Origin of the sequence: Streptomyces flavofungini, from assembly GCF_014650815.1 — a bacterium.
Taxonomy (GTDB): Bacteria; Actinomycetota; Actinomycetes; order Streptomycetales; family Streptomycetaceae; genus Streptomyces; species Streptomyces flavofungini.
Window position 1 is genome coordinate 57,179 of sequence record NZ_BMVR01000013.1, and the last position, 113,865, is coordinate 171,043.

The 113,865-nt window shown below is 72.8% G+C and carries 94 protein-coding genes, 1 tRNA gene and 3 pseudogenes (1 of these 98 running past the window's edge); 52 read left to right on the forward strand and 46 right to left on the reverse strand.

The features are described 5' to 3' along the window. Positions 1 to 31: 31 nt before the first annotated feature. From IE274_RS29490 to metH, 3 genes are all read right to left on the reverse strand, one after another. Positions 32 to 1,639, reverse strand: coding sequence for an ABC transporter substrate-binding protein (locus IE274_RS29490; protein WP_190118971.1), 1,608 nt, complete (start codon positions 1,637 to 1,639; stop codon positions 32 to 34). Between the two features lie 419 nt (positions 1,640 to 2,058). Then, the gene (locus tag IE274_RS29495) at positions 2,059 to 2,754 is read right to left on the reverse strand and encodes an HAD family hydrolase (protein WP_190118972.1); all 696 of its coding nucleotides are present in this window, start codon (positions 2,752 to 2,754) and stop codon (positions 2,059 to 2,061) included. 199 nt (positions 2,755 to 2,953) lie between these two features. Continuing rightward, on the reverse strand, positions 2,954 to 6,502 hold the full coding sequence (gene metH, locus IE274_RS29500; RefSeq protein ID WP_190118973.1) for a methionine synthase: 3,549 nt from the start codon (positions 6,500 to 6,502) through the stop codon (positions 2,954 to 2,956). 295 nt (positions 6,503 to 6,797) lie between these two features. Here metH and IE274_RS29505 point away from each other — a divergent pair, with 295 nt between their 5' ends. From IE274_RS29505 to IE274_RS29570, 14 genes and pseudogenes are all read left to right on the forward strand, one after another. Further along, positions 6,798 to 7,562 (forward strand): IclR family transcriptional regulator, encoded by a 765-nt coding sequence (locus tag IE274_RS29505; RefSeq protein WP_190118974.1) that lies wholly within the window; start codon positions 6,798 to 6,800, stop codon positions 7,560 to 7,562. A 275-nt stretch (positions 7,563 to 7,837) separates the two neighbouring features. Beyond that, on the forward strand, positions 7,838 to 8,623 hold the full coding sequence (locus IE274_RS29510) for an MIP/aquaporin family protein (protein ID WP_190118975.1): 786 nt from the start codon (positions 7,838 to 7,840) through the stop codon (positions 8,621 to 8,623). 40 nt (positions 8,624 to 8,663) lie between these two features. After that, positions 8,664 to 10,205, forward strand: a complete 1,542-nt coding sequence (glpK, locus tag IE274_RS29515) for a glycerol kinase GlpK (RefSeq protein WP_190118976.1) — start codon at positions 8,664 to 8,666, stop codon at positions 10,203 to 10,205. A gap of 37 nt (positions 10,206 to 10,242) precedes the next feature. Beyond that, positions 10,243 to 11,862, forward strand: a complete 1,620-nt coding sequence (locus IE274_RS29520) for a glycerol-3-phosphate dehydrogenase/oxidase (RefSeq protein ID WP_190118977.1) — start codon at positions 10,243 to 10,245, stop codon at positions 11,860 to 11,862. 114 nt (positions 11,863 to 11,976) lie between these two features. Beyond that, positions 11,977 to 12,324 (forward strand): annotated as a pseudogene (locus IE274_RS29525) (LLM class flavin-dependent oxidoreductase); the annotation flags it as partial. Beyond that, positions 12,315 to 12,998, forward strand: a pseudogene (locus IE274_RS29530) (ABC transporter permease); the annotation flags it as partial. The pseudogenes IE274_RS29525 and IE274_RS29530, both read left to right, overlap by 10 nt. Beyond that, the gene (locus tag IE274_RS29535; protein WP_190118978.1) at positions 12,998 to 13,807 is read left to right on the forward strand and encodes a phosphorylase family protein; all 810 of its coding nucleotides are present in this window, start codon (positions 12,998 to 13,000) and stop codon (positions 13,805 to 13,807) included. The pseudogene IE274_RS29530 and the gene IE274_RS29535, both read left to right, overlap by 1 nt. A gap of 172 nt (positions 13,808 to 13,979) precedes the next feature. Next, a complete protein-coding gene (locus IE274_RS29540) occupies positions 13,980 to 15,338 on the forward strand; it encodes an amidohydrolase (RefSeq protein ID WP_190118979.1) in 1,359 nt (452 codons plus the stop codon). 68 nt (positions 15,339 to 15,406) lie between these two features. Then, on the forward strand, positions 15,407 to 16,054 hold the full coding sequence (locus IE274_RS29545) for a sulfite oxidase-like oxidoreductase (protein ID WP_190119123.1): 648 nt from the start codon (positions 15,407 to 15,409) through the stop codon (positions 16,052 to 16,054). Continuing rightward, the gene (locus tag IE274_RS29550) at positions 16,047 to 16,808 is read left to right on the forward strand and encodes a ferredoxin reductase (protein WP_190118980.1); all 762 of its coding nucleotides are present in this window, start codon (positions 16,047 to 16,049) and stop codon (positions 16,806 to 16,808) included. Before IE274_RS29545 ends, IE274_RS29550 begins: the two co-directional genes overlap by 8 nt. A gap of 192 nt (positions 16,809 to 17,000) precedes the next feature. After that, positions 17,001 to 17,672: a FadR/GntR family transcriptional regulator gene (locus IE274_RS29555; protein ID WP_190118981.1), complete on the forward strand. Its 672-nt coding sequence runs from the start codon at positions 17,001 to 17,003 to the stop codon at positions 17,670 to 17,672. 151 nt (positions 17,673 to 17,823) lie between these two features. Further along, a complete protein-coding gene (locus IE274_RS29560) occupies positions 17,824 to 19,125 on the forward strand; it encodes a PAC2 family protein (protein ID WP_190118982.1) in 1,302 nt (433 codons plus the stop codon). Positions 19,126 to 19,395: 270 nt separating this feature from the next. Further along, a complete protein-coding gene (locus IE274_RS29565) occupies positions 19,396 to 21,150 on the forward strand; it encodes a S8 family peptidase (protein WP_190118983.1) in 1,755 nt (584 codons plus the stop codon). Positions 21,151 to 21,234: 84 nt separating this feature from the next. Further along, positions 21,235 to 21,927, forward strand: coding sequence for a hypothetical protein (locus IE274_RS29570; protein ID WP_190118984.1), 693 nt, complete (start codon positions 21,235 to 21,237; stop codon positions 21,925 to 21,927). A gap of 115 nt (positions 21,928 to 22,042) precedes the next feature. Here IE274_RS29570 and mshC read toward each other — a convergent pair whose 3' ends face one another. The 4 genes from mshC to IE274_RS29590 form a co-directional block, all read right to left on the reverse strand. After that, complete coding sequence (gene mshC / locus IE274_RS29575) at positions 22,043 to 23,272, reverse strand: cysteine--1-D-myo-inosityl 2-amino-2-deoxy-alpha-D-glucopyranoside ligase (protein ID WP_190118985.1); 1,230 nt, start codon at positions 23,270 to 23,272, stop codon at positions 22,043 to 22,045. Between the two features lie 200 nt (positions 23,273 to 23,472). Next, the gene (locus IE274_RS29580; RefSeq protein WP_190118986.1) at positions 23,473 to 24,324 is read right to left on the reverse strand and encodes an SCO1664 family protein; all 852 of its coding nucleotides are present in this window, start codon (positions 24,322 to 24,324) and stop codon (positions 23,473 to 23,475) included. Further along, complete coding sequence (locus tag IE274_RS29585; protein ID WP_164326260.1) at positions 24,288 to 24,878, reverse strand: DUF3090 domain-containing protein; 591 nt, start codon at positions 24,876 to 24,878, stop codon at positions 24,288 to 24,290. The genes IE274_RS29580 and IE274_RS29585 overlap by 37 nt, the downstream gene beginning before the upstream one ends. Positions 24,879 to 24,945: 67 nt before the next feature. Beyond that, positions 24,946 to 25,632 (reverse strand): histidine phosphatase family protein, encoded by a 687-nt coding sequence (locus IE274_RS29590; RefSeq protein ID WP_190118987.1) that lies wholly within the window; start codon positions 25,630 to 25,632, stop codon positions 24,946 to 24,948. Between the two features lie 62 nt (positions 25,633 to 25,694). Between IE274_RS29590 and corA the strand changes: the two genes are divergently transcribed. Continuing rightward, positions 25,695 to 26,693 (forward strand): magnesium/cobalt transporter CorA, encoded by a 999-nt coding sequence (gene corA, locus IE274_RS29595; protein WP_307822116.1) that lies wholly within the window; start codon positions 25,695 to 25,697, stop codon positions 26,691 to 26,693. A gap of 27 nt (positions 26,694 to 26,720) precedes the next feature. On the opposite strand, the gene IE274_RS29600 is transcribed toward corA, so the two are convergent. Further along, positions 26,721 to 27,509: a ferritin-like domain-containing protein gene (locus IE274_RS29600; protein ID WP_190118989.1), complete on the reverse strand. Its 789-nt coding sequence runs from the start codon at positions 27,507 to 27,509 to the stop codon at positions 26,721 to 26,723. Between the two features lie 340 nt (positions 27,510 to 27,849). Next, the gene (locus IE274_RS29605; protein ID WP_190118990.1) at positions 27,850 to 28,905 is read right to left on the reverse strand and encodes an LLM class F420-dependent oxidoreductase; all 1,056 of its coding nucleotides are present in this window, start codon (positions 28,903 to 28,905) and stop codon (positions 27,850 to 27,852) included. 220 nt (positions 28,906 to 29,125) lie between these two features. Between IE274_RS29605 and IE274_RS29610 the strand changes: the two genes are divergently transcribed. Beyond that, a complete protein-coding gene (locus IE274_RS29610) occupies positions 29,126 to 30,115 on the forward strand; it encodes an aldo/keto reductase (RefSeq protein WP_190118991.1) in 990 nt (329 codons plus the stop codon). Beyond that, entirely contained in the window at positions 30,112 to 33,090 is a 2,979-nt protein-coding gene (locus IE274_RS39695) for a helix-hairpin-helix domain-containing protein (RefSeq protein WP_229909895.1), read from the forward strand. Before IE274_RS29610 ends, IE274_RS39695 begins: the two co-directional genes overlap by 4 nt. A 435-nt stretch (positions 33,091 to 33,525) precedes the next feature. Here the strand turns inward: IE274_RS39695 and IE274_RS29625 are convergent. Further along, positions 33,526 to 34,159, reverse strand: a pseudogene (locus IE274_RS29625) (hypothetical protein); the annotation flags it as partial. Between the two features lie 47 nt (positions 34,160 to 34,206). On the opposite strand from IE274_RS29625, the gene IE274_RS29630 reads away from it, so the two are divergent. Continuing rightward, positions 34,207 to 34,395: a DUF5703 family protein gene (locus IE274_RS29630; protein ID WP_016641768.1), complete on the forward strand. Its 189-nt coding sequence runs from the start codon at positions 34,207 to 34,209 to the stop codon at positions 34,393 to 34,395. 193 nt (positions 34,396 to 34,588) lie between these two features. Here IE274_RS29630 and IE274_RS29635 read toward each other — a convergent pair whose 3' ends face one another. From IE274_RS29635 to IE274_RS29645, 3 genes are all read right to left on the reverse strand, one after another. After that, positions 34,589 to 35,410: a chaplin gene (locus IE274_RS29635; protein ID WP_190118992.1), complete on the reverse strand. Its 822-nt coding sequence runs from the start codon at positions 35,408 to 35,410 to the stop codon at positions 34,589 to 34,591. Between the two features lie 155 nt (positions 35,411 to 35,565). Beyond that, positions 35,566 to 35,799: a chaplin gene (locus IE274_RS29640; RefSeq protein ID WP_190118993.1), complete on the reverse strand. Its 234-nt coding sequence runs from the start codon at positions 35,797 to 35,799 to the stop codon at positions 35,566 to 35,568. Positions 35,800 to 36,032: 233 nt separating this feature from the next. Next, entirely contained in the window at positions 36,033 to 37,376 is a 1,344-nt protein-coding gene (locus IE274_RS29645; protein WP_190118994.1) for a M20/M25/M40 family metallo-hydrolase, read from the reverse strand. A 179-nt stretch (positions 37,377 to 37,555) separates the two neighbouring features. On the opposite strand from IE274_RS29645, the gene IE274_RS29650 reads away from it, so the two are divergent. After that, positions 37,556 to 37,643 (forward strand) — tRNA-Leu (locus tag IE274_RS29650). Between the two features lie 107 nt (positions 37,644 to 37,750). Here the strand turns inward: IE274_RS29650 and IE274_RS29655 are convergent. After that, complete coding sequence (locus tag IE274_RS29655) at positions 37,751 to 40,627, reverse strand: peroxidase family protein (protein ID WP_190118995.1); 2,877 nt, start codon at positions 40,625 to 40,627, stop codon at positions 37,751 to 37,753. 440 nt (positions 40,628 to 41,067) lie between these two features. Here IE274_RS29655 and IE274_RS29660 point away from each other — a divergent pair, with 440 nt between their 5' ends. Continuing rightward, entirely contained in the window at positions 41,068 to 42,342 is a 1,275-nt protein-coding gene (locus IE274_RS29660; RefSeq protein ID WP_190118996.1) for a lipase family protein, read from the forward strand. 19 nt (positions 42,343 to 42,361) lie between these two features. On the opposite strand, the gene IE274_RS29665 is transcribed toward IE274_RS29660, so the two are convergent. From IE274_RS29665 to IE274_RS29675, 3 genes are all read right to left on the reverse strand, one after another. Next, positions 42,362 to 42,766 carry a YchJ family protein gene (locus tag IE274_RS29665; RefSeq protein WP_190118997.1) on the reverse strand — a complete coding sequence of 135 codons (405 nt, stop codon included), beginning with the start codon at positions 42,764 to 42,766 and terminating at the stop codon, positions 42,362 to 42,364. 35 nt (positions 42,767 to 42,801) lie between these two features. After that, positions 42,802 to 44,016, reverse strand: a complete 1,215-nt coding sequence (locus IE274_RS29670) for a low temperature requirement protein A (protein WP_190118998.1) — start codon at positions 44,014 to 44,016, stop codon at positions 42,802 to 42,804. Between the two features lie 130 nt (positions 44,017 to 44,146). Continuing rightward, positions 44,147 to 44,863: a FadR/GntR family transcriptional regulator gene (locus IE274_RS29675; RefSeq protein WP_190118999.1), complete on the reverse strand. Its 717-nt coding sequence runs from the start codon at positions 44,861 to 44,863 to the stop codon at positions 44,147 to 44,149. Between the two features lie 137 nt (positions 44,864 to 45,000). On the opposite strand from IE274_RS29675, the gene IE274_RS29680 reads away from it, so the two are divergent. Together IE274_RS29680 and IE274_RS29685 are read left to right on the forward strand one after the other, a co-directional pair. After that, positions 45,001 to 45,510, forward strand: coding sequence for a gluconokinase (locus tag IE274_RS29680; RefSeq protein ID WP_190119000.1), 510 nt, complete (start codon positions 45,001 to 45,003; stop codon positions 45,508 to 45,510). Positions 45,511 to 45,591: 81 nt separating this feature from the next. Beyond that, entirely contained in the window at positions 45,592 to 46,998 is a 1,407-nt protein-coding gene (locus IE274_RS29685; RefSeq protein WP_190119001.1) for a GntT/GntP/DsdX family permease, read from the forward strand. Between the two features lie 219 nt (positions 46,999 to 47,217). Here IE274_RS29685 and IE274_RS29690 read toward each other — a convergent pair whose 3' ends face one another. The 5 genes from IE274_RS29690 to IE274_RS29710 all read right to left on the reverse strand — a co-directional run bounded on the left by IE274_RS29690 (position 47,218) and on the right by IE274_RS29710 (position 53,270). Next, on the reverse strand, positions 47,218 to 47,829 hold the full coding sequence (locus tag IE274_RS29690) for a cytochrome b/b6 domain-containing protein (protein WP_190119002.1): 612 nt from the start codon (positions 47,827 to 47,829) through the stop codon (positions 47,218 to 47,220). Beyond that, positions 47,813 to 48,502, reverse strand: coding sequence for a molybdopterin-dependent oxidoreductase (locus IE274_RS29695; RefSeq protein WP_229909903.1), 690 nt, complete (start codon positions 48,500 to 48,502; stop codon positions 47,813 to 47,815). Before IE274_RS29695 ends, IE274_RS29690 begins: the two co-directional genes overlap by 17 nt. Before the next feature lie 201 nt (positions 48,503 to 48,703). Then, a complete protein-coding gene (locus IE274_RS29700; protein ID WP_190119124.1) occupies positions 48,704 to 50,308 on the reverse strand; it encodes an APC family permease in 1,605 nt (534 codons plus the stop codon). Between the two features lie 111 nt (positions 50,309 to 50,419). Then, positions 50,420 to 51,415: a hypothetical protein gene (locus tag IE274_RS29705; RefSeq protein ID WP_190119004.1), complete on the reverse strand. Its 996-nt coding sequence runs from the start codon at positions 51,413 to 51,415 to the stop codon at positions 50,420 to 50,422. A 199-nt stretch (positions 51,416 to 51,614) separates the two neighbouring features. Then, a complete protein-coding gene (locus tag IE274_RS29710; RefSeq protein WP_190119005.1) occupies positions 51,615 to 53,270 on the reverse strand; it encodes an FAD-binding dehydrogenase in 1,656 nt (551 codons plus the stop codon). 195 nt (positions 53,271 to 53,465) lie between these two features. Here IE274_RS29710 and IE274_RS29715 point away from each other — a divergent pair, with 195 nt between their 5' ends. From IE274_RS29715 to IE274_RS29725, 3 genes are all read left to right on the forward strand, one after another. Further along, positions 53,466 to 53,999: an NUDIX hydrolase gene (locus IE274_RS29715; protein WP_190119006.1), complete on the forward strand. Its 534-nt coding sequence runs from the start codon at positions 53,466 to 53,468 to the stop codon at positions 53,997 to 53,999. 60 nt (positions 54,000 to 54,059) lie between these two features. After that, positions 54,060 to 54,452: a YidH family protein gene (locus IE274_RS29720; RefSeq protein ID WP_190119007.1), complete on the forward strand. Its 393-nt coding sequence runs from the start codon at positions 54,060 to 54,062 to the stop codon at positions 54,450 to 54,452. Between the two features lie 152 nt (positions 54,453 to 54,604). Then, on the forward strand, positions 54,605 to 54,919 hold the full coding sequence (locus tag IE274_RS29725) for a DUF202 domain-containing protein (protein WP_190119125.1): 315 nt from the start codon (positions 54,605 to 54,607) through the stop codon (positions 54,917 to 54,919). 114 nt (positions 54,920 to 55,033) lie between these two features. Here the strand turns inward: IE274_RS29725 and IE274_RS29730 are convergent, their stop codons facing one another. Continuing rightward, a complete protein-coding gene (locus IE274_RS29730; protein WP_190119008.1) occupies positions 55,034 to 55,975 on the reverse strand; it encodes an NADP-dependent oxidoreductase in 942 nt (313 codons plus the stop codon). Between the two features lie 130 nt (positions 55,976 to 56,105). On the opposite strand from IE274_RS29730, the gene IE274_RS29735 reads away from it, so the two are divergent. From IE274_RS29735 to IE274_RS29745, 3 genes are all read left to right on the forward strand, one after another. After that, a complete protein-coding gene (locus IE274_RS29735) occupies positions 56,106 to 56,402 on the forward strand; it encodes a hypothetical protein (protein WP_190119009.1) in 297 nt (98 codons plus the stop codon). 200 nt (positions 56,403 to 56,602) lie between these two features. After that, entirely contained in the window at positions 56,603 to 57,646 is a 1,044-nt protein-coding gene (locus tag IE274_RS29740) for a phosphotransferase family protein (RefSeq protein ID WP_190119010.1), read from the forward strand. Positions 57,647 to 57,664: 18 nt separating this feature from the next. Further along, positions 57,665 to 58,888 carry an acyl-CoA dehydrogenase family protein gene (locus IE274_RS29745; RefSeq protein WP_190119011.1) on the forward strand — a complete coding sequence of 408 codons (1,224 nt, stop codon included), beginning with the start codon at positions 57,665 to 57,667 and terminating at the stop codon, positions 58,886 to 58,888. A 108-nt stretch (positions 58,889 to 58,996) separates the two neighbouring features. On the opposite strand, the gene IE274_RS29750 is transcribed toward IE274_RS29745, so the two are convergent. From IE274_RS29750 to IE274_RS29760, 3 genes are all read right to left on the reverse strand, one after another. Continuing rightward, positions 58,997 to 59,590, reverse strand: coding sequence for a TetR/AcrR family transcriptional regulator (locus IE274_RS29750; RefSeq protein WP_030356177.1), 594 nt, complete (start codon positions 59,588 to 59,590; stop codon positions 58,997 to 58,999). Between the two features lie 71 nt (positions 59,591 to 59,661). Continuing rightward, a complete protein-coding gene (locus IE274_RS29755; RefSeq protein WP_229909896.1) occupies positions 59,662 to 61,377 on the reverse strand; it encodes a class I adenylate-forming enzyme family protein in 1,716 nt (571 codons plus the stop codon). After that, entirely contained in the window at positions 61,374 to 62,138 is a 765-nt protein-coding gene (locus tag IE274_RS29760) for an SDR family oxidoreductase (protein ID WP_190119013.1), read from the reverse strand. Before IE274_RS29760 ends, IE274_RS29755 begins: the two co-directional genes overlap by 4 nt. Positions 62,139 to 62,374: 236 nt before the next feature. Here IE274_RS29760 and IE274_RS29765 point away from each other — a divergent pair, with 236 nt between their 5' ends. After that, on the forward strand, positions 62,375 to 63,700 hold the full coding sequence (locus tag IE274_RS29765) for an erythromycin esterase family protein (protein ID WP_190119014.1): 1,326 nt from the start codon (positions 62,375 to 62,377) through the stop codon (positions 63,698 to 63,700). Positions 63,701 to 63,722: 22 nt separating this feature from the next. On the opposite strand, the gene IE274_RS29770 is transcribed toward IE274_RS29765, so the two are convergent. After that, positions 63,723 to 64,742: a LysR family transcriptional regulator gene (locus IE274_RS29770; protein WP_190119015.1), complete on the reverse strand. Its 1,020-nt coding sequence runs from the start codon at positions 64,740 to 64,742 to the stop codon at positions 63,723 to 63,725. Between the two features lie 191 nt (positions 64,743 to 64,933). Here IE274_RS29770 and IE274_RS29775 point away from each other — a divergent pair, with 191 nt between their 5' ends. Continuing rightward, positions 64,934 to 65,569 (forward strand): hypothetical protein, encoded by a 636-nt coding sequence (locus tag IE274_RS29775; protein ID WP_229909897.1) that lies wholly within the window; start codon positions 64,934 to 64,936, stop codon positions 65,567 to 65,569. Positions 65,570 to 65,702: 133 nt separating this feature from the next. Further along, positions 65,703 to 67,007 (forward strand): serine-threonine protein kinase, encoded by a 1,305-nt coding sequence (locus tag IE274_RS29780; RefSeq protein WP_190119016.1) that lies wholly within the window; start codon positions 65,703 to 65,705, stop codon positions 67,005 to 67,007. Between the two features lie 53 nt (positions 67,008 to 67,060). Here IE274_RS29780 and IE274_RS29785 read toward each other — a convergent pair whose 3' ends face one another. Continuing rightward, a complete protein-coding gene (locus IE274_RS29785; RefSeq protein ID WP_190119017.1) occupies positions 67,061 to 69,907 on the reverse strand; it encodes a penicillin acylase family protein in 2,847 nt (948 codons plus the stop codon). 341 nt (positions 69,908 to 70,248) lie between these two features. Here IE274_RS29785 and IE274_RS29790 point away from each other — a divergent pair, with 341 nt between their 5' ends. Then, on the forward strand, positions 70,249 to 70,857 hold the full coding sequence (locus IE274_RS29790; RefSeq protein WP_190119018.1) for a hypothetical protein: 609 nt from the start codon (positions 70,249 to 70,251) through the stop codon (positions 70,855 to 70,857). Between the two features lie 9 nt (positions 70,858 to 70,866). On the opposite strand, the gene IE274_RS29795 is transcribed toward IE274_RS29790, so the two are convergent. Further along, complete coding sequence (locus tag IE274_RS29795) at positions 70,867 to 71,385, reverse strand: hypothetical protein (protein ID WP_190119127.1); 519 nt, start codon at positions 71,383 to 71,385, stop codon at positions 70,867 to 70,869. Between the two features lie 70 nt (positions 71,386 to 71,455). Between IE274_RS29795 and IE274_RS29800 the strand changes: the two genes are divergently transcribed. Next, entirely contained in the window at positions 71,456 to 72,157 is a 702-nt protein-coding gene (locus IE274_RS29800; protein ID WP_190119019.1) for a 3-keto-5-aminohexanoate cleavage protein, read from the forward strand. Between the two features lie 75 nt (positions 72,158 to 72,232). On the opposite strand, the gene soxR is transcribed toward IE274_RS29800, so the two are convergent. Continuing rightward, positions 72,233 to 72,694: a redox-sensitive transcriptional activator SoxR gene (gene soxR / locus IE274_RS29805; RefSeq protein WP_190119020.1), complete on the reverse strand. Its 462-nt coding sequence runs from the start codon at positions 72,692 to 72,694 to the stop codon at positions 72,233 to 72,235. Positions 72,695 to 72,790: 96 nt separating this feature from the next. Between soxR and IE274_RS29810 the strand changes: the two genes are divergently transcribed. After that, complete coding sequence (locus IE274_RS29810; protein WP_190119021.1) at positions 72,791 to 73,255, forward strand: MaoC family dehydratase; 465 nt, start codon at positions 72,791 to 72,793, stop codon at positions 73,253 to 73,255. Between the two features lie 5 nt (positions 73,256 to 73,260). Here IE274_RS29810 and IE274_RS29815 read toward each other — a convergent pair whose 3' ends face one another. Continuing rightward, positions 73,261 to 73,899 (reverse strand): TetR/AcrR family transcriptional regulator, encoded by a 639-nt coding sequence (locus tag IE274_RS29815; protein ID WP_190119022.1) that lies wholly within the window; start codon positions 73,897 to 73,899, stop codon positions 73,261 to 73,263. Between the two features lie 91 nt (positions 73,900 to 73,990). Then, positions 73,991 to 75,142, reverse strand: a complete 1,152-nt coding sequence (locus IE274_RS29820) for an acyl-CoA dehydrogenase family protein (protein WP_190119023.1) — start codon at positions 75,140 to 75,142, stop codon at positions 73,991 to 73,993. 96 nt (positions 75,143 to 75,238) lie between these two features. On the opposite strand from IE274_RS29820, the gene IE274_RS29825 reads away from it, so the two are divergent. Continuing rightward, the gene (locus tag IE274_RS29825; RefSeq protein WP_190119024.1) at positions 75,239 to 75,886 is read left to right on the forward strand and encodes a TetR family transcriptional regulator; all 648 of its coding nucleotides are present in this window, start codon (positions 75,239 to 75,241) and stop codon (positions 75,884 to 75,886) included. Positions 75,887 to 75,920: 34 nt separating this feature from the next. Here IE274_RS29825 and IE274_RS29830 read toward each other — a convergent pair whose 3' ends face one another. The 6 genes from IE274_RS29830 to IE274_RS29855 all read right to left on the reverse strand — a co-directional run bounded on the left by IE274_RS29830 (position 75,921) and on the right by IE274_RS29855 (position 84,696). Then, positions 75,921 to 77,006, reverse strand: a complete 1,086-nt coding sequence (locus tag IE274_RS29830; RefSeq protein ID WP_190119025.1) for a Zn-dependent alcohol dehydrogenase — start codon at positions 77,004 to 77,006, stop codon at positions 75,921 to 75,923. 96 nt (positions 77,007 to 77,102) lie between these two features. Continuing rightward, positions 77,103 to 78,491 carry an aldehyde dehydrogenase family protein gene (locus IE274_RS29835; RefSeq protein ID WP_190119026.1) on the reverse strand — a complete coding sequence of 463 codons (1,389 nt, stop codon included), beginning with the start codon at positions 78,489 to 78,491 and terminating at the stop codon, positions 77,103 to 77,105. Between the two features lie 62 nt (positions 78,492 to 78,553). Next, complete coding sequence (locus IE274_RS29840) at positions 78,554 to 79,906, reverse strand: MFS transporter (protein ID WP_190119027.1); 1,353 nt, start codon at positions 79,904 to 79,906, stop codon at positions 78,554 to 78,556. 22 nt (positions 79,907 to 79,928) lie between these two features. Next, positions 79,929 to 81,428, reverse strand: a complete 1,500-nt coding sequence (locus IE274_RS29845) for a CitMHS family transporter (protein ID WP_190119028.1) — start codon at positions 81,426 to 81,428, stop codon at positions 79,929 to 79,931. Between the two features lie 121 nt (positions 81,429 to 81,549). After that, positions 81,550 to 83,892 carry a molybdopterin oxidoreductase family protein gene (locus IE274_RS29850; protein ID WP_190119029.1) on the reverse strand — a complete coding sequence of 781 codons (2,343 nt, stop codon included), beginning with the start codon at positions 83,890 to 83,892 and terminating at the stop codon, positions 81,550 to 81,552. A 168-nt stretch (positions 83,893 to 84,060) separates the two neighbouring features. After that, complete coding sequence (locus IE274_RS29855; protein WP_190119030.1) at positions 84,061 to 84,696, reverse strand: TetR/AcrR family transcriptional regulator; 636 nt, start codon at positions 84,694 to 84,696, stop codon at positions 84,061 to 84,063. A gap of 121 nt (positions 84,697 to 84,817) precedes the next feature. On the opposite strand from IE274_RS29855, the gene hmgA reads away from it, so the two are divergent. The 3 genes from hmgA to IE274_RS29870 all read left to right on the forward strand — a co-directional run bounded on the left by hmgA (position 84,818) and on the right by IE274_RS29870 (position 88,239). Beyond that, positions 84,818 to 86,167, forward strand: a complete 1,350-nt coding sequence (gene hmgA / locus IE274_RS29860) for a homogentisate 1,2-dioxygenase (RefSeq protein WP_190119031.1) — start codon at positions 84,818 to 84,820, stop codon at positions 86,165 to 86,167. Positions 86,168 to 86,219: 52 nt separating this feature from the next. Then, positions 86,220 to 86,969 (forward strand): GntR family transcriptional regulator, encoded by a 750-nt coding sequence (locus IE274_RS29865; protein ID WP_030356155.1) that lies wholly within the window; start codon positions 86,220 to 86,222, stop codon positions 86,967 to 86,969. A gap of 76 nt (positions 86,970 to 87,045) precedes the next feature. Next, positions 87,046 to 88,239 carry a type ISP restriction/modification enzyme gene (locus tag IE274_RS29870; protein WP_190119032.1) on the forward strand — a complete coding sequence of 398 codons (1,194 nt, stop codon included), beginning with the start codon at positions 87,046 to 87,048 and terminating at the stop codon, positions 88,237 to 88,239. A 105-nt stretch (positions 88,240 to 88,344) separates the two neighbouring features. On the opposite strand, the gene IE274_RS29875 is transcribed toward IE274_RS29870, so the two are convergent. Next, positions 88,345 to 89,085, reverse strand: a complete 741-nt coding sequence (locus IE274_RS29875; RefSeq protein WP_190119033.1) for an MFS transporter — start codon at positions 89,083 to 89,085, stop codon at positions 88,345 to 88,347. A 163-nt stretch (positions 89,086 to 89,248) separates the two neighbouring features. Next, positions 89,249 to 89,875 (reverse strand): MFS transporter, encoded by a 627-nt coding sequence (locus tag IE274_RS29880; RefSeq protein ID WP_190119034.1) that lies wholly within the window; start codon positions 89,873 to 89,875, stop codon positions 89,249 to 89,251. 279 nt (positions 89,876 to 90,154) lie between these two features. Here IE274_RS29880 and IE274_RS40445 point away from each other — a divergent pair, with 279 nt between their 5' ends. Together IE274_RS40445 and IE274_RS40450 are read left to right on the forward strand one after the other, a co-directional pair. Further along, on the forward strand, positions 90,155 to 91,507 hold the full coding sequence (locus IE274_RS40445; protein WP_190119035.1) for a zinc-binding dehydrogenase: 1,353 nt from the start codon (positions 90,155 to 90,157) through the stop codon (positions 91,505 to 91,507). Continuing rightward, a complete protein-coding gene (locus IE274_RS40450; protein ID WP_373305781.1) occupies positions 91,420 to 91,698 on the forward strand; it encodes a helix-turn-helix domain-containing protein in 279 nt (92 codons plus the stop codon). Before IE274_RS40445 ends, IE274_RS40450 begins: the two co-directional genes overlap by 88 nt. A 399-nt stretch (positions 91,699 to 92,097) precedes the next feature. On the opposite strand, the gene IE274_RS29895 is transcribed toward IE274_RS40450, so the two are convergent. The 3 genes from IE274_RS29895 to IE274_RS29905 all read right to left on the reverse strand — a co-directional run bounded on the left by IE274_RS29895 (position 92,098) and on the right by IE274_RS29905 (position 93,841). After that, complete coding sequence (locus tag IE274_RS29895; RefSeq protein WP_190119037.1) at positions 92,098 to 92,370, reverse strand: hypothetical protein; 273 nt, start codon at positions 92,368 to 92,370, stop codon at positions 92,098 to 92,100. A gap of 116 nt (positions 92,371 to 92,486) precedes the next feature. Next, complete coding sequence (locus IE274_RS29900) at positions 92,487 to 93,302, reverse strand: anti-sigma factor (RefSeq protein WP_190119038.1); 816 nt, start codon at positions 93,300 to 93,302, stop codon at positions 92,487 to 92,489. After that, a complete protein-coding gene (locus IE274_RS29905) occupies positions 93,299 to 93,841 on the reverse strand; it encodes a sigma-70 family RNA polymerase sigma factor (RefSeq protein ID WP_190119039.1) in 543 nt (180 codons plus the stop codon). The genes IE274_RS29900 and IE274_RS29905 overlap by 4 nt, the downstream gene beginning before the upstream one ends. Before the next feature lie 259 nt (positions 93,842 to 94,100). On the opposite strand from IE274_RS29905, the gene IE274_RS29910 reads away from it, so the two are divergent. The 4 genes from IE274_RS29910 to IE274_RS29925 all read left to right on the forward strand — a co-directional run bounded on the left by IE274_RS29910 (position 94,101) and on the right by IE274_RS29925 (position 100,659). Continuing rightward, complete coding sequence (locus IE274_RS29910) at positions 94,101 to 95,708, forward strand: DUF4331 domain-containing protein (protein ID WP_190119040.1); 1,608 nt, start codon at positions 94,101 to 94,103, stop codon at positions 95,706 to 95,708. 1 nt (position 95,709) lies between these two features. After that, the gene (locus IE274_RS29915) at positions 95,710 to 97,125 is read left to right on the forward strand and encodes a tetratricopeptide repeat protein (RefSeq protein WP_190119041.1); all 1,416 of its coding nucleotides are present in this window, start codon (positions 95,710 to 95,712) and stop codon (positions 97,123 to 97,125) included. Between the two features lie 62 nt (positions 97,126 to 97,187). Next, positions 97,188 to 98,900 (forward strand): sulfite exporter TauE/SafE family protein, encoded by a 1,713-nt coding sequence (locus tag IE274_RS29920; RefSeq protein WP_229909898.1) that lies wholly within the window; start codon positions 97,188 to 97,190, stop codon positions 98,898 to 98,900. Positions 98,901 to 99,009: 109 nt separating this feature from the next. Further along, the gene (locus tag IE274_RS29925; RefSeq protein ID WP_229909904.1) at positions 99,010 to 100,659 is read left to right on the forward strand and encodes a serine/threonine-protein kinase; all 1,650 of its coding nucleotides are present in this window, start codon (positions 99,010 to 99,012) and stop codon (positions 100,657 to 100,659) included. A 22-nt stretch (positions 100,660 to 100,681) separates the two neighbouring features. On the opposite strand, the gene IE274_RS29930 is transcribed toward IE274_RS29925, so the two are convergent. Continuing rightward, positions 100,682 to 101,503, reverse strand: a complete 822-nt coding sequence (locus IE274_RS29930; RefSeq protein ID WP_190119044.1) for an SGNH/GDSL hydrolase family protein — start codon at positions 101,501 to 101,503, stop codon at positions 100,682 to 100,684. A gap of 233 nt (positions 101,504 to 101,736) precedes the next feature. On the opposite strand from IE274_RS29930, the gene IE274_RS29935 reads away from it, so the two are divergent. The 6 genes from IE274_RS29935 to IE274_RS29960 all read left to right on the forward strand — a co-directional run bounded on the left by IE274_RS29935 (position 101,737) and on the right by IE274_RS29960 (position 110,496). After that, the gene (locus IE274_RS29935) at positions 101,737 to 102,177 is read left to right on the forward strand and encodes a hypothetical protein (RefSeq protein WP_190119045.1); all 441 of its coding nucleotides are present in this window, start codon (positions 101,737 to 101,739) and stop codon (positions 102,175 to 102,177) included. Positions 102,178 to 102,244: 67 nt separating this feature from the next. Continuing rightward, positions 102,245 to 103,285 carry a GNAT family N-acetyltransferase gene (locus tag IE274_RS29940; protein ID WP_373305782.1) on the forward strand — a complete coding sequence of 347 codons (1,041 nt, stop codon included), beginning with the start codon at positions 102,245 to 102,247 and terminating at the stop codon, positions 103,283 to 103,285. A 411-nt stretch (positions 103,286 to 103,696) separates the two neighbouring features. Further along, entirely contained in the window at positions 103,697 to 104,605 is a 909-nt protein-coding gene (locus IE274_RS29945) for a glycosyltransferase family 2 protein (RefSeq protein WP_233102971.1), read from the forward strand. Next, on the forward strand, positions 104,602 to 105,642 hold the full coding sequence (locus IE274_RS29950) for a glycosyltransferase family 2 protein (RefSeq protein ID WP_190119047.1): 1,041 nt from the start codon (positions 104,602 to 104,604) through the stop codon (positions 105,640 to 105,642). The genes IE274_RS29945 and IE274_RS29950 overlap by 4 nt, the downstream gene beginning before the upstream one ends. Beyond that, entirely contained in the window at positions 105,639 to 106,442 is an 804-nt protein-coding gene (locus IE274_RS29955; protein ID WP_190119048.1) for a polysaccharide deacetylase family protein, read from the forward strand. Before IE274_RS29950 ends, IE274_RS29955 begins: the two co-directional genes overlap by 4 nt. Further along, positions 106,435 to 110,496, forward strand: a complete 4,062-nt coding sequence (locus IE274_RS29960) for a lipopolysaccharide biosynthesis protein (RefSeq protein ID WP_372447030.1) — start codon at positions 106,435 to 106,437, stop codon at positions 110,494 to 110,496. Before IE274_RS29955 ends, IE274_RS29960 begins: the two co-directional genes overlap by 8 nt. 109 nt (positions 110,497 to 110,605) lie before the next feature. On the opposite strand, the gene IE274_RS29965 is transcribed toward IE274_RS29960, so the two are convergent. Continuing rightward, positions 110,606 to 112,030: a GH39 family glycosyl hydrolase gene (locus tag IE274_RS29965; RefSeq protein ID WP_190119049.1), complete on the reverse strand. Its 1,425-nt coding sequence runs from the start codon at positions 112,028 to 112,030 to the stop codon at positions 110,606 to 110,608. Positions 112,031 to 112,160: 130 nt separating this feature from the next. Between IE274_RS29965 and IE274_RS29970 the strand changes: the two genes are divergently transcribed. Continuing rightward, positions 112,161 to 113,255 (forward strand): DUF5925 domain-containing protein, encoded by a 1,095-nt coding sequence (locus tag IE274_RS29970; RefSeq protein ID WP_190119050.1) that lies wholly within the window; start codon positions 112,161 to 112,163, stop codon positions 113,253 to 113,255. Positions 113,256 to 113,291: 36 nt separating this feature from the next. On the opposite strand, the gene IE274_RS29975 is transcribed toward IE274_RS29970, so the two are convergent. Further along, positions 113,292 to 113,684 carry a GntR family transcriptional regulator gene (locus tag IE274_RS29975; protein WP_190119051.1) on the reverse strand — a complete coding sequence of 131 codons (393 nt, stop codon included), beginning with the start codon at positions 113,682 to 113,684 and terminating at the stop codon, positions 113,292 to 113,294. A gap of 73 nt (positions 113,685 to 113,757) precedes the next feature. Here IE274_RS29975 and IE274_RS29980 point away from each other — a divergent pair, with 73 nt between their 5' ends. Beyond that, positions 113,758 to 113,865: the 5' portion of a GNAT family N-acetyltransferase gene (locus IE274_RS29980; RefSeq protein ID WP_190119052.1), read on the forward strand. Its footprint extends 825 nt past the window's final position; 108 of the gene's 933 nt are visible here — the first part of the coding sequence; the start codon lies at positions 113,758 to 113,760; the stop codon falls past the right edge of the window.

Sequence of the window (113,865 nt, forward strand, 5' to 3'; positions counted from 1 at the left end):
CGTTGTTTCCGTACTCGGTGGGGGGCGCCGGTCAGTCGCTCACACCGCGGGCGAGCTCCCACAGCTGCAGGTTCGAGGAGGAGTTGAGAGCCCATTCGACCCCCGTGATGTCGTCACGGGCGGCGATGTACTGCTTGCCCTGCCACAGCGGGAGCACCGGGACGTCCTCGGCCACGATGTCCTGGATCTGCTCGATGCTCTTGCTCGCGCTGAGGCGGTCGGCCTCGCGGCGGGAGGTGGGGATGAGTTCGTCGTTGATCTTGGCGTTGCGGTACGGCAGGCCGAGGAAGTTGTCCTTGTCGAGGAAGGGCGCGAGGAAGTTCTCGGGGTCCGGGAAGTCCGGGAACCAACCCATGCCGAAGACGTCGTACTTGCCCTCGCGCTCCGCCGGGCGGAAGGTGTTCCAGATCTCGCCCTTGATCTTCACGTCGAAGAGGCCGGTGGAGTTGAGCTGCTGCTGCAGCGTCTCGAACTCCTTCTTCGTGGCCGGGCCGTAGTGGTCCGTGGTGTAGTGCATGGTCAGCTTGACGGGCGTGTCGATGCCCGCGTCGGCCAGCAGCGCCTTGGCCTTCTTCGGGTCCGGCTGCTCGTACTTGTTGAAGAACGAGTTGGAGTGGCCGGTGATCGTGGTCGGCACCAGCGAGTACAGCGGGTCGGCCATGGAGCCGTACACACCGCTCGTGAGCGCGCCGCGGTCGACGATCTGGGCCATGGCCTGGCGGACGGCCTTGCTCTTGACGGTCGACGCGTTGGTGTTGAAGGCGAGGTAGCGGATCTCCAGGCCGGGCATCTCGACGAGGTCGATGTCCTTGCCGGGGCTCTCGTCGAGCTTCTTCACCTGCTGCGGCGACATGGTGCGGGTCATCAGGTCGATGTCGCCGCTGTCGAGGGCCTTGCCCATCCCGGCCGTGTTCACGAAGGTGCGCAGTTCGACCTTGTCGTTCTGCTGGCCGTAGGAACCCTTGTAGTGCGGGTTCTTGCTGAAGACGGCCTTGACGAGCTGGTCGCCCTTCACTTCCTGCTTCACGGTGTACGGCCCGGAGCCGTCCACCTCGAAGCCGTCGCGCAGCTTCTTCTTGTCGTAGTGATCGGGGCTGACGATGCCCGCGATCGGCGTGGCGAGCTTGTACGGGAACGTCGCGTCCGGGCTCTTGAGGTGGAAGACGACACCTCGGTCGCCCTGGACCTCGATGGTCCCCACGTTCGACACGAGGGCGTCCACACCGCTGGAGTTGGCGACCTTCATGTCCCGCACCCGCTCGATGGAGAACTTCACATCGGACGCGGTCAGCGGCTTGCCGTCGGCGAACTTGAGGTCCTTGCGCAGGGTGCACGCGTAGCGCTCGTTGCCGGTGTCGGTGAAGCCGCACTTCTGGGCGGCCTCGGGCTCCGGCTCGCCGCCCCCGCGCGGCATGGCCATGAGCGTCTGCAGGGTCTGCCGCAGGATGTTCCAGGTGCCGGCGTCGTAGGAGTACGCAGGGTCGAAGGGAGCCGGGACTTCCTTCGAGACGGCGAACCGGTCCGTGGTGCCCACCGCGATGGGGTCGTCGCTGTCCCCGCTGCCCGAACCGCCACACGCGGCGAGCGTGGGGGCGAGCAGACCTATCAGGGCCGGCAGCACCAAAGTCTTGCGGTTCATGCTGGACGTTCTCCAGAACTCTTGAATACCCGTGTTTTCCGGCAACGGCGGGGTGGGGTTGATGGGTCACGGGGGGGTGGGGCGATGTTCTCGCGACGAGATTAGTCCGCACCACCAGGGACGCTGGCGGGGACCGGAGTTGGGGTTCCATCACGCAGTGATACGGGGCGTGGACGCACCGATAACCCGACACCGGAAGGTTTCGTGCACGGGTGGGCCAATCAGGACACAAGGTCACGCCCCACCCGGGGGGTAAGGGCTCTCCCGCACAGGACCGAAGGCCTGTCGACCCTCTTAGGAGTGGGAAACGTCACACTTTCAACAGGCCATGCGCCCTGGGTGTTTCAGCCATCCGAGGCCGGTTCTGGAGCCGTCCCCGCCCGTTCGGGCACTCTTCGCCCCGCCCGTTCGGGCACGCGTCAGAGGGTCATCAGGCCGTGCAGGAACCGCACGTCGACCTGTTCGAGCGAGGGCACGACGGTGCGGCCCGCGGCCGGCGCGATCGGCGCGACGGACGGCACGGCGACCACGCGGCAGCCCGCGGCCTCGGCTGCGGCCACCCCGGTCGCGGTGTCCTCGATGACGGCGCAGCGGCCCGGCTCGGCGCCGAGTCCCGCGGCGGCGATCAGGTACGGGTCGGGGTGCGGCTTGGTGCGCTCCACCTCGTCGCCCGCCACCGTCAGGCGGAAGTGGTGGGTGCCGATCGAGCCGAGGATCCGGTCGATGATGCGCCGGTGCGAGGCCGACACGAGCGCCGTCGGCACGTCGTGCGCGGCGAGTTCGGCGAGGAGCCGGGCGGCGCCCGGCATCAGCGGCAGGGTGCGGCTGATGCGGCCCTCGAAGCCGTCGTTGAGCAGCACGGTCAGCTCGGGGACGGTGATGTCGGCGCCGGTCGCCTCGATGAGGAAGCCCGCGCTGCGGGTCATCGGGCCGCCCACGACGACGTCGCGCCAGGCCTCGTCGAGGGTGTGCCCGAGCCCCGCGAAGACCTCCACCTCGGCGTCCCACCAGAAGCCCTCGGTGTCGACGAGGGTGCCGTCCATGTCGAGGAGCACGGCCTGCAGGGCGGACCCTTCGGCCGTTCGGGTACCGAGCGCCGGAACCGTACTGGTCATGTGGCACACCTCCATGAGGGACGAGAAGGCCGGCCCCCCAAGGGGGACCGGCCTGAGCTGGACCGACCAGTGTACGTTCCTGGCGCGGCACGTGCGCTGCGATATTCGCCCGGGGTCGGGCGCCGTTGCCGGGGCTCCGCCCCCGGGCCCCGGATCGGCTTTCGGCCTCGTCCGCAATCGCCGGACGGGCTTTTCGCCACTACCTCGCGTTGAAGTACTTGGCTTCCGGGTGGTGAATCACGATCGCGTCCGTCGACTGTTCGGGGTGGAGTTGGAACTCCTCCGACAGCTGTACGCCGATCCGCTCCGGCTGCAGGAGTTCGGCGATCTTGGCTCGGTCCTCAAGGTCGGGGCAGGCGCCGTAGCCGAGGGAGAAGCGGGCGCCGCGGTACTTGAGGGCGAACATGTCCTCCACGTCGGCGGGGTCCTCGCCGCCGAAGCCCAGTTCGGAGCGGACGCGGGCGTGCCAGTACTCGGCGAGGGCCTCGGCCAACTGGACGGAGAGGCCGTGCAGTTCGAGGTAGTCGCGGTAGGCGTTGGCCTCGAAGAGCTTGGCGGTCTCCTCGCCGATCCGGGAGCCGACGGTGACGACCTGGAGGCCGACCACGTCCACCTCGCCGCTCTCCTCGGGGCGGAAGAAGTCGGCGAGGCACAGGCGGCGGCCGCGGCGCTGGCGGGGGAAGGAGAAGCGGGTGCGTTCGTTGCCCTGGTCGTCGAGGATGATCAGGTCGTCGCCCTTGGAGACGCAGGGGAAGTAGCCGTAGACGACGGCGGCTTCGAGGAGGTTCTTGGTCTGGAGTTCGTCGAGGAGGCCGCGCAGGCGGGGGCGGCCCTCGGTCTCGACCAGTTCCTCGTACGTCGGTCCGTCGCCGGCGCGGGCCTGCTTCAGGCCCCACTGGCCCTTGAACAGCGCGCCCTCGTCCAGCCAGGAGGCGTACTCCTTGAGCTGGATGCCCTTGATGACGCGGGTGCCGCGGAAGGGCGGCGTGGGCACGGGGTTGTCGACGGCGACGTCGGAGCGGGCGGGTCCCTCGGGCTCCTTGACCTCCGCGACGGGGGTGTCCCGCTTGGGGACGCGGCGCTGCTTGAGCTCGGGCAGGGTGGCGCCGGGGACGCCGCGCTTGACAGCGATGAGGGCGTCCATCAGGCGCAGGCCCTCGAACGCGTCGCGGGCGTAGCGGACTTCGCCCTCGTAGATCTCGTGCAGGTCTTGTTCGACGTAGGCGCGGGTCAGCGCGGCGCCGCCGAGGATGACCGGGTAGTCGGCGGCCATCTGGCGCTGGTTCAGCTCCTGCAGGTTCTCCTTCATGATCACGGTCGACTTGACCAGGAGTCCGGACATGCCGATGACGTCGGCGCGGTGCTCCTGGGCGGCGTCGAGGATCGCGGCGACGGGCTGCTTGATGCCGAGGTTGACCACGTTGTAGCCGTTGTTGGACAGGATGATGTCGACGAGGTTCTTGCCGATGTCGTGCACGTCGCCGCGCACGGTGGCGAGCACGATGGTGCCCTTGCCCTCGGTGTCGGACTTCTCCATGTGCGGCTCCAGGTGGGCCACCGCGGTCTTCATGACCTCGGCGGACTGGAGCACGAACGGCAGCTGCATCTGGCCGGAGCCGAAGAGCTCGCCGACGACCTTCATGCCCTCCAGGAGGGTGTCGTTGACGATGTCCAGGGCGGGGCGGTCGACGAGGGCCTCGTCGAGGTCGGCCTCCAGGCCGTTCTTCTCGCCGTCGATGATGCGGCGCTGCAGCCGCTCGTCCAGCGGCAGGGCGAGGAGTTCCTCGGCCTTGCCCGCCTTCATCGACTTCATGTTGACGCCCTCGAACAGCTCCATGAGCCGCTGCAGGGGGTCGTAGGCGGGTTCGTCGCCCTGCTGGGGGCGGCGGCGGTCGTAGATCAGGTCGAGGGCGACCTCGACCTGCTCCTCCTCCAGGCGGGCGATCGGCAGGATCTTCGAGGCGTGCACGATCGCGGAGTCCAGGCCCGCCTTGACGCACTCGTCGAGGAACACCGAGTTGAGGACCACGCGGGCGGCCGGGTTGAGGCCGAAGGAGATGTTGGACAGGCCGAGGGTGGTCTGGACGTCGGGGTGGCGCTTCTTCAGCTCGCGGATGGCCTCGATGGTGGCGATGCCGTCGCCCCGGGACTCCTCCTGACCAGTGCAGATGGTGAAGGTCAGGGTGTCGATGAGGATGTCCGACTCGTGGATGCCCCAGTTGCCGGTGAGGTCGTCGATGAGGCGCTCGGCGATGGCGACCTTGTTCTCGACGGTGCGGGCCTGGCCCTCCTCGTCGATGGTGAGGGCGATCAGGGCGGCGCCGTGTTCCTGGGCGAGGGCGGTGACCTTCGCGAACCGGGACTCGGGGCCGTCGCCGTCCTCGTAGTTGACGGAGTTGATGACCGCGCGCCCGCCGAGCTTCTCCAGGCCCGCCTGGATCACGTCGACCTCGGTGGAGTCCAGGACGATGGGCAGCGTGGAGGCGGTGGCGAAGCGTCCGGCCAGCTCCTGCATGTCCTGGACGCCGTCCCGGCCGACGTAGTCGACGCACAGGTCGAGCATGTGGGCGCCCTCGCGGATCTGGTCGCGGGCCATCTCCACGCAGTCGTCCCAGCGGGCGTCCAGCATGGCCTCGCGGAACTTCTTCGAGCCGTTGGCGTTGGTGCGCTCGCCGATCGCCATGTACGAGGTGTCCTGGCGGAACGGCACGGTCTGGTAGAGCGAGGCGGCGCCCGGCTCGGGGTGCGGCTCGCGCCGGGTCGGCGTGAGCCCGCGCACGCGCTCGACGACCTGGCGCAGGTGCTCGGGGGTGGTGCCGCAGCAGCCGCCGACCAGGGACAGGCCGTACTCGCGGACGAAGGTCTCCTGGGCGTCGGCCAGCTCGGGGGCCGTGAGCGGGTAGTGCGCGCCGTCCTTGCCGAGGACGGGCAGGCCGGCGTTGGGCATGCAGAGGATCGGGACGCGGGAGTGCCGGGCGAGGTAGCGCAGGTGCTCGCTCATCTCGGCCGGTCCGGTCGCGCAGTTCAGGCCGATCATGTCGATGCCCAGCGGCTCCAGGGCGGTCAGCGCGGCGCCGATCTCGGAGCCGAGCAGCATGGTGCCGGTCGTCTCGACGGTGACGGAGCAGATCAGCGGCACGGTGGCGCCGGTGGCGTCCAGGGCGCGGCGGGCGCCGAGGAGGGCCGCCTTCGTCTGCAGCAGGTCCTGGGTGGTCTCCACCAGGAGCGCGTCGGCGCCGCCCGCGATCATGCCTTCGGCGTTCTGCTGGTAGGCGTCGCGCAGCAGGGTGTACGGGGCGTGGCCGAGGGTGGGCAGCTTGGTGCCGGGGCCCATGGAGCCGAGGACCCAGCGCTGCTGGCCGGTGGCGACGGTGAACTCGTCGGCGACCTCGCGGGCGATGCGGGCGCCGGACTCGGACAGCTCGAAGACGCGCTCGGGGATGTCGTACTCGCCGAGGGCCGCGTGGTTGGCGCCGAAGGTGTTGGTCTCGACGCAGTCGACGCCCGCGGCGAAGTACTCGCGGTGGACGGAGGCGACGATGTCGGGGCGCGTGATGTTCAGGATCTCGTTGCAGCCCTCGAGGTTCTGGAAGTCCTCGAGACTGGGGTCCTGTGCCTGCAGCATGGTGCCCATCGCGCCGTCGGCGACCACCACGCGGGTCGCCAGTGCTTCGCGGAGGGCGTCGGCCCGGTTCCCGGCGGAGGTGTCCACCGCGGAAGCGGATGAGGGGGTCGGCGACGAGGCCATGAATGAGCTCCCTGGAGTGCGACGGCTGTCGGCTTTGCGGTTTCCGGTGGGAACCCGCACGCGGCCAGGGTAGCCGGGACAGTGCTCCGACCGTGAGACCGTCCAGCGGACGGACGAGGGGTCGGCCGAGTGGCCGGAAGTCGCCGGTCGGCCGTGTCTCGGGGGAATCGCCGTGCGCGCACCCTTAGCCACAGGTCGGCAACGACCGATAGTGTTCAGCATTGTCGAACGGTGAATGCGTTCTTGAGTTCGCTGCGGACTGTGTACGCGGCACGGGATGGAGGACAGGGCTGCGATGGCACGGAACATCCAGTCGCTCGAGCGGGCCGCCGCGATGCTGCGCCTGCTCGCGGGCGGCGAGCGCCGACTCGGCCTCTCGGACATCTCCTCCGCCCTCGGGCTCGCCAAGGGCACGGCCCACGGCATCCTGCGCACCCTCCAGCAGGAGGGCTTCGTCGAGCAGGACGCGGCCTCGGGCCGCTATCAGCTGGGCGCGGAGCTGCTGCGCCTCGGCAACAGCTATCTGGACGTGCACGAGCTGCGCGCCCGCGCCCTGGTGTGGACCGACGACCTGGCCCGCTCCAGCGGCGAGAGCGTCTACCTGGGCGTCCTGCACCAGCAGGGCGTCCTGATCGTGCACCACGTCTTCCGGCCCGACGACAGCCGCCAGGTCCTGGAGGTGGGGGCCATGCAGCCGCTGCACTCCACGGCGCTCGGCAAGGTGCTCGCGGCGTACGACCCGGTGGCGCACAGCGAAGCGCTCGAGGGCGAGCGGGAGTCGTTCACGGCACACACGGTGAGCACGCCGGAGGCGTTCGAGGGCGTCCTCGACCTCACGCGCGCGCGGGGCTATGCGGCCGACGTCGAGGAGACCTGGGAGGGGATCGCGTCCGTGGCCGCGCCCATCCACGACCGGCGGCGGATGCCGGTGGGCGCGGTGGGGATCACGGGGGCCGTGGAGCGGGTGTGCCCCGCGGGCGAGATGCGGCCGGAGCTGATCGCGGCGGTGCGGGACTGCGCGCGGGCGGTCTCCCGGGACCTGGGCGCGAGCCGGTTCTGACCTGGGGCCCGGCGCGCGCCCGCGCGTTTCTGGTTGCGACGCCGGTGATAACCCAGAACGATCAATAACGATCGTGTTTTCAATAACAGAACTCTTGACGTGTTGGTAACCCCACGGCCAGACTCGCGTCCACCGGTCGGCATTGTCGAACACCTAACGGCATTACGCGTTACAGTGGGGCAAGCCAGGGCCGGCAACGCCCTCACCTGAGGGCGCGGACCACCGGAGGGACCCGGGGTTCGCCTTTCCCTGGACGAAGGACAAAGGAGTCGCGGGTGTCCAGCTCCGACATCTTCATCGGCGAGACCATCGGTACCGCCGTGCTCATCCTGCTCGGTGGTGGCGTGTGCGCCGCCGTCACGCTCAAGCGCTCGAAGGCCAAGGACGCGGGCTGGCTCGCGATCACGTTCGGCTGGGGCTTCGCCGTACTGACCGGCGCCTACCTCGCGGGCGGCGTCTCCGGCGCGCACCTGAACCCGGCGGTCACCATCGGCCTCGCCGTGGACGGCGGCACCAAGTGGAGCGACGTTCCGATCTACCTCGGTTCGCAGCTCCTCGGCGCCATGATCGGTGCGGTGCTCGTGTGGGCCACGTACTACGGACAGTTCCAGGCCCACCTCACGGACCCGGAGATCGTCAACGCCAAGTCCGGTGACGAGGGCATGGTCGACCTGAAGGCCGCCCCCAAGGCGGGCCCCGTGCTCGGCATCTTCTCCACCGGTCCGGAGATCCGGAACGTCGCCCAGAACCTGGTCACCGAGATCATCGCCACGACCGTGCTCGTCCTGGCGATCCTCACCCAGGGCCTCAACGACGGCGGCAACGGCCTCGGCGTCCTCGGCGCCCTGATCACCGCGCTCGTCGTGGTGGGCATCGGCCTCTCGCTCGGCGGCCCCACGGGCTACGCCATCAACCCGGTCCGTGACCTCGGCCCGCGCGTCGTCCACTCGCTGCTCCCGCTCCCCAACAAGGGTGGCTCCGACTGGTCGTACGCGTGGATTCCTGTCGTCGGACCGCTGATCGGCGGCGCTCTGGCCGCATACATCTTCAAGCTGTTCTGAGCGACCCCGCCGACCACCACACGTACTTCAGGAGCACACCGTGACCGACGCACACACCGCCGGCCCCTTCATCGCGGCCATCGACCAGGGCACCACCTCCAGCCGCTGCATCGTCTTCGACCGCGACGGGCGCATCGTCTCCGTCGACCAGAAGGAGCACGAGCAGATCTTCCCGAAGCCGGGCTGGGTCGAGCACAACGCCACCGAGATCTGGACCAACGTCGAGGAAGTCGTCGCCGGAGCCATCTCCAAGGCCGGCATCACCAGCGCCGACATCAAGGCCATCGGCATCACCAACCAGCGCGAGACCACGCTGCTGTGGGACAAGAACACCGGCGAGCCGGTGTACAACGCCATCGTCTGGCAGGACACCCGCACCGACGCGCTCTGCAAGGAGCTCGGCCGCAACGTCGGCCAGGACCGCTTCCGCCGCGAGACGGGCCTGCCGCTCGCGTCCTACTTCGCCGGTCCCAAGGCCCGCTGGCTGCTCGACAACGTCGACGGCCTGCGCGAGCGCGCCGAGGCGGGCGACATCCTCTTCGGCACCATGGACTCCTGGGTCATCTGGAACCTGACGGGCGGTGTGAACGGCGGCAAGCACGTCACCGACGTCACCAACGCCTCCCGCACCATGCTGATGAACCTGCACACCATGGAGTGGGACGAGCGCATCGCCGACTCCATCGGCGTGCCGATGCGGATCCTCCCCGAGATCCGCTCCTCCGCCGAGGTCTACGGCGAGGTCACCGGCGGCAAGCTCGGCGACATCCTGGGCGGCATCCCGGTCGCCTCCGCCCTCGGCGACCAGCAGGCGGCCCTGTTCGGCCAGACCTGCTTCGAGGAGGGCGAGGCCAAGTCCACGTACGGCACCGGCACCTTCATGCTGATGAACACCGGCGAGAAGGCCATCAACTCGTACTCCGGGCTGCTGACCACCGTGGGCTACCAGATCGGCGACAAGAAGCCGGTCTACGCCCTCGAGGGCTCCATCGCCGTCACCGGCTCGCTGGTGCAGTGGATGCGCGACCAGATGGGCCTGATCAACTCCGCCGCGGAGATCGAGACGCTCGCGTCCTCGGTAGACGACAACGGCGGCGCGTACTTCGTACCGGCCTTCTCGGGCCTGTTCGCCCCGTACTGGCGTTCCGACGCCCGCGGTGTGATCGCCGGTCTGACCCGGTACGTCACCAAGGCGCACATCGCGCGCGCCGTCCTGGAGGCCACCGCCTGGCAGACCCGCGAGATCACCGACGCCATGACGAAGGACTCCGGCGTCGAGCTCGCGGCCCTCAAGGTCGACGGCGGCATGACCTCCAACAACCTGCTGATGCAGACCCTCTCGGACTTCCTGGACGCGCCGGTGGTGCGCCCCATGGTCGCCGAGACGACCTGCCTCGGCGCCGCCTATGCCGCCGGTCTCGCCGTCGGCTTCTGGTCCTCCACCGACGACCTGCGCGCCAACTGGCGCCGGGCCGCGGAGTGGACCCCCCGCATGGACGCGGACATCCGCGACCGTGAGTACAAGAACTGGCTCAAGGCCGTCGAGCGGACCATGGGCTGGCTCGAGGACGACGAGAGCTGAACCGCACTCAGCTCAGCTGACGAGGAGTTAAGCAACCATGACCACCCTGCAGAGCGGCCCCGCCTTCCCGGCTCTCGGCACGCCTCCGGCCGCCGGCAGCGCCCCGAGCCGCGCCGAGACCCGGGAGCGTCTCTCCAAGGCGTCCTACGACCTCCTGGTGATCGGCGGCGGAATCCTGGGCATCTCCACCGCCTGGCATGCCGCGCAGTCGGGTCTCAGGGTGGCCCTGGTGGACGCCGGCGACTTCGCCGGCGCCACCTCCTCCGCCTCCTCCAAGCTCCTCCACGGCGGTCTGCGCTACCTGCAGACCGGCGCGGTGAAGCTGGTCGCGGAGAACCACTTCGAGCGGCGTGCGGTGTCACGCCAGGTGGCACCGCACCTCGCCAACCCGCTCACCTTCTACCTGCCGGTCTACAAGGGCGGCCCGCACGGCGCCGCCAAGCTCGGCGCGGGCGTCTTCGCCTACTCGGCCCTTTCCGCGTTCGGTGACGGCGTCGGCCACCTGCTCTCCCCCGCCAAGGCGGCGCAGGACGTGCCGGAGCTGCGCACGGACAACCTGAAGGCCGTGGCCGTGTACGGCGACGACCAGATGAACGACGCGCGCATGGCCCTGATGACGGTCCGCGCCGCCGCCGAGGCCGGCGCCGCCGTCCTCAACCACGCCGAGGTCACCGGCCTGCGCTTCACGGGCGGCCGGGTCACCGGCGCCGACCTCAAGGACCGCATAGACGGCGAGGAGTTCGGCGTCAACGCCCGTCTGGTCCTGAACGCGACCGGCCCCTGGGTCGACCACCTGCGCAAGATGGAGAACCCGGACGCCGCGCCCTCCATCCGCCTGTCCAAGGGCGCGCACCTGGTCCTCAAGCGCACCGCCCCCTGGAAGGCCGCGCTGGCCACGCCGATCGACAAGTACCGCATCACGTTCGCCCTGCCCTGGGAGGACATGCTGCTGCTCGGCACCACCGACGAGGAGTTCGAGGGCGACCCGGCCGACGTGCGCGTCACCGAGTCCGACACCGCGCAGATCCTGGACGAGGCCGCGTTCTCCATCCGCGACCAGCAGCTCTCCCGCGACCTGATCACGTACTCCTTCGCGGGGCTGCGGGTGCTTCCCGGCGGTCCCGGCGACACCTCCAAGGCCAAGCGCGAGACGGTCGTCACCGAGGGCCGCGGCGGCATGCTGTCGGTCGCGGGCGGCAAGTGGACGACGTTCCGCCACATCGGTCGTACGGTCATGAAGAAGCTGGAAGCACTGCCGGGTCACCCGCTCGGTGACGACTACGAGCCCATCTCCGAGTTGCCGAAGAAGCTGCCGCTGCCCGGCATCGCCAACCCGCGCGCGGTCGCCCACCGCCTCCTGGTCGACGGCCCCGCGCCCGGCCCGCGCATGTCGCCCGACACCGCGCGGCACCTGGCCACGCACTACGGCTCCCTGTCCTTCGACATCGCCCGTCTGGCGAACGAGAACCCGGAGCTGGCCGAGCGCGTCCACCCCGACGCCCCGGAGATCTGGGCGCAGGTCGTGTACGCCCGCGACAACGAGTGGGCCGAGACGGCCGACGACGTGCTGCGTCGCCGTACGACGCTGACGATCCGCGGCCTGGCGACGGACGAGGTCCGGGGCAAGGTCGAGGGCCTGCTGGGCAAGAAGGCCTGACCTTCACCTGGTGCGTAAGGGGCGGTCGCCATGGCGACCGCCCCTTACGCGTACCCCGGACAGGTGCCACGCCGCCGCCACACCGCCGCAACGTTCGGCGCGCACATGTGAAGCATGAAGTTTCAGGTCCTTTCCCTCATCTCCCACTCGCCCCATCCCCTGACCGGTGAACTCCCGTCCGCCGCCGAGCGGTTCGAGGACGTCGTCGAGGTCGGGGCCGAGGCGGAACGGCTCGGCTACGACGCGTACGCGGTGGGCGAGCGGCACGCGGGCGCGTTCCTGTCGTCCAGCCCGACGGTCGTGCTCGGCGCGCTCGCGACGCGCACGTCCCGCATCCGGCTCCTGACCGGCGTGACCGTGGTCACGATCCTCGACCCGGTGCGGGTCGCCGAGGACTACGCGACCCTCGACCAGCTCTCGCGCGGGCGCGTGGAGCTGGTGATCGGCAAGGGCTCCTCGGCGTCGCCCTGAACCTGCTGGCCGTCGGCCTGACGGGCTATCTGCTGCGGACCGTCTTCGGCGTCCAGGGCACGTTCTCCGACCCCGATCTGCGGGGCCGCGGCGAGGTCGACGTGCCGCTGCTGGGTCCGGTCCTCTCGGGCCACTCCTTGCTCGTGTACGTGTCGTGGGGCGCCGTCGCCGTCGCCGCGCTGTTCCTCGCCCGGCACCCGTGGGGGCTGCGGCTGCGCGGTGTCGGCGAGGCACCGGAGGCGGCGGCGACGCTCGGGGTGAGCCCGGCGAAGTACCGTTACGCCACGGTGCTCGCTTCGGGCGTGCCGTGCGGGCTGGCGGGGGCCCAACTCGCCCTCGGCAACGTGACGTTGTTCTCGGAGAACATGACGGCGGGGCGCGGCTGGATCGCCGTGGTCGCCGTGCTTCTGGGCCGGGCCGCGCCGCTGGGCGTGCTGCTTGCGACGCTGCTCTTCGGGGTCGCGGAGGCCGTGGGCTTCCGGTTGCAGGGGGTGGGCCTCCCGCCGCAGGCCACGGACGCCGCGCCGTACGTCGTGCCCCTCGTCGCCCTGTTCCTGTCCACCGCGCGCCGACGCCGCCGCGCCGCACACCCGCCGAAGCCACCCGGGCCAGCCAAGCCCTCGAAGTCGCCCGAGCCGTCCGACCCCCTGGTAGGAGCCCCCTGATGACGACGTCCACCGACACCCTGCCCATCTCCGGAGTACCCCGCTCCGGCCTGCCCCCGTACGCCGTAGTCGTCGGCGACCCCGCGCGCGCCGCGGCCGTCGCCGACCTCCTGGACGACGCCAAGGAGGTCTCGTACCACCGCGAGTACCGCACCTTCACCGGCACCTGGCAGGGCCTGTCCGTCGTCGTGTCCTCGCACGGCGTGGGCGCGCCCGGCGCGCTGTGCCTGTTCCAGGAGCTGGCCGAGGCGGGTGTGACGCACTTCATCCGGCTCGGCACCGCGGGCGCGATCCGGCCGGGGGTCGGGGACGGGGACCTGGTCGTCGCGGACGCGGCGGTGCGCGACGACGGCGTGACGCAGCAGCTCATCCCGGCCGAGTACCCGGCGTTCGGCGCGCCGGAGGCGGTGCTCGCCCTCCAGCGCGCCGCCCGCGCGGCAGGGGCCCCGTACCACCGGGGCGTGGTGTGGACGCGGGCCGCCTTCCAGCCGGGCTTCCTGCCGCTGCCCGCCGACGCCTACGAACGGGCCGGGATCGTCGCGATCGAGATGGAGCTCTCGGCGCTGTACGTGTTCGCCTCGACGCGCGGCCTGACGGCGGGCGGCGCGCTCGTGGTCGACGGGGCCAACGCCGACGAACTGGTCGACGAGGAGGCCACCGGCGGTTACGACCCGCACCGCGCGGTGGTCGCCGACGGAGTCACTCGCGGCGCCCGGATAACCTTGGACGCACTGCGCCTGCTGGCCGCCGACGACGCCGGGCTGCCCGCGCAGTCGCCCCGCGTGGCACCGCCCGCGCGGACCGCCTGAACAGACCTGAACAGAGCCGACCGCCCCGGCCGCCGAGCCGGTGCCGTCCGCGACCCGCCACCCCGCCGAAGCGGTGGCTTCCCGCACCCCGCCCCTGCCCCTGCCCCTGCCCACAGCGCATGCCCCAGCCCCAGCCCTTCCCACGGCACCCCCACGGAACGGAACGGAACGCATGATTCCCATCGATCTCCTCGTCCACGGCGGCGACGTCCTCACCGTCGACGCCGCCGGCACGGTCGTGCCCGACGGCGCTGTCGCCGTGCGCGGCGGCGAGATCGTCGAGGTCGGCCCGGCCGCGCGCCTGCGCGGCGCGTACGCGGCGGCCGAGGAGATCGACGCGCGCGGCTGTCTGGTCCTGCCGGGGCTGATCAACACGCATACGCACCTGGCGATGACGCTGCTGCGCGGCGCCGCCGACGACCTCACCCTCCAGGGCTTCCTGGAGCACGTCATTCCGCGCGAGGCCGCGCTGCTCTCGCCGGAGACGGTCGCGGCGGGCATCCGCGCGGCGATCGCGGAGTCGGTACGCGGCGGGGTGACGGCGGCGCTCGACATGTACTGGTTCCACGAGGCGGCCGAGGCGGTGGCCCGCGAGGCCGGGTGGCGGCTGCTCACAGGGCCGACGTTCATGGACGTGCCGGAGCCGCCGGACGGCCGCCCGTACGCGGAGCGGCTCGGCTGGGCCGGGGCCCACCTGGCCGCCCGCACCCCGGCGCCGGGCACCCGGCCCGTGGTGTTCGCGCACTCCGCGTACACGCTGGTGCCCGAGCAGCTCACCGCGATCGCCGCGCTGGCCCGCGCGCACGGCGCGCTCCTGCACCTGCACGCCGCCGAGAACGCCGCCGAGGTGGCCACCGTCACCGAGCGGCACGGCATGCGGCCCGTGGAACTCCTCGACTCGCTCGGCGTGCTCGGCCCGGACACGCTCCTCGCGCACGCCGTCGACCTGACCGACGCCGAGATCGCGGCCCTCGCCCGCACGGGCACGGCCGTCGCGCACTGCCCGGTGTCCAACCTGAAGCTGGGCTGCGGCATAGCGCGGGTGCCGGACCTGACGGCGGCGGGCGTCACCGTGGGCCTGGGCACGGACGGCGCGGTGAGCTCCAACACCCTCGACGTCCTTGCCGCGGTCCGGATGGCGGCGCTCGTCCACAAGGCGGGCGGCGACCCGACGGCGGTGGGTGCCGAGCAGGCCGTACGGATGGCGACCATCGAGTCCGCGCGGGCCCTCGGCCTCGACGGGCAGCTCGGCTCCCTGGAGCCCGGCAAGCGCGCCGACCTCGTCGTCCTCGACCTGGACCGCCCGCACCTGGCGCCCCGGCACGACCCGTACGCCACCCTCACGTACGCCGCCGGGCCCGCCGACGTGCGCGACACCGTCGTCGACGGCCGCGTCCTGCTGCGCGACCGGAACCTGCTCACCGTCGACGAGCGCCGCGCCATCGACGACCTGCACGCGGCCGCCGCCTCCGTCCCGGTCCCGGGCCCGCGTGCGAGCACCGAGCACCTGACCGCCGAGGTGCCCACATGACCGCCACCACCGACGTGCCCACCGGAGCCGCTGTGAGCACCGCGACACCCGAGCACCTGGCCGACCCCATGACCGAGGACCCCGCACCCGCGGCCCCCGCACCCGCCGAGCCCACCCGCGGCTTCACCGGCCGCGCCCGCGCCGCCGACCGCGACCCGCGGCTGCCCCCGGGGCAGTACGACGCCCGCGACGGCTGGCCCGTCCTGTCCGCCGAGGTGACCCCGCGCCTCGCGGCCGCCGACTGGACGTTCCGCGTGGACGGCCTGGTCACGCGGCCGCGCACCTGGACCTGGGACGAGGCGCACGCGCTGCCCGCGTCCGAGTACCGGGGCGACATCCACTGTGTGACGAGCTGGTCCAAGTTCGGCGTGCGCTTCGGCGGCGTGAGCCTGGACGCGTTCCTCGCCGACACGGGCCCGGCACCGGCGGCCACCCACGTCGTCGCGTACTCCCACACCGGCTACACCACCAACCTGCCGCTGGCCGACGTGACCGGCGGGAAGGCGTGGATCGTCTGGGAGTACGACGGGGCGCCGCTGCCGCCGGAGCACGGCGGGCCCGCCCGGCTGATCGTGCCGCACCTGTACTTCTGGAAGAGCGCCAAGTGGATCGCGGGCCTCACGCTCCTCGACCACGACGAGCCGGGCTTCTGGGAGCAGAACGGCTACCACCACCGGGGCGACCCGTGGCGAGAGGAGCGGTACGCCGGTGACTGACAACTCCCCGGGCCCCGCCGGGGGCTTCGTGCCGCCGACCGCGTTCGCCGTCCCCGGCCGCATCGCGGTGAGCAACCGCGCGGCCGCCGTCTGGCAGCAGGCCCTGATCACGGACATCCGCCGGGAGACGCCCGCCGCGTCGACGTTCCGGCTCAAGGTGCCCGACTGGCAGGGCCATCTGCCGGGCCAGCACCTGATGCTGCGGCTCACCGCGCCGGACGGCTATGTGGCCCAGCGCCACTACTCCCTGGCGTCCGCGCCCGACGACAGCGGTGAGATCGAGTTGACCCTGGACCACGCGCCGGGCGGCGAGGTGTCCGGGCATCTGCACACGGTCGCGCGCGTCGGCGACATCGTGGCGGTGCGCGGCCCGCTGTCCGGGTTCTTCGCCTGGCCGGGCGACCGGCCCGCGCTGCTGCTCGGCGCGGGCTCCGGCGTCGTACCGCTGATGTCGATGATCCGCCACCACCGCCGCGCGGGCCTCACCGTGCCGCTGCGGCTGCTCGTCTCCGCGCGCACCCGCGAGGACCTGATCTACGCGGACGAGTACGGCGACGAGACCACGGCCGTCCTCACCCGCGCCGAAGGCCGCCTGCACGCCGGGCACTTGGCGCCCCACCTGGGCGCCGGGCAGCCCGCGGGCGGCTGGGAGGCGTACATCTGCGGCTCGAACGGCTTCGCCGAGCACGCCTCGCGGCTCCTGGTGGACGGCGGGCAGCCGGTGGACCGGATCAGGATCGAACGCTTCGGCTGAACCCCCTGCTCAGCGGCGGCCGCAGAGGACATAATGAGCCGATACATCGGATGTCTATTTCTGCCTGTCCGCACCGTCCCCACTGCTCGCACTGTCAGCACTGTCCCTACTGTCCCCACTGTCAGCACTGTCCGTACTGTCCGCACCGGCGGCACTGGTCGGTGCTGATCCGCACACCGAGGCGAGGTCCCCATGGCTGTCACGGACGAGGCCATCGAAAAGATCAAGGGCATGATCGTCTCCGGCGCGCTGCGCCCCGGCGACCGGCTGCCCAAGGAGAGCGAACTGGCCGCGGAGCTCGGGCTCTCCCGTAACTCGCTGCGCGAGGCGGTGCGGGCGCTCTCGCTGATCCGCATCCTGGACGTGCGTCAGGGCGACGGGACGTACGTCACCAGCCTGGACCCGCAGTTGCTCCTGGAGGCGCTGAGCTTCGTCGTGGACTTCCACCGCGACGACACCGTCCTGGAGTTCCTCGCGGTGCGCCGGATCCTGGAGCCCGCCGCCACGGCGCTGGCGACCACCCGCATCACCGAGGCCGAACTGGACGTGCTCACCGACCAGTTGGACGCGCTCGGCGCCGCGCCGAGCGTCGAGGAGCTGGTGGCCTGCGACCTGGAGTTCCACCGCGGCATCGTGCAGTCGTCCGGGAACTCGGTGCTCTGCTCCCTCCTCGACGGCCTGTCCGGGCCGACCACGCGGGCCCGCGTCTGGCGCGGCCTGACCCAGGAGGACGCCGTCAGCCGCACCCTGCACGAGCACCGCGCGATCCTCGCGGCGCTGCGCGACCGGGACGCGGAGGCGGCCCGGTCCTGGGCCACGGTGCACATCGCGAGCGTGGAGCAGTGGCTGCGCTCGACCTTGTGAGTCACTCGGCTCCACCGCGTGCGGCATGCGTGAGGGGCGATTGACCTGGGCAGTGATCCGGCACTCGGCGCCGCCGGGGGGCTGCGGAGGGCCCCGCGGGACGCCGTAAGGTTGGGGCGTACTTAGCGGAGAACGTCGGAAGGAGGCCTGGGTGATCGAGCTCGAGGGGGTACCCGAGCTGATCGACCCGGTCATGGTGGCCGCGTTCGAGGGCTGGAACGACGCCGGCGACGCCGCCTCCACCGCGGTCGCGCATCTCGACAAGGAGTGGAAGGGCGAGGTGTTCGCGGCGCTGGACGCCGAGGACTACTACGACTTCCAGGTCAACCGGCCCACGGTGTGGCTGGACGGCGGCGTGCGCAAGATCACGTGGCCGACCACGCGGCTCTCGGTGGTCCGCGTCGGCGGCGACAAGCCGCGCGACCTCGTCCTGGTGCGGGGCATCGAGCCGTCCATGCGCTGGCGTTCGTTCTGCAACGAACTGCTCGGCTTCGCCCACGAACTGGGCGTGGAGCTGGTCGTGATCATGGGTGCGCTGCTCGGCGACACCCCGCACACCCGCCCGGTCCCGGTCAGCGGCGTCACCTCCGACCCGGATCTGGCGCGCACCATGGACCTGGAGGAGACCAAGTACGAGGGTCCGACGGGCATCGTCGGCATCCTCCAGGAGGCCTGCACGCACGCGGGCGTCCCGGCGGTCAGCCTGTGGGCGGCCGTGCCGCACTACGTCTCGCAGCCGCCGAACCCGAAGGCGACGCTGGCACTCCTGAACCGCCTGGAGGACCTGATCGACCTCAGGATCCCGCTCGGCGAGCTGACGGAGGACGCGCGCGCCTGGCAGCTGGGCGTGGACCAGCTCGCCGCCGAGGACAGCGAGGTCGCCGAGTACGTCCAGTCCCTGGAGGAGGCGCGGGACACCGCGGAACTGCCCGAGGCGTCCGGCGAGGCCATCGCGCGCGAGTTCGAGCGGTATCTGCGGCGACGCGACGGCGGCGGGCCCGGTCCCGTCGCCGGGACCGGGCAGGTCGGCGGGCCGGGCCAGCCGGGCGGGCACGCCACGGACGGCGGCGACGGGGCGGCGTACCTGCGGGATACGCCGAGCGAGCGCACCCGGCCGCCGAAGCCGAAGCCACGACCGGGGCCGGAGTCCGCGCCCACGGATTCCGGGTCCGCTGATTCCACTCCTACGGATTCCGGGTCCACGGACCCGGAAGGCACGGACCCGGCGGGCGCGGACCCGGCGGGCGCGGACCCGGCGGGCGCGGACGCGCCCTCGGCGGGTGCCAAGGGCGACCCGGCCGAGTCAAGCCAGGAATCCGGCACCGCCGAATCCGCCGATTCCACGGCGTCCGGCGGTCGCCCGGACGACGGCGAGGCAAACGACGGCCGCAGCGACGGGCCGGGCGGCGCCAAGGAAGACGATTCCCCGTCAGACGATTCCTCCGAGGACTGAGACGGACGACAGCACGTCCCAGGGGCGGCACCCACGCGGGTGCCGCCCCTTCTCGTTGCCCACGCCCCACCGGGCCACGGCCGCCCCGTGCGTCTTGGCTGGTATGAGGCGTGACAAGTGTTTGTTGATGAAATGCGCACGGTTCCCCACTCAACTTCCTTTCAAACGCTGTTGGGCGAAAGTGGTCTGGACGGCCGGGCCCGGCGGTAGCAGGGTGTGCAGCGACCGGAAGGCAGGCGGGGCGCGGTAACCGAAGGGAGCGGTGAAGCGATGACCGACCAGGTGCAGCGGGGCAGCGACCCCGGGGGCAGTGGCCCCGGACCCGATGGCGCGGGGTTCACGTATCGGGCCGCCGAGCAGGAACTGATCGTCGTCGCCCGGCCGGAGGCCCGGCTGCGCGCCCAGGAGCAGGGCGTCCGCTCGGCGTCGGGCTCCGACGTATCGGCCCTCAACATGTTCCTCAGCGATGAACAACTCACCCTGGAACCGCTGTTCGGCAGCGAGGACCGGCTCCGGGCGGCGGCACCCGACACACCGGGCGAGGTACCCGACCTGGCCCTGTTCTACCGGGTGCGCGGCGGCACCGACCGCGCCCAGGAGCTGCGCGCGCGGATGGCGGCGCTGCCCGGCGTCGACACGGCGTACGTGAAGCCGGGCGCCGTACCGGCCGCGCTCGGGCCCGTCGGGCAGCAGGGCGGCCCGAGCGAGCCGGACGAGGCGCAGCGGCGCAAGGAAGGCATGCCCGCGACGGCCGACTTCAGCGGCCGCCAGGGCTATCTGCGGCCGGCGCCCGAGGGCGTCGACGCGTACTGGGCCTGGCAGCGCCTGGGCGGCGGCGGTGACGGGGTCACCGTCATCGACATCGAGGGCGCCTGGCAGCTCAGCCACGAGGACCTCGCGGCGAAGCTCGCGGGCGTGGTGATCGGCACCCCCATCCAGGACCTGGCGTGGCGCAACCACGGCACCGCCGTGATCGGTGTCGTCGGCGCCGACCGCAACGCCATGGGCGTCACCGGCATCGTGCCGGACGCCGTGACCGCGGTCGCGTCGTTCACCCCCGCGGGTACGGCGGCGACGATCCACGCCGCGGCCGACCGGCTCGCGCCGGGCGACGTCATCCTCATCGAACTGCACCGTCCGGGGCCGAAGTTCGACTTCGAGACCCGCGACGACCAGAAGGGCTACATCGCCATCGAGTGGTGGCCGGACGACTTCGCCGCGGTGCGGTACGCGACGGCGAAGGGCATCATCGTGGTCGGCGCGGCGGGCAACGGGGCCGATTCGCTGGACGACGCGGTGTACGAGCGGCGTCCGGACGAGTTCCCGTCCTGGTGGCGCAACCCCTTCAACCCGTCCAACCCCTCGTCCGAGGCCGTCGTGGTCGGCGCGGGCGCGCCGCCGCCCGGCACCCACGGCCGCGACCACGGCCCGGACCGTTCGCGCCTGGCGTTCTCCAACTACGGCGCCCGCCTGGACGCGCAGGGCTGGGGCCGCGAGACCACGACGACCGGCGGCTTCTGGAACCAGCCCGGCGATCTGCAGGGCGGCGTGGACGAGATCGCCTGGTACACGGACACCTTCTCCGGCACCTCGTCGGCGTCCCCGATCGTCGTCGGCGCCGTCGCCGCGCTCCAGGGCGTCCTCAAGGCGGCGGGCCAGCAGCCGATGACGTCCGCCCGGGCGCGGGCCGTGCTGCGGGCCACCGGGTCCCCGCAGCAGGACGGCCCCGGCCGCCCGGCGTCCCAGCGGATCGGCAACCGCCCCGACATCAGGGCGGCGGTCACCAAGCTGCTGCCCGCGGCGGTGGGCTCGGGCCTCGCCGAGCGCTACTGGGACGAGCTGATCCCGTATCCGCCCGAACTCCCGCCGCGCCTCAGGCTCTTCGTGGCCGGGCAGTGGCGGAACCTCAACAACCCCTCCCCCGAGACCCGCCAGGCGGTGCACGCCGCCTTCGCCGGGGGAGCACCGGACGTGCGTGTCTGGTTCTCGGACGACGAGGTCGTCGGCCTGGTCGTCACGGGCTGAACCACGGCGCGCGACGAAGAGCACCACCGGAGAACATCCCGGAACACATCAACGGACCGACCATTGACGGAAGGTGGCACCCGCATGAGCACCACCCCGCAAATGAGTCAACTGGGCCAGCACCAGGGCCAGCAGTACAACCCGCAACAGCAGTACGGGCAGCAGATCCCCGGCCAGCAGCAGTTCGGGCCCGAACAGTTCGGCCAGCAGCAGCCGTTCGGCCAGCAGGGCCAGGGCTATGGCCAGCAGCAGTCCGGTCAGCAGGGCGAGCAGGGCCCGAGCACCGCGCCGCCGCAGCCCGGCCAGACCGGCCAGATGGGCCAGATGGGCCAGCAGCGCCAGTTCGGTCAGCAGACCCCGGGCCAACAGATCCCCGGCCAGCAGCAGATCCCCGGCCAGCAGATGCAGCAGCCCGGCCAGCAGCAGATCCCGCCGCACCTGCGCCAGCAGATGCAGCAGCTCGGCCAGCAGCAGCCCTTCCAGCAACTGCTGCAGCAGCTCGGCCAGCAGCAGGTCCCGCAGGCGCAGGCGCCCGCCATCTCGACGCAGGCCCTCGCGGGTGCCGTCGCCCAGAGCTTCTGGGACGTCGTCCAGCCGCTGCCGGGCCAGGCCTCGCTCCTGTACCTGCACGTGGACGGCGAATGGCGCGTCTTCGTGAACCCGAACGACCGTACCCGCGACCAGGTCCAGGAAGCCTTCGCGTACGGGCAGCCGGTGATCGGCTACTACGACACGAACAACCCCGGGCTGCTGCTCGCGATCGTCGTCACCAGGTGACGCACGCGAACAACTGACGGGCCCCGTGCAACGGCGGCGCCGGACGGAGTGTTTCCCGTCCGGCGCCGCTCACGTGCATACGTCGGGTCGTCCCGTCGTCCCGTTCGTCGCGTTCCTACAGCGCGACGCCGAGCAGCGCGTCCACCGCGCGGGACACGACGCCCGGGGCGCCCTCGTCCGTGCCGCCCTCGGTGTCCTGGCGGGCGGCCCAGCGGTCGACGGCGGCGAGCGCGGTGGGCGCGTCCAGGTCGTTGGCCAGGGCCTCGCGGACCTCCTCGACCAGGGCCTCGGCGGGCGGCCCGTCCGGCCGGGACACCGCGGCGCGCCAGCGGGCGAGCCGCTCGACGGCGTCCTGGAGCACCTGGTCGGTCCACTCCCAGTCGGCCCGGTAGTGGTGGGCGAGCAGGGCGAGGCGGATGGCGGCGGGGTCGACGCCGTCGCGCCGCAGCTTCGACACGAACACCAGGTTGCCCTTGGACTTGGACATCTTGGCGCCGTCGAGGGCGACCATGCCGGCGTGCACGTACGCCTTGGCGAAGGGGTGCTCGCCGGTCAGGGCCTGGGCGTGCGAGGCGCCCATCTCGTGGTGCGGGAAGGTCAGGTCGGAGCCGCCGCCCTGGATGTCGAAGCCCATGCCGAGGTGGTCGAGGGCGATGGCGACGCACTCGATGTGCCAGCCGGGCCGCCCGGCGCCGAGGGAACCGCCGTCCCAGCTCGGCTCGCCCTCGCGGGCGGCCATCCAGAGCATCGGGTCGAGCGGGTTCTTCTTGCCCGCACGGTCCGGGTCGCCGCCGCGCTCGGCGGACAGGAGGCGCATGGCGGCGGCGTCGAGCCCCGACACCTCGCCGAAGTGCGGGTCGGACTCGACGGAGAAGTAGGTGTCGCCCTCGAGGTCGTAGGCGGCGCCCAGGTCCCGCAGCCGCTCGACGAGCGGCACGATGCCGGGTATCGACTCGACGGCTCCGACGTAGTGCCGCGGCGGCAGCAGCCGGAGCGCGGTCATGTCCTCGCGGAACAGCGCGGTCTCGCCCTGCGCCAGCTCGACCCAGTCCTTGCCGTCGCGCTTGGCGCGCTCCAGGAGCGGGTCGTCCACGTCGGTCACGTTCTGCACGTAGTGGACCTGCCGCTTGGTGTCGAGCCACACGCGCTGCACCAGGTCGAACGCGTTGTAGGTCGCCGCGTGACCCATGTGGGTCGCGTCGTACGGCGTGATGCCGCAGACGTAGATACGGGCGACGGGACCGGGGTCGAGGGTGACGAGGCCACCGGTCGCGGTGTCGTGGATCCGGAGGACGCGGCCCTCGCCGGGCAGGGCGGGAACCTCAGAAGCGGGCCAGGCATACATGCCTTGAGCCTAACCGGATGCCCCTTCCACATACGACCCAGGGCAACGAGAGATCTTCAACGTGTACGGCGACCCCCCAGTGGGCAGCGGGTCCGCGCAGAGGGCGAGGGGGTGTCCCCTGCCGAGAGCTTGGGGGTGCACAGCCCCGTCCGACGGAGCCCGCCCACCAGAGCCTCCACCAGGCCCAGGGGCCAGAGCCCTCAGACCGGCGGCCACGGAATGGCGGGCCACTCCCCCGACGGCCCGGGATGCCGCCCCGCGGCGAGCAGCCCGGCGACCCGCTCCCGGACGGCGTCGACCTCCGCGGCGGTCAGCAGCTCCCCGAGCCGCTCGGCGAGCGGCGCCATCACCCCCAGGCCCTCCCGCAGGGACCCCAGCGCGTCCACCGCCTCCTCGGGCAGCTTCTCCCCGGCCCACCCCCACAGCAGGGTCCGCAGCTTGTCCTCGACGTTGAACGTGACCCCGTGGTCGATCCCGAACAGCCGCCCGTCACCGCCGAGCACCAGATGCCCACCCTTGCGGTCGGCGTTGTTGATCACGGCGTCAAGAACGGCGAGCCGCCGCAGCCGAGCGTCATCCGCGTGCACGAGCAACGCCGTACGCCCCTCGCCCACCTGGGCGAACCCGACGGCCTTCCAGCCCTCCCCGGGCTCGTCCCCTTCGACAAGGGCGAGCAGCCCGGCCCCATCGGCGGCGTCGGCGTCGGCATCCTCCCCGGACGCCTCCGCCCCCACCCACAGCTGAACCATCCCCTCCCCGCAGGGCCCGTCCCGCAGCACGGTGGGCGGCACGAGCCCCCACCCGAGCGCTTCGGAGACCTCGTACGCGGCAACCTCCCGCTGCGCGAGCGTCCCGTCGGGAAAGTCCCACAGGGGCCGCTCCCCGGCGACGGGTTTGTAGACGCAGGCGGCGCTCCGCTCCTCGTACGCGACCGTGCAGTAGAGCACCGCGTTGGAGGCCTCCCGGATCTGCCCGCGCACGGTCAGCTCACCGCGGGTGAGCAACTGGGTGGCGGTCACGCTCCCCGCCGGTATCCGTTCTGGCGCGGGCATACGTGTCCTTCCGGGTCGAGCGGCAGGCTGCACAGCGGGCACGGCGGACGGCCGGCGTTCACGACGTCGAGGGCACGCTTGGTGAAGGCCCGGGCCTGGGCGCCGGTGAGGCGCACGCGAAGCATCGGGGGCCCGTTCTCCTCGTCCTGCAGAAGCCTTTCCTCGGCTTCCGCGAGATCCTCCTCGGAGTCCGCGTCCAGCTCGACGAGGGCCTGCGCCTCCACGATCATGCGCTCCTCCTCGCCGTCCCAGGCGAGCGCCATGGTGCCGACCCGGAACTCCTCCTCGACGGGCGAGTCGAGGGGCGCGCTGTCGGTGATCTCGGAGGGGGCCACGGCGGGCACCGCCGCGCTGCCGCCGCTGCGCCGCACGACCTCGTCGAGCAGCTCCTCCATCCGCTCGGCGAGCGCGGCCACCTGGGTCTTCTCCAGCGCGACGCTGGTCACGCGGACCCCCGCGGAGGCCTGGAGGAAGAAGGTACGCCGACCGGGGAGCCCGACGGTTCCGGCGACGAAGCGTTCCGGCGGGTCATAGAGGAACACCTGACGGGACACGTCCTGTCTCCATTGAAATCGACTGCATGTACTTGGCGCGACCACTGCACCCTACTGCGGTCGACGATCACGGTGCGCCCGCGTCGCCACCCACCTGAGCATCGTCGCTCGCGGGTGCCTCGCGCGGGGCGAGCGACCCGAAGTCGCCGGTGTCCCCGAGGCGTACGAGGTAGGGCCGCAGCCGGGTGAAGCGGATCGCCGTGACGGAACAAGGCTCTACGGAGATGCGCTGGAACAGGTCCAGGTGCAGTCCGATGGCGTCGGCGACGAGGGACTTGATGATGTCGCCGTGGGAGCACATCAGGTAGACGGCGTCCGCGCCGTGATCGCGCTCCACGCGCGCGTTCCACTCGCGTACGGCCTCCGCGGCCCGCGTCTGCATGGCCCGCAGGGACTCGCCGCCGGGGAAGGCGGCCGCGGCCGGGTGCTGCTGGACGACCTCCATCAGGGGCTCGTCCGCGAGCTCGGCGAGCTTGCGGCCCGACCAGTCGCCGTAGTGGCACTCGCCGATGCGGTCGTCCGTGTGGACGCGCAGCCCGGGGCGGGCGGCGAGCAGCGGCGCGAGGGTCTCCTGGCAGCGCTGGAGCGGGCTGGTGACGACCTCGGCGAGCGGCAGCGCGGCGAGTCGTCCGGGGAGCGCGGCGGCCTGCTCGGCGCCGCGCTCGTCGAGACCGACGCCGGGCGTCCACCCGGCGAGCAGGCCCGCGGTGTTGGCGGTCGAGCGTCCGTGACGGACGAGGATCAGCGTGGGCATGCGGGTCAGCCTAAGCCGCCGAGGGGGTGCGGCAGGGGGCGAGCCCCGGAAGAATGCGCAGCGTGATCGTGGACTGCGCCACCTACCGGCACGGGCGTCGCATCAAGGGCCCGGATGACCTCTCCGACGCCCTGGACGCGGCGCGGGCGGTCGGTGACGCGTTCGTCTGGATCGGCCTGTACGAGCCGACGGAGGACGAGTTCGATCAGGTCGCCAAGGAGTTCTCGCTGCACCCGCTGGCGGTCGAGGACGCCTTGAAGGCCCACCAGCGGCCGAAGCTGGAGGTGTACGACGACTCGGTGTTCGTGGTCCTGAAGCCGGTGGTGTACGAACCGGCCAGCGACGCGGTGTCGTCCGGCGAACTCATGATCTTCATGGGCGACTGCTTCGTGGTGACCGTCCGGCACGGCGAGGGCGCGCCGCTCAGCGCCGTACGCCACCAGCTGGAGGCGGAGCACGACGTTCTGGAGCACGGCCCGACGGCGGTGCTCTACTCCATCGTGGACGCCGTGGTCGACCACTACCTGGAGGTCGCCGAGGAGTTGCAGACGGACCTGGAGGTCCTGGAGGCGGACGTCTTCTCGCCGGACGGGGGCGGCTCGCGGAACACCGCGTCCCGCATCTACCGGTTCAAGCGGCAGATCCTGGAGTTCCGGCGCGCCACGGGCCCGCTGGCGATGCCCCTGGCGCGCCTCGCGGGGGTGAGCCCGTTCGGCCGCGCGGTGCCGTTCGTGGACGAGTCCGCGCAGCCGTACCTGCGGGACGTCCATGACCATCTGCTGCGCGTGAACGAGTCCGTGGAGGGCCTGGACCGCCTGGTGACGGACATCCTGTCGGCGCATCTGGCGCAGATGAGCGTGCGGCAGAACGACGACATGCGGAAGATCTCCGCGTGGGCGGCCATGGCGGCGGTGCCCACGATGATCGCGGGCATCTACGGCATGAACTTCGAGCACATGCCGGAGCTGCACTGGTGGTGGGCGTACCCGGCGGTGATCCTGCTGATGGCCGCCCTCGAGGTGGGCCTGTTCCGGCTGTTCAAGCGCCGCGGCTGGCTGTAGCGAGCGCCCTCCTCGGGCGGCGGGTGGTCAGGCGAACTCCGCGGCGGAGGTGGCCGGTCCGCCGAGCGCGTCGCGCCGCTCGGGCATCTTCAGGGACACCATCCGCCGCCAGCCGCCCGCGCGTTCGTACGCGTACATGCCGTGGATGCCCGCCGCGAGCGTTCTGGACTTCACCGGGGACCAGCGCAGGATGCGGCCCATCCGCTCCATCACGGCGAGGCTGACGTCGCGGTAGACGGCGATCTCGGCGAGCGCGCATGCGCGCAGGGTGCCCTGGATGGTGCGGCCGTGCCCGGCGTAGGCGAAGCGCAGCAGTTCCTCGTGGCAGTACGCCAGGTGGTTGTCCTCGTCGTTCGAGATCATCTTCACGGCCTTGCCGACCTCGGGGTCGGCGCCGAAGTACTTGCGGAGCATCACCATCTGGTCGGCGGCGCGCTGCTCGGTGACGCGGCTGTGCGAGAGGTACGTGACGATGTCCTGCTCGGTGAGCGGCTGGTCGGCGCGGAGCTTCTCGTGGGCGAGGCCGATGCCGCGGCGCTCCAGGAGCATCGTGTAGTCGGTGGCGGCGGGGACGTCGACGGGCTCCAGGCCGCGCTTGCGCAGCAGCGCGTTGAAGATCCGCCCGTGCTTGTCCTCGTCGGCGCCGTGCCGGACGATCTTGGGCGCCAGCGCGCGCTGGCTGTCGGGGACGAGCGCGGCGATGCGCCCGTTCTCCCAGCCGCCCTGGGACTCTCCGCTCGCCGCGATGGAGCAGAACAGCCGGAACGACTCGTCGTTGTCGAGGATCTCCTGGAAGAGACTCCGGGCCGAAAGCATCGCAGGCACCTCCATGCCGTCACTGACCACACAGACTTCCGCAAAGAACGAGTCAAAGGCTCAGCGCACTCTCGGGCAACACGGGTATGCGACAGCTCGGCCGAAAGAAGGACACGCAGGGCCGAAAGGGGCCGCCGGACGCACCGGGTGAGGCGGTCGGACGGCTGGCGACGGGAAGCCCCCGGGGCCGTAACCGGAGGGCTCGTCGCGGCGTTGTGCTCCATGACGGCCGTGGCGGGGAAGACCCCCGAGCCCCCACCACGGCCGCAGAAATCTCCGTTACGACCGGCGCGCGCCACATCATCGCGCGCCGGTCGTTCTCGCGTGCACCCGTCCGCCGCTACGCGACCCCGGCGCGCTCCAGGGCCTCGGTGCCCGCGCGCAGCGAGGCCAGCCGCTCGTCCAGCGTGAATCCGGCGGGCGCCAGCGTGAGCGTGGTGACGCCGGCCGCCGCGTAGGCCCGCATCCGGTCGGCGATCCGGTCCACGGAGCCGAGCAGGGTCGTGGAGTCGATCAGGGAGCGCGGTACGGCGGCGGCCGCGCCGTCCTTGTCGCCGGACAGGTACTTGTCCTGGATCTCGGCGGCCTCCTTCTCGTACCCCATGCGCTGCGCGAGCTGGTTGTAGAAGTTCTGCTTCCGGCTGCCCATGCCGCCGACGTACAGCGCCGTGTAGGGCCGGAACATGTCGGCCAGCGCGTCGACGTCCGCGTCCTTGCCGAGGGCTAGCGGCACCGTCGGCACCACGTCGAAGCCGTCCATGGTCCTGCCCGCCTTCTCGCGCCCGGCCCGCAGGTGCCGCAGCGCGGTCTCCTCCAGGTGCTCGGCGGCCGGGAAGATCAGCAGCGCGCCGTCGGCGATCTCGCCGGTCTGCTCCAGGTTCTTCGGCCCGATCGCGGCGATGTACAGCGGGATCTGCTCGCGCTGCGGATGCACCGTCAGCTTCAGCGGCTTGCCCGGACCGCCCGGCAGCGGCAGCGTCCAGTGCTCGCCGTCGTGGCTGAGGCGCTCGCGGGTCATGGCCTTGCGCACGATCTCGACGTACTCGCGGGTGCGGGCCAGCGGCTTGTCGAACTTGACGCCGTACCAGCCCTCGGAGACCTGCGGCCCGGAGACACCGAGCCCGAGCCGGAACCGGCCGCCGGACAGCGAGTCGAGGGTGGCCGCCGTCATCGCGGTCATCGCGGGCTGGCGGGCGGGGATCTGGAAGATCGCCGAGCCGATGTCGATGCGCTCGGTCTGGGCCGCCACCCACGAGAGCACGGTGGCCGCGTCCGAACCGTAGGCCTCGGCCGCCCAGCAGACCGCGTAGCCCAGCTTGTCGGCCTCCTTCGCGACGACGAGATTGTCCGCGTCCATCCCGGCGCCCCAGTAGCCGAGGTTGATCCCGAGCTGCATGGCCGAATCCCCTTACCCGTGAGTAACGTGCCTGTTCGGGGACTGTAGCGCGCGGGCGGGCGATCCGTCAGGGGCGGGACGCCGGGGCGGTCCCGGCCCGTGCGGCGGGTGTCGGGCCGGGCCGGGGGCTGTTGCTCGTACGGGTTCATGAGTTGTCCACAGGCACTGCTTTGTCCACACGCACACCCAGCGCTGAGGCATGGCCAGTAATCTCGCGGCCATGGAGCAGAGGCATCTCGGCCGAACAGGTCTGCGCGTGTCCCGGATCGGGCTCGGCACCCTCACGTGGGGGCATTCCGACGAGATCGGGGAGAACGACGCCGCGGACCTGCTGAAGGCCTTCTGGGAGGCGGGCGGCACCCTCGTGGACACGGCGGATGTGTACGGCGACGGGGAGGCCGAATACCTCCTCGGACAACTCGTCGAACGCCTGGTGCCGCGGCGCGATCTGGTCATCGCGACGAAGGCGGGCAGCGTGCCCGACCCCGACCGCCGCTTCGACGGCTCGCGCGGCCATCTGCTGTCCGCGCTCGACGCCTCCCTGGCCCGCCTCGGCACGGACTATGTGGACCTGTGGCAGATCCACGCCTTCGACACCGGCACGCCCCTGGAGGAGACGCTCCAGGCCCTGGACATCGCGGTCAGCAGCGGCCGCGCGCGCTATGCGGGCGTCTCCAACTTCAGCGGCTGGCAGCTCGCCAAGGCCGCCACCTGGCAGCTCGCCGCGGCCGGCACCCGCACCCGCATCGCCAGTACGCAGATGGAGTACTCCCTGCTGCAGCGCGGCGTCGAGCGCGAAGTGCTGCCCGCCGCCCTCGACCTGGGCGTCGGCCTGCTGCCGTCGTCACCGCTCGGCCGCGGCGTCCTCACCGGCAAGTACCGCACCGCGACCCCGGCCGACTCGCGCGGCGCCTCCGAGCAGTTCGCCCCGTTCGTCGCGCCGTATCTGGACGACGCGGCCGGGCGGGTCGTGGACGCCGTCGCGATAGCGGCCGACGGCCTCGCCGTCACGCCGCTGCAGGTGGCGCTCGCCTGGGTCCGCGACCGCCCCGGAGTGACCGCCCCGATCGTCGGCGCGCGCAACGCGCAGCAGCTCACGGCCGCATTGTCAGTGGAGACCCTTAGTCTTCCTGACGAGATCTGCCAGGCGCTCGACGATGTGTCAGCGCCCGTGCACCGCTACCCAGACCAGGACTGGAGCACGCTGTGAGTACGGAGTCCGCTGCCGCGGAGGTCGCCGAACCCGAGGCCCCGGAGGCCGGAGCGGGCCCCGCCGCCGACGAAGCGCCGAGCGGCGGGGCCGCGCCGGAGGGGGCCGTCGGGGAGACCGGGCAGGACCCGGGCCCGGACGACCCGGATGACTCGGCCGACTCGGACGACTCAGGCCCCTCGGCTGACGCGGCCTCCCCGAAGGGGGCTGCTGCCAAGGCTTCCGGGGACGCCGAGGCCGCTGAGGTCGCTGGGGACGACGCCGAGGGCAGCGGTGCCGAGGCCGGTGGCGACGAGGACAAGGACGGCAAGGCGGACGGCGGCGGGGACGCCGCCGTGTCCGAGGCCGTGTCCGAAGCCGAGGCCGAGCTCACGGCCCAGCGGGAGCTGCGGGAGCGCATCGAGCAGCGCAAGGCCACCAAGAGCGGTCCCGTCGAGGCGGGCGCGAAGCTGCAGGGCACGGCGGCCGACCTGCTGGCGGCGGTGCGGGCCGTGGAGAGCGGCGAGAAGCCCGTCGCGTCGGCGTTCCGGGAGCCCGCGCCGGTCGCACCGCGCAGGCCCGCGCCCGCGCCCGAGCCCGTGCGGCGGCCGGTGCCCGACGCCCCGGTCGGGGTGGTCGAGGCGGCGCCGGAGACCGTCGAGGCGGTGGCGGCGGTGCTGGCCGAGGGCGGTGCGCCCGCCGCGCTGGCGGCCCGGGCCGCGGCCGTGCTCGGTGAGGGCGCCGAGGGTGCCCTGCGGGCGGACCCGTGGCAGTTGCTGCGTGTGGCCGGGGTGCGGCCCGAGCAGGCCGACGGGTTCGCGCGGGCGCTGCTCGGCCCGGACTGCGGTCCCGGTGACGAACGCAGGGGCAGCGCGCTGACGGTGTGGCTGCTCGAACAGGCGGCGCTCGCCGGGCACACGGCGCTCGAATCGTCGGCGCTCACCGCGGCGCTGGGTCAGCGCGGGGTGCCGGAGCCGGACGACGCGGTGCAGTCCGCCGTCGCGGAGGGCGACGTGCTGGTCTTCCAGGACGCGCTGGACGAGGTCCCCGAGGCCGCCCCGGCGCCGCCCGTCCCGGCCGACGACGACACCGAGGACGGCCAGGAGGCGGCGACGCCGGTCCGTGTCCTGCTCGGCCTGGAGCGGTACGCCCTCGCGGAGGAGAGCCTCGCCGACGGCCTCGCCCGGGTCATGAACTCACTGCCGGAGGGCGGCGGTTCGGGCACGAAGGCCGGTGGCTCGGATGCCGAGGACGAGAGCTCGGGCCGGGAGAGCGACGGCTCGGGGTCGGAGGACGACGGCTCGGGTCCCTCGGCCGCCGACTGGGAGTCCGCGGCGGCCGCCGCCAAGGGTTCCGCAGCCGACCTGATCCGCGCCGTGGCCGCGCACGGCCTCGTGCTGCACACGGGCGGCGAAGCGGCCCGCGCCGAGCCCACCGCGCTGGTGGCCGCGGCCCGGGCCCTGGGCCTGCGGGTGTGTGCGGCGACGCACAGCGCGGAAGGACAGCGGAGGCTGGCCGAGGGCCTGGGTGGCGGTGCCGGTGGGGCCGGGGCTCGCGGCAGTGCGGGGGCTCGGGCTCGCGGGGGTGCCGGCGGAGACGGTGTCCGAGAGGCCGCCGCCGGGGCCGGTGTCCGCGGGGACGCTGCCGCGTCGGGCGACCGGGGGGCCGGATCCGCCGCCGCCTCGGGGGCCCAGGAGGCCGGGCACGCGGGCGGGGAGGCCGACGGCGTACCGGCGGCGAGGCGCACCGACGAAGGGGCCGCCGGCGCGGTGGCCGGGTCGGCTGGTGCGGATGCCGTCCCCGGCGAGGGCAGGCGCGGGGAGGCTTCCGGGGGCGCTCCGGGGGCGGCTGCCCTTGGCGACGAGTCTGGTGCGGCCGACGTGTCCGCGGCGTCTGACGCGGGCGGTGCGGCTCATGCTGCCGGTGCGGTCACCACGTCCAATGCTTCCCGTGGAGCCGGTGCGGCTGGAACGTCCGGTGCCGCCGGTACGCCCAACGCGTCCGGTGCCGCCGGAACGGCCGGAGCCACCGACGAAGCGTCCCCCGCCGTGACCGTCGCCGGTCTCCTCTCCGGGCGCCAAGGGCCGGGCCGGGACGCGGACGGCGCGCTCGCCCTGGACCTGCTCGTGGTCCTGGACGCCCCGCAGTTGGACGTGGAGACGGCCGCGATGCTGGTGGAGTCGCTGCCGGACGGCGCGCGGCTGGTGCTCAGCGGCGACCCGGGTGTGCTGTGGTCCGCGGGTCCCGGCCGGGTGTTCGCGGACCTGCTCGCGGCCCGCTGCTGCCCGCAGGTCGTCTCGCGCACCCCGGACCCCGGCCCCATCGGCGAGCTGGTCTCCGGCATCGGCGTCGGCGAGCTGACGCAGGTCGAGGCGCCCGGCAAGGAGGTCGTGATCGTCCCGGTGCGGGACGCGCCCGACGCGATCCACCGCACGGTGCAGCTGGTCGCGGACTCGGTGCCGCGCGCCATCGGCGTACCGGCGGGGCAGACGCAGGTGATCACGCCGGGCCACGGCGGCGCCGCGGGCACGCGCGCGCTGAACGCGGCGCTGAAGGAGCGGCTGAACCCCGGCCCCGGCCGGTTCGGCGGCTTCGACCCCGGTGACCGCGTCGCCTACGCCCCGGTGCCGGGCCGCACGGCGCTCGGCCGGGTGGTCGGCGCCGACGCGCAGGGCCTGCGCCTGGAGTGCGAGGGCACCCCCGTCTCCGTACCGAAGGAGCGGGTGGAGCAGTCCGTGCGGCACGCCTGGGCCCTCACCGCGCACCAGGCCACGGGCCGCCGCTGGCCCGCCGCCGTGGTGGTCCTGCCCGGCGACGCGGCGGGCGCCCTGACCCGGCCGTGGGTGTACACAGCGTTCAGCCGCGCCGAGCGCCATCTCTCCGTGGTCCAGGGCGTCGCCCAGGCCCTGCCCCAGGCGGTGGCCGAGCGCCCCGCCAAGGAGCGCACGACCCGCCTGCGCACGCTGCTGCGCCCGCAGCCCACAGAAGCGGGCTAGCTTCTACGCGGCGCGGCCCCGACCCCCGTCCAGGGGGCCGGGGCCGCGCTCACCGGGAGGGACGGCCCGGACCCGAGCCGACCCGGCCCCGGTCAACCCCTCCCAACAGCTCCCCGCGGCTCTCCTAGGCGGCTCCTCCGCCCCTTCCCCGCTCGACGACCTCCACGCCGTCCGCGTCAACGACGTCGTCCACGTCGTCCACGTCGTCCACGTCAACGCCATCGTCGCCGTCATCAGCCTCGTCGGCGTCGTCCTCGTCATCAGCCTCGTCGGCGTCATCCACGTCATCGACCTCATCCACCTCGTCCAAGGACACCGCCTCGTCCGGATCGAAGTCGAGGTCCGCGTCGAGGGCGCCGTCCAGGTCCCCGTCGACGCCGGTGTACGCGGCCCGGCCCCGGCGGGCGCCGCCCACGCGGCTCGCGGCGGCGTCCAGGTCGTCGTCGAGTTCGTCGTCCGTCTCGTCGTCGAAGACCGCGCTGACGTCGAAGCGGCAGACCACCCGCTGGGCGTCGGGCTGGTCGAACGGCGTCTCCAGCCACTCACCGGGCTCCGCGGGCTCGTCGGCGGCGGTGACCCACAGCGTGGAGTCGCCCTCCTCCAGGCCGAACTCCTTGTGCCGGGAGGCGATCTCGTCCGGCTCGAACTCGCCGAAGAGCAGGCCGAGCGCGCCCGGCACGGTGCCCGCGAGCCGGTCGGACTCGACGGTGGCGTCGTCGTCCGCGGCCTCGACCCGCGCGGCCTGGGCCAGCAGTCGCTGCGGCTCCGCGACGGCGTAGTCCCGCCGGATCAGCACGCTCAGGGCGTTCGGCTCCGCGGGCCCCTGGTACGGCGGCAGGGCGTCCTCCGCGCCGGGGATCTCGAAGGGGGTGACCTCGTCGTAACGGTCGTAGAGCAGCTCGTCGTACGCCTCGGCCGCGGCGGCCAGCTCGTTGAACGCTTCATAGACGTCGGGATCGTCCTCGCCCGACCTGCGTTCGACCGCCGCAAGGTGGCGGTCGAGCGCGGTCTTGACCGCCTCGGCGGCGGCGCGTACCTCGGCAGCGGTGGGCTGCGCAGCATCAGACATAGTGCAGACGCTATCCGTACCGGGCCGGTGCCCGCACAATAGATGCGATGCCGGAATACGAATTTGTCGACGTGTACGTTCCGCGCGGGGTCTCCCGCAAAGAAGCCACGCGTCTGCTGACCGACCACGCAGAGTACGGACACTGGGAGTTGGACCGCCTCAGCCTGCACGCCGACGGCAGTCGGCGGGTGCGGCTCAGACGGCGCATCATCCGCCAGGTGAGGGCCACGTGGTGAGCCGATTACGGCCACCCGGTGCCCGGCGGACGGCGCGAGAACGGAGCGGGCCCCGCCATCGCGGGGCCCGCTCCGTTCTCACCTGATGTCGCCTACTGCCTACGCCCGCCACCTTGACCAGGGCTGCTCACCCAGTGGTGAGCCGGACCCGGTCACCGGCGTCCGGCAAGCGCCTTGGCCCGCCCACCGGGTCTCAGGCACGCGTCCTGCGGTACAGGACGGTGCCCGCGAGCAGCATGCCCGCGCCGACCGGCAGCGCGACGCCGACCGGCAGGGAGCTGCCCGTCTGCGCGAGCTGGTCCTTGCCCTTGGGCGGCGTGATCATGTGCGCTTCGGGCACGTTCGGCCCGGCCGCCGGGCGCTCCGGCTTGTGCTGCGCGGGCGAGACCGGCTGGCCAGGCTTCCCGGGCTGATGGGGCTTGCCCGGCTGCTCGGGCTTGACGCCGTTGCCGGGCTCCTGCGGCTTGCCCGGCTGTTCCGGCTTGCCGGGCTGCTCGGGCTTGCCCGGGTGCTCGGGCTTCGTGGGCGGCTTCCCACCGGTGTGACTGCCGGATTCGTTGCCGCAGTCGTTGCCCACGGCGGCGTTGCCCGCGCCGCCGACGTTGACGCTGTTGCCGCAGACGTTGACCGGCACGTCCACCGGCAGCTGCACGCTGTTGCCGGAGCCCACTCCCGGCGAGTTGCCGGCGCCGCCGTCGGCCGTGGAGCCGCCGCCCGAGGGCTTGCCGCCGTGGTCGTCGTCCCCGTAGCCGCCGCCCCCGTGACGGGAGCCGGAGGTGTTGGCGCACTTGTTGCCCGCCGCGGGGTTCAGGCCCCCGATGACGTTCACGGTATTGCCGCAGACATTGACCGGGACGTCCACGGGAAGCTGAACGGAATTGCCCGACAGTACGCCGGGGGAATTCGAACTGCCGCCCTTGGCGTGGGAGTCGGCTTGTGCGTAGCCACCGGTGACAGCGAGTACGCCGGTGGCGGCCGCCACCGTAATCAGGCCTTTGCGCGTGACCTGTCGCATAGGTTGTCCTGCCTTGCCTTCCGGAAATGCGCACGGGCCCGTTGCGCCGTGCGCCCAATGCCCGTCGGCCCCGGAGCGCATGACATGCACTCCGGGGCCGACAGACGTCAGACCCTCATGGGATGAGACCCCTCACGAGGTGAGACACAGCGGCGTCACTTGTTGACGCAGTAGTTCCCGAAGGCGGGGTTCAGCACCCCGATCACGGAGATCGTGTTGCCGCACGCGTTCACCGGCACGTGCACGGGGATCTGGACGACGTTGCCCGAAGCGACACCCGGGGAGTGCACGGCGGCACCCTGCGCACCGGCGTCGGCAGCGGCAACGCCCGCACCCGCGAGCACCAGACCGCCGGTGGCTACCGCAGCGGCAACGATCTTCTTGATCATTATTCCTCCTAGTTGGCAAATGCGGTCCCAGCCGCGGACCGCACCACCTGTAACGAAGGAGGAAGTTGAGGGCTACGAGGAGAAGGCTGCTTTCACTCTTTTCGGTCAATTGCGCACGCGCTGCCGATTATTGGAGTTTCGTTTCGGCACGCGCCCGCGCACAGAGAAGGACGTACATGTACCGAAATGCGCACCGGCACACGCGCCGACACGCACACGGACGCGCCCGGAACTCAGGAAGCGTCGATGAACCGGTCGAGCACCCGGACCCCGAACTTCAGGCCGTCCACCGGCACCCGCTCGTCGACACCGTGGAACATGCCCGCGAAGTCCAGCTCCGGCGGCAGCTTGAGCGGCGCGAAGCCGAAGCCGCGGATGCCGAGGTCGTCGAAGGACTTGGCGTCCGTGCCGGCCGAGAGCATGTACGGCACGGCCCGCGCGATCGGGTCCTCCGCCTGCAGCGCCATCTGCATGGCGTCGACAAGGGCGCCGTCGAAGGTGGTCTCCAGGGCCTTGTCCGCGTGCACGTCCTCACGCTTGACGTTCGGGCCGAGGATGCGGTCGAGGTCGGCCAGGAACTCCTCCTCGTACCCCGGCAGGAAACGGCCGTCGACGTGCGCGGTCGCCTGTCCGGGGATCACGTTCACCTTGTAACCGGCGCCGAGCTGCGTCGGGTTGGCGGTGTTCTGCAGGGACGCGCCGATCAGCTTGGCGATGCCGCCGAGCTTGGCCAGCGTGTCCTCCATGTTCTCCGGGTCGAGCTCGGTGCCGAGGGCGTCGCCCAGCTCGTCGAGGAAGTGCCGCAGGGTCTTGGTGACGCGCACCGGGAACTTGTGCCGCCCGAGCCGCCCCACGGCCTCGGACAGCTCGGTGATCGCGTTGTCCTTGTGGATCATCGACCCGTGTCCGGCGCTGCCGTCCACGGTCAGCTTCATCCAGTGCATGCCCTTCTGCGCCGTCTCGACGAGATACAGCCGGAGCTGCTCGTTGACGGTGAAGGAGAACCCGCCGACCTCACTGATCGCCTCGGTCACGCCCTCGAAGAGGTCCGGGTGGTTGTCGACGAGGTACCGCGCCCCGTACGTGCCGCCCGCCTCCTCGTCCGCGAGGAAGGCGAGCACGATGTCCCGCGGCGGCTTGCGGCCACTGCGCAGCCGGTCGCGTACGACCGCGAGGGTCATCGCGTCCATGTCCTTCATGTCGACCGCGCCCCGCCCCCACAGGCAGCCGTCCGCGACCTCCCCGGAGAAGGGGTGGTGCGTCCAGTCCTGGGCATTGGCGGGTACGACGTCGGTGTGGCCGTGGATGAGGAGCGCGGGCCGCGACGGGTCCTCGCCCTCGATGCGCGCCACCGTGGACGCGCGCCCCGGGTGCGACTCGAAGATCCGCGGCTCGAGCCCCACCTCCGCGAGCTTCTCCGCGACGTACTCGGCGGCCTTGCGCTCCCCCGGTCCGGAGTGGTCGCCGTAATTGCTGGTGTCCATCCGGATCAGGTCCCGGCACAGGTCGACGACCTCGTCCTCGCCGGAAACGGCCCGCGCCCCGTCCGCCCTGCCGTCCGTGGTCGGCTCGCTCACGCTGTTCCTCCCGCTGTCGCACTCTGGGTCCCTCCCCATCCTCCCGCGCCGACCGCCCGGACCCAAGGGCAGGCGCCCCTCGTCACACGGCGTTCACCCCCGGGACCAGCGTGATCAGGAGCCCCTGAATGTTTGCTATGGTTTTCCACGTCGCCGCGGGAAACCGCGACAGACCACCGGTCCGGGTGGCGGAATGGCAGACGCGCTAGCTTGAGGTGCTAGTGCCCTTTATCGGGCGTGGGGGTTCAAGTCCCCCCTCGGACACCAGTAAGAACAGCCCCTCCGCAGGGGCTTTCTTCATGTCTGGGCCCTGTCCGTCCGGATGCCTGGGCCCTGTCCGTCCGGCTGGAATCGGCCGCCCTCGGCCTGCGCCGCTACGTTCCTCCGTTGTTCGTCGGCGGGACCTGGCGCCAAGGGGCGAACGCGCTCGCCTTGCGGGGGAGCAGGGCGGCCAGGTCCGGGCAGTGGCGGAGGATCACCGAGTTCATGCCGCCCTTCTGGACCCAGTCGATGCCCAGGGGGGTGTAGATCTCGGGGCGGAAGTCGACGGTGAGGAAGCGGTCGCTCTGGATGCGGCGGGTGGCCATCAGGATGAAGATGCGGAACGCGGTGTCGCTGAAGCCGAAGCCGGTGGGCGGGTTCTCGGCGAACAGGCCGACCATGGTGTCGATCTCGTCGACGGAGCGGTAGACGTCCTTCAGACGGGCCAGGGTCTCCGGGTTCTCGGTGAGGTCCTCGAACCGGCGGATGCGCTGTTTGTGCAGGCCCGCGCGGAAGTCGTTGTAGCGGGGCACGCCCCGGCGGCGGGTGCGGGCGAGGTCGACGACGGCGAGGTCGATGAGTTCGCCCTCGCGCTCGAACTTCTGCAGGGCGCGGGGGAAGTTGTGCAGGGTGATCGCGCCGGGGTGGGCGATGCCGAAGGAGTACAGGGTGTTGGCCAGGCCGGTCTTGCGGATGGCACCCTCGGCCGCGGCGCCGTTGATGTCGAGGAAGCCGACGGACTCCAGGCGGCGGCCGAAGTGGTGCTCGCGCAGTTCGTAGTCGTCGGGGATGAGCGGGTGCATGCGGTAGACGGTGACGAAGTCCTCGGTGAGGGAGTACGGGGCGCCGTGGTGGTCCGGGAGGGTCTTGGGGATGCCCGTGAGGGAGTGGGCTTCGAGGAGCCACAGGCCGAGCTTGTTGAGCCAGCTGTCCGGCGGGCCGTCCCAGTTGGTGTGCAGACCGAGGTCGATGGCCTCGGTGGCGAGGATCGCCGGCGTCCACTCCACCGTGTGGATCTTCGCGATGAGGGCGGAGACGACGAGCCGGGCCGTGTGGTAGACGGAGTCCTCGCTCATGGAGGGGTACGTCTGCCGCAGCGCCGTACAGACCGCGTTGTGCTCGCGGGCGAACAGGGTGTGCATCACGCTCAGGCCGAGCCACCAGTTGTCGGTGAAGCCGGACAGCGGGACGCCGTTCTGGCCGATGGGCAGGTGCCCCTCCTCCAGGCGCAGATCGGCGCCGCCGTCGGGGGCGCGCAGGAACTTCGCGGTCGCCTCGTCGGCGCCGTACACCTCGGAGCCGTCCCACCAGTGGGAGGCGGTGTTGGCGAAGAGGACGGGCGGGCGGCCGGCGGCCACGTGGATGCCCTCGTTCTCGGCGAAGCGCATGACGCTCTCGGCGGGCCCGCCCGGGGTGTTGTGCCAGGACGAGCCGGGCGGCAGCGGCACCTCGACGGTCTTGGTGCCCGCCGGGTGGCGGCGGTGGTTGACCCAGTCGTGGACCTGGAACTGGATCCAGGCGGCGGCGAGGACGTTGAGGGTGGTCGCGGGCAGGAAGGTCTCGCGCTGGAGGAGCTGGCGGGTGACCGTGACCGGGTTCGGGGTGTCGAAGAGGTCGGGGCGGTAGTCGGGGGCCAGGTTGCGCCCGAAGGCCGCGCCGACGGCGCCCATGGCGGGGGCGGACAGGTCGTTGTACGTGCCGTCGTAGGAGCGGGCCGTGCGCAGCCGCTCGTCCGGGGGCAGCGGCACCGGCACGGCCTTGGGCGGCGCCTCGTGCACGTCGGTGTCGATGAGGTTGAAGCGGCGCAGCACCTTGCGGAGGAAGACGAGGTTGAGCAGGCTCAGCTGGAGGGGCAGCCGGTGCCAGGGCACGGCCCGGTTCAGGGTCCGGAAGGCGGCGCCCACGGGCACGCCGAGGACCCGGTTGCGCAGCGGCTCCTCGGTGGTGAAGCGCAGGCCCTGGCGGTACGCGGCGCTCGCTTCGTACGCGGCCTTGCGGGCGCGGTTGAGGTTGCCGAGGGGGCGGAACTCGTCGGTGGTGTACCAGGGGTTGAAGGCCAGCTCCTCCACGCGCCGCGCGGCCGAGCGGGCCTGGGCGGTGTCCAGGTCCTGGCCGGGGATGGTGAGGCGGGCGACGGGCACGGCGGGGCTGACGGCCTCGCGCCACTCGACGGCGCCGTCCTCGACGGGCGTGCGCGTCTCGTCGACGTACCGCTGCAGGCACAGCTCGAAGGCCACGTCGGCGGTGGCGAGGCGGTGGGCGAGTTCGCGGTGCAGGTAGTTGGGGTCGCGGCGGTCGGGGCGCGGGGCGGGGACGGCACTGCCCGCCGGACGCAGCAGGTAGCGCACAGGTCCGGCGGTGCCCCAGAGGGTGGCGCCGCGGCTCCAGTACGTCTCGCCCGCGAGGCTGTTGACGGTGTGGCGGGTGGCGGCCTGGATGTTGCGGCGCATGCGGGTCGCGGTCGTGAGGCCGACGGCGAGCGGGAGTTTGACGAGCAGGCCGAAGGCCTTTCGCAGCGGGCTGCGGGCACCGGCGAGGGCCTTGGCGAAGGCGACGAACTCGCGGGCGTCCTTGGCGTGCGACACCGGCCAGTTGGTGGCGAGCAGGTCGTGGCTCTCGTCCGCGGAGACCTCCACGCGCACGGCGGCGCCCCGCAGGTCCGGCGCGCCGTCGGCCTGCCGGATGCCGCTCGCGCCGGAGAGCCGGACCGTCGCCGGGTACTCGGCGCCGGGCTGGGCGTAGCCGCAGCGCAGCTCCTCGGGCAGGTCGTCGCGGAAGCGCAGGCGTGCGTTCTCCACGCCGAGCGAGGACTTGGCGTGCTGCACGCGGGCCGGTGAACCGGCGTTCGCGGCACGCATGTTGACCCTCTGCACCTTCATCAGCTCGCGGGCGAGCCGTTCGAAGAGAACGCGCTCCGCTTCGGGGCTGCCGCCCTGGTAGCGCTCGTAACTCTGCTCGTACTGTCCTGAGGACTGTCCTGGAGACATCATCGGGCGCTTCCTTCGGACGGAAGAGGAAACCGAGGAACGGGACGGGGAACGGGATCGGAAACAGGGCGGGCGACGGCGCGGGGAACGGAAGACCACGAGCACGCGAGGTGCGGGCGTACATCGCAGAGGCGTCGACGCTACTGGCGGGGCCGGACGGACCGCAGCGGCCGATCCCGCCTATGTGCCAGGGCCCGCTCCGACCTCGAACTGGCACGCGGGCGGCGGCGTTTGGGCCCGTCAGGGGCGCGGCCGGGGCCCCGCGGCCCGGCGGTGGTTCGTCCCGTGCGCGTCTCCTTCTCCAGCAACCCCACGCGCGGGGCGCCCCGGTGGCCGGGTCCCGACGGGTCGCGGGGCGGGACGCGCGCCCGCGTTGACGGTGTGCGCGCTCCGGTGGTGTGCTCACAAGTCCGTTGCCGCCACCGCCTGTTACGGGGGACGCCATGCGGGACGAGTACGTCGTGGGCCCGGACTTCGCCGAGCTGCGGCCGTTCAAGCAGGCCGTGGACAAGGGCCCCGAAAGCACCGGCTTCCCGGTCTACCCGGACCTGGTGGAGCGCCTGGTCGACGGCGCCGAGCAGCCGGATCCGGACGGGGTGATCCCGCACGTCCTCGCGACCTGCTCGGCGTACGCCTATGCCGGATTCGCGCAGCGCGGGGCGCCGGACACCGTCGCCACGATGATGGCGCGCCTCGGCCTGGAGCGGAACCGCTGCCGGGTGTTCGAGCTGCGCGTGGACGCGCTGTACATCGCGTCGGCCGCGTACCTCGTGCAGGACGAGGACCGGCGGGTGGTGATCCTCTGCTACCGCGGCACCCAGCCCGAGGACATCATCAGCATCCTCACCGACGCCGATGTGCGGCCCGAGACGCTGTCGGTGGAGTTCGACGGGCGCAGGCACCAGGTGCACGCGGGCTTCTACCGCACGATGCGCGCGACCCGGCACCTGGTCATGGGCGCCCTGGAGCGGGCGCTGCGCGGCGAGTCGGTCAACCCGGACGAGCAGGGCGTACGCGGTGAGGGCATGCAGGCGCTGTACGTCACCGGGCACAGCCTGGGCGGTGCGACGGCCGCGCTGATGGGCGTGGTCCTCGCCCACGAGCCGCGCTACCGCGCCGTCGCGGAGAAGCTGCGCGCCGTCTACACCTTCGGCCAGCCGATGCTCGGCGGCCCCGACCTGGCGCGGGCGTGCCGCACGGCCGTGGACGGGCGCGGGGTGCACGTACTGCGGGACCGGCTGCTGCGGTACATCTACGACCGGGACGTGGTGCCCGCGCTGCCGCCGCGCCCGGTCGGCCCGTACGCGCCGTTCGGCCGGGAGTTCCACTACCGCACGGCGCGCTCCCCCCTCGACGGCGCGCTCGCCGCCCTCGGGAACGCGGGCGTGGAGGCGGCGGCGCTGCCGGGGCGGCTGCTGCGCGCGCCGCTGCGGAGCCTGCCGGAGCACGCCGTGCGGGCGGCGGAACGGGTGCTCGCGCCGCTGCGGTACGCCCCGGAGTCCGGCTGGCACGAGGTCCACGAACCGGGCCTGCACTACCCGCAGATGGACACCCTCGCCGGGCTCGCCGTCGTCGCGCCGCTCGCGTTCTTCGCCGCGCGTCTCGCGCTGACGCGCACGGTCCCGTTCGCGTACTCCTTCGACGACCACGGGCCGGGGCACTACGTCAACGCGCTGGCCCCGGCGGGGGTCCTGAGCGAGTACGGGGACGTGCGCTGACGCGCCCCGGCGGGAGGGGTCAGTCGATGAAGTCGCCGTCCACGTACACCCACGCCCCGTCGACCCGCTCGAAGCGGCTGCGCTCGTGCAGGGAGTCCGGGCGGCCGCCGTCGGTATAGCGGGCGCGGAAGGTGACGGTGCCCGTGGCGTGGAACGCCGTGCCGTCGGCCGTCTCCTCGATGGCGAGGCCCGTCCAGCGCATCGCCGGGTCGAACTCGACGCGCGGCGGCCGGGTCCGGGGGTGCCAGGTGCGCAGCAGATACGCCTCGTCGCGCCGGGCGAAGGCGCTGTAGCGGGACCGCATCAGCTCCTCGGGGTTCGCGGCGGCGGCCTCGCCCCGGTGCAGTCGGCCGCAGCACTTCTCGTACGGCAGGGGGTGCCCGCAGGGGCAGGGCGCGGGGCGCGTGGGCGTGCGTCGGGACATGCCGTCCATTGTCCCCTCGGCCCCGGCGGTGGCTCTCACCCGGTGTCGGCCCGCGCCACCGGCGCCTTCGGCCGGGCGAGCCACAGGCCGGCGGCCACCGCGCAGGCCGTCACCAGGGCGGCGAGGGGGACGGCCCAGTGCCCGGCGAAGCTCGCGGCGAGGACGAGGAGGGCGGTGGCGGGCAGGACCAGTTGCTGGGCGATGCCGGTCTTGAAGTGGCGGGAGTGCGCGGCCCAGGTGCTGAGCAGGAACAGCGCGGTGGGCACGGTGACCGCGCAGGAGGCCGCGAGGGTGGAGAGGTGCGCGTGGTGCGTGGCCTGTTCCACGGCGACCTCGATGCCCGCGCCGATCGCGGCGGCGGAGCCGAGGATCACATAGTGGCCGAGGCCCCAGGCGAACGCCTGCCGGGACGAGACGAGGTAGGCGTGGATGGGCACCGCGAAGTAGATCCAGAACGCCGCGAACACGATGACGAGGCCGCCGGCGGCGATCGGCAGGAGTTCGTCGAGGGCAGTCGAGTCGTCGAGCGCGGAGCGCACGGCCACCGTGGCGGCGGCGACGGACTCACCCAGCATGATGATGGTGAACAGGCCGTAGCGCTCGGCGATGTGGTGCGGGTGCCAGGGCGTGCGACGGCTGTGCTCGGCGAACGCGGGCACCGCGATCTCGGCCACGATCAGCGGTCCGACACCCCAGGCCCAGGCCCCGTGCGGCAGCAGGACGAGGACCACCCAGCCCGCCTGCACCAGCACGAACCCGGCCGCGTAGCGCAGCGCGGCCGTGCGCCCCGCCCCGCGCTCGCCCCGGGCCGCCCGCAGCCACTGCGCGGCGAGCGCCACCCGCATGATCACGTAGCCGGTGATCGCGACCTTGTAGTCACCTTCGTCGAAGGCCCGCGGGATCCCGGCCGCGAGGACAAGGACGCCCGCCATCTGTACGAGGGTGGCGAGCCGGTACGGCACGTCGTCGGTGTCGTACGCGGAGGCGAACCAGGTGAAGTTCACCCACGCCCACCAGATCGCGAAGAAGACGAGCAGATAGCCGGTGACGCCGTGCCCGGTGTCGCCCTCGGCGAGCGCGTGCACGAGGCGGGCCCCGGCCTGGCCCGCGGCCACCACGAAGCACAGGTCGAAGAGCAGCTCCAGCGGGGTGGCGGCGCGGTGCTTCTCGTCGGGGCGGCGCGCCCGCATCCGCACGAGCGGCTTGACGGTCCGGCCGTGGCCCAGGCCCGCGGGGGTGTCGTCGCTCATCTCGGCGCGCCCTTCTCCGGCCCCCCTGCGGTACTCCGGTCAGGATCGCCCAGTGGGCGGCGGGGCGCAGGTCGGACGGGGCGCGGCGCGGGGTGGCAGGGGTCCGCGGCAGGTCCGGGGCGGCCGGGGGTCAGCGCGCGGAGGGCGGCGGGGCCAGGATGTCCAGCTCCCGCAGGGCGCCCTCGGCGATCTCGCGGGTCAGGGCCTCGGCACGGTCCGCGTCGCCCTCCCGGACCGCCTCGGCCACGCGCACGTGCAGGGTCACGGCTGCCGGGTCGGGGTCCTCGAACATCACGTCGTGGTGGGTGCGGCCCGCGAGGATCTCGGCGACGACGTCACCGAGCCGGGCGAACATCTCGTTGCCGGAGGCGTCCAGGACGACGCGGTGGAAGGCGATGTCGTGCACCAGGTACTCCTCGAGGCGACGGCCGCGCGAGGTGGCGACCATGCCGAGGGCGCACTCGGTGAGGGCCGCGCACTGCTCGGCGGTCGCGTTCCGGGCTGCCAGGCCCGCGGCGACCGGCTCGACGGCCGAGCGCAGGACGGTCAGGGAGCGCAGCTGGCGCGGGCGGTCGGCGCCCGCGAGGCGCCAGCGGATGACCTGCGGGTCGTAGACGTTCCACTCCTCGGTGGGCCGCACGGTCACACCGACGCGGCGGCGCGAGGCGACCAGGTGCATGGACTCCAGGACCCGCACCACCTCCCGCATCACCGAGCGTGACACCTCGAAGCGCTGTGCGAGTTCGTCCGTGCGCAGGACGCTGCCGGGTGGGTACGCGCCCGCGGTGATGGCGGGCCCGAGGCTGTCCAGTACGCGAGCGTGCAGCCCCCGGGCCTGTGCGGTCATGACGTCAGCGTACGAGGGGACGCGCTTACTCAAAAAGTCAGACTTTTACAGCACAGCCTCTTGAATTCGTCTGATCTAATGGGTTTCAGTGGCGTGAACCGATCGATGTCGACGAGGACAGCGAGGCAGCAACAGCGATGAGCACCACCCACGTCGTCGTGGTCATGGGCGTAGCGGGCACCGGCAAGACCACCGTCGGGCCCCTGCTCGCGGCCCGGCTCGGCGTCCCCTACGCCGAGGGCGACGACTTCCACCCCGAGGCGAACATCGCCAAGATGTCGGCCGGCACCCCGCTGACCGACGACGACCGCTGGCCGTGGCTGGATGCCATCGGCGAGTGGGCCCACGGCCGCGCCGGCCTCGGCGGCGTGGTGAGCAGCTCGGCCCTGAAGCGGTCCTACCGCGACCGGCTGCGGGCCGCCGCGCCCGGCCTCCTCTTCGTCCACCTCACCGGTGACCGCGCCCTCATCGAGGACCGGATGAGCCAGCGCACGGGCCACTTCATGCCGACCGCGCTGCTCGACTCGCAGTTCGCCACGCTCCAGCCGCTCGGGCCGGACGAGGCGGGCGTCGACGTCGACGTCGCGGGCACGCCGGCGGAGATCGCCGACCGGGCCGCCGCGGCGCTGGCCGCGCGCGACCGCTGACCGGCCGCTCCCCCTGTCCCCCGGCCCCCTTCCCCTCCCCCGTACGACCCCCTCCTCACGTCCACGTACAAGGAACCCACCGTGACCAGTCTCAGCGTCGAGATGCTGGCAGCGGACCCCGTCGAACCGATCACCTCGGCGGGCCACGCCCAGCTCGGGATCGCCGTTCTCGCGGGCATCGCCGTCATCGTTCTGCTCATCACGAAGTTCAAGGTCCACGCCTTTCTGGCGCTGACCATCGGCTCCCTCGCCCTCGGCGCCTTCGCGGGCGCCCCGCTCGACAAGGCGATCGCCAGCTTCACCACCGGGCTCGGGGCCACCGTCGCGGGCGTCGGCGTCCTCATCGCGCTCGGCGCGATCCTCGGCAAGCTCCTCGCCGACTCCGGCGGCGCCGACCAGATCGTCGACACGATCCTCGCCAAGGCCGGGAAGTCCGGCGGGCGCGCCATGCCCTGGGCGATGGTCCTCATCGCCTCCGTCATCGGGCTTCCGCTGTTCTTCGAGGTCGGCATCGTGCTGCTGATCCCCGTCGTCCTGATGGTCGCCAAGCGCGGCAACTACTCCCTGATGCGCATCGGCATCCCCGCGCTCGCCGGGCTCTCCGTGATGCACGGCCTCATCCCGCCGCACCCCGGGCCGCTCGTCGCCATCGACGCCGTCAAGGCCAACCTCGGCGTGACGCTCGCGCTCGGCGTGCTCGTCGCCATCCCCACCGTCATCATCGCCGGGCCGCTGTTCTCCAAGGTCGCCGCCCGCTGGGTCGACGTGGCCCCGCCCGAGAAGATGATTCCGCAGCGGCCCTCCGAAGACCTGGAGCGGCGGCCCGGGTTCGGCGTCACCGTCGCCACCGTGCTGCTGCCCGTCGTCATGATGCTGGCCAAGGCCCTCGTCGACATCGTCGTCGACGATCCCGACGCGACCGTCCAGCGTGTCTTCGACGTCGTCGGGTCGCCGCTGATCGCGTTGCTCGCCGCTGTGCTCGTCGGGATGTTCACCCTCGGGCGGGCCGCGGGCTTCACCAAGGACCGGCTGTCCTCGACCGTCGAGAAGTCCCTCGCCCCCATCGCCGGGGTGCTGATGATCGTCGGGGCCGGTGGCGGCTTCAAGCAGACCCTCATCGACGTGGGCGTCGGGCAGATGATCCTCGACTTCTCCGAGGACTGGTCGATTCCGGCGCTCCTTCTCGCCTGGCTCATCGCCGTCGCGATCCGGCTCGCCACCGGGTCCGCGACCGTCGCCACGATTTCAGCCGCCGGGCTCGTGGCTCCGCTGGCCGCGGACATGTCCACCTCGCATGCCGCGTTGCTGGTGCTGGCCATTGGGGCCGGGTCGTTGTTCTTCAGTCATGTGAACGATGCGGGGTTCTGGCTGGTGAAGGAGTACTTCGGCCTGGACGTCGGCCAGACCATCAAGACGTGGTCCGTGATGGAGACGATCATTTCTGTGGTGGCGCTGGGGTTTGTGCTGCTGCTGTCGCTGGTGTTGTAGGGCCCTGCGGGGCATTCCCCAGTCCCGCCCCTTCCCGAAACCGGGGGCTGCGCCCCCGGCCCCCCGCTGATCGGCGCTCCGCGCCTCGTCCTCAAACGCCGGACGGGCTAGATGATGTGCGGCTGCATATCCAGCCCCTCCGGCGTTTGAGGAGCGGGGTCTGGGGCGGAGCCCCAGTTACGGGAAGGGGCGGGATTGGGGCGCCCCGGCAAGGCCGCCCTACCTGCGCCACAGCGGGTGCTCCCGGTCCGCCCACTCCGGGTCCACCGACCCGGTCCGCATGCCGCGGCGGGCCTCCGGGTCGCGCAGGGCCAGGGCGATGTGGCCGAGGAGGACGAGGCCGAGGGTGAGGGCGAGCCAGTCGTGGACGAACGTGGAGCTGGTGCGCCAGAGCAGCGGGAAGAGTTCCGTCCGCCACATCACGAGCCCCGTACCGAGCATCACGAGCACCGCCCCGCCGACCCACGCGGCATACACCTTCTGCCCGGCGTTGAACTTCCCCGCCCAGCGGGCCGCGGGCCGCGGATCGCGGCGGCGGACGGCGGACAGCCACCGCCGGTCGTGCGCACCGTAGCGGTTGAGGAGCCGCAGGTCCGCGCGGAAGGCCCGGGAGGCGAGTCCGGCCAGGAAGGGGACGGGCAGCAGCACCCCGGACCACTTGTGGACGTCCACCACGAGGGCCCGCCGCCCGACGAGTTCGGCGAGCTGGGGCACGTACAGGCAGGCCGCACTGAGCACGCACACGACCATCAGCCAGGCCGTGCCCCGATGCACCCACCGCTCCCCGAGGCTGAAGCGCCGCACCCGCGCGGCCTCAGGCGGTCGGGTCATCGCTGCGCCCGTTGGACCGGCCGACCCAGGCGTCCACGTCGTACCCCTTGAGTTCCCAGTAGCCGGGCTCGACCCGGGCGGTGAGTTCGATGCCGGAGAGCCATTTCGCGGATTTGTAGAAGTACATGGGGGCGACGTACAGGCGGGCGGGCCCGCCGTGGGTGTGGCTCAGGTCCTTGTCCTGCATGCGCAGGGCCACCAGCACGTCGCTCCGGCGGGCCTGTTGGAGGGTGAGGCTCTCGCTGTACGTCCCGTCGAAGCAGGTGAAGCGGACGGCGCGGGCGTCCGGCCGGACCCCGGCGGCGTCGAGGAGCCGGGCGAGCCGGACCCCCTCGAAGGGCGTGTCGGGGACCCGCCAGCCGGTCACGCACTGCACGTCCCGCACGAGCCGGGTCTGCGGCTGCGCGCGCAGCTCGGCGAGGGTGTACGTGGCGGGGCGGTCGACGAGGCCGGTCACCGTGAGGCGGTACGAGGAGGTGTCCTTGCGGGGTACGGAGGCGGCGACCGAGTAGTAGCGGAAGCCGCCGCCGTTGGGCAGGAGCTGGGTGAGGCCGGTGGGGTCCTTGTCGGACGCGGCACCGAGGAACGCTTCGAGGCCGCGTTGCAGCGGGGGTGCGGCGGCCACGCCCAGGGCGCCGAGGGCGAGGGTGCCGAGGACGAGACGACGGCCCACGGGGGCGCCGTCCGCTTCGGGTTGGCGGGCCGGGCCGCGGTCGTCGGCGGGGGCACGCCCTGCGGCCGGGTCCCCCGCGTGGGCGGCGTCCCCGTGTTCGGTGGTCACCCTTCGATTCGAGCACCCGCGGGCCCCGGGGGCCAGGGTCCGCGGGTGTCCGTCAGCGGTTCGTCATACTTGGCGGCGGCCGGGGCGGAGCGCTCAGTCCTCGCGCCCCGCGTCGCCCGCCGCCTTCTCCAGCTGGAACGCCTCGTTGCCCAGGCCGATGCGGGCGTGCGCCGCCGGGCGGGACGACTTGAGGTACGCGCCGTAGGCGAGGCCGACGATCGCCGCGACGCCGATGATGCCGGGCAGGACCCAGCTCAGCGAGGAGTCGGGACCCGCGCCGACGAGGACGTCGAAGTCCTTGACGGTGTAGCCCGCGATGACGAGCAGCGCGACCGCGGCGAGTGCCGACGCGGCGATGCGCCAGGCCTGGGCGCCCGCGGCGCCGCGCCGGACGAAGAAGACGATGACGGCCACGGACGCGGTGGCCATCAGGAGCAGGACGCCGAGGGCGCCCACGTTGCCGCCCCAGGTGAACAGGCGCAAGACGGGGGCGGTGGGGTCGCCCGCCGGGGCGTCGTCGGAGATCGCGAAGGCGATCACGACGACGACGGAGATCACCGTCTGGAGCAGCGAGCCCGTGCCCGGCGCGCCGCTGGTGCTGTTGGTGCGGCCGAACGTGGCGGGCAGCAGGCCTTCGCGGCCCATGGCGAAGGCGTAGCGGGCGACGACGTTGTGGAAGCTCAGTATGGCGGCGAACATGCCGGTCACGAACAGGACGTGCAGGACGTCGGTGAAGGTGCCGCCGAGGCGGGACTCGGTGAGGCCGAACAGCAGGCCCGCGCTCTGCTCCTGGGCTGCGGGCACGATGCCGGAGGGCCCGGCGGCGACGGTGAGGGCCCAGGAGCTGAGGGCGAAGAAGACGGCGACGAAGCCGACAGCAAAGAACATCACGCGGGCGACGACGACTTGGGGACGGCTCGTCTCCTCCGCGTACACGGGCGCCTGCTCGAAGCCGGTGAAGGCCGCTATGCAGAAGCACAGCGAGGTGGCGACGCCCGCGCCGGTGAGGGTGTCGGGGTTGAACGCGTGCATCGACAGGCCCTCCTTCGCCGGGTCGGAGATGGCGGCGACGTCGAAGACGACGACGAGCGCCACCTCGATGAGCAGCAGGACGCCGAGCACGCGCGCGTTGAGGTCGATCTTCAGCCAGCCGAGGGCGCCGACGAGCGCGACGGTGACGAGCGCGGGGATCCACCAGGAGACGGTGACGTCGAAGTGCTTGTCGAGCAGCCCGGACACCTCGAAGCCGAGCAGGCCGTACAGGCCCACCTGCAGGGCGCTGTAGGCCACGAGGGCGACGACGGAGGCGCCCGCGCCCGTGGTGCCGCCGAGGCCGCGGGAGATGTAGGCGTAGAAGGCACCGGCGTTGTGGACGTGCCGGCTCATCTCCGCGTAGCCGAAGCTGAACAGGGCGAGGACGACGCCGAGTATCAGGAAGAGCAGGGGCTGGCCCACCACGCCCATCACGCCGAACGTCGTGGGCATGACACCTGCGACGACCATGAGCGGACCGGTGGCGGCGAGCACGGACAGGAGCAGGCCCGCGGTGCCGAGGCGCCCGGCGCGCAGGGCCCGGTCCTGGCCCATGTAGGTGCTGATGCCGCCCTGGGGCGGGATGGATCTGCCGCGGGATCCGGTGCCGGTTCCGCCCGCACTGGTCGCGCTCGTTGCACTCGTGCTCGAACTGCCCGTCGCCATGGCGCGGTTGTCCTTTCCGCCCGTAGTGGGCCGTTGGTCGTGCGTCTCGCGTGACAGGTGGTGCGTCGTGCGTTTCACGTGCCCGTGGTGCGGAGTCGCGCCGGTACGGGGTCAGGCCGTGCCGAGTGCCGTGGCGCGCGCGGCGAAGTAGGCCTGGTGCGGATCACGGTCCGGGTACGACCAGGGGACCTCGGTCGGGTACCGGCCGATGCGCTGGAACAGGGCCGCGGACTCGGCCGCCCGGCCCTCGCAGAACGTGGCGTGGGCCAGGAAGTTGAGGTCGACGAAGGCGCGCGGGTGCACCGACTCGTGCGGCATCTCCCACTCCAGCCACCAGTCGAAGGACGCCTTCATCACCTGCCGGGCGCGGCGGCTCGTCCAGTGCCCGGAGGCGACCGGGTCCTTGTTCTCGCTGCCCGTGGTGGCGAGCACGCGGTAGCGCTCGGCGTGCGCGACGACCGGGAGCACCGACAACGGCGAGTGGTCGGGGGCCTGTTCGGCGGCCCAGGACGCGAAGTCGTACACCTCGTGCAGCGGGTCCTGGCCCGCGCCGGGCCGCCGTTCGGCGAGCCGCGCGACCATCAGATGGTGGGCGTGGTGGTGGTCGGGGTGCCGGTGGCGGACCTCGTCGAAAAGGCGTACGACGTCCTCCTCGTGGCCGAGCGTGCGCTCCAGGATCAGCAGCGCGAGCCACGGCGTGGGGTCGGCGGGGACGAGCGCCGCGGCCTCGCGGCAGGCGGCGCGGGCCTTCTCGGAGCGCTCCTTGCCGCGCAGCGCGCGGTGCACGGCGGCGAAGGCGAGCAGGGCGACGGCGTCGGCGCTCTCCGGTTCGGCGAGCCGCCAGTCGCGGGCCCAGGCCGCGGTGCTGGACTCGCGCCCGAGGACGTCGAAGCGGTGGCCCCTGCGGTCCCAGTCGTCGCCGGTGGCGGCGAGCAGCGCGCGCACCTCGGTCCAGCGGCCCTGGGCCAGGGCGGCGCGGGCGGCGGCGAGTTCGGCGTCGTCGAGGGCGGCGTCGAAGGCGTGCGCGGCCTTCTTGCGGGAGCGGCCGAGCGGAGGGGGCGGAGGTGGAGACACCGCGGGGTCCTCCCCGACGCGTTGGGCGAGCATGTGATCACACACAGCCAACCGGTATGCGCCACTCCGCGTCAAGGCCTCGTTACCGCCCCACCCGTGCGCGACCCCTTACCCCACCCGCCCCAACCCTGCTTCGGGCCGACCGACCTGACGCCCCCGACCGACTTGACGCCGCGCGACCGACCTGACGCCCCCGACCGACTTGCCCCCGCCCTCCCGACTCGGGTGCCCGTCAGCCGACCGCCTTGCTGGCCGCCCGCCCCGCCGCGCGCCCCGAGAACAGGCATCCGCCGAGGAACGTCCCCTCCAGCGAGCGGTAGCCGTGCACTCCCCCGCCGCCGAACCCGGCGGCCTCCCCGGCCGCGTACACGCCCGGCAGCGGGTCGCCGCCCTCCTGGAGCACGCGCGAGGCCAGGTCGGTCTCCAGGCCGCCCAACGTCTTGCGGGTGAGGATGTTCAGGCGCACGGCGATCAGCGGACCGGCCTTGGGGTCCAGGATCGCGTGCGGCGCGACGGTCCTGATGAGCCGGTCGCCGACGAATTTACGCGCGCCACGAATGGCGTTGACCTGCAGGTCCTTGGAGAACGGGTTGACGATCTCGCGGTCGCGCGCAGCGAGGGTGCGGTGCAGCGCGGCCTCGTCGATGAGGGGTTCCTTGGTGAGGGCGTTCATGCCCCGCACGAGCGCGCCGAGGTCGCGCTCCACGACGAAGTCCACACCGTGGTCCATGAACGCCTTGACCGGACCCGGCATGTCCGCGCGCGCCCGGTCGATCACGCCGCGCACCGACTTGCCCGTCAGGTCGGGGTTCTGCTCCGACCCGGAGAGCGTGAACTCCTTGCCGATGATGCGCTGGTTGAGCACGAACCACGTGTAGTCGTACCCGGTGTGCATGATGTGGTCGAGCGTGCCGAGCGTGTCGAAGCCGGGGAACAGCGGTACGGGGAGCCGGTTGCCGCGGGCGTCCAGCCACAGCGAGGACGGGCCCGGCAGGATGCGGATGCCGTGCTTGTCCCAGATCGGGTTCCAGTTCTCGATGCCCTCGGTGTAGTGCCACATGCGGTCCCGGTTGATCAGGTGCGCGCCCGCGCCCTCGGCGATGCCGAGCATCAGGCCGTCCACGTGCGCGGGCACCCCCGAGATCATCTTCTCCGGCGGGGAGCCGAGGCGCTTCGGCCACTGGGCGCGTACGAGGTCGTGGTTGCCGCCGATGCCGCCCGACGTGACGATCACCGCCTGGGCCCGGAACTCGAACGAGCCCGTCACCTCGCGGCTGCTCGCCTTGCCCCGCTCCACGCCCGACGGCTCCAGGATCTCGCCGCTCACCGTGTCGACGACGCCGCCCGTGCGCGACAGGCCCGTCACCCGGTGGCGGAACTTGAACTGCACCAGGCCGCGGGCCGCGCCCTCGTGGACGCGGCGCACGAACGGGGCGAGGAGGCCGGGGCCCGTGCCCCACGTGATGTGGAAGCGGGGTACGGAGTTGCCGTGGCCCTGGGCGTCGTAGCCGCCGCGTTCGGCCCAGCCGACCACCGGGAAGAAGCGGACGCCCTGGGCGTGCAGCCAGGGGCGCTTCTCGCCCGCCGCGAAGTCGACGTACGCCTCCGCCCACTTGCGGGGCCAGTGGTCCTCCTCGCGGTCGAAGGCCGCCGTGCCCAGCCAGTCCTGCAGCGCGAGTTCCCGGTGGTCCTTGACCCTCATCCGGCGCTGCTCCGGCGAGTCCACGAAGAACAGGCCGCCGAACGACCAGTGGGCCTGGCCGCCCAGGCTCTGCTCCGGCTCCTGGTCGACGAGGATCACCCTGCGGCCCGCGTCGACGAGTTCGGCGGTCGCCGTGAGGCCGGCGAGGCCCGCGCCGATCACGATGACGTCTGCGTCGTAGGCCATGGGGGGGCTCCTCTGGATCGTCGGCCGGTGGGGGGGTGCGGGGCGGTTACCGGTGAGTCAGATCCTGGGTTCGGCGGGGGGTGGAGTCAACCGTTTGGGGGTGGGGAAGGTGGCTCGTCCCCGCGGGACCTTCCCCCATCCCACCGGCGGGGGGGGCGAGGGCGGGGCCCTCGGGGCGTGGGGTTGGATGGCGGGATGAGTACGGATGAGGCCGCCGATCCGGCGGACGAGGTGGTGGCCGTCGTCGACCTGGACGACAACGTCGTGGGGGCGGCGCCGCGGGGTGAGGTGTACGGGCACGGGCTGCGGCACCGGTGTGTGTTCATCGAGGTCCGGGACGCCCAGGGGCGCGTGTTCGTGCATCGGCGCACCTCGACCAAGCTGGTCTTCCCCTCCCGGTACGACATGTTCGTCGGCGGCGTCGTCGCGGCGGGCGAGTCGTACGACGACGCGGCGCTGCGCGAGGCCGAGGAGGAGCTGGGCGTGAGCGGACTCCCCCGCCCCGTGCCCCTGTTCAAGTTCCTGTACGACGACGGCGCCGGGCGCACCTGGTGGTCGGCCGTGTACGAGGTGCGCTGCACGACCCCGGTCAGCCCGCAGGTCGAGGAGGTGGCCTGGCACGACTTCCTCACCGACGAGGAGCTGGCCCGGCGCGCGGGCGAGTGGGACTGGGTGCCGGACGGCCTGGAGGGGTACGAGCGGCTGCGGGCGTTCCGGGCCGCCGGGTAGCCCAGCGCGGCCGGGCGGCCCGGCGGGCGGCAGCCGCCCGGGGCGAGCTAGCGTGCAACGGTGAGCACCTTCGTACAGAGCCTGCGGCTGTGGTTCTCCCCCGAGCGCGTCCGGCAGGACGGCGACACCCCCGACTACCGCTTCTCCCTCGCCAACGAGCGCACCTTCCTGGCCTGGCTGCGCACCGCGCTCGCCCTGATCGGCGGCGGCTTCGCCGTGGACCAGTTCCTGCCCGACCTGCGCTGGGGCGTGCGCGTGGGCCTCGCGATCGCGCTGCTCGCCGCCGGGGTGCTGTGCTCGCTGCGCGCGGTCAACCACTGGGTGCGCTGCGAGCGGGCCATGCGCCGCGGCGATGACCTGCCCGCGTCCCGCTTCCCGGCGCTGCTGGGCGTGGTGGTGGCGGTGGTCGCGGTGGCCATGGTGGTGGTCGTGGTGTTCGGGTGGGAGGGGTGACGGGCCGCGGGGCCGCGGGGAACGAGGCGGCGGGGAACGGGCCCGGGGGCCACGGCGCCCCTGGTCACGGGGCCGGTCCGGCCGGAGGGCACAGCACGGGTGGGACGGCCGAGGGCGCCTCGTCCCAGGACCCCGCACCCCAGGACCCCAGCCTGCCCGACCCCGCCCCGCGCGACCCCGGCCTCCAGCCCGAACGCACCCGCCTCGCCTGGCGTCGTACGACCCTCACCTGCACGGTCGCCGCGGTCCTCGGCGCCCGGGCGGCCCTGCACAACGGGGCGTCCGTGGTGGCCGCCGTCGCGTGCGCGCTGTGCCTGTTGCTGTGGCTGGGGTTCCTGGCGGTCGCGCACCGCAGGATGACGGCGCTGACGGCGGCACGCCCGCACCCGTTCAGCCGCCGCGCGGCCGCCGCGGCGGCACTGTGCACGGGGGCGCTGGCGGTGTGCGCGGCGGCACTGGTCCTCTAGCCGGGCCTCCGGAAGCCGGGCCTCCGGAGGCAGCCGCCCCCGGACCGGGGCAGCGCACCCCTGCCACCCGCGTCTCGTCGGACACCCCCACCGCCCCCAGGCTCGCCACCCTCCTCAGCCCTCCTCGGCCCAATCCACCCGCACCACGATCTTCCCCCGCGTCCGCCCCTCCTCGATCAGGCGGAACGCGTCGGCCGCCTGTTCCAGGGGGAACGTCTCCTGGACGTGGACGGTGAGGACGTCCTGTTCGACGAGTTCGGTGAGGCGGGTGAGGTCGGCGGGGTCCGGGCGGACGAAGCAGTACTGGCCGCCGAGGGCGATGACGGAGCCGTCGGCGATGGAGGCGAGGCGGCCGCCGGGGGCGAGGAGGTCGGCGGAGAGCTTCAGGGTGTCGCCGCCGATCGTGTCGAAGGCCGCGTCGACGCCTTCGGGGGCGAGGGCGCGCACCCGCTCGGCGAGGCCGTCGCCGTAGGTGACCGGTTCCGCGCCCAGCTCGCGCAGGAAGGCGTGGTTGCGTTCGCTGGCGGTGCCGATGACGCGGGCGCCCGCGTGCCGGGCGAGCTGGACGGCGAAGGCACCGACGCCGCCCGCGGCGGCGTGCACGAGGACGACGTCGCCCGCGGTGACGGCGAGGGCCTTGGTGATCACCTGGTAGGCGGTGAGCCCGGCCAGGGGCAGCCCCGCGGCCTCCTCGAAGGAGAGGTTGCGGGGCTTGCGCGCGAGGGTGCGGACGGGGGCCGCGACGTACTCGGCGAGGGTGCCGCGGGAGAGGAAGTCCTCGCGTACGTAGCCGATGACCTCGTCGCCGACGGCGAACTCCGGGGCGGCGACGCCCGGCTGCACCACCACGCCCGCCACGTCCCAGGCGGGGATCACGGGGAAGACGGGGTCGAGGGCGGCGTCGAGGTAGCCCTCGCGGCACTTGTAGTCGACGGGGTTGAGGGCCGCGGCCCGCACCTTCACCAGGACGGTGTCGGGGCCGACCTTCGGGTCGCGCACGTCGCCGTACTCAAGGACCTCGGGTCCGCCGTACGCGCGGTAGCTGATCGCTTTCATCGGGTCGCCTCACGGAGTCATAGAAGTACTGAAAAGGTTTCACAACGGGATCAAACAGGCATCGAGGACTAGCCTGAGAGAGTCACCGGCACGGCCGACAGGGACACCTCCCGCACGGAAGGCGCACGTCATGACCACGCTCCACCAGGAACACGCGGCCCACGAGCACACGCACAGCCCGACCTGCGGACACCAGGCGGTCCCGCACGGCGACCATGTCGACTACGCGCACAACGGCCATCTGCACACCGCGCACGACGGCCACTACGACGAGTGCGAGCCGGCCGCGCACGTCGCCCACGAGGGCCACGACCACCAGCACGGCGAGGGCTGCGGGCACGAGGCCGTGCTGCACGGCGACCACGTCGACTACGCCCACGACGGGCACCGGCACGCCGCGCACGACGGCCACTGGGACGACCACTGAGCCCTCCTCCCAGGGCGCCCGGTCACCCCTTCCCCGGCCGGGCGCCCGCTCCTGGACCCCCTCACCCCCCGCGATCCTGATCACGTTCGGGCCGGGCCCCCTGGACGACATACCGACTGGTCGGCATCATGAACGCCAGCGCGTTGGCAACGCCGTCCGCCGTCCGCCGCCCGTCGTTCATGATCAGGAGCGATTCACCCATGAGTCCAGACCGTCCCCTCGGCCCGCCCGGCCTCGACCTCGACCGGCTGCGCGGCCACCTGGACCGCGAACGACCGGGCCTGCTCGCCGCGGGCCCGCTCACCGCCCGGCTGATCGAGGGCGGCCGGTCGAACCTCACGTACGCCGTGACGGACGGGGCGGCGCACTGGGTGGTGCGGCGCCCGCCGCTCGGCCACGTCCTGGCCACCGCGCACGACATGCGGCGCGAGCACCGGGTGATCAGCGCCCTGCACCCGACGGACGTGCCGGTGCCGCGGCCGGTGCTGCTGTGCGAGGACGAGGAGGTGATCGGCGCCCCGTTCTACGTGATGGAGTTCGTGCGGGGCACGCCGTACCGCACGGCCGAGCAGCTCGTGCCGCTCGGCCCGGAGCGCACCCGCGACGCGATCCTCGGTCTCGTCGACACCCTGGTGGACCTGCACGCCGTGGACCCGGAGGCCGTCGGGCTCGGCGACTTCGGGCGGCCCGCGGGCTTCCTGGACCGGCAACTGCGGCGCTGGGGCAAGCAGTTGGACGCCTCGCGCGGCCGCGACCTGCCCGGCATCGAGGAGCTGCACGCGGCCCTCGGCCGGGCCCTGCCCACCTCCCCCGCGCCCACGGTGGTGCACGGCGACTACCGTCTGGACAACGTCCTGCTTGACACCACCGGCGACACCGACCGCATCACCGCCATCCTCGACTGGGAGATGTCCACCCTCGGCGACCCGCTCACCGACCTGGGCCTGGTCGTGATGTACAGCGTGCGCCTGGAGGTACCCGACTCGCCCGTCAGCACCACGGCGGGCGCCCCCGGCCACCCGGACCCGGCCGAACTGATCGAGCGCTACGCGGCCCGCTCCGGCCGTGATGTCGCCGCCGTGGCCTGGTACACGGCGTTCGCCTGGTTCAAGCTCGCCGTGATCCTGGAGGGCATCCACTACCGCTACACCCTCGGCCAGACGGTCGGCACGGGCTTCGACCGCATCGGCGACCTCGTGCCCGTCTTCATCGAGCACGGCCTGACCACCCTGTCGGAAGCCTGAGAGGACCCGGACCACACCATGCACTTCGCATACGACGCCCGCACCGAGGAACTCCGCGGCCGCCTGCTCGCCTTCCTGACCGAGCACGTGCTGCCCGCCGAGCCGGTCGCCGAGGAGCAGCGCGCCGCCCTGGCCTCGCCGTGGGACACGCCCGCCGTCGTCGGGGAGCTGAAGGCCGAGGCGCGCCGTCAGGGCCTGTGGAACCTCTTCCTGCCGGACAGTCAGGACGGCTCGTACGGGGCGGGCCTGACGAACCTCCAGTACGCGCCGCTCGCCGAGATCACCGGCCGCAGCCCGCACTTGGCGCCGACCGCCCTCAACTGCGCGGCCCCGGACACCGGCAACATGGAGGTGCTCGCCCAGTTCGGCACCGACGAGCAGCAGAAGCAGTGGCTGGAGCCGCTGCTCGCGGGCGAGATCCGCTCGGCGTTCGCCATGACGGAGCCCGAGGTGGCCTCGTCGGACGCCACCAACATCACCACGCACATCCGGCGCGAAGGCGACCAGTACGTCATCAGCGGCCGCAAGTGGTACATCTCCGGGGCGATGAACCCCGACTGCAAGGTCTTCATCGTGATGGGCAAGACCGACCCGGACGGCGCGGACATCCGCCGCCAGCAGTCGATGGTGCTGGTGCCCCGCGACACCCCCGGCGTCGAAGTCCGCCGCGCCATGCGGGTGTACGGGTACGAGGACCACTCCCACGGCGGCCACGCGGAAGTGGTCTTCGACGAGGCGCGGGTGCCCGTGGCCAACCTCGTCGGAGAGGAGGGCGGCGGCTTCGCCATCGCCCAGGCGCGGCTCGGCCCCGGCCGCATCCACCACTGCATGCGGCTCATCGGCATGGCCGAGCGCGCCATCGAGCTGATGTGCCGCCGGGCCGTGGACCGCACCGCGTTCGGCAAGCCGCTGGCCCAGCAGGGCGTGGTCCAGGAGTGGATCGCGGACGCCCGGGTCGCCGTCGAGCAGGTGCGGCTCCTGGTCCTGAAGACGGCCTGGCTGATGGACACCGTGGGCAACAAGGGCGCGCACACCGAGATCCAGGCCATCAAGATCGCCACCCCGCGGGCCGTCGTCGACATCCTCGACCGCGCCGTCCAACTGCACGGGGCGGGCGGCGTGAGCCAGGACTTCCCGCTCGCCGAGCTGTGGGCGGCGGCGCGCACGCTGCGCCTCGCCGACGGCCCGGACGAGGTGCACCAGCGGTCCCTGGCCCGGCGGGAGCTCAAGCGGTACCTCTGAGCCGACCGTCACAGCCGGGGCGGGCCCGGGGTCCGGTCCCGGACGTCGGGCCGGGGCGCGGGCCCCGGCCCGGTCAGCGCGGGCCCGGGCGCCGTCCCACGGGCGGGCTCAGGGCCGCAGCGCCCGCAGCAGCAGGTCCGCCAGGTGGTCCGCGACCTGCTGCGGCGTCAAGGGACCGTCGGGGCGGTACCACGTCGACAGGTGGTGGACGGAACCGAAGTGGTAGTCCACGACGAGGTCGGCCGGGGTCGCCGTGGAGAACACCCCGGCCTCCTGGCCCTCCTCGATCAGCGCCCGGAACCGCTCGTGGTAGCGGCGCCGCTCGGCCCGTACCTGCTTGTGCTTCTCGGGGCTGAGGTGGTGCATCGACCGGAAGAAGATCGAGGCGTCGTCGAGGTTCGCGATGGTGGTGACGACGACGTCGGCCGCCGCGTCCCGCAGCCTCCGCTCCACCGGCTCGTCCGCGTCGGCGAACGCGTCGAGCCGCTCCTGCTGCACCCGCAGCATCCGCGCGTACACCTCGTGCAGCAGGTCGTCCTTCGATCCGAAGTAGTGGTACAGGGCGCCCTTGGTGACGCCCGCCGCCTCCACGATCTCCTGCACGGACGTACGGTCGTAGCCGCGGTCGGCGAAGAGCCGGGTGGCGGCGGCGAGCAGCCTCTGCGGGACGGGCGTCCCGTCACCGTCCGTCGTTCTGGCCACTGCCGCCACCTGCCTTCCGTTGCATGCTGTTCAGGTCTTCCAGCCGTCCCGCCGCGATCCGCCGCGGGTCTTCATGGACGGGAACGCAGTTCCCGCCGGAGGATCTTCCCACTCGCGGTCTTCGGCAGCTCCTCCAGGACCTCCACCGCACGGGGGTACTTGTACGCGGCGAGCCGTTCCCTGCAGTACGCGACCAGTTCGGCCGGCGATCCCCCGGCCCCGGCCCGCAGGCTCACATAGGCCTTGACGCTCTCGCCCCGGTAGGCGTCGGGCACCCCGACGACGGCCGCCTCGCGCACCGCCGGATGCGAGTACAGGACGTCCTCGACCTCGCGCGGCCAGACCTTGAACCCGGACGCGTTGATCATGTCCTTCTTGCGGTCGACGACGTACAGCCAGCCTTCGGGGTCCATGAAGCCGATGTCGCCGGTGCGCAGTTCGCCGCCGGGGAAGGTCTCGGCGGTGGCCTCGGGCCGCTTCCAGTAGCCGGGGACGACCTGCGGGCCGCGCACCACGATCTCGCCGGACGTGCCGAAGGGCACCTCCGCGCCGAGTTCGTCGACGATCCGGACGACCGTCTCGGGCCCGGGCACGCCGACCGCGAGGGTCCCGGAGTCCGGGTCGACGGGCGCGGCGCGGCCGGGCGGCACCGAGACGCACGGCGCGGTGCACTCGGTGAGGCCGTAGCCGTTGTGGAGGTAGGGGCCGAAGCCCGCGCGGAACTTCTCCACCAGGGCGGGCGGCAGCGGCGCGCCGCCCGACGAGATCAACACGAAGGAGTCGAAGTGGGCGCGGGTGGCGGCCGGGTGGGCGGCCAGGGCCATGAAGGCGGTGGCCGGGCCGACGGTGTACGCGGGCCGGTGCTCGGCGAACGCGTCGAGGACCACCCCGGCGTCGAAGCGGTAGGCGAGCGCGAGCGTCCCGGCGTTGGTCAGGCAGGCGGCGAGCTGGGCGACCATGCCGGTGATGTGGAAGAGCGGGGCGAGGGCGAAGTAGCAGGCGCCCTCGGGGACGCCGGATCCGGCGCGCTGGCGCTCGGCGTTGTAGGTGATGTTGCCGTGGGTGTTCATGGCGCCCTTGGGGGTGCCGCTGGTGCCGGACGTGTAGCTGATCAGGGCGGTGTCGGAGGGGCCGGGTTCGCGGCCGCCGGGCGCGGGCAGGCCCTGCCGGGCGACGGTCACCAGGTCGTCGGCGTCCGCGGCCCGCGGCAGCCGCTCGAAGCCGAGGACGCGCGGGTCGTCGCGGGTCTGGAGGTCGAGCTGGCAGGCGGTGAGGACGATGCGGACGCCGGTGCCCGCGGCCGTCTCGCGCAGGTGGCTCTCCCAGGCCCGGTCGGCGCAGACGAGCGCCGTCACGTCGGCGTCGGTGAGGACGTGCCGGGTCTCGGCCGACTTGTACATGGGGTTGACGGGCACCACGGTGGCGCCCGCCTTCCAGGCGCCGAGCAGCGCGATCACGAAGTGCGGGGTGTTCTGCAGCATGATCGCGACGCGGTCGCCCCGGACCAGGCCGCGGGCGGCGAGGTGCCCGGCGACGGAGTCGGTGAGGGCGTCCACCTCGCGGTAGCTCAGGCGCCCGTCGAAGTAGGCGAGCGCGGTGCGGTCGGGCGCGGCGAGGACGGAGGAGCGGAAGGCGTGCGTGAGGGACGCGGCGGGGGCGACGGGGGCGCGCTGGGCGTCACTGAGGAGGGCGAGCCAGGGCTTGGCGGCGTACGGGGAGGGGGGCGTCGGGGTGGCCCGGGTGGTGGGGCCGGTGGGGGCGGCGGGAGCCGCCGGGGTTTCGCTCACCGCTCGGCGGCCTCCCACTTCTGCTGGATGTGGTTCATGCCGGTCAGCCACTTGTCGGGGGTCGCGGCCCGCGCCTGGTAGTAGGCGGCGACCTCCGGGTGCGGCAGGATCAGGAAGCGGTCCTCGGCCATGCCGGTGAACAGCGCGTCGGCGACGTCCGCGGGCTCGATCGCGGTGGGCGCGAGGACGAGTTCACCGGCGGAGCCCGCGGCGGTGAGCATGTCCGTGCGCACGCCCTGCGGGCAGATCGCGTGCACCTGGATGCCGCGGTGCCGATAGGTCAGGGACAGCCACTCGGCGAAGGCGTACGCGCCGTGCTTGGTGACGCTGTAGGGCGCGGCGCCGACCATCGTGAGCAGCCCGGCCGCGGAGACCGTGGACACGAACCGGCCCTCGCCCCGCTCCAGCCAGCCGGGGATCAGGGCGTGCGCGGCCCGGACGTGCGCCATGACGTTGACGTCCCAGGCGTCGGCCCAGACCCGCTCGTCGGCGGCCTCGGTGCCGCCGGACGCGAGCCCCGCGTTGGCGCAGTACACGTCGACGGTGCCGTCGAGCGCGGCGAGGGCGTCGGCGACGACGGCGGAGGCGTCGCCGGGCAGGGCGACGCCGTCCACCTCGGCGGCCACCTCCGCCGCTCTGGCCGGGTCGAGGTCGTTGACGACGACACGGGCCCCGGCGGCGGCGAAGCGGCGGGCCAGGGCGGCCCCGATCCCGCCGCCCGCGCCGGTGACGACGACTCCCTTGCCCTGCAGGCTCTCCACGGGTGGTCTCCTTCGGCCTCGGTCACACACGCGTCGACCACGTGCCGGTCGATCACGCTCTCCGCCGCAGACTAACCAGTCGGTATGTTGTGGCGAAAGGGGGTCTCCGGTACCGGCGCCCGCACCCTCCTGGTGGAGTGGACCCCACCATCGGACGGGGTGCCTCCGGGATGGTCGCGCGGGCCGCCGCACGGAATCGTGATCTTTCGACGGAACACGATTCCAGGAGGAACCACATGGCACGGACCGCTCCCTCGCGCGCCTCTCTGGTGCTGGTCACCGCAGTCGGGACCGGGGCCCTGCTGGCCCCCGCGGCCGCCGAAGCCGCCCCGCGCCCGGACAGCCCGGTGCAGGCCATCGAGAGCGCCGCGCACCCCCTGCGCGCCACCGGTCCCGGCGGCTCGACGAAGGACCTGCGGCCGCTCGGCCGGATGGTGGGCGACGCCAAGGTGGTCGGCCTCGGCGAAGCCACCCACGGCACGCACGAGTTCTTCACCATGAAGGACCGGCTGTTCCGCTACCTCGTCCAGGAGAAGGGCTTCCGGACCTTCGCCCTGGAGACCGGCTGGAAGACCGGGCTGCGCTTCGACGCCTATGTGCGCGGCGGCCCGGGCGACGTACGCGACCTCGTCCGCCAGGAGCTGTCGAAGGGCCCCTGGTACAACGAGGAGTACATCAAGCTGCTCACCTGGATGCGGCAGTACAACGAGCGGCACCCGGACCGCCAGGTGCGCTTCCTCGGCAACGACCTCAACAACCCGGACATGGGCGTCGAGCTGTACGACGCCGTGACCGACTACGTCCGCCGCCACGAACCCGGCCGGCTCGACCGGATCAAGACCCTGTACGCGCCCTTGCGCGAGGTCACGGACGGCGACGCCCACCTGGCCCTGCCCCAGGCCGAGCGCACCCGGCTCGCGAAGCGGGCGCGGGCGGCGTACGAGCTGGTCAAGGGCATCCAACCGGACCGCAGGGGCACGAAGTTCGCGCTGACCCTGCAGCACGCCCGGTCCGTCATGCAGACCGCGGAGATCTACGCCTTCGACACCGACACGCCCGCCGGGGTCAGCGGGGCGATGCTGTACCGCGACCGGATCATGGCGGCGAACACCGTGTGGTGGCAGCGGCACACCGGCGGCAAGGTGCTCGCGTCGGCACACAACGCCCACATCGGGTACGAGTCGCGGGACCCCAACTACCCGAAGATGCAGGGCGCCTTCCTGCGGGACGCGCTCGGCGCGAAGTACCGCAGCATCGGGTTCACCTTCGACCAGGGCTCGTTCATGGCGACCGGGCCCCAGGACGCGAAGTGGAAGCCCCGGACCGTGGGCGCGGCCACGCCCGGCATGAACGAGCACACCCTCGACAAGGTGTCCTACGACGACTACTACGTGGACACCCGCACCGCGCCCGCGGCCGCCCGCACCTGGCTGGCCAAGCCCCGCCCGACCCGCAGCATCGGCACCGCCTACCCCGACGGTCCGTACAAGATCCGGCTCGGCGCCAACCACGACGTCCTCATCCACCTGCACAAGACCACGGCCGCCCACCGGCCGCGGTAGCCCCCGGCGGTGGCTCGGCCGGTCAACGGCTGAGCCACCACCGCCCGTTGTCCTTCGCCAGGGCGTCCCACAGCAGGTTCAGGGGATGGTGCGCGTCGTACGAGGCCCGGTCGCCGCGCCGGGTGAAGACGCCGACGAGGACCTCGGTGCGCGGCCCGACGTCGCCGACCACGTCGAGGCGGCGCAGGCCACCGGCCTCGGGCAGGCTGCCGGACTCGGCGGCCTCCGCGATGCCGCGGGTGACGAGCATCGCCCCGCTGACCACGCCGGACCGCAGCAGTTCGAAGCCGTAGTGGGCGGCCTCGATCTCGGCGGCGATGGACATCTCCTTGCGGAAGTCGGCGCCGTACCAGGCGGTGAGGAAGCGGGCGATGAGGCCGCCCGCGGACACCACCAGGGGCAGGCCCGGCAGTTCGCTCGCGTCGACCGAGCCGCCGGGCAGCTTGTCCGGCGGCAGGTTCGTGAGGATCGACAGGCCGCTGCGCCGCCACTCCACGATCTCGTACGGCTCCAGCTCCGCCTCCTGGCCCTCCGTCACGACGATGCTGCCGCAGACCAGGTCGAGTTCCTTGGACCGCAGCCTCGCGAAGAGATCGCCGGTGCGGACGTGGGTGACCTTCAGGTCCACGCCGCGGCGTTCGTAGGCGTCGCTGACGCGCTCCACGGCGTCCAGGAGGAAGCCCAGCGTGTAGCGGGTGGAGCCGACCGACAGGGTGCGGCCGAGGCGGCGGCGCGCGTCGTGGATGCCGTCCGACCACGCGGACAGCGTGGAGCGCGCGAGCGCGACCAGATGCTCGCCGGTGGCGGTGAACAGGACGTCCTTCCCGCGGCCCCGTTTGAGCACCAGCGCCTCACCGCACAGCGCTCCGAACGTGCGGTTCATCGTGTCCAGTTGCTTCTGCACGCTGGACTGTTCCCGGCCGAGCTGGCGCGCGGCGGCGAGCGCCGTGCCGGTCTCGTGGACGGCGAGCAGCGTCCGAAGCTGATCCATCGTGGTGTCCAGCAGTTCCGCGGGGTACTGCGTGGGACCGTTTAAGGCCATGCGAACTTACTCTCTCCAACTCCCTTTGAGTTTTACGGCATTGCAGCATAGCCGCCGCGGAAACTGATCCTTCGATCACCCCAGATTATCTGGGGATTTCTTCCAGAAAAAGCTGGCTGTGTTCGTGGTGCCCATGGAATGGTCGAGTCAATCCCACTCGAACCTTCATCTCCCCGAGGAGAGTCGCACCCGTGAGTCAATACCAGGTCGCGCCCGCGCCGGTCGGTCCCCGCCGCGCGGCCCGCGCAAACCGCGCGGTCCGGCGGCCCGGCACCCTGACCACTCTGGTCTGGACCTCTGTCATATCCGCGGTGTCCGCAATCGTCGGCGCGGTGCTTGTCTTCGCCGGCGGCAATGACATGGCCGACGAGAACATCAGGGACGTCATCGACGACCATCCGGACGTCGTCGGACTGCCGTCGAATACGACAGCGGCCGACATCAAGACGCTCTCGGGGCCCATCTGGGACGAGCTCGTCAGCGACCGTGCGGGGGCGCTCGCGGCCCGCGCCGGATTCGCCATTTTCACCGCCGTGTGCCTGCTCGTATTCACGCTCTGCGTACGCAAGAAGGCGGCCACTTGGGCGCGCGTATTCATTACCATTTCGGGCGTCATCGCCTTGTTCCCCCATGTCCTCATCTTGGGTGACTACGAACCCGAATCCGTCATGGCGTTCAGCTTCGTGGCGCTGCTCACGGTGCTCGTGGCCGTCGTGTGCGCCTGGCTCCCGGCCACCAACCGCTACGCCCGCGACCAGAAGGCGCCGCCGCCCGCCGCGATGCCCTACGGAGCCCCCGCCCCTTCCCACGACCGGATGCCCTACTGACCGGGTGCCCTGCTGACGGAACACCCCGCTGACCCACGCGGGAGCCGGTGCCGCCGCCCGGGGGACGGCACCGGCTCCCGCGTGTTTCCCCGTCTTCCCCGGATTCCCCCGTGTTCGCGCGCGACATCTGGCCATGAGCGCCGACCGGCAGGACCATGCGGTCGTGGAGCCCTACTGGGAATTGACCTTCGACGCCGACGGGGACGTCAACGCCAAGCAGCGCGACCGGCTCCTGTCGGGCGCGGACCGCGAACGCGTCACCGACCTGCTGGTGTTCGCGCACGGCTGGAACTGCGACCCGCGGATGGCCCGGCAGTTGTACCGGCGCTTCTTCGCGCCCTTCGAGCAGCTCGCCGGAGCCGGGGTGCGCCTCGGCTACACCGGTGTCCTGTGGCCGTCGATCCGTTTCCCCGACGAGCCGATCCCGGACTTCGAGCCGTCCGCCGGACCGGCCGCGGCCCCGGACCCGCCCGGCGACGCCACCCTCGACGAGGCCACCCGCCGCCTCCTCGCCCGCACCTTCCCCGGCCCCGCCCAGGCGGCCCGGCTCGACCGGCTCGCGGCGCTGCTCCAGGAGCGCGCCGAAGTCCGCTCCCGCCTGGACGAGTTCGCGCGGCTCGTCCGCGATCTGGTGGCGGTGCGCGACACCAGCCCGGCGCACGAGTTCGCCGACGACCTCGGCGCGGGCGAGCCCGCGATGCTCACCGACGACGCCGTCGAGGTCTGCGAGATCTTCCTCGCCATGCTGGAGGACGCCCGCGGACAGCAGTTCCTCGACGGGCTCCGCAAGCGGCTGTGGCGCGGCGCGAAGGAACTGCTGCGGCAGGGCACGTACTACGCGATGAAGCGCCGGGCCGGCGCCATCGGGCAGCTCGGCCTCGGCCCCGCCCTCGGCCTGCTCGCCCGGGACGTGCCGGAGCTGCGCGTCCATCTGATCGGGCACAGCTTCGGGGCCCGTCTGGTGTCGTACGGGCTGCACGGCATGCCCGCCGGGGCACGCTGTGTGAAGTCGGCCACGCTGCTCCAAGGGGCCTTCTCGCACTACGCGTTCAGCCCCCGGCTGCCGCACGACCGCTCGCGCGGCGGGGCGCTGCACGGGGTGGAGCGGCGCGTCGACGGGCCGCTCGTGTGCTGCTACTCGCGCCATGACGACGCGCTCGGCAAGCTCTATCCGCTCGCCTCCAAGCTCGCCGGTGACTCCACCAGCTTCCTCAACCTCTGGGAGCGGTGGGGCGCGCTCGGGTTCGACGGGATCAAGGCCGTCGACGGCGCCAAGCGGGTGGCGCTGGGCGGGACCCTTCCGGCCCGCGGGTGCGTGAGTGTGGACGCGGCGGCCGTGGTGCGGCGGGGCGGCCCGCCCAACGGCGCGCACAGCGACATCTGCCATGCGGAACTGGCACGCGCCGTGTGCGCCGCCGGACGGATCGCCCTCGCCTGAGCCGGGGCCCGGGGTTCACCCCGACAGCCGGAGTGGACCCCGCCCCGCGCCGGTCACCGGTGCCGGGGGAACTCCACCACCTGCTGGTAGGTCGGCCGGTTCTGCCACTGGACGGCGCGGTGCGTGATGCCGCCGACGGCCCGGTGGATCACGGCGTCCGCACACCACTGCTCGCCCGCCTTGCAGCTCGCGTCACCGGGGTAGACCTCTGACGCCGGTTTCGCGACGGCCCGCTCCAGGCTCTTCAGGAGCGCGTCGCGGCACGCGTCGAGCTTGCCGTCGCCGCAGTAGGCCGCCTTCGTCCAGCCCTCGACGGGCTGCCCCAGCACGGTCCGCAGATCCTTGTCGGCATAGCCCCACCAGCCGTACTGGAAGGCCGACCCGGCGTGCGCCCCGGTCGGTCCGTGCCCGGCCGACGGCGCCTCGTCCACGCCGAGTTGCGCGGTCAGGGCGCCGTAGAGGCCGTCCCCGAGGCCGGGCTTGAACACGGCCTCGACGAGCTGCGGCCACCAGGCGTCCATGATCCGTACGGCGTCGGCGTGGGCGTAGGTGTGCGAGCCCTGCGCGGTCTCCTTGCGCTGCGAGCCCGCCTTGCGCCACGCCTCCAGTTGCTGCACGGCCTGGGCGAGCGCCGGGTTGTCGACGGGCTTGCCGCGGACCACCTTCAGGATCTCGGGCAGCACCTGTTCGCCGCGCAGATCGGTGACGGCGGCCTCCGCCATGGCCTGGGTGAGCCCGGCACGGGTGACACCGCCCTCCTCGGTGAGCTTCTTCACCCGGTCGTCGAGCAGGTCGCCGCGGTGCACGGCGCTCATGCCGAAGCCCGCCGAGCTGAAGTCCTTGGCCTGCTTGTTGTTCCAGGAGATGTAGTAGTCCTGGTTGACCGAATGCGGGTGCTCGGCGGGCGGTGTCTGCGCCGAGGTGTTGTTCGCCGGGTCGAAGTCCCGCCACTCGTAGGCCTGTTGGGCCTTCACCGGGAAGGACGGGTCGATGTCGGCGGCGCGCCGGGGGTTGGCGCCGCTGTTGTAGTACGCGATGTCGCGCGAGTCGGCGTAGAACCAGTTGAAGGCGTAGGAGATGTGCTGGGCCGCCTTCTGGAAGGTCGCGGCGTCCTTCACGTACGACGGGTCGTTGAGCATTTGGAAGCCGATGATCGAGTCGGCCTCGTGCCGGTAGGTCGAGCGCAGGGACACATAGGCGACGGGTTTTCCGTCGACCGTGGCGCGGTGCGTGACGATGCCGTAGTTCGTGCGGAAGACCTGCATGCGGTAGGAGCCCGCCGCCGTGGAGTCGGCGACGGTCGGCTTCCAGGCGTTCTTGCGCTCCAGCTTCTCCATCGGGGTGCAGGTGCCGCGGTAGAGGTAGTGGGTCGCGTCCTTGCCGGGCGTGCCGCCGCCGGGCGCGCAGAGTTCGACGGCGTACGTGTCCGTGATGTCCTGGCCCGCGGACGTCGCCGACCACGCGTAGTCCTGGCCCCGGCCGAGCTGGACGTACATGCCGACGCCCGCGAAGGAGACGCCGCGCGCGCTGATGCCGGGGCCCTGGAGTTCCTGCTGCATCAGGAGCTGGGGCGCGAAGTAGCCGGTCTGCGGGCCGAAGACGGCGACGGGGTTGCCGCTCGCGGTGTGCTTGCCGGAGACCAGGAGGGCGTTCGACATGCCCTTGCCGTGGGCGGGGTTGCCGGCCGGGCCGAACAGGTCGGACGGCAGGACGCCCTTGTCGTACATGCCCTGGAGCGGCTTCAGCTTCTTCGGGGCCTTGACCGGGTCCTTCGGCGCCTTCGCCGGGTTCTTCGCCGTGGCCGTGGCGCCGCCCTCGCGGTCGTACACGAGTTGTTCGCGCGCCACGGAGCCCGGGTCGGGCATGGCGGTGCCGCGCGCCTTGTCGGGTTTGCCCGCGTAGGGGAAGCTGCTGCCGTCGTGGATGGTCTGCACGGTCTCGGGGTCGTTGCGGCCGCGGAACTTCTCCCAGACCTCGGTGCCCTTCTCGACGCCGTACTTCTGCTGGGCCGCGAGCAGCGAGAGCGCCGACTCGACCTCTCCCCCGCCGCCGTTGCCGAACAGGCCGCCCACCACGGAGGCGAGCGCGATCATGTCGGTGATCTTGAAGGGCTGGATCTCGCCGACGTTCGTGATCGCGTCGATCTTGCCGGTGAGGACGTACTCGCCCGGGAAGTACCGGCCGTCCTTGGCCTTCACGCGGTACGCGTTGAGCCCGTCGACGTAGGCCTGCGCGTCCTCCATGGCCCGCTGCCCGCGCTCGCCCTGCGTGGAGCGGATGTAGTCGACCTGTCGCTGCAGATCCGCTTCCGTGTACGGGGCCTGCGGCCAGAACTGCTGCTCCAGGCCCTGGTTGGCGGGGGCGCCGCCCGCGAACGGGGTCAGCTCGCCGCGCCCGATGTGCCGGAACAGGTCGATGAGCCACAGCCGGTCCTGCCCGGCGGCGAAGCCCGCGCCGAACTCGGTGCCGTAGCGGGTGGTGCCCTGGATGTGCGGAATGCCGTACTTCTTGTCGCGGGTGATCGTCACGTCGTCCCGCGGCTTGGTGACCGAGGCCACCTGGTCGGGCTCGACGCCGAAGGAGGCGTCGTTGAAGAACTCGGTGAGCTTGCCGTCGGTGAGCGAGGGATAGCCCGCCGCAAGCGCGTCGTAGGGGCCCAACTGGTCGTCGGCGTGCGCGGGCTGGGTGCCGAACACCTGGTGGCTGAGGATCTCGGCGAGGGTCGCGTTGCCGTTCGCGCCGGGCGGCAGGATGTCCGCGCAGCGGTCGCCGCAGTAGTCGGTGACGGGCGCGGGTTCGGCCGCGGCGGCGCCGGGTCCGGGCGCGAGCAGCAGTCCGGCCCCGAGGACAAGGGCCGCTGACATGGTGAGGGTTCTGAGCCGTGCGGTGCGTCGTCGCATAGGTGCTCCTCCAGGTCCTTGGGGTCCTGTGGGTCCTGTGTGGGTCCTGCGGAAGGCCGTCGCGGCGGAGGTTACTGTCGGGTTGCCGAACCTGAAAGATGAACAACCGTCGCCTTTTCACAACCACCACATGGCGCCGCGTCGCCGACCCGTGCCCGACCTGGCCGGATCTTCACAGGCATCACCGCTGACCTGCGGGGAACGCGCTGATGGGAAGCCATCGAAAATCGGATGGCACCAAAACGTGAGTCGATACGTCTACTCGATGCCCCTCGGGTCCGGGGCGATGTCCGACCGGGTCCGGGGTGACGTCCGAGAACGTGTGACGGAGGTGCAGGGCGATGGCCGGATTCCGGAGTCTCGCGAGACAGGTGCGTGATCCGCAGAGCGATCTGGCACTGCGGCGGTACTCACTGCGCAAGTGCCTGGAGAGATTCGCCCCTTACGGTCACCGGGCGACCTGGGACCACCTGTGTGCCCGAGCGGGTTTCGGTCCCGAGGACCGCTCCCCCGACCCGGCGCGCCTGGTGGCGGCGCTCGACGAACTGGAGGCGGCCCGCGCGGTGTGGCTCGCCTACGAGGAAGGCTTCGCGCGCCGCCGGCGCCGGGAGAAGCACGACGGCCTGCGCCGCCCCGGCAGCGTCGACGACTGGCACCGCTGCACCTGGGGCGGCCGCGGGGTCGCCTGGTGCGACGACCCCGGCGTGCACCCGTCCGCGCCGCTCGCCGACGTGCTGCGCAAACTCATCGACGCCCTCGAACGAGACCCCGGCGCCGCCTGCCCCGTGTGCGGCGACACGGCCCTGGAATGGCGCTACGGCCTGGCGCACGAACCGTCGTCGGGCCCCGTCTGCACGAGCTGCGGCATCGTGGTGCCCGCCCCCGTCCTCTCGCCCGAGGCCGTGCGGCACGCCCGGACGCGGTACTCGCGCCCACTCGTCTCCGCCTGAGAGCGGCCCTCAGGGCCTGGCGACGTCCGTGTGGATGGCCAGCTTGAACTCGGCCAGCATCAGCGGCGCGGCGAGCTTCACGTCGCCCGGGCCGCGCGCGGATATCTTCAGGCCCACCGGGGTCCCGGGGTGCACGAACATCTGCCAGGAGTACGAGCGGTACTGCCCGCCGCGGGTGGGGACCGTGTCCGTGGTCGCGGTGGAGTCGTAACCCGTCGACAGGTTCAGCGGATCGCGCACGAACCGCGCGCGGTGCTCCGTCGGCCGGTTGTCCGGCTCCCAGAAGACCATCGCCGACAGCATGCCCCACCCGTCGTGGCTCGGCCAGATCAGGCCCGAGCGGGCATCGGGGAACCTCGACGGCGTGGTGAAGCCGTGCCCCGGATCGTGCATGCGCCAGGGGTCGTACGCCTCCTCGTCCGCGTCGTACGGGAAGCGCACGAGGTGGTACCCGTCGCTGTCGTAGGTGATCCTCTGGCGTCCGCTGCGGGCTGCTTCCCACTTCAACGAACAAATGACGACACTCATGCTGTCCCCCGTGTCGGTGTTGGTGATGGTGTGCGTTCCGGTGCTGGTGAGGGCGTGCTGTGATGGCTCCATGCAGGTATGTCTGAACGGAGCCCGCGGCGCGGACGACGGCGCGGCCGTGCCGCTGTCGCCCGGAGCCCTGGCCCGATCCGCGGCCGAGGCGGTCGCCGCCGGCGCACTCGATGTCCATGTACACCCCAAGACCCCCTGCGGGGAAGACACTTTGGCGCCACGCGCGGTCGCGGCGACGCTGGACGCGCTGCGCGCCGCCGTCGCGGTGCCCGTCGGCGTGACCACCGGCGCCTGGGCCGAGCCGGACCCGGCGGCGCGCGCGGCGCGGGTGCGGACGTGGACCGTGCTGCCCGACCACGCGTCGGTCAACTGGCACGAGCCGGGCGCGGAGGACGTGGCGCGGGCGCTGCTGGAGCGGGGCGTGGGCGTCGAGGCGGGCATCTGGTCCGGCACGGACGGCGCGGAGCGGTTCGCGGCGTCGCCGCTCGGGCCCCGGGTGCTGCGGGTCCTGGCGGAGGTCACCGACCGCGACCCGGCGACGGCCGAGGCGTCGGCGCGGGCGCTGCTCACGGCGATCGGCGGCGCGCACGGGCGCCCGGTGCTCCTGCACGGGGAGGAGGGCGGCACCTGGCCGGTCCTCGCGCTGGCGGGGCGGCTCGGCCTCGGGCGGCGGATCGGCCTGGAGGACACGCTGGTGCTGCCGGGCGGGGAACGGGCGGGTTCCAACGCGGAGTTGGTGGCGGCGGCGCTCAAGAGGTAACGGCGGCGGGGCGGGAGCCACGCGGCCACGCGGGCGGCTCCGGGGCGGTGACCGGCCCGGCCGTCACGGGCGCGGTCAGGTGCGCCGTTCGCCCATCAGCCGGGAGCCGGTGATGCGGTCGCCGAAGACGTCGTCGGGGTTGGACAGGACGCAGGTCTCCAGGGACAGACAGCCGCAGCCGATGCAGTCGGTGAGGTGGTCCCGCAGCCGCCCGAGCTGCCGGATGCGCTCGTCCAGCTCGGAGCGCCAGGTCTCCGACAGCGCCGCCCAGTCCTCGCGGTTGGGCGTGCGGCCCTCGGGCAGCTCGGCGAGGGCCTGGCCGATCGTGGCGAGCGGGATGCCCACGCGCTGCGCGGCCCGGACGAAGGCGACGCGGCGCAGCGTGTCGCGGTGGTAGCGCCGCTGATTGCCCGAGGTGCGCCGACTGCTGATGAGCCCCTTGGACTCGTAGAAGTGCAGGGCGGACACGGCGGCGCCACTGCGCGCGGCGAGCTGTCCGACCGTGAGCTCGTGGATCTTCTCTGGGATCTGGGGCACCCCTCGAAGCCTACTGGCTGGTGCGTTGACAGCGGTCGGGGGCACCCCGCATGCTGAGCAAGCGCTTAGTTCACCTACGTCCGGGAGGCCGGGGACATGGCAGAGCCGAGGATCTTCACGTCAGCCGAGGAGCTGCGCGCCGCGGTCGGCGAACAGCTCGGGCACAGCGACTGGCTGGAGGTCGACCAGAAGCGGATCGACCTGTTCGCGGACGCCACCGGCGACCACCAGTGGATCCACGTGGACCCGGAGCGGGCCGCGACGGGCCCGTTCGGGACGACGATCGCGCACGGCTATCTGACGCTGTCGCTGCTGCCGGTGTTCGTACCGCAGGTGATGCGGGTCGAGGGCATGAAGATGGGCCTCAACTACGGCACGAACAAGGTCCGTTTCCCCGCCCCCGTGCCGGTCGGCTCGCGGCTGCGCGCGAGCGCCGTGCTCACCTCGGTGGAGGAGACCAGGGACGGCGGGGTGCAGCTCACGGCCGCCGTCACGGTGGAGCGCGAGGGCGGCGACAAGCCCGCCTGCGTGGCGGAGTCGGTGTCGCGCTACTACTTCTGAGGCCGCTACCGCTGAGCCCGCTCGGGGGCGGCCCCCACCATCCGCAGCACGAGGTCGGCGTACAGCGCGCCGACCTCGTCCGGCGTCCGGCGCCCCCCGACGTCGAACCAGCGGGCCACGTCGATGCACAGGGAGAGCACGGCGAGCGTGGTGCCGGGCACGTCGGGGACGTCGAACTCGCCCGCCCGCACGCCGTCGTTGATGATCTCCCGGACGGCGGCGTCGGAGAGGCGGCGCAGAGCCACGATCTCGGTGCGGTGCTCGGCGCTGAGCGCGTCGAGTTCGTACTGCACGACCCGCGCGGTGGTGTGGTGCCCGGCGTGCCAGCGGACGAAGGACCGGACGGCGGCGGAGAGGCGGTCGGCCGCGGTGCCCTCGCCGTCGGCGGCGGAGCGCAGGATGGCGAGCGCCTTGTCGTGGCCGAGCCTGCTGATGCGGTGGAGCAGCTCTTCCTTCGTCTTGTAGTGGATGTAGAGCGCGGCGGGGCTCATGCCGGCGCGGCCCGCGATGTCCCGTGTCGTCGTCGCGTGGTAGCCGCGCTCGGCGAAGGCGTCGACGGCGGCGATCAGCAGCCGCCTCGCCGCGTCGGGACTGACCTCGGCCCACGGCTGTTCCTCGCCGAGGGTCTCCTTCGCCGCACCCATGCGCGCTCCTTCCACCGTTCAGGACAGTCACCCTACCCTGAAGGTGAGCAAGCGCTTAGGCAAGTGGGCGGCGCGATGGATCCCGGGGCTCTCAGAACGCGGACACCCCGGTCAGCGCCCGCCCGATGACCAGTTTCTGGATCTGACTGGTGCCTTCGTAGAGGGTCATGACGCGGGCGTCGCGAAGGAGCTTGCCCACCGGGTACTCGTCGATGTACCCGTAGCCGCCGAAGACCTGGAGCGCGTTGTTCGCGGCGCGCACCGCGGCCTCGGAGGCGAACAGCTTGGCCTTGGAGGACTCGGTGGCGAACGGCTGCCCCCGGTCGACGAGGTCGGCGACCCGCCAGGTGAGCAGCCGGGCCGCGTCGACGTCCACGGCGATGTCGCTGATCAGCTCCTGCACGAGCTGGTGCCGGGCGATGCTCTTGCCGAACTGCTCACGCTCGCCCGCGTACGCCACGGCCGCGTCCAGGGCCGCCTGCGCGATCCCCACACACCCCGCGGCCACCGACATCCGCCCCTTGGCCAGGGCCGACATCGCCACCGCGAACCCCTTGCCCTCCGGCGCCAGCATCGCGTCCGCGGGCACCCGTACGTCGTCCAGGACCAGCTCGGCGGTGGCCTGGCCGCGCAGGCCGAGCTTGCCGTGCACGGCGCGGCGGGTCAGGCCGGGGCTGTCGGTGGGCACGAGGAAGGCGGAGACGCCCTTGTGGCCCGGGGTGTCGTTGGTGCGCGCGAAGAGCAGCACCACGTCGGCCCAGGTCCCGTTCGTGATGAACATCTTGGAGCCGTTGACGACGTACGCGTCGCCGTCGCGAACGGCCCGGGTGGCCAGATTTCCCGCGTCGGACCCGGTACCGGGCTCGGTCAGGCCGAAGCACCCCACGTACGCGCCGGACGTGAGCCCCGGCAGCCAGCGCCGCTTCTGCTCCTCGCCGCCCCAGGCCGCGACGGACTTCGCCACCAGGCCGAGCGAGACCGAGACGATCCCGCGCACCGAGGAGTCGCCGCGGCCCAGCTCCTCCGTCACCAGGCAGTACGTCAGATGGTCGCCGCCCGAGCCGCCGTACTCCTCGTCGATGGTCAGGCCCAGGAAGCCGATCTCGCCGAGCCGCCGCACGATCGACTTGTCGACGCTCTCGGCGCGGTCCCAGGCGGTCACGTGCGGAGCGATCTCGCGCTCCACGAAGTCCCGGGCGAGCCGCTTGGCGGCGGCCTGTTCGGCACTGAGCTCCAGATCCATCGCGGCCACCTCACGCTCGGCTCCCACTGTGCCCCGCTCGCCGGCACCTCTAAATTAGCAGTGCTAGTTTCTGCGGGCAGCCCTACTATGTGCCGCATGGCCCGACCGCGCAAGCCCCTCCTCAGCCGAGATCGCATCGTCGACGCGGCCCGCGCCCTCGTCGACGCCGAGGGCCTCGCGGCGCTCTCCACCCGCCGCCTCGCCGCCGAGCTCGGCGTCAGCGGCCCCTCCCTCTACAACCACTTCCGCACCAAGGACCAGATCCTGGAAGCGGTCGCGGACTCGGTGAGCGCGCAGGTCGACCTGTCGATGTTCGAGGACGGCCGTGCGTGGCGTGCCGCGCTGCACGACTGGGCCGTCTCCTACCGCGCGGCCCTGACCCTGCACCCCAACATCGTCCCCGTCCTGGCCCGCGGGCCGGGGCGGCGTCCCGCCGGACTCCGGCTCGCCGACGCGATGTTCGGCGCGATGGTCGACGCGGGCTGGCCTCCGGCGCAGGCCACGTCGATCGGCGCGCTCATGCGGTACTTCATCATGGGGTCCGCGCTCGGCTCCTTCGCGGGCGGGTTCGTCGACGACGAGGCGGCGTACGACCCCGCCGACTATCCGCACCTCGGGCAGGCGCACTTGCTCGCGGAGCACCAGGAGCTGGTGGACGAGCGGGCCTTCGAGGCGGGGTTGCGGGCGCTGCTGGACGGTCTGCAGCTTCAGTACGACCACCTGGCGGTGACGCGGACGGGGTGAGACGCGGGGGGATCGGTGAGCCCCGCAGGGCCGCTCAGAACACCACCAGCGCCCGGCCCCCCTTGCCCGCCAGCATGTTCTCGAAGGCCGCCGGGATGCCGTCGAGGCCGATGCGGTCGGTCACCAGGCCGGTCAGGTCGAGGCGGCCGGCGCGGACGTGCTCGGCGAGGACCGGGAGGTCGACGGCCGGGTCGGCGTTGCCGTAGACGCAGCCGGACAGGGTGCGACCCCAGTGGAACAGCTCCAGCGCGTTGAAGGTGACCTGCTGGTCCTTGCCGCCGATGCCGACGACCGTGGTGCGCCCACCGCGCCGAGTCGACTCCCACGCGGCCCGGATCGTCACGGCCCGCCCCACGCACTCGACGGCCACGTCGACCCCCTGCCCGCCGGTCAGTCCCCGGATGTCCCGGGCGGTGGCGTCGGAGGCGACCACGTACTCCGTGGCACCCGCCGCCCGCGCCAACCCCTCCTTCGCCGGGGACACATCGACCGCTACGATCCGCGCGGCCCCGGCGATCCGGGCGGCCTGGAGCGTGGCGAGGCCCACCCCGCCCGCCCCGAACACGGCGACCGTCTCGCCCTCGCGGACGCGGGCCGCGTGGTGCACGGCGCCGTACCCGGTCAGGACGGCGCAGCCGAGCAGGGCCGCGTCCGTCAGCGGGACGCCGTCGGGCACGGGCAGCACACAGCCCGCGGCGACCACCGTCTCCTCGGCGAACGCGGCGACGTTCAGGCCGGGGTGCAGGTCGGTGCCGTCGGCCCGGCGCGCGTACACGGCGCCCGCACCCTTGAGCGCGTTGCCGCACAGCCACACCTCGCCGAGGCCGCAGGCGTGGCAACTGCCGCACGAGGGGGCCCAGTTCAGTACGACGCCGTCGCCCGGGGCGACATGAGTGACGCCCTCGCCCACGGACACGACCGTGCCCGCGCCCTCGTGCCCGAGCACGGCGGGTACGGGCACCCGCATCGTGCCGTCGGACAGCGACAGGTCGGAGTGGCACACCCCGGCGGCGGCAAGGCGCACCCGCACCTGGCCGGGTCCCGGTTCGGGCAGGTCGATCTCGGTGATCTCCAGGGGGGAGCCGACTGCGGGCAGTACGGCGGCACGGACGCGGACCACGATGACGTACTCCTAGCGGATGGAGGTCTCCATCAGGACCAGAACTGGCCTGAACTACCGGAATTACTTGAGGTACCTGAGCTGCCTGTGAGCTGCTCAGAACTGGAGCGACTTGGTCTGGAGGTACTCGGAGAGGCCGTGGGCGCCGAGTTCGCGGCCGACGCCCGACTCCTTGTAACCGCCGAAGGGCGCCAGCGGGTTGAAGCTGCCGCCGTTGATGTCGACCTGCCCGGTGTGCAGACGGCGGGCGAAGGCGACGGCCTCGGCGTCGTCACCGGCCCACACCGCGCCCGCGAGGCCGTACACGGTGCCGTTGGCGATGGCCTCGGCGTCCGCCTCGTCCTCGTACCGGATGAGGGAGACGACGGGGCCGAAGATCTCCTCCTGGGCGATGGTCATGCCGGGGGTGACGTCGGCGAAGACGGTGGGGCTGACGAAGTAGCCCTGCTCGCGCGGCGCTTCGGGGCCGCCCGCCACGAGGCGGGCACCCTCCTCGACGCCGCGCTCGATGTAGCCCCGCACGCGGGCCCGCTGCCTGTCGTTCACGACGGGGCCGATGCGGTCGCCGTACTTCGCGGCGGCGGCCCCGGCCAGCTCCACCGCCTCGTCGTACTGCGAGGTGTGCACCAGCATGCGGGTCCAGGCGCTGCAGGTCTGGCCGGAGTTGGCCATGACGTTCGCGACGCCGACGTGCACGGCCTTGGCGAGGTCGGCGCTCGGCAGGATGACGTTGGCGGACTTGCCGCCGAGTTCGAGGGCGACGCGCTTGACGGCGGCGCCCGCGAGGGCGCCGATGCGCTTGCCGACGGCCGTGGAGCCCGTGAACGAGACCAGGTCGACGCCGTCGTGCTCGGCGAGGGCCTGGCCCGCGACCGGGCCGAGGCCGGTGACCAGGTTGAACACGCCCGCGGGCAGGCCTGCCTCGTGCACGATCTCGGCGAACAGCTGGGCCGTCAGCGGGGTGTCCTCGGCGGGCTTGAGGACGACGGTGCAGCCCGCGGCGAGGGCGGGGGCGACCTTGGCGACGATCTGGTGCAGCGGGTAGTTCCAGGGCGTGATGGCCCCGACGACGCCCACCGGCTCGGCGTAGACGGTGGAGTTGCCGACCTGCTCCTCGAAGGCGTACGTGGCCGCGAGGTCCGCGTAGGACCCGGCGACCAGGACGGGAACGGCGGCGTGCACGGCCTCCGAGAAGCGCGGCGGGGCGCCGAGTTCGGCGGTGACGGTCTCGGCGATCTCGCCCTGCCGGGCGGCCAGGCCGTCCCGGATCGCACCGATCCGCGCCGCCCGCTCCCCGGGCGGGGTGGCCGCCCAGCCGGGCAGGGCGGCCCGGGCCGCGCGCACGGCCGCGTCGACGTCCGCCGCGGTGCCCGCCGGAACGTGCGCGATGACCTCTTCGTCGACCGGATTCACGACGGGGATCGTGTCCCCCGCCACGGCCGGGCGCCACGCGCCCCCGATGTACATCCCGTCGTGGGCCTTCATCCGATTCCTCCCCGAGGTGACCTGGCGACTGGCGTGCGCCCCCAAACTAGCGCCGTTAGTTTTTAGCCGCCAGGGCGGTCCTGGGTTCGTGGGCCGGGGCCCCGGTCCGCGGGGAAGTGCGGCCTGCCCGCACCCGGGCCGGCCCCGGGCGTGCGGGGCCCGGGCCCCGGGGAGTGCGCACCCCCGGGAGCGCCCCGCCGCAAGGACAGGGCCGCCGCCGCCAGCAACAGCGCGCCCAGCATCACGAAGGGCGCCCCCACCCCGGCGACCCCGGCGATGGCCCCGGCCCCGGCAGGCGCAGCCACCTGCCCGAGCCGATTCCCGGTGAGCCGCAACGCCAACGCGGTGGACCGCGCCTCGGCGGGCGCCGCCTGGACGACGGTGGTCATCGACAGCGGCTGCCCGACCCCGAGGCAGAACCCCAGCAGCACGAGCATGGCGCCGAGCGCCCACACCGGCACCGGCACGGCGACCCCCGCGCACAGCACCGCACCGAGCAGGCAGGTGACGGCGATGAGTACCCGCCGCCCGAGCACCCGCACGAGCGGCGTCATCACCAGCCGACAGGCGATCGTGGCACCGGCCCGCAGGCTGAGCAGCACCCCCACGGTCGCGGGCGCGATCCCCCGGTGCTCACCGACGACCGGCAGGTACGCGGTGAGGATGTCGGTCGCGGAGAGCACGGCGAGACTGATGAAGATCCCCGCGGGCACCCCCCGCGCCCGCAGTATCCCGAGCACGGGCACCTTGCCCGGCGGCCCCACCGCCTCCCGGCCCGCGGCCGTCCCGGCGGCCTCCCTGACGCGGGCCCCCGCCGACCCCCCGTGCTCGATCCGCCACAGCGACGTGAGGGCGATCGCCCCCACCCCCGCCGACGCCACGAGGGCCACCGCGCTGGTGCGGTCCATGTCCGGCCCGATCAGGGCCCCCGCGGCGATCGGCCCGACGAGCTGCCCGAGCGAGGCGCCGATCGTGAAGTGGCCGAAGTTCCGGTCCTGTTCGGCGGCGGCCGACTGGCGGGCCACGATGGACTGGGCGCCGATGACGAAGCAGAGGTGGCCGAGCCCCATCACCCCGCTCCAGGCGGCGAGCGCGGCGAGGGACGAGGCGGTGCCGCTGAGCGCGCACCCGCCCGCGATGAGCGCGACACCGCTGGGCAGCAGCGGCGCGCAGCGCCCGTGGTCGGTGCGGCGGCCGAGCGGTACGGCGGCGAAGAGGGGGAGCAGCGCGTACACGCCCGCGATGACGCCGATGGCGCGTTCGTCGGCGCCGAGGGACAGGGCCCGGTAGGAGACGGCGGGCCGCGCCATCGACACCGCCCCCTGCGCGAAGGAGAAGGCGATGACGAGGCGCAGCAGCCAGCCCCGGCCGGGCGGCGGTGCGCCGTGGCCGGGGCGGCGGCCGTGCTTCCGCATCAGCGGACCCCGTCCCGTCGCATCAGATGATGCCGAAGAGGATTCCGGCGCCGAGCACGACCAGCGAGGTCAGCACGGCCCACTTGACGGTGAAGCGGGTGTGGTCGCCGAACTCGACCTTGGCCATGCCCACCAGGACGTACACGGCGGGCACCAGCGGGCTCGACATGTGCAGGGCCTGGCCCGCGATGGAGGCGCGGGCGATCTCCAGGGAGGAGACGCCGTGTGCCTGGCCCGCCTCGGCGAGGACCGGCAGGACGCCGAAGTAGAAGCCGTCGTTGGACATGAAGTAGGTGAGCGGGATCGACAACAGGCCGGTGACCAGGCCCATCTGGCCGCCCATGCCGTCGGGGATGGTGGAGACGAGCCAGTCGGCCATGGAGTCGACCATGCCGGTGCCGGTGAGGACGCCGGTGAAGACGGCGGCGGCGAAGACCATGCCGGTGACGTTGAGTACGTTCTCGGCGTGGGCGGCGATGCGGGCCTTCTGGTCGGGCATGTGCGGGAAGTTGACCGTGAGGGCGAGGGCCGCGCCGAGCAGGAACAGGACCGGGATCGGCAGCCACTCCATGATCATGGCGGTGAGGAGCAGGACCGTCAGGGCCGCGTTGAACCAGTAGAGCTTGGGGCGCAGGGTGGGGCGGTTGGGGTCGAGCCCCTGGAACCCGTCGTCGTCGGCGTCGTCGGCGGCGGCCGGACCGGACGCGTCAGCCTTGCCGGAGGCCTCGGCACCCGCCCCGCCGCCCAGGGCGACCGCACCCCCGGAAGAGCCCGAACCGGCGCCCCCGGAGCTGGAGTTGCCGCCCTTGGTGAAGCTGACCCGCCCGGCGGCCGCGTCCCCGCCCGCTCCCACGAGCACCGGCTCACCGGCCCGCGTCTCGCTCTCCAGGACCTCGTCGAGGGACAGCACCCCGAGCCGCCTGCGCTCCCGCAGCCCGAGGGCGTACGACAGGATGAAGACGGCGACGAGTCCGCAGGCGAGCGCCGGGATCATGGGGACGAAGATGTCGGCGGCGTCGACCTTGAGCGCGGTGGCCGCGCGGGCCGTGGGGCCGCCCCAGGGCAGCGTGTTCATCACGCCGTTGGCGGTGGCGGCGACGCCGGTCATCACGACGAGGCTCATCTTCAGGCGCTTGTACAGCGGGTACATCGCCGAGACCGTGATCATGAAGGTGGTGGAGCCGTCGCCGTCGAGGGAGACGATCGCGGCGAGCACGGCGGTGCCGACCACGATCCGCATCGGGTCCGCCTTGCAGAAGCGCAGGATGCCTCGGACGATCGGGTCGAACAGACCCACGTCGATCATGACGCCGAAGTACACGATGGCGAACATGAGCATCGCGGCGGTGGGCGCCAGGTTGCCCACCCCGTCGAGGACGTAGTCCCCGAGATGGGCGCCCTTTCCTACGAAGACGCAGAACAGCGCGGGGATGAGCACCAGTGCCGCGATCGGCGACATCTTCTTCATCATGATCAGCACCAGGAAGGTGGCGATCATGACGAATCCGAGGATTGTCAGCATGGGGGCTACCTATCGTTCACCATCGAACTACCACCAGGTCTGGCGGTTCGGATGACCGTAGGACCGGCCAGGAAGCGTTAACAAGACGTTGACATGCGAGCAATAAGCGCAAAACTCCAGGTCAGCGGGTTTCTGCTACGGGCAGCGGGGCGACGGTCACCCGGAAGCCGTTGAGCACGGCGGTGCCGGAGAGCGGGTCGAGGAGGGTGCCGTCGAGGAGCTGGTTGACGTTGGCCCCCGGGTCGGCCGCGGCCACGCCGAGGCGGGTGCCGGGCCGGTCGTGGCCCCAGCCGTGCGGCAGGCTCACGACGCCGGGGCGCACGGCGTCGGTGATCTCGACGGGCACGGCGATCTCACCGCCGGCCGCGCTGACGCGCGCCTGCCGCCCGTCGTCGAGGCCGAGGCGGGCGGCGTCGTCGGGGTGGACGTGCAGGGTGCAGCGGTTGGTGCCACCGATGAGGGCCGGGACGTTGTGCATCCAGCTGTTGTTGGAGCGCAGATGGCGGCGGCCGACCAGGACGAGCCCGGCCGGGGACCCGTCCGGGGTGCGGGACTCGTCCAGGGCGCGGGCGAGGCGCGGCAGGTCGGCGGCGATCGGGGCGGGCAGCAGCTCGACGCGTCCGCTGCGGGTCTTCAGGAGCTGGGGCACGCGGGGTTCGAGGGGGCCGAGGTCGATGCCGTGGGGGTGGTCGAGGAGGCGCTGGAGGGTGAGGCCGTCGGGGTCGGCGCCGAAGCCGTCGCCGTACGGGCCGAGGCGCAGCATCAGGTCCAGGCGCCGCTCGGGGCCGCTCTCGCCGGTGAGCCGGCCGGCCAGTTCCTTGGGGTCGCGGCCGTGCACGCGCGCGTGCGGGTCGGCGACGGCCTTGCCGAGGGTGCGGTCGACGGCCAGGGCGTCGACCGCGCCCGGGTCCGCGCCGTGCATGCCGATGGCGGCGAGCACGAGGCGGGCCAGGATCTCCGTCTCCGCCATCCGGCCCGCCTCCAGGGGGACGGCGGCACGGTTGTAGCGGACCTGGTTGCGCACGGAGAACGCGCCGAACGCGAAGTCGTGGTGGGCGCTCTGCGAGGGCGGGGGCGGCGGCAGGACGACGTGCGCGTGGCGTGAGGTCTCGTTCAGGTACGGGTCGACGCTGACCATGAAGTCCAGGGACGTCAGGGCCTTGTCGAGGCGGTCGCCGTCGGGGGCGGAGAGGACGGGGTTGGCGGCGATGGCAATGAGGGCGCGGACGGGGCTCTCACCGAGGCCGCCGTCGGCCGGGGCGCCCGCCGCCGGGCCGCCGTCCGCCGCGCCGCGCCCCTCCCGGTCACCGCCTGCCGCGCTCGGCCGCGTGTCGATCTCCGCCGCCAGCGCGGCGATCGGCAGCTCCCCCTTCGCCTCCGGGTGCCCGTCGGCCCGGCTGCGCCAGCGGCCGAGCGCGAACCCCTTGCCGGGTCCTGCGGGGCGCGGCGCCCGGTCCGTGGCGGAGAGGGGGAACATGGCGCCGCCGGGCCGGTCGAGGTTCCCGGTGAGGACGTTGAGTACGTCGACGAGCCAGCAGGTGAGGGTGCCGAGGGCGACGGTGCTCGCGCCGATGCGGCCGTACACGGCGGCGGTGGGCGCCCCGGCCAGCTCGTGGGCCAGCTCCCGGACGGTGGCGGCGGGCACGTCGCACGCCGCCGCGACGGCTTCGGGGGTGAAGTCCCGTACCGCGTCCGCCACTTCCGGCACCCCCGTCACGTGCCCGTCGAGCGCCCCCAGGTCCACCAGGCCGTCCGCGAAGAGGACCTGCGTCAGCGCGGCGAGCAGGAGCGCGTCCGTGCCGGGCCGGATCGCCACGTGCCGGTCGGCCAGCTTCGCGGTGCGGGTGCGGCGCGGGTCGACCACGGTGAGCTTGCCGCCCCGGGCGCGCAACGCCTTGAGCCTGCCGGGGAAGTCGGGGGCGGTGCACAGGCTGCCGTTGGAATCGAGGGGGTTGGCGCCGAGCATCAGGAGGTGGTCCGTGCGGTCCAGGTCCGGCACGGGGATGGCGAGGGCGTCGCCGAAGAGCAGCCCGCTGGAGACGTGCTTGGGCATCTGGTCGACGGTGCTGGCCGTGAACAGGCTGCGGGTGCCGAGGCCCGCGAGCAGCAGGGGCGGGTAGAGGGCACCGGCCATGGTGTGCACGTTCGGGTTGCCGAGCACGACGCCGACCGCGTGCGGCCCGTACCGCTCGACCACCGGCCGGATGCCCGCCGCGACGGCGTCGAAGGCCTCCTCCCAGCCGGTCTCCACCAGGCGCCCGGCCCGTCGTACGAGGGGCCGCCGCAGCCGGTCCGGATCGCCGTCGGCCGCCCCGAAGGAGGCGCCCTTCGGGCAGATGAAGCCGCGGCTGAACACGTCGTCCTTGTCTCCGCGCGCACCCGTCACCGCGGTCCCCTCGATGGTGAGGGTGAGGCCGCAGGTGGCTTCGCAGAGGGGGCAGACGCGCAGGGCGGTGCGGGGCATGGGGCCTCCAGAACAGCGGCGAGGGCGGCTTTGACGCGCAGACGGGCCGAGCATACCGACCGGTATGCATGGTGGCGAGGGTGTCGGGGGGACGCGGTACGGGCGGCGTCAGCCCCGGCAGGCCGTGCCCGTACGTCGGCCAGGCACCCGCCGACCCACCCCGCCCCTCTAGTCCAGCACCCGCGCCAAATAGGCCCGCAACAGCGCCCGCGCCTCCCCCACGATCGCCTCGTCCCCGCCCGGATCCACCCGGAAGGCGAGCCGGAACAGCGCGTCGGCCGTCTCCACCGCGACCAGGAAGGCGCGGCGCAGGGCCGGGTCGGGGGCCCGCCCGATGTAGGCGGAGAGCAGTTCGGCGAGATGGTCGGCGACGCGGTGATTGGGGGCGGCGCCGGGATCGCCGACCGGGATCTGGGTGCCGAAGTCGACCAGGGAGAAGCCGGGGGCGGTGCGCTTCATGGCGAGGTACTCGTCGAGGAGCGCGTCGAGGGCGGCGCGCCAGTCCCCCGCCTCGACGGCGGCGAGGCGCCGGGTGACCCGTTCGGCGTAGCGCTCCAGGTTGCGGTGGGCGAGCGCGTCGACCAGGGCGCGCTTGTTGCCGAAGAAGCGGTACACGGAGCCGATCGGGACGCCCGCGCGCTCGGCGACGGACCGGGTGGTCAGGGCCTCGTAACCCAGCTCGTCGAGGAGGTCGGCGCAGGCGTCGAGGATCCGGGTGAGGCGTTCGGCGCTGCGGCGCTGGACGGGGGCGCGGCGCAGGGCGGCGGGGGCGGGCGGGCGCTCGGGGGCGCTGCGGTCCTGCATCCCGGGAGAGTAGAGCACTGTTCACATTTCATGGATCCTCTTGCGCTGGGAAATCTGGAATCCTACGGTGTTCCATAGGAATCAGGTCGGGAGCACCGGCCCGGAAACCGAGGGAGCTGTGATGAGCGGGGACGACCCGAGGGACCACGCACGCAAGACCGCCGAGGGGCTGAGCTACCTCACGGGCTTCGGCAACGAACACAGCTCGGAAGCCGTTCCCGGCGCCCTGCCGCACGGCCGCAACTCGCCCCAGCGCGCACCCCTCGGCCTGTACGCGGAGCAGCTCAGCGGCACCGCGTTCACCGAGCCGCGCGCCCACAACCGCCGCTCCTGGCTGTACCGCATCCGTCCTTCGGCCGCGCACCCGGCGTTCACGCGCGTCGACAACGGCGCGATCCGCACGGCGCCCTTCACGGAGGCCGTCCCGGACCCCAACCGGCTGCGCTGGAACCCGCTGCCGGAGCCCGCTCCGGGCACGGACTGGCTCGCGGGCCTGTGGACCCTCGGCGGCAACGGCGACGCGACCCAGCGCACCGGCATGGCGGTGCACCTGTACCACGCCAACTCCTCCATGACGGACCGCGTGTTCAGCGACGCCGACGGCGAGCTGCTGATCGTCCCCGAGCACGGCGGCCTGCTGCTGCGCACCGAGTTCGGGCTGCTGCACGCCGAGCCCGGCCATGTCGCCCTGATCCCGCGCGGCGTCCGCTTCCGCGTGGAGCTGCTCGACGAGAGCGCCCGGGGTTACGTCTGCGAGAACTACGGCGCCGTCTTCCAGCTCCCCGACCTCGGCCCGATCGGCGCCAACGGCCTCGCGAACGCGCGGGACTTCAAGGCCCCGGTCGCGGCGTACGAGGACGATGCGGATGCCGCCGCGGGCCCCGTCGAGGTCGTCAACAAGTTCTGCGGCAACCTCTGGTCGGCGACGTACGACCACTCCCCGCTCGACGTCGTCGCCTGGCACGGCAACCACGTCCCGTACGTGTACGACCTGCGCCGCTTCAACGTCATCGGCACCATCTCGTACGACCACCCGGACCCGTCGATCTTCACGGTGCTCACCTCGCCGTCGGACACCCCGGGCCTCGCGGGGGTCGACTTCGTGGTGTTCGCGCCGCGCTGGCTGGTCGGCGAGGACACCTTCCGGCCGCCGTACTTCCACCGGAACGTGATGAGCGAGTACATGGGCCTGATCGAGGGCGCGTACGACGCGAAGGCCGCCGGAAAGGGGGGTTTCGTCCCGGGCGGCGGCTCGCTGCACAACATGATGTCGGCGCACGGACCCGACCACGAGACCTTCGAGCGGGCGAGCGCCGCCGAGCTGAAGCCGCAGCGGATCGACGACAGCCTTGCCTTCATGTTCGAGACCCGCTGGCCCGTCACCGCCACCGAGCAGGCGGCGAGGGCCACCCACCTGCAGCGCGGCTACGACGACGTGTGGCAGGGTCTGGAGCGTCATTTCCGGCCGTAGTGCCCGCACTTCCGGCCGCTGTCCGCCTCGTCACCGGAGTACGGAGTTCCACGTGACCGCTTTCGCCCCGGACTCGATCGTCCTGAACCGAAAGCTGCCTCTCTGGTATCAGGTGTCGCAGTCGCTGCGCGCCTCGATACTCGGCCGGGCGCCCGACGCCCCGCTGCGCCTGCCCACCGAGGAGCAGCTCGCGGGGCACTACGGCGTCAGCGTGCTCACCATGCGGCAGGCCCTCAAGGAGCTGGAGGACGAGGGCCTGATCAGCAGGCACCGGCGGCGCGGCACGTTCATCGAGCCCGGGGTGCAGCGCGGTTCGCCCGTGCGGCTCCTCGGCTCGGTGGACGCGATCGTGGCCCAGCAGTCCGGCATGGACACCAAGCTCCTGTCCCAGGGGCAGGAGCCGGTGCCCGCCGAACTCGCCGAGTACTTCCCGGACGTGGACCGCGTCGCCACGTACCACCGGCTGCGCAGCGACACCAAGACCGGCGAGCCGACCAACCACGCCCGCAACCACATCCGCCCCGACCTCGCCGACCGCGTCGACCCCGCCGATCTGGAGCGGTGGCCGATGACGAAGGTCCTGCGGGACGTGGTGGGCGTGGCCATCTCCCGCATCACCGACACCGTGGAGGCCACGCTCGCCGACCCCGAGACGGCCCGCCTCCTCCAAGTCCCGCTCCTGAGCCCGATCCTGCACTACACGGGCATCACGTACGACGACCAGGGCCGGGCTCTGGACGTGGCCCGCATCCACTACCGGGGCGACCGCTTCTCCTTCACCGTCACCCTGGACGCGACCTGATCACCGGCGCCCCGGGCCCGGCCGACGCCCGGCATCCGCGACGCGACCTGATGGCTCCCGCCGTGCCCGTCGTACGATGCCGGGCGTGACGCACGACGAAGCGCCGCTGCTCGCGGATCTCCTGCCGTGGTCCATCGCGCCGCTCAGGCCCGGGCGCGGGTGGCCGATGGCGCCGGACCCGGCGTCCCTGAAGGCCCGTTGGAACGCCTTCGTCCGGGCCGACGCCGCCGGCCGCGAGGCGCTCCTGCGGCCCACCCGGTCCCGGACCCTGCACACCGCCGTCGCCCAACTGCCCGGCTGCCACGGCGCCACGGTCCGCCTCGCCCGCGCGTCCGGCCCCTGCCCCGAGCCGGTGCGTGTGCTGCACGGCCCCTTCGACGAGCAGTGGCTGATCCCCGACCACCGCCTGCTCGACGTGGCCCGGCCCGAACTGTGGCGCGTTCGCGGCGCCGGACAGCTCTTCCTCACCGAGCAGGGGTACGTGGCCGACGGCACGGGCCCCCCGGTCCTCGCGTCCGCCGTGCTCCCCGACGGCCGCTCCCCCGCGGGCCGCCCCGGCCGCATCCGCCCCCTCTTCCGCCGCCCCGGCGGCGTCGAACCCAACCTCGCGCCGGGCCTGCTGAGCCACCTCACCCGGCTGTACGGGACCGAGGTCACCGCCCGCGACGTCCTCGCGTGGACCCTGGCCGCCGCCCAGGCGTCGCCGTCGGGCTGCGCGGTGCCGCTGACCTCCGATGCCCAGGCGTGGGCGCGAGGCGTCGCGGCGGGACGTCGGCTCCTGTGGCTGCACCTGCGCGGCGCGGGCGGCGACCGCCCCAGACTCCCCGGCGGCCGCCGCCCCTACGTCCGGGCCCCGCTCCCCGCCAGGCCCCGCGCCCTCACCTACGACCCGGACGAGGAGGCCCTCCTCGTGGACGAGACCGGCGTCATCTCCCCCGTGCCCGCGGGCGCCTGGGACTTCCGGGTGAGCGGCGTCCGGGTCCTTGAGCTGTGGTTCGACCGCCGGGTGGCCGACGCGGAACCGGGCTCCCTGGAGGCCGTCCGGCCGTCCGCCTGGCCCCAGGAGTGGACGTCGCAACTCCTCGAACTGGTCACGGTCCTCGCGCTGTTGGCCGAGGAGGAGCCGTTCGCCGTCGGGGACGGGGGGCGGATCACGGCCGGGGAGCTGCGGGCGGCGGGGGTGCTGCCGGTGCCGGGGGCCGCGCGGCGGCCCGCTTCGGTGCTGGATCACCATGAGGAGGGGCCGGAGGGGCAGTTCGCGTTGCTGTAGGGGGGGGTGGCTTCCGGTGCCCGCCGAGGAAGCCGTTCCCGTGACCTTTATGGCCCTTATGGCCCCTGCGATCTCTGTGATCCCGCTGCGACGTGCCGCCCGCCGTCACGTGTGCGGAGCGCGCCCCGCCCCGGCCCCCGGCAGCAGCGCCACCAGGCTCAGCCCCTGCAGCACCACCAGCACGACCACGCCCAGGTGGAAGCCGGACTCTCCGCCGCCACCGATGCCGTACGCGAGTGCGGCGATCGCCGGGCCGACCGCGAACGCCAGCGTACGCGACGTGTTGCCGACGCCGCCCGCCGTGCCGACGAGGTGCGCCGGGGTCGCGGTGAGGATCCCGGCGTTGACGGGGGTGCCGAACAGGGCCTGCCCGGCGCCCGCGACGGCGAGCCGCCAGCCGATGTCCCACAGGCCCGCGTCGGGGCCGAGGGTCACCATGCTGAGGACGCCCGTACCGCACAGCCCGGCCCCCACCGCCCCCACGAGCCGCGGCGGCAGCCGGTCGGCGAGCGCCCCGCTCAGCGGCGCCGTCAGCGCGACCGCGCCGATGAAGAAGACCATGGCCACGCCGGTCAGGGACGCTCCGGCGTCGAGCACGTCGGAGACGTAGTACGGCAGCAGGAAGTAGGAGAGCCCCACGAAGGTGCCGCTGAGGAAGAGGGAGAGGACGGGCAGTCCCACCTCGCGGCGGCGCAGCAGGTCCAGGACGGGGCGTGCCGAGCCGAGCCGCGCCCAGGCCACGGCGCCCGCGACGGCCACGAGGCCGGACAACGTGGCCGTGCCGGGCGCGTCCGCCTCGATCCGGCCGAAGGCCAGGAGCAGCGCGGTCACGGCGACGCCGAGCACCACGCCGTCCCCGACCAGCGAACGGCCGGGCGCCGCTAGGGCGTTTCTGATGGCTCTTGGTCGGCCGCCAGGGAGATCGTCGGCGCAACGGGAGCTGCCCCGCGAGGTGCTGCTCGCCCCGGCGCCCACACCCGTGACAGCCATCTGACGGTTTCAAGAGCCGTCAGAAACGCCCTAGACCCTTGTCCGTGCGCGGGATGAGGCGTGCCCCCAGCCACCACACGACGAGCAGCACCGGGATCTTCAGCAGGAACACCGGCCGCCAGCCGTACGCGTCGACCACCGCCCCGCCCAGCGACGAGCCGCCCATGGACCCGATCGGCATGACCGTGGCGACGAACCCCATGGCCCGTCCGCGCTGTTCGGGCCGCACGCTCGCGGCGACCACCGGCAGATAGAACGCGCCGACCAGCGCGCCCGCCACGCCCTGCAGCACCCGGGCCGCGAGCAGGACCTGCAGGCTCGGCGCACAGGCCGCGAGGACGCTGGTCAGGCCGATCGCGGGCACGGCGAGCAGGAACAGGGCGCGCAGGTCCACGCGGTCGCTCCAGCGCCCCGCGGGGATCGCGAGCGCGGCGGTGGGCAGCGTGTACGCCAGCAGGACCCACTGGGCGGACGAGGAGCCGACGTCCAGGTCGTCGCCCATCGCGGGCAGCGTCACCGCCGTCAGGCTGATCTCCAGGGTGACCATGAGCATCGCCAGCGCCATCACGGCGACGGGCACCCAACGCGTGGGCGGAGCGCCGTCGGGCGGCGGGGTGCGGGTGGATGCGGGAATGTGCTGAGCCATGGGGCCGACGCTAGGAAGGGGGCGGGGGGCGTCGCCCCTGTCGGATGACTGGGGTGTGCCGGGTGCCTGGCCGCTGACCGGGGTGTGCCGGGTGATTGGCCGCGCTGGGCGGTTCGTATGTGGCGGTGCGGTGGTCGCCGCTCCCCCTGCCCAGTCGCCCCACCCCAGTCGCCCCACCCCAGTCATCCGACAGAGGCGACCGTGCGGACCGCCCGCATACCTTCCTGGATGTCGGCACCAGCCGCACCGCACCACCCCTCCCACCTGGAAGGACATCCCGTGCACGCCATCCGCATCCACGCCTTCGGCGGCCCCGGGCAACTCCGCTACGAAGAGGTGCCCGACCCGGAGCCAGGACCCGGCCAGGTCCGGATCTCCGTACGGGCCGCGGGAGTCCACCTCCTCGACACCGCCCTGCAGCGCGGCGCGGGCGACGAACTGCCCTTCGCGCTGCCGGAGCTGCCGGTCACGCCGGGCCGCGAGGTCGCCGGGGTCGTGGACCGGCTCGGCGCGGGCGTCGGCGAGGAGTGGCCCGGCCGCCGGGTCGTCACGCATCTCGGGCTTGTCAACGCGGGCTACGCCGAGCTGGCGGTCCGCGAGCCGGAGGCGCTGTTCCCGCTGCCCGACTCCCTGTCGTACGAGGCGGCGATCGCCATGGTCGGCAGTGGGCGGATGGCCCTTGGCGTCCTGGACGTGGCCGCGCCCGGGCCGGACGACGTGGTCCTCGTGACCGCCGCGGCGGGCGGCGTCGGCACGCTCCTCGTGCAGGCGGCGAAGAACGTCGGCGCGACCGTCGTGGCCGCGGCGGGCGGCCCGGACAAGGTGGCGCGGGTGCGGGCGCTCGGCGCGGACGTCGCCGTCGACTACACCCTGCCGGACTGGGCGGACCGGGTGCGCGCCGGGCTCGGCGGCCGTGCGGTGAGCGTGGCCTTCGACAGCGTGGGCGGCGCGGCGGGCCGTGCGGCGTTGGAACTCCTCGGGCCCGGCGGGCAGTTCGTCGTCTACGGCTGGTCGTCCGGCACCCCGACGGAATTCGCGTCGAAGGACCTGCACGACAAGCTCCTGACGGCCACGTACGCGCTGGGCCCCCGGCTCCTGCGGGTGCCGGGCGGCCTGCGCGGCCTCCAGGAGCGGGCGCTCGCCGGGGCGGCGGACGGCACGCTGGTACCGGCCGTCACCACGTCCCCGACCACGTCGAGGCCGCCGTCCGCAACGGAAAGGCCGACTCCGTACGGGAGTTGGCCGAGCGGTACACCGAGTGGGCCGGGCACACGGGCGCACCCTGGGCCCGTGCGATCGCGGCACGCTGCCGGGGGCTGCCGGCCGAGGCGGGGACGGCCGGGACCGCCGGGGCGGGCGGCGGAGCGACCGACGCCGACGCCGTGCACGCGGCGTACGAGGAGGCCCTGCGGCTGCACGCCGACGACGGCCGCCCCTTCGAGCGGGCCCGCACCCGGCTCCTGTTCGGCCAGTGGCTGCGCCGGGCGGGCCGCAGGAGCGAGGCCCGCGGCCCGCTGCGGGCGGCGCTGGACGTGTTCGAACAGGTGGAGGCGGCACCCTGGGCGGAACGGGCCCGCGCCGAACTGCGCGCGACCGGCGAGAGCAGGTCCCCGCAGCGCCCGGACCACCTGACGGCGGCCCGCCTCACCCCTCAGGAACGCCAGGTGGTCCGCCTGGCCGCCACAGGAATGTCCAACCGTGACATCGGCGCCCACCTGTTCCTGTCCCCCCGAACAGTCGGCTACCACCTCTACAACGCGTACCCCAAGCTGGGCGTCGCGTCCCGAGGCGACCTGCCCCACCTGAACCTGCAAGCCGACTGAGGCGCCGCGAACGAGGGCGAGGGCGGGATTTCACCCCGTGCGGCATTTGAGGACGGGGGCGAGGGAATTCAGCCTGCCCGCCACGTGAGGACCAGGACGAGAGATTTCAACCCGCCCGCCACGTGAGGACCAGGACGAGAGATTTCAACCCGCCCGCCACGTGAGGACCAGGACGAGAGATTTCAACCCGCCCGCCACGTGAGGACCAGGGCGAGAGTTTTCAGCCCGTCCGGCGTTTGAGGACGAGGCCGCAGGCCGATCGGCGGCACCCCGCCCCACGGGCACCATGCGACAGCGCGAGCAGCGACAGGACAGACGGGGTGGGCGGGCGGGAGAAGAACGAAGAAGGGGAGGACGGCGGGACGCCACGGCCCGAGACCAGGGCGCCCACGCCAGAAACTAGTGGCTGCCGAACAGCGAACGCCGCAACCGCCGCAGCGGTGCGAACAGCGACACCCGGCGCACGCGTGCGCGCCTGCCGCCGCTGCGGTCGTGCGCGACGTCACGCGAGGTGAGCTCGCGCATCAGCAGCGTCGCCTCGGCCGCCTCGCGCTGCGGGACGGCGGGACCGCCCAGCACCGAGAGATGACGGTCGAGACGCGAACTGGTCGCGCCGCTCCCACAAGTGATCGCAGGGACCCTCGCCCTACTGCGCACTGTTATCTGTTCCATGTCACTCCCCACCCGTACGAGGGCACCCGGCCCAGGGCAGGTTAACCCTATCGCCCCGCCATGACACTCGTGTATCCCGGTCGCAGGATTCACCTTCCCCATAAGGACGTTGACGATTACTCTCCGAATCCAACTGATTTCAGGGTGAGTTGGACAACCGGTGCGGTGGTGGGCCGCACCGATCCCCCGTCGGGTTCGACGGTGACAGCGAGTGAGCTTGCCTTCCCGTTCAGATCGTCCGTGACGACCGGCGTTTCGCCGTCGAGAAGGCCCAGGGAGCGGGGTGCCGCCCCGGCACGCATCACCCACAGTTGATGGTCCCGGCCGTCGGGCGGGCTGCCGAGCCTGGACGGCGCGACCACGGCCTGCCCCCGCGCGCGGGACGCGACGACACCGAGGCCGCGCCCGTCGGCGTCCCTGGTGGCGGCCGCGCGGGCGTCGGGCGCGGCCAGGACGTGGGCGATCTCACGTGTGGCGGCCCGCTCCTCGCCGAGCCGGTCGTCGGCGCGGCCGAGGGCGAGGACGAGGACGCCGACGGCGACGAGGGCGAGGACGGCGGCGGACGCGGCGAGCGCCACGAGGACGGGGGCACGGCCGCGCGCCGGGGCGCCCCCGCGCTCCCGCACCACCGGTACGGGCTCCGGAGCCTCCTGCTCGGTGGCGCGCACGGCGGTCAGGATGCGGTCCCGCAGGTCCGGCGGCGCCGGGACGGAGGCGGCGTGTGCCAGGCGTACGGTGTCGGCGGCGAGCGCGCGCACCTCGTCGGTGCAGCGTGGGCACCCCTCCAGGTGCCGCTCGAAACGGCGGGTCTCCTGCGGGTCGAGGGCGTCGAGGGCGTACGGCACGGCGAGGGAGTGCACGGTGCGGCCGATCCGCAGGCCGCCTACGTACAGCCGGATGCGGCCGAGGGGGCCGGTGCCCGTTTGTCTCATGCGGCGGCGCCCAGGCAGTCGCGGAGCCGCAGGAGGCCGTCCCGCATGCGGGTCTTGACGGTGCCGAGCGGCACGGACAGGCGCCGGGCCACCTCGCGGTAGGTGTAGCCGTCGTAGTAGGCGAGCGTCACGGCCTGGTGCTGGAGGTCGGTGAGCCGCTCCAGGCAGCGGCGCACCCACTCCCGCTCCAGGCTGCCCTCGACCTCCTCGGCGACCTGGTCGAAGGCGGGCGCCTCGGCGCGCTGGGCCGCGCGCTGCTCGCGGTCGCTCGCGGCCCGCGCGCTGCGGACCCGGTCGACGGCCCTGCGATGGGCGAGCGTGAGGATCCAGGACAGGGCGGAGCCCCGCGCCGGGTCGTACCGGGCGGCGGTGCGCCACAGTTCGAGGAGCACCTCCTGGACCACCTCCTCCGACTGTGCGGGGTCGCGGAGCACTCTGCGGACCAGTCCGTACACGGGCCCGGACACCAGTCCGTACAACTCCTCGAACGCCTTCTGGTCGCCGCGGGCCACCAGGGGCAGCAGTGCGTCAGCGTCCACCGAGTCCCCCTATTTTCCTGCCTTTTCCTTGCCCTCCGCAGGCCTCTCCCGGTGGCCCCGGCCCACGTCCCCGGCCGTTTCCCGCTCCCCCGGGCGCCCAATTCTGGACGCGGTGGGGGTTCGGTGCGAGACCTCGCGCGGGATTGGTGCCAATCCGCGCGGGGCGCGGCGCCGAATGGCGGGGCAGACGGACCGCGCCCGGGCCACGCGCGCGGCACATCCGCCACAACAACCCACACCGACAGTGAGGACGGACGCGATGACAGCAGTCGCGAGGAGCCGCACGAGGCGACGGAACACCCGTGGCATCGTCGGGCTCGTGTGCGGTGTGCTGGCCGCCGGGGGGCTCGCAGCCGCCGGGACCGGCACGCTCGAACCGGAGGCGGCCCGCGCCTCCAGCCACCGGGAGGCCCCGCTGATCTCGGGGCAGCCGCAGTACGACAACACGGACGTGTACGCGTTCGTCAGCCCCGACAAGGCCGACACCACGACGATCGTCGCGAACTGGCTGCCGTTCTCGGAGCCGGCGGGCGGCCCGAACTTCTACACGTTCGCCGAGGACGCCCAGTACGACGTGCACATCGACAGCGACGGCGACGCGCAGGGCGACCTGCTGTACCGCTGGACCTTCGACACCCGTACGAAGAACGGGGACACGTTCCTCTACAACAGCGGGCCCGTCACGTCCCTGGACGACCCCGACCTGAACGTCACGCAGACGTACGACATCGACCTGCTGCGCCTGAAGGACCAGAAGGCCGTCTCCACCAAGAAGGTCGCCGACGATCTGCCGGTCGCGCCCAGCCACGTCGGCAAGGCCTCCATGCCCGACTACGGCAAGCTGCGCGACCAGGCCGTACGGAAGCTGCCCGGTGGCAACACGGCGTTCGCCGGGCAGGCCGACGACCCGTTCTTCCTGGACCTGCGGGTGTTCGACCTGCTGTACGGGGGCGATCTGTCGGAGGTCGGGCGTGACACCCTCGCCGGGTACAACGTCAACTCCGTCGCCCTGCAGGTGCCGTCCGCCTCGATCCGGCAGTCCGAGAAGCAGCCGACCGTCGGCGTCTGGTCGACGACGCAGCGCAAGAACGCGGCCGGGAAGTGGACGCAGGTCTCCCGGCTCGGCGCGCCGCTCGTCAACGAGGTCGTCGTGCCCATGAAGGACAAGGACAAGTTCAACGCGTCCGCGCCCTGGAACGACGCGGACTTCCTGCCGTACGTCACCAAGCCGGAGCTGCCGCGCCTGATCGAGTCGATCTACAAGATCAAGGCGCCGAAGGAGCCCCGCGACGACCTGGTGTCGGTGTTCCTCACCGGCGTGAAGGGCCTCAACCAGCCGCCGAACGTACGCCCCGCCGAGGCGCTGCGCCTCAACACCTCCGTCAAGCCCACCGCGTCGCCGAAGCGGCTCGGCGTCCTCGACGGCGACAACGCGGGCTACCCCAACGGGCGGCGCCTCAGCGACGACGTCCTCGACATCTCCCTCCAGGTCGTCCAGGGCGAACTCGTCGGCCAGAAGAACGACTTGGGCGACGCCGTCAACGCCAACGACCGCGCGTTCGGCCGGTCCTTCCCGTACGTGGCCCTGCCCACGTCGGGCTCGCGGGGCCCGCTGGCGGAGAAGGGCGCCCGCTCCGGCTCGGACGACGGCTCCGGCGCGCCCGGCGGCCCGCGCGACGCCCTGACCGGCGGCGCACCGGCCACAGCGGCCCGTGACACGGACGGCTCCTCCGACACCGTCCTCGTCGCCTCCGCCGCGGCCGGCGGCGCCGGCCTGCTGCTCCTGGCCCTCGGCCTGGTCTGGTGGCGCATGCGCGGCGGCGGCGCGGGTCCGCGGGGTCGCGGGTCCGGGGTGGCGGGAGGCTGAGATGACGCTCCGCCGTGGTTCCGTCCGGGGTGGCGGTGGGTCGGCCGGGGTGTCGCTCGACGGCACCCCGGTCGGGGAGCCGTCGGGTGGTGCCGGGCGGCGGTTCGGGTGGCGGCTCGGGGCCGTTGTCGTGCTCGCGGTCGTGCTGACCGCGGGGGCGGTGGTGGTCGGCGGGCTGCGGGAGGAGGGGCGGCCGTCGGTGGCGGCCGCCCCGCCCGCCCCGTACGCGGCGCCGCCCACCGGGCTGCGCTCGGGCGACCTCGACCGCAACGTGTCCGCGCTGCGCGAGCGGGTGCGGGCGCGGCCCCGGGACTTCGCGTCCTGGGCCGCGCTCGGGTCCGCGTACGTCGAGCAGGCCCGTACGCACGCCGACCCCACCCGGTACGCCGAGGCCGAGCACGCCCTGGACCGCGCGCTCGGTCTCCGGCCCGGTCACGACGGTGCCCTCGCCGGGCTCGGCGCCCTCGCCGCCGCGCGGCACGACTTCTCCGGCGCGCTGCGGTACGCCGACCGGGCGCTGGCCGCGAACCCCTACAGCGAGCGCGCCCTCGCCACCCGCATCGACGCCCTCGTCGAACTCGGCTCGTACGCACGCGCGTTGCGCGCGGCACGTACCGCCGACGCGCGGCGGCCCGGCATTCCCGTCTTCACGCGCTACGCGTACGTGCGGGAGCTGCGCGGGGACGTCGGCGCGGCGCGGCGCGTCCTGGAGCGGGCGCTCACCTCCGCGCGGGCGCCCGGTGATGTCGCGTACGTCGCCACGGCGCTGGCCCAACTCGCCTGGCGGCAGGGGGAGTACGCGCAGGCCGCGCGGCGGTGCGCCGTCGCGCTGCGGGCCGACCCCTCCTACGTTCCCGCGTTGGAGACGCGGGGGCGGGTGCGGGCCGCCCGGGGGCAGGTGGGCGCGGCCCTCGTGGATCTGCGGGGGGCCGTGGCACGGCAGCCGCTGCCCGGCGCGCTGGTCGCTCTCGGGGAACTGTACGAGTCCCGGGGGGAGTTGGGGCGGGCTCGCGAGCAGTACCGGCTGGTCCGGGCCTGGACTCGGCTGGCCCGGGCGAACGGGGTCAACCCTGATCTGGATACGGCGCTCGCCGCGGTCGACCACGGGGACGCGGAGGCCGCGTTGGCCGCCGCGCGGGCCGAGTGGGGGCGGCGGCGCACGGTGCATACCGCCGACGCGCTGGGGTGGGCTCTCCACTCCGTGGGGCGGGACGACGAAGCCTTGCGGTACGCGCGGCGGGCCACTGCCACGGGGTTCCGTGAGGCGTCCTTCTTCTATCACCGCGGGGTGATCGAGCTGCGCCACGGCTCCACCTCGCAGGCGCGGCGCTGGCTGAGTGCCGCGGTCCGGCTCAACTCCGGCTTCTCTCCCGTGGGTTCCCGGGAGGCCGGGCGACTGTTGGAGGGATTGGGATGAGGGCTGTTTCGTGGGCCGGTGCGGTCTGGTGGGGGGCGTTCCTGTCACGTACCGCCCGGTGGGTGGCTGCCCTGGCCCGCCGCCTCGCGGGGGACGAGCGAGTCCGGCGGCCTGTGCGCGTCGGGGGCCAACGGTTCGGGTGGTTCGGAGGGTCCCGACAGACCGGACGGGCCGCACCCATCGGACCCCCCGGCCGGGGCGGGCCGCGTGGGCAGCTCACGCGGCGCAGGCCGGGCAGGACCCGGTCCCGGGGCACCGCCTCCTCCTGGGCCCGCCGCGGCCTCGTCCTCGCCCTCGTCGCCCTCGGCTGCGCCCTCGCCCTCCCCACCGCCCCCGCCGCCGCCCACCCCCTCGGCAACTTCACCCTCAATCAGCACGACGCCCTCACCCTGGCCCCCGGTCGGCTCCGCGTCGAGCACGTCGAGGACCTCGCCGAGATTCCCGCCTCTCAGGCCGAATCCGGCATCAAGCGGGCGGGGAAGGCCCGTTGGGCCGCCGAGCGGTGCCGTGAGGCCGCCGCCGGCAGCCGCGTCGGGCTCGGTGGGCGGCCCGTCCCCCTTGCGGCCCGCAGCGCCCGCGCCCTCCTCCGTACCGGGCAGGCCGGGCTCCCCACCGTCCGCCTCGAGTGCCGCTTCGCCGCCCCGCTGCCCCGCGGCAAGAACCTCGCCCTCACCTTCCGCTCCGCCCGCCAACCCGCCCCCGGCTGGCGCGAGATCACCGCCCGCGGCGACCGCATGACCCTCACCCGCACCGACGTCCCCGCCGCCTCCCCCTCCCGCGCCCTCACCCGCTACCCGAAGCAGCTCACCTCCGCCCCGCCCGACACCACCTCCGCCACCCTGCGCGTCCGCCCCGGCGGCCCCGCCCTCGCCGCCGACCCCGCCCCGCCCGCCTCCGCCCTCCCCCGTGCCGCCACCGACGCCCTCACCCGTCTCGTCGCCCGGCACGACCTCACCTGGACCTTCGCCGCCGTGGCCCTCGGTACCGCCCTGCTCCTCGGCGCCCTGCACGCCCTCGCCCCCGGCCACGGCAAGACCCTCATGGCCGCCACCGCCGCCGCCCGCGGCACCGCCTCCCTCCGCGACGTCCTCCCCCTCGCCGCCTCCGTCACCGTCACCCACACCTTGGGCGTCGTCGCCCTCGGCCTCCTCGTCGCGGGCGGCTCCGCCGCCGCCCCCTCCGTCGTGGCCTGGCTCGGCGTCGCCAGCGGGCTCCTGGTGGCGGGCGCGGGAGCCGTCCTGGTGCGGAGGGCCTGGCGCCATCGGGCCCACGGTCACGGTCACGCCCATGGGCACAGCCACGCGCAGGGGGATGCGCACGGTCACGGGCACGGGCATCTCCACGGCCATGGGCACGGCCACGAGCACGTACACGGCCACCAGCACCCGGTCGGCCAGGAGCATCCGCACGACCACCCGCACCCGCCCGCACCCCCCACCCGCCGCGGCACCCTCCTCCTCGGCTTCGCCGGTGGCCTGGTGCCCAGCCCCTCCGCCGTCGTCGTCCTCGTCGGCGCCGCCGCCCTCGGTGAGGCCTGGTTCGGGCTGCTGCTCGTGGTGGCCTACGGCGCGGGACTCGCGCTCACGTTGACGGCCGCCGGGTTCCTCGTCGTACGGCTGGGGGCGCGGGTCGCCGCGGTGGCGGGGCGGAAGCGGGCGGGGCGGATGCGGCTCGCCTCGGTCACCCGGCGGCTCGCGCCGTTGGGGTCCGCGTGCGTGGTCCTCGCCCTGGGGTGTGGATTGGTGTTCAAAGGGGCCGCAACAGCGCTCGGTTGAGCTACTTTTGTGGAGAATCGCACGGCTGCGAAATGGGGGACTCGTGACCGACGAAGCGCGAGTGATCGCTGGGCGATACCGCCTCCTGGCGCCGCTGGGCGAGGGGGGCATGGGCACGGTCTGGCGGGCCCGGGACGACGTCCTCGGCCGCGAGGTCGCCGTGAAGGAGGTCCGCGCGCCCGCGGGGCTCCCGGCGAGCGAGGTCGAGCGGCTGTACACCCGCCTGGAGCGCGAGGCCTGGGCCGCGGCCCGGATCCCGCACCGCAATGTCGTGACGGTGTACGACGTCGCCACCGACGGGGGGCGGCCGTGGATCGTGATGGAGCTGGTGCGCGGCCTGTCCCTGTCGGACTCCCTGGAGTCCGAAGGGCCGATGACCCCGCAGCGCGCCGCGTACATCGGCGCGGAGGTCCTGGGCGCGCTGCGCGCCGCGCACGACGCGGGGGTGCTGCACCGCGACGTCAAGCCCGGGAACGTGCTGCTCTCCAATGACGGCCGGGTGGTGCTGACCGACTTCGGGATCGCGATGGTGGAGGGCAGTTCGGCCCTCACCATGACGGGTGAAGTCGTCGGGTCGCCCGAATTCCTCGCTCCGGAGCGGGCGTTGGGGCGGCGTCCCGGTCCGGAGTCCGACCTGTGGTCGCTGGGGGTGCTGCTGTACGCCGCCGTGGAGGGCGTCTCGCCGTTCCGGCAGGACACTCCGCTGAGCACACTGCGCGCCGTCGTCGACGAGGCGCTGCCGCCGCCGCGCAACGCGGGTACGCTGGCCCCGGTCATCGAGGGGCTGCTGCGCAAGGACCCGGCGGAGCGCTCCCTCGCGGCGGACACGGAGCGGGATCTGCGGCTGGTGGCGGAGGGCCACGCGCCGCGCACGGAGCCGTCGGCCCCGTACCAGCCGACGGTCGTCGCCTCCCAGCAGCCCAGCCCTCCTCCCCCACCGCCCGCCGGTCTCGCCTCGTCCGCGCCGACCGGCACCACGCCCGCCCCCGGCACGGCCACGACCACGACGCCCCACCCCCGCTCGCGCCGTACGACCGCCGTGCTCGTCGCGGGTCTCACCGCCGTGGCTCTGGGCATCGGCGGTGTCACGTACGCCCTGATGAAGGACGACCCGGGCGGAGGGAACGGCGGCACCGACAGCGGCAGCGACACGACCGGCGGATCGGACAGCGCCGCCACCGGTAACGGCGGATCCGACGGCGGATCCGACGGAGGAAGCGGAGGAGACGGAGGCGGCAGCGACGGGGGCGGGTCCGGCGACGGGGACAACGGCAACGGCGGGTCGGGCAACGGCGGTGGAGACACCCACGAGGGCAGTGACGGCGGCGGCTCCACCGACGGGGGTGAGCACGGGGGCACGGCCACCACGCCCCAGTCCGTGCGCGTCAGCGTCACCGCCCACCGCACCTCGTACACGGGTGCGTGCCCGGCACCGGCCGGCGAGGCGCCGTCGTTCGCGGCGACCTTCACCGTGGGGCGGGTGCCGGTGGGCGTGCAGTACCGGTGGGTGACCGCCGGGGGCGAGTCGAGCGACCCGGGCTGGAAGACGCTCTCGTTCGCGTCGGGCGGCGGGAAGAGCAAGCAGGTCAACCATGTGGAGGCGCCGGCCGTGACGGATCCCGGCACGCACCGCGGCAGCGTGCGGGTCGAGGTCCGCAGCCCGGTGACCGCGACGTCCAACTCCGTCGCGTACTCCGTGACGTGCGAGGAGGAGCCTCCTGCCACCGGAGGAGGCTCCTCCTCTCCCTACGAACAGTGACGCGACCCGTGCGGGGACGTCGTCAGGAGGCCGCTCCGCGGAAGACCGGGAGGTAGCCGCCCGACTGGCCCGCGGCGGTCGGGTGGTACGACTCGCCGATGTTGCCCCAGTTCACGCTGTGCAGCCACGAGTCGCTGGAGCAGATCTCGTGGTTGGTGAACGTGGTGGTGACATCGCCGAAGGTGAAGCCGTGGTCGGCCGCGCGCTTGGCGGTGGCGGTGTTGAGGTGGTCGGCGGCGCCGTTGATGGCGCGCCGCTCGCCCTCGGTGAGACCGGCGAGGCAGCTGCCGCCGAGCTTGTAGAAGCGGGGGTAGCCGAGCACCACGACGCGGGCGGACGGCGCCTTGCCCTTGATCGCGGAGTAGACCTGGTCGAGCTGGCCGGGCAGCGTCGAATCCACGTACGCCTTGGCCTGGTTGACGCGCGTCACACAGCTTGATTCGGACTGCAGTACGCAGGTCATCATCACGTCGGCGAAGCCCGCGTCGTTGCCGCCGACGGAGAGGGACACCAGTCCGGTGCCGGAGTTCAGGGGCCCGAGCTGGTTGTTGAGAACGTCACCCGTTCGAGCGCCGGAACAAGCCGTGAAACTGAAGCTGGAGGGTGAGTTGGCGGCAGCCCACAGCGCCGGGTAGGAGCGGGTGCTGCGCTTGCAGTTTCCGCTGCCGCTGTCGTAGCTGCCGGCGCCGACGCCGGAGGAGTAGGAGTCGCCGAGCGCCACATAGGCGGGGGCGGCGGCCCGGTCGTCGCCGGAATCCGCGTGCGCCGTGGCCACCCCGGTGAGGGTGCAGGCGGCGGCGAGGAGGAGCGAGGAAGCGTATGCCGTGAATCGGGACAATCTCATGGAACCTCCCTTAGCAGGATTTCTGCCTCGACAGTGGTAGCACGCACCACCCGTTGCCGATAGTGTCCATGTCAATTAATTCTTCAGTAATTCCCTTGCCCGCCAGGAGAGTTCACCGATCGGACTACAGTCCGACAACGAACATCTGCACACCCCCTCCGCATCTTGACGGGCCGCCGGATACTGAGCGACATTGAAGCCCGGCATCCGGCGCTTCGGGGGGCAAGTCGCCCATGCAGACCATCGGGATCAAGGCAGCGGCCACCAGTACGGAAGAGCCGCACCAGGACCCTGGCAGAGAACCGCGAGCGGCGTCCGCGGACCTGACTCCACTGCTCGCGGGCGTGGCCGTGGCCGCCGGATGTGTCGGCGCCGCGTTCGCGCTGCTCGGCCTCTCCTCGCCGCTGCGCGCCCCGTTCGTCCTCTTCTTCCTCCTCGCGGCCCCCGGCTTCGCCCTGTCCCCGTGGCTGCGGGGGCTCGACGGCTGGGCCCGCGTCGTGGCCTGCGGAAGCGCGGCGCTGGTGGTCAACCTGCTGGTCGCCCAGGTGATGCTGGCGCTGCACGCATGGTCGATCCGCGGCGGCGTCGCGGCGGTCGGCGCGCTCAGCGTGCTCGTCTTCCTGTCAGCCCTGGCGCGGCGAGTGCGTCACCGCGCCCCGAGTAGACGGACGTGATGATGTGGAGGTCACCGTGCACCGCCCCGGCGAGCTCACCGCAGCCGACCGGGCGGCGTGGACGGCCATGCAGTCCAAGGCTCATCTGAACGGGTTGCCCGACCTCTCGAACCCGTTCCTGGCACCGGAGTTCACCCTCGCCATGGCGCGGGTCCGCGCGAACGTGCGGGTCGCCGTCGCCCGTGAGCACGGTGAGCCCGCCGCGTACTTCCCGTTCCAGAGATCCAGAACCGGCGTGGGCCGGGCCGTCGGCCTCGGCGTCTCCGACTGCCAGGGCATGGTGCACCGCCCCGGCTTCGACGTCGACGCCCGGCGGCTGCTGCGCGACTGCGGTCTTGCGATGTGGGAGTTCGACCACCTCGCGGCCGGCCAGGACCCGTTCGAGACCGGCGCGTCCGGCCGCTTCCCGTCCCCCGTGATGGACCTCGACGAGGGGTACGACGGCTATCTCGCCCGACTCCGGGCCCGCTCCCCCAAGTTCCTCCGCTCCACCCTCGCCAAGGGCCGCAGACTCAGCCGCGACCACGGCGAGGTCCGCTACGTGCACGACGAGCGCGACCCGGCCGTCCTGGGCAAGCTGATCGCCTGGAAGTCCGCGCAGTACCGCAGGACCGGCCGCAGCGACCGCTTCGCGCACGACTGGATCACCCGCCTCGTGCACCAGTTGTTCCACAGCCGTGGCGACTCCTTCGCCGGTGTCCTCTCCGTGCTGTACGCCGGGGGCGCGCCGATCGCCGCGCACTTCGGCCCGCGCAGCGAGCGCGTGCTGGTGTGCTGGTTCCCGGCGTACGACCCCGACTTCGCCCGGTACTCGCCGGGCCTGCTGCTCCATCTGCACATGGCCGAGGAGGCCGCCGCCGACGGCATCGCGCACATCGATCTCGGCCGTGGCCAGAAGCAGTGGAAGGACTCCCTGAAGACACGTGAGCTCACGGTGTCCGAAGGATGGGTGGCGCTGCGCCACCCCATGGCAATCGGACATCGTGCCTACCGGGCACCCGTCCGGGGGCTGCGCAATACCGTCGTAGGCCGACCGGAATTGTTCGGACCCGCAGATCGCCTGCTCAAACGCCTGGGAAAGATCAGAGCCGCGCGCCGGAACGATTAAGAAGCGCGCAGGAAGTGCCAAGGATCGTCACGGATGATTGGAGAACCGGACACTCCCGTGGTGTCCGAAGAGAATGGTCAAATATCCGAAACCGTGAGACCCCGTTCCAGGTCTTGCCATACGGTCGCAAGCATCAATACCGTCGTACATCCACCCGCATCGGTCCATCGACAGTCGGTCTAGGGGAGGGCTCAAGACCGCGATGGTGCTGGCGCGGGGCGCGGTAGGGGGGTGCCCGTGTCCGGTGATCGAACTTCTGCCGGTGCACGTGCCGCGCAGTCATGCCAGCTCGCTCGGCGTGCCCGGAAATCCATTCCGCCATGACCGCAGTGAGAATCCCCCCTTTCGAACCGGATCCACATCCGGACTGCCCGGGGGCGGGTGGTCCACCGGACGAGAGGGATCAGACTCATGAGTTCTGTTGTGCGCCCGGCCGGCCGGGGGCAAGATCCTTTAATCGACCCGTCGGCTAACGCGGCCAGCGACTCGAAGGAAAAGACTGGACCAGCGGAAGGGAACGCCATAGCGGGATTGCCCGCCATTCCGAGCCAGCACGAATACCGCCCGGTCTCTTCACATCTGGCGATTGCGCCACCGGTGAGCGTAGTGATTCCCGCCATGAACGAGGCGGAGAACCTTCCCTACGTGTTCAAGACGCTGCCCGAGTGGGTTCATGAAGTCGTCCTGGTGGACGGCAATTCCACCGACGACACGGTCGCCGTGGCCCGCGAGCTGTGGCCGGACGTGAAGGTCGTGCGCCAGCTCGGCAAGGGCAAGGGCGACGCGCTCATCACCGGCTTCGAGGCCTGCACCGGCGACATCATCGTGATGGTCGACGCGGACGGCTCCGCGGACGGCCACGAGATCGTCAGCTATGTCTCCGCCCTGGTCTCGGGCGCCGACTTCGCCAAGGGCTCCCGCTTCGCCAACGGCGGCGGCACCGACGACATGACCTTCATCCGCAAACTCGGCAACCACGTCCTGTGCTCCGTGGTCAACGCCAAGTTCGGGGCCCGTTACACGGATCTCTGCTACGGCTACAACGCGTTCTGGCGACACTGCCTCGACAAGATCGAACTCGACTGCACCGGTTTCGAGGTCGAGACGCTGATGAACATCCGCGTCGTCAAGGCCGGGCTCAAGGTCCAGGAGATCCCGAGCCACGAGTACCTGCGCATCCACGGCGTGAGCAACCTCAGCGCCGTGCGCGACGGACTGCGCGTGCTCAAGGTGATCCTGACCGAACGCTCCAACAAGCGCACACAGCGCCAGGGTTCGCGGACCACGCCCCTGCCGCGGCACCAGGGAGAGGCTTCTTGATCTCCATCTCGGTGGTCGTGTGCGCGTACACCGAGGACCGCTGGGAGGACATCCTCGCAGCGGTCGCCTCGGTGCGCGCGCAGTCCCACACCGCGCACGAGACCCTGCTCGTGGTGGACCACAACACGCCGCTCCTGGACCGCCTGGCCAAGGAGTACAAAGAGACACAGGGAGTGCGGGTGCTCGCCAACGCGGGCCCCCGCGGCCTGTCCGCGGGCCGCAACACCGGCATCGCCGAGTCCGGCGGCGAGATCATCGCCTTCCTCGACGACGACGCCGTCGCCGAGCGGGACTGGCTGGCCCGCTTCGCCGAGGGGTACGAGGACCCGCGGGTCCTCGCCGTGGGCGGCCGCACGCTGCCCGCCTGGGAGTCGGGCCGCCGGCCCCTGTGGTTCCCCGAGGAGTTCGACTGGGTCGTCGGGTGCATGTACCGAGGGCATCCGACGGGCCGGGTGCCGGTGCGCAACGTGCTCGGCGGCAACGCCTCGTTCCGGCGCACCGCCTTCGAGATCGCGGGCGGCTTCGCGACCGGCATCGGGCGGGACGGCGACAAGCGCCCACTGGGCTGCGAGGAGACGGAGCTGTGCATCCGGCTCACCCGCGCCCGCCCCGACGCCGTGCTGCTCATGGACGACCGCGCGGTGATCCACCACCGGGTGCCCGCGGCCCGCGAGCGCTTCGGCTACTTCCGTAACCGGGCCTACGCGGAGGGCCTGTCCAAGGCCCTGGTGTCCCGGAGCGTGGGCGCCGGCAAGGGCCTGGAGTCCGAGCGGCGGTACACCACCCGGGTGCTCCCGGCCGGTGTCGGCCGCGGCCTGCGGGACGCGGTGCTGGCGCGGCCCGGTGGCGCCGGGCGGGCGGGGGCGATCGTCGCGGGCGTGGCGGCGGCGGCCGGCGGGTACCTCGTCGGGAGCGTGCGCGCACGCCGGTCGGGGGCGAGCTTCGCCGTCGTCGACGTGGCCGGTACGGCGTCCGCCACCCGGGGCACCGAGGGCGCCCGGGGCACGGGGACGAGAGGCGGTGAGGGCAGCAGATGAGCACCGGCGGGATCCCGATCCTGATGTACCACGCGGTCGCGCCGCACCCGAACGAGGCGACCCACGACCTCTCCGTGTCACCCGAGGCGTTCGCGGAGCAGATGGAGGTGGTGCGCGCGCTCGGCTGCACGCCGCTCACCACCTCCCAACTGGCCTGGCACTGGCGTCAACCCGGACGCCCCCTGCCGACCAGACCCGTCCTGATCACTTTCGACGACGGCTACGAGGGCGTGCACCAGCACGCCCTCCCGGCGCTCGCCCGGCACGGCTTCAGCTCGACGCTGTTCGTGGCGACGGGCTGGCTGCCCGGGAAGTACGACACGGGCGGCGGCCTCGATACCATGCTCGGCTGGGACCAGGTGCGCGAACTGGCCGCGGCCGGCATGGAGATCGGGGGGCACAGCCACACGCATCCGCAGCTGGACCAGCTCTCCGACGACGCGCTCTGGTTCGAGCTGGTGCGCTGCCGTGAGATCCTCGCCGATGAACTCGGCACCCCACCGGTGTCGTTCGCCTACCCCTACGGCTACTCGAGCCGCCGGGTGCGGTGCGCGGTCCGGGGCGCCGGGTTCGGCCAGTCCCTCGCCGTGGGCAACGGCCTGGCACGGCGTTGCCAGGGCCCGTACGCGCTGCGGCGGGTGACGGTGCGGCGCGGCACCCGCGTCGGGGAGTTCGAACGGCTGCTGCTCGGCCGCTCGATCGTCCGGTCCTTCGCCAGGGACCGGGTGCTCAGCAAGGGATACGCCATCGTCCGCAGAGCCCGACAAGCCCGCCGGAAGGCAGCTCGCCCCCGTGTCTGACACGACCACCGCACAGGCAGAGGTCACCGGTACCGACGCGAAGTCCGGCGGCACACCGCCGTCCGGCAAGTGCCGCAGGTCCCGGCGAATGCGGCTGCCCGGAGCGGGGCGGGACGGCGACAGCCCGCTGTTCCGCAATGCCTACGCGCTCATGCTCAACACCGGAATCTCCGGTCTGCTCGGCCTCGGTTTCTGGCTGGCCGCCGCCCGGTACTACTCGGAGTCGGCGGTCGGCCAGGGCTCGGCGGCCATCGCGGCGATGAAGCTCCTCGCGGGCATCACCGCGGTCACGCTCATGGGCGCGCTCGCCCGCTTCATCCCGGTGGCGGGCCGCGCCACGGGCAAGCTCATCTTCCGTACGTACGCGATGAGTTCCGTCGTCGTCGCCTGCGCGGCGCTGACCTTCCTGGCCACGCTCGGCCTGTGGGGGCCTTCGTACCGCTTCCTGCACGGGCCGGTGGCCGGGATCTGCTTCGTCGGCGCGGTGGTGGCGTGGTCGCTCCTGACGCTCCAGGACGGGGTGCTCACCGGGCTGCGCAACGCGCTGTGGGTGCCGGTCGGCAACACCGTGTTCTCCGTGGTCAAGCTCGGGCTGCTGATCGTCTTCGCGGCGGCCATACCGACGGCCGGAGTGTTCGTGTCGTGGGTGGCCGCCATCGCCTTCTCGGTGGTGCCGCTGGGCTGGCTGGTCTTCCGACGCCTGGTGCCGCGGCACGTGCGGGCCACTGAGGGCAGGACGACGCCGCCGTCGCTGCGCGAGATAGGGCGTTTCCTCGCCGGTGACTACACCGGTTCGCTGTGCTCGCTCGCCGTGGTCTATCTGGTGCCGGTGATCGTGGCCGCGCAGGTCAGCTCCTCCGACAACGCGTACTTCTACATCGCGACGACCATCGGCGGCACCACGAACCTGCTCGCCATCAACATGGGCGCGTCACTGACCGTCGAGGGCGCGCACGACCCGGCGCGGCTCGCCGCCAACACCCGTGCGGCGCTGCGCCGGATGGCACGGATCATGATCCCGGTGTGCGGCATCCTGTTCGTGGGCGCGCCGTACATCCTGCACGTGTTCGGCCAGGGCTACTCGGAGGCCGCGACGCCGCTGCTGCGCTGGTTCGCGGTCGGCGCGCTCCTGCGGGTCGTCATGGAGACGTACTTCGCCGTCCTGCGCGCGCAGAGCCGGACCTCCGGACTCGCCTGGCTGCAGGGCCTGTTGTGCTTGCTCGTGCTCGGCCTGACGCTGCTCCTGCTGCCCCGGATGGGGCTGACCGGCGCGGGCGTCGCGGAGATCTCCAGCCTCGCGGTGATCGTGGCGATCGCGGCACCCAAGCTGTACGCCATCACGCGCGCGGCCCCGGCCGCCGACCGCGCGGCCCCGGACGGGGACCTGGCGGACCTCGGCACCCGGGAGGTGGCCGCGACCACCACCGTCGAGCTCACCCCGCAGCGGCCTGGGGACCCCCGGAACAAGGAGCGGCGGCGCGGCCCCGCGTGGGCGCTGCGCGAGTCCCTCGACTCCGACACACTTCAACTGGCGGTCCAGATCGACGTGGAGCACCAGGAACGCCGCCCGGACGTGCGTCCGGGCCCGACGGCACGAGGGCCCGTGGGAGCGGGCAAGGGGGACGACATGGACGGGCACCGGCCCACCTGGTCGGACCGGGCCGACCGAGCTGACGCGGAGTGCCGCTCGGAGGGCTTCGCGGGCGCGGCGGCCCCACCGAACGCTGAGAGCCGACCCGCCGCCGAGACCCCCCTCGCCCCCACCGACCTGCCCGTGAAGGAGCCCTGGCCGACCGTGGCCGACCCGAAGTCACCCGCCGTCGCCGTGCCCCCGCCCCCGGCCGGTGCACCGGCCACGCCGTCCGGCACCACGCCACCGGCCAGCACCCCGCCGTCCACCGCCGGTCCGTCCGGCACGGCCTCACCGGCCTCCGTTCTCCCGGCAGCGCGCGCCGCCGGGTCCAGCGCGCCCCCGGCGCAGCCGGACACCTCGGCCCCGGCCCGCCCGGCCACCGCAGCCACCCCGCCCCCACGCACGTACCCACCGCACCGGAAGGCCCTCGTCCTCGGCTTCCTGCTGCTCGCCGCCCTCGGCCTGTACTGGGTACCGGCGTTCGGGCTCGGTGAGGGGGACCTCGACCGGATGGGCGGGCTCGGGCTGATCTCCGTGCTGCCGCTGCCCACGCTGGTCGGCGCCGCGCTGCTCGTGGGGGTGTTCGCGTCGCTGCTGTGGCTGGAGCGGCAGCACCGCTGGCTGCTCCTGCTCACCCTGGTCGCCACCGTCGTGTCCCTGCACGCGCTGCCCGCCGTCATCGAGACCGAGCCGAGGTTCGCGACGGCCTGGCAGCACCTGGGCTTCATCGAGTACATCGACCGGACCGGCACGGCGGTGCCGGACCTGGACGCGCGCTGGAGCTGGCCCGGCTTCTTCGCCGCCGCCACGTTCCTCGCGAAGGCGTGCGGCGTCTCGGACCTGACCGAGGTCATCCGCTGGTGGCCGACGCTCGTCCAACTGCTCTACCTGGCCCCGATGCTGCTGCTCACCCGCTCCCTGCGGGCGAGCTGGCGCGCCAAGTGGGCCGGGATCTGGATCTTCGTCCTGAGCGGCTGGGTCGGCCAGGACTACTTCTCGCCGCAGGGCTTCACGTATCTGCTGTACCTCGCGTTCGTGGCGATCCTGCTCGTGTGGTTCCGCGCGCCGCGCGTGCTCTGGACGAAGCGGCGGCCGGGCGAGGCGGAGGTCGAACCCACCAGCCGCCGTCAGCAGGCGGTGCTCCTGGTCGTCCTCGTGGGCCTGTTCGCGGGCACGGTGCCCGCGCACCAGCTCACGCCGTTCGTGATGCTGGGCGTGCTCACCGTCCTGGTCCTGGTGCGCCGCTGCGAACTGCGCGGGCTGCCGCTGCTGTGCGGCGTACTGGTCGCCGTCTGGCTGGGCTTCTTCGCCGAGCCCTACTGGTCGGGGCACTTCGACGAGCTCTTCGGCGGTGTCGGCGGTGTCGGCGGCAATGTGTCGTCGTCGGTGTCCGGCCGGATCGAGGGCGGCAGTTCGACGCACAAGCTGGTGCTGTACGTCCGAGTGGCGCTGGCCGGTGGTGTGATGGCCATGGCCTGCTGGGGCTGGTTGCGCCGACGCGGGCACAAGTACCGCGAGGTGTCGCTGCTCGTCCTCACCTTCGTGCCGTTCCTCGGCTTCGGCATGCAGTCCTACGGCGGCGAGATGGCGCTGCGCGTCTTCATGTTCGCGCTGCCGGGCGCCGCGCTGCTCGCCGCGCTCGCGCTGTTCCCGCGCACCGGCGCCACCGCGAAGGAGCGCGACCGGGACAAGGTGAGCCTCGCGCCGCTCGCCGCGCTGCTCGCGGGCCTCGTCCTGGTGGGCGGCTTCCTGGTGGCGCGCTGGGGCAACGAGCCCTTCGAGCGGATCAGGACCGGCGAGGTCGCCGCCATGGACTACGTGTACGCGCACGACGACCCGACGGTGCGGCTGCTGTGGATGAGCAACGACACCGTCAACAACGTGACGCCCGCGATCCCCTGGGGAGAGCGGGACGCGGAGAAGGTCGAGTACGTGCCGACGCTCGCGCCGCCCGACCCGGTCCTGGTGTCCGGCCTGGTCAAGGCACTCAAGGACGCGGGCCCCCACTCGTACCTCATGATCAACCGCAGCCAGACCGTCTATCTGCAGATGGACACCGGCTATCCGGCGAACTGGGACACCCGCCTGGCCCGCAACCTCGACAAGCGCCCCGAGCTGAAGAAGGTCTACGCCAACGCCGACGCGACGTTGTACGCCCTGCGCCAGCAGCCGGACGGCCCGGTCGCCAAGGCCGACCCGGGGGCCGTCGGCCCGAAGGTGACGTGGACGCCGTGGTCGGTGGTGGGCGCCCTCGCGGTGGTCGCGCTGATCGTGCTGCTCACGGCGCGCGAGGTCGTACGGGTCGCGGCGGCGCCCAGCGTGCGGCAGCAGCGGTGGCTGCAGAGCAGCTTCTGGTTCTCGCTGCCGCTGCTCGCGGTGTTCGTGGCGTCGCTGCTCCAACGGTTCCTGACGATGGCGTAGGACACGGTTCCCGACGAGGCGTGGGACGAGGCGCGGGCGGTGTCCGTGGTGTGGCCGGGCGCGCGGCCGGAGGGGCTCACGCGGTGAAGTGGTCACCGCGTCAGCCACTTCACCGCGTCAGCCACTTCACCTCGTACCCGGCCATGTCGAACCGCTTGCCGTCGACCTTGGCGCTGATCTCGCGGTCGAGGGTGTTGACGACGAGCACGGCCTTGTCGTCGGCGAGCACGCGGACGTTGGGCGTGTCGTCCTCGGCGATCGGCACCTGCTCGTACCGGGTGCCGGGCGGGAACGCTTCCGAGAAGCGGGAGAGGAGTCGCAGCATGGGCCGTTCGCGGCCGCCGTCGGCGCGGGGCGTCGGGCTCCACAGGCAGCCCGCGCAGTCCCCGTCCCGCTTCTGCGGGTTCCAGTAGAAGCCGCTGGTCGCGCCGCCGCGCGCCATCGCCATCAGCCCGGAGGCGTGCACGGCGACGCGGTGCGCCTCGGACCAGTCGTCGCGGTTGTCCTGGGCGTCGCCCGGCTCCACGTAGTACTCGGCCCACCACAGCGGCAGGCCGTCGGTCTGTTCGCGGACCCAGCGGCCGACGGCGGTGAGCTTGTCGGTGGCCCCGAACTCGTCGGGCAGCAGCTCGTCGTCCTCGGTGTAGCTGGCGCCGTCGACGACCACGAAGTCGGCGCCGTCCTTGTGCTCGTTCCAGTAGGCGAAGGCGTCGGCGGCACGCGGGTCGAGGCGGCCCCAGGGGCCCGCCACGGACTTCGACTCGCCTTCGGACCCGCGCGGGTCGAGGCTGTCCATCACCAGGTAGGGGCCGCCGACCTGGATGTCCTTGTTGACGTTCTTCAGGGCTTTGTAGACCAGGTTGTAGAGCTTGGTGTAGCCCTCGTAGTCCCAGCGGGCCGCGGCGGAGTTCCAGAAGCCCTTGAACTCGTTCCAGACGATGAAGTGCCGCACGTCCGGATAGCGCTTGGCGACGGTCGCCGCCAGCGCGGCGTAGTCGTCGAAGTGCTCGGGCCGGGGCGCGGTCTCCAGGGAGTCCTGGCTCCAGTTCGTGTTGTCGGAGCCGGACTTGCCGCCCTTCATCCAGTCCGGGGCGCAGCACAGGGTCACGACCGGCGTGCCCTTGGTGGCGCGGATGAAGTCCATCCGGTGGTCCATCGCCTCGAAGTCGTAGCGCCCCTTGACCGGCTCGGGGTTGCCCGCGCCCCAGCCCATGACGTGCTGGATCTGCGGCAGCGGGCGCGGCTGGTCGGCGAGCAGCTCCTGGACGCGCCCGACGGCCGCGTCGTCCCCTTCGTTGGCGCTGTACTGCGTGTGGGTGAAGCCCCAGCCGACCTCGGGCCGTGCCTCGCCGTGCGTCGGGGCGGGTGTGCCGTACACCTTGTCGCCGTCCGGAGTCGTGCCCGCCGTGCTGCCGCGCTCCCCGTCCGGGAGCGTGAGCATGGTCAGGACCAGGGCCAGCGCGGCCAGACCCACGCCGACGAGGGCGGTGAGACGCCACCGCCGTGCATCCGCTTGCCACCCATGACGTCCCATCGACGGCCAGACTAGCGGCGCGCCCTCGCGGTGGGGGCGGTTCCGCTCGACAGCCGGCTTCACGGCGCGCGGGGTGACGCACTGGGGAAACCGCGTGCACGAGGGCGCACCCGTGACGGATCATGGCGGCATGTCTGCGAACCTTAAGGACGCCCTGCCGATCCGGCTCAACGTCGACGACAGCGACTCCCCGTCCGACGTCGTGGACGCGCTGTTCCTCGGCCGCTTCGCGACGGGCGAGCAGCCGTTCTCGCACAGCGCCAACATCGACCGCGTCAAGCCGGGCTCCGCGCTGCTCCCGCCCGGCGCGACGGTGCTGCGGGCCGCCCGCGACGACGACCGCAGCGCCACGCTCGCCGAGGGCGAGGGCTGGACGCTGCTCGTGTCCCGCTGGAACCGCGGCGCGGACGTCACGGTCACGGCCACCACCGCCGAGCTCGCCGAGCAGGTGCTCAAGGAGGCCACGGACGGGGCGCAGGACGACCCCGAGCCGCAGCCGGAGAACGTCACCATGGGGTTCTGGTACGTCTCGCCGCGGCGCGGGCCGCACCGCACCACCCGGCAGATCTCCGCGGGCACGTGGGACGAGGTGCGGGAGAACTACACCGCGCCGGTGGCCGACGCCATGGACAAGCTGATGAAGACCACACCGGAGGACATCTCCGGGCGCCTCCTGCTCCTGCACGGGCCGCCCGGCACCGGCAAGACGTCCGCGCTGCGCACGCTCGCGCGGTCCTGGCGCGACTGGTGCCAGGTGGACTGCGTCCTCGATCCGGAGCGGCTGTTCACCGACGTCGGCTATCTGATGGACATCGCCATCGGGGAGGACGACGGTACGGCGAAGGGGCGGTGGCGGCTGCTGCTTCTGGAGGACTGCGACGAACTGATCCGGGGCGAGGCCAAGCACACGGCGGGGCAGGCGCTGTCCCGGCTCCTCAACCTCACGGACGGGCTGCTCGGGCAGGGCCGCAACGTCCTCGTCGGTGTCACCACCAACGAGGACCTGGAGCGGCTCCACCCGGCCGTGGTCCGTCCGGGTCGCTGCCTCGCCCGCATCGAGGTCGGGCCCCTCACGCTCCCCGAGTCCGTCGACTGGCTCGGCACCTCGGACGGGGTTCCGCGCGAGGGCGCGACGCTGGCCGAGTTGTACGCGCTGCGGCGGGGGTCGTCACCGACCTCGCTCCCGTCCGCCCGGGACGGGGCCGACGCGGGCCTGTACCTCTAGGCAGCCGCCCGACCCCGCCCGGAGGCGCACCCGGGTTCAGCCGGCGGAGCCGTACGCCGCGCGCAGCGCGTCCCGCACGGCGGCCCCGGCGTCCTCCTCGGAGAGGCCGAGGCGCCGGACCCGCTCCGCGTAGGCCTGCGCGGCCGCGGCCGCGCCCCGGGCGGCCGCGTCCCCCGCCGCGGCCACGAACGTCCCGTTGCGCCCCCGGGTCTCGATCACCCCGTCCTCCTCCAGCGCCCGATACGCCTTGGCGACGGTGTTCGCGGCCAGGCCGAGCCCCTCGGCAAGCCCCCGCACGGTGGGCAGCTTGTACCCCACCGGCAGGCTCCCGGCCCGCGCCTGCGCGGCGATCTGCGCCCGCACCTGCTCGTACGGCGCGGCCACGGCCCGCCCCTCCGCACCCTCATCGATCACGATCTTCAGCGTCACGCAGCGATTGTCCCGCACCCCGCCCGGGAAAAAGGAGAGGCGGCTCCCGCGCACCCCGACTACCGTCCGGCTCATGACAGAAGTCCTGGTCCGCGCCCTGCGCCCCACCGACCCGGCGGACACCTCGGCGTTCGCGGCGGTCCGCCGCGTCTGCGTGCCCGCCATGCTGGCCACGTCCGCG

What these genes read in the sequence shown, in the direction of transcription:
- IE274_RS29490 (WP_190118971.1), bottom strand. Translation starts at nt 1,639, where the DNA reads ATGAACCGCAAGACTTTGGTGCTGCCGGCCCTGATAGGTCTGCTCGCC.
- IE274_RS29495 (WP_190118972.1), bottom strand. Translation starts at nt 2,754, where the DNA reads ATGACCAGTACGGTTCCGGCGCTCGGTACCCGAACGGCCGAAGGGTCC.
- metH (WP_190118973.1), bottom strand. Translation starts at nt 6,502, where the DNA reads ATGGCCTCGTCGCCGACCCCCTCATCCGCTTCCGCGGTGGACACCTCC.
- IE274_RS29505 (WP_190118974.1), top strand. Translation starts at nt 6,798, where the DNA reads ATGGCACGGAACATCCAGTCGCTCGAGCGGGCCGCCGCGATGCTGCGC.
- IE274_RS29520 (WP_190118977.1), top strand. Translation starts at nt 10,243, where the DNA reads ATGACCACCCTGCAGAGCGGCCCCGCCTTCCCGGCTCTCGGCACGCCT.
- IE274_RS29535 (WP_190118978.1), top strand. Translation starts at nt 12,998, where the DNA reads ATGACGACGTCCACCGACACCCTGCCCATCTCCGGAGTACCCCGCTCC.
- IE274_RS29540 (WP_190118979.1), top strand. Translation starts at nt 13,980, where the DNA reads ATGATTCCCATCGATCTCCTCGTCCACGGCGGCGACGTCCTCACCGTC.
- IE274_RS29545 (WP_190119123.1), top strand. Translation starts at nt 15,407, where the DNA reads ATGACCGAGGACCCCGCACCCGCGGCCCCCGCACCCGCCGAGCCCACC.
- IE274_RS29555 (WP_190118981.1), top strand. Translation starts at nt 17,001, where the DNA reads ATGGCTGTCACGGACGAGGCCATCGAAAAGATCAAGGGCATGATCGTC.
- IE274_RS29565 (WP_190118983.1), top strand. Translation starts at nt 19,396, where the DNA reads ATGACCGACCAGGTGCAGCGGGGCAGCGACCCCGGGGGCAGTGGCCCC.
- IE274_RS29570 (WP_190118984.1), top strand. Translation starts at nt 21,235, where the DNA reads ATGAGCACCACCCCGCAAATGAGTCAACTGGGCCAGCACCAGGGCCAG.
- mshC (WP_190118985.1), bottom strand. Translation starts at nt 23,272, where the DNA reads ATGTATGCCTGGCCCGCTTCTGAGGTTCCCGCCCTGCCCGGCGAGGGC.
- IE274_RS29580 (WP_190118986.1), bottom strand. Translation starts at nt 24,324, where the DNA reads ATGCCCGCGCCAGAACGGATACCGGCGGGGAGCGTGACCGCCACCCAG.
- IE274_RS29590 (WP_190118987.1), bottom strand. Translation starts at nt 25,632, where the DNA reads ATGCCCACGCTGATCCTCGTCCGTCACGGACGCTCGACCGCCAACACC.
- IE274_RS29600 (WP_190118989.1), bottom strand. Translation starts at nt 27,509, where the DNA reads ATGCTTTCGGCCCGGAGTCTCTTCCAGGAGATCCTCGACAACGACGAG.
- IE274_RS29605 (WP_190118990.1), bottom strand. Translation starts at nt 28,905, where the DNA reads ATGCAGCTCGGGATCAACCTCGGCTACTGGGGCGCCGGGATGGACGCG.
- IE274_RS29610 (WP_190118991.1), top strand. Translation starts at nt 29,126, where the DNA reads ATGGAGCAGAGGCATCTCGGCCGAACAGGTCTGCGCGTGTCCCGGATC.
- IE274_RS29630 (WP_016641768.1), top strand. Translation starts at nt 34,207, where the DNA reads ATGCCGGAATACGAATTTGTCGACGTGTACGTTCCGCGCGGGGTCTCC.
- IE274_RS29635 (WP_190118992.1), bottom strand. Translation starts at nt 35,410, where the DNA reads ATGCGACAGGTCACGCGCAAAGGCCTGATTACGGTGGCGGCCGCCACC.
- IE274_RS29640 (WP_190118993.1), bottom strand. Translation starts at nt 35,799, where the DNA reads ATGATCAAGAAGATCGTTGCCGCTGCGGTAGCCACCGGCGGTCTGGTG.
- IE274_RS29655 (WP_190118995.1), bottom strand. Translation starts at nt 40,627, where the DNA reads ATGATGTCTCCAGGACAGTCCTCAGGACAGTACGAGCAGAGTTACGAG.
- IE274_RS29660 (WP_190118996.1), top strand. Translation starts at nt 41,068, where the DNA reads ATGCGGGACGAGTACGTCGTGGGCCCGGACTTCGCCGAGCTGCGGCCG.
- IE274_RS29665 (WP_190118997.1), bottom strand. Translation starts at nt 42,766, where the DNA reads ATGTCCCGACGCACGCCCACGCGCCCCGCGCCCTGCCCCTGCGGGCAC.
- IE274_RS29670 (WP_190118998.1), bottom strand. Translation starts at nt 44,016, where the DNA reads ATGAGCGACGACACCCCCGCGGGCCTGGGCCACGGCCGGACCGTCAAG.
- IE274_RS29675 (WP_190118999.1), bottom strand. Translation starts at nt 44,863, where the DNA reads ATGACCGCACAGGCCCGGGGGCTGCACGCTCGCGTACTGGACAGCCTC.
- IE274_RS29680 (WP_190119000.1), top strand. Translation starts at nt 45,001, where the DNA reads ATGAGCACCACCCACGTCGTCGTGGTCATGGGCGTAGCGGGCACCGGC.
- IE274_RS29690 (WP_190119002.1), bottom strand. Translation starts at nt 47,829, where the DNA reads ATGACCCGACCGCCTGAGGCCGCGCGGGTGCGGCGCTTCAGCCTCGGG.
- IE274_RS29700 (WP_190119124.1), bottom strand. Translation starts at nt 50,308, where the DNA reads ATGGCGACGGGCAGTTCGAGCACGAGTGCAACGAGCGCGACCAGTGCG.
- IE274_RS29705 (WP_190119004.1), bottom strand. Translation starts at nt 51,415, where the DNA reads ATGCTCGCCCAACGCGTCGGGGAGGACCCCGCGGTGTCTCCACCTCCG.
- IE274_RS29710 (WP_190119005.1), bottom strand. Translation starts at nt 53,270, where the DNA reads ATGGCCTACGACGCAGACGTCATCGTGATCGGCGCGGGCCTCGCCGGC.
- IE274_RS29715 (WP_190119006.1), top strand. Translation starts at nt 53,466, where the DNA reads ATGAGTACGGATGAGGCCGCCGATCCGGCGGACGAGGTGGTGGCCGTC.
- IE274_RS29730 (WP_190119008.1), bottom strand. Translation starts at nt 55,975, where the DNA reads ATGAAAGCGATCAGCTACCGCGCGTACGGCGGACCCGAGGTCCTTGAG.
- IE274_RS29735 (WP_190119009.1), top strand. Translation starts at nt 56,106, where the DNA reads ATGACCACGCTCCACCAGGAACACGCGGCCCACGAGCACACGCACAGC.
- IE274_RS29740 (WP_190119010.1), top strand. Translation starts at nt 56,603, where the DNA reads ATGAGTCCAGACCGTCCCCTCGGCCCGCCCGGCCTCGACCTCGACCGG.
- IE274_RS29745 (WP_190119011.1), top strand. Translation starts at nt 57,665, where the DNA reads ATGCACTTCGCATACGACGCCCGCACCGAGGAACTCCGCGGCCGCCTG.
- IE274_RS29765 (WP_190119014.1), top strand. Translation starts at nt 62,375, where the DNA reads ATGGCACGGACCGCTCCCTCGCGCGCCTCTCTGGTGCTGGTCACCGCA.
- IE274_RS29770 (WP_190119015.1), bottom strand. Translation starts at nt 64,742, where the DNA reads ATGGCCTTAAACGGTCCCACGCAGTACCCCGCGGAACTGCTGGACACC.
- IE274_RS29780 (WP_190119016.1), top strand. Translation starts at nt 65,703, where the DNA reads ATGAGCGCCGACCGGCAGGACCATGCGGTCGTGGAGCCCTACTGGGAA.
- IE274_RS29785 (WP_190119017.1), bottom strand. Translation starts at nt 69,907, where the DNA reads ATGCGACGACGCACCGCACGGCTCAGAACCCTCACCATGTCAGCGGCC.
- IE274_RS29790 (WP_190119018.1), top strand. Translation starts at nt 70,249, where the DNA reads ATGGCCGGATTCCGGAGTCTCGCGAGACAGGTGCGTGATCCGCAGAGC.
- IE274_RS29795 (WP_190119127.1), bottom strand. Translation starts at nt 71,385, where the DNA reads ATGAGTGTCGTCATTTGTTCGTTGAAGTGGGAAGCAGCCCGCAGCGGA.
- IE274_RS29800 (WP_190119019.1), top strand. Translation starts at nt 71,456, where the DNA reads ATGCAGGTATGTCTGAACGGAGCCCGCGGCGCGGACGACGGCGCGGCC.
- IE274_RS29810 (WP_190119021.1), top strand. Translation starts at nt 72,791, where the DNA reads ATGGCAGAGCCGAGGATCTTCACGTCAGCCGAGGAGCTGCGCGCCGCG.
- IE274_RS29815 (WP_190119022.1), bottom strand. Translation starts at nt 73,899, where the DNA reads ATGGGTGCGGCGAAGGAGACCCTCGGCGAGGAACAGCCGTGGGCCGAG.
- IE274_RS29820 (WP_190119023.1), bottom strand. Translation starts at nt 75,142, where the DNA reads ATGGATCTGGAGCTCAGTGCCGAACAGGCCGCCGCCAAGCGGCTCGCC.
- IE274_RS29825 (WP_190119024.1), top strand. Translation starts at nt 75,239, where the DNA reads ATGGCCCGACCGCGCAAGCCCCTCCTCAGCCGAGATCGCATCGTCGAC.
- IE274_RS29835 (WP_190119026.1), bottom strand. Translation starts at nt 78,491, where the DNA reads ATGAAGGCCCACGACGGGATGTACATCGGGGGCGCGTGGCGCCCGGCC.
- IE274_RS29840 (WP_190119027.1), bottom strand. Translation starts at nt 79,906, where the DNA reads ATGCGGAAGCACGGCCGCCGCCCCGGCCACGGCGCACCGCCGCCCGGC.
- IE274_RS29845 (WP_190119028.1), bottom strand. Translation starts at nt 81,428, where the DNA reads ATGCTGACAATCCTCGGATTCGTCATGATCGCCACCTTCCTGGTGCTG.
- IE274_RS29850 (WP_190119029.1), bottom strand. Translation starts at nt 83,892, where the DNA reads ATGCCCCGCACCGCCCTGCGCGTCTGCCCCCTCTGCGAAGCCACCTGC.
- IE274_RS29855 (WP_190119030.1), bottom strand. Translation starts at nt 84,696, where the DNA reads ATGCAGGACCGCAGCGCCCCCGAGCGCCCGCCCGCCCCCGCCGCCCTG.
- hmgA (WP_190119031.1), top strand. Translation starts at nt 84,818, where the DNA reads ATGAGCGGGGACGACCCGAGGGACCACGCACGCAAGACCGCCGAGGGG.
- IE274_RS29870 (WP_190119032.1), top strand. Translation starts at nt 87,046, where the DNA reads ATGCCGGGCGTGACGCACGACGAAGCGCCGCTGCTCGCGGATCTCCTG.
- IE274_RS29880 (WP_190119034.1), bottom strand. Translation starts at nt 89,875, where the DNA reads ATGGCTCAGCACATTCCCGCATCCACCCGCACCCCGCCGCCCGACGGC.
- IE274_RS29895 (WP_190119037.1), bottom strand. Translation starts at nt 92,370, where the DNA reads ATGGAACAGATAACAGTGCGCAGTAGGGCGAGGGTCCCTGCGATCACT.
- IE274_RS29900 (WP_190119038.1), bottom strand. Translation starts at nt 93,302, where the DNA reads ATGAGACAAACGGGCACCGGCCCCCTCGGCCGCATCCGGCTGTACGTA.
- IE274_RS29910 (WP_190119040.1), top strand. Translation starts at nt 94,101, where the DNA reads ATGACAGCAGTCGCGAGGAGCCGCACGAGGCGACGGAACACCCGTGGC.
- IE274_RS29915 (WP_190119041.1), top strand. Translation starts at nt 95,710, where the DNA reads ATGACGCTCCGCCGTGGTTCCGTCCGGGGTGGCGGTGGGTCGGCCGGG.
- IE274_RS29925 (WP_229909904.1), top strand. Translation starts at nt 99,010, where the DNA reads ATGGGCACGGTCTGGCGGGCCCGGGACGACGTCCTCGGCCGCGAGGTC.
- IE274_RS29930 (WP_190119044.1), bottom strand. Translation starts at nt 101,503, where the DNA reads ATGAGATTGTCCCGATTCACGGCATACGCTTCCTCGCTCCTCCTCGCC.
- IE274_RS29935 (WP_190119045.1), top strand. Translation starts at nt 101,737, where the DNA reads ATGCAGACCATCGGGATCAAGGCAGCGGCCACCAGTACGGAAGAGCCG.
- IE274_RS29940 (WP_373305782.1), top strand. Translation starts at nt 102,245, where the DNA reads ATGCAGTCCAAGGCTCATCTGAACGGGTTGCCCGACCTCTCGAACCCG.
- IE274_RS29945 (WP_233102971.1), top strand. Translation starts at nt 103,697, where the DNA reads ATGAGTTCTGTTGTGCGCCCGGCCGGCCGGGGGCAAGATCCTTTAATC.
- IE274_RS29955 (WP_190119048.1), top strand. Translation starts at nt 105,639, where the DNA reads ATGAGCACCGGCGGGATCCCGATCCTGATGTACCACGCGGTCGCGCCG.
- IE274_RS29965 (WP_190119049.1), bottom strand. Translation starts at nt 112,030, where the DNA reads ATGGGACGTCATGGGTGGCAAGCGGATGCACGGCGGTGGCGTCTCACC.
- IE274_RS29970 (WP_190119050.1), top strand. Translation starts at nt 112,161, where the DNA reads ATGTCTGCGAACCTTAAGGACGCCCTGCCGATCCGGCTCAACGTCGAC.